Origin of the sequence: Corallococcus terminator (genome assembly GCF_003611635.1) — a bacterium.
GTDB lineage: Bacteria > Myxococcota > Myxococcia > Myxococcales > Myxococcaceae > Corallococcus > Corallococcus terminator.
Genome location: NZ_RAVZ01000002.1, coordinates 1 through 104,875, shown reverse-complemented (window position 1 = coordinate 104,875; position 104,875 = coordinate 1). Strand labels below are relative to the sequence as shown.

The window sequence follows — 104,875 nt, the reverse complement described above, 5'->3', positions numbered from 1 at the left end:
GGGTACAGCATCGCGGCGAGCATCGTCGCCGAGCCCACGAGGAACAGGCTGCCGAGCGGCCGGACGTGCGGATAGATGCGCTGGAAGAGGGAGGCCCCGAACTCATAGGGCACGAAGACCATCGTGATCCCCACGACGAGTCCGAACGCCGCCGCGAACCATTCAACCCGTGCCCGCTCCAGGATGCCCACGGCGGCAGAGTACACAACCCACCCCGGCTGTCGGTGCCGGAGTGACGCCCAGGTCGCTCGCCCGTCCAGTACCTAGCGTCGGCGCCAGGCCTCCAGCAGATGACCGACCACGGCGTCCACCCCCACGTCCCGGGTGACCTGGGTGAAGACGAAGGGCCCCTCGCCGCGCATCTTCCGGGCGTCGCGGTCCATCACGCCCAGGTCCGCGCCCACGTGCGGTGCCAGGTCCGTCTTGTTGATGACCAGCAGGTCCGACTGCGTGATGCCCGGTCCGCCCTTGCGAGGCACCTTGTCCCCGCCCGCCACGTCGATGACGTACACGGTGTAGTCCGCCAGCTCCCGGCTGTACTGCGCGGCCAGGTTGTCGCCGCCGCTCTCCACGATGAGCAGCTCCGGGTGCAGCTCCTCCATCAACTGCTCCAGCGCCAGCAGGTTGTGGCTGATGTCCTCGCGGATGGCCGCGTGCGGACAGCCGCCCGTCTCCACCGCCTTGATGCGCTCGGGGGACAGGGCCTGGTTGCGCACCAGGAACTCCGCGTCCTCCTTGGTGAAGATGTCATTGGTCACCACGCCCAGCCGGTACTGGTCGCGCAGCTTCTTGCACAGCGCCAGCACCAGCGCCGTCTTGCCGCTGCCCACCGGGCCGCCAATCCCTACCGTGAAGGCCCGCTGCGCGTAGTCGCGCCGGTGCGGCTTGTCGCGCGCGTCGAAGTGGCCCGGGTGGTCCAGCTCCTCGTGCGTGTGCTCGTGCCCGTCCTGCCCATGGCCGCGGTGGTCGTCGTCGTGCATGTCGCTTTCCCTTCGTTCCTTCAGGACAGGAACAGCCTCGAATACAGCCGGTCATGCGAAGCGCCCAGGAGGTCCAGCAGCGGCGCGGGCTGCGCCAGGTCCTCCACGCCCAGGGCGCCGCAATGCGTGAGCACCGTGTCCAACAGCGGCGTGGCCCCGTGCTGGACCTGATGCGATTCGTGCGTGCCGATGACGCCCATGCGCACCCCGGCGGACAGCGCGCCCCGGAGCGTGAGCGACAGGAACAGCCGCTGCGCGTCCTCCAGGTCCACCTCCAGCGCGCACAGCACCGCGCCGAACACGGGCGCATGGTGGAACTTCACGCCCGCCGCGCGCGCCGCCTGGCGCACCGGCCCCACCGCGTCCGGGAAGATGCGCGCGCAGGTGTCCAGGAAGGCCCGGCCCTGCGTGCGGCTGGCCCGGTGCGCGACGTGGTTGGACAGGAACACGTCCGCCCTCGCGTCCCACGCGGGCAGCGACGCGGGCTCGCGCCACCCGGCGTTCACCAGCGGCAGGCCACCCAGCCCCGCCTGCCACAGCAGCGACTCCACGAAGCGGCGCACGTCGCTGACGCCGCGCACCTCGCCCTGCTGCACCGCGGCCTCCAGCCCGCCCGAGTGCGCGAAGCCCCCGGTGGGAAACCCGGAGTCCGCCAACTGCAACACCCTCCAGCCCGTGCCCATGGCGTAGCGCTCAGAACAGCGAGTAGCGCTGCGCCAGGGGCAGCCAGGTGGCGGGTTCGCAGCGCAAGAGCTCTCCATCCGCGCGCACCTCGTACGTCTCCGGATCCACCGTGATGACCGGCAGGGCATCGTTGAGCCGCATGTCCTTCTTGCCCAGCTTCCGGCAGCCCACCACCGCGGACAGCCGCTTGGTGAGGCCCAGGCCCTGCACGGTGCCTTCCGCCAGCGCGCGTCCGGACACGAACGCGATGCTGGTGGCGCCCCGGGCCCGGCCACGCGCGCCGAACATCGGGCGCATGATGTACGGCTGCGGCGTGGGGATGGACGCGTTCGCATCCCCCATCTGCGCCCACGCGATGAAGCCGCCCTTGAGCACCAGCTCCGGCCGAGCGCCGAAGAACGCGGGCCGCCACAGCACCAGGTCCGCCAGCTTCCCCACCTCCACGGAGCCCACCTCGTGGGACAGCCCGTGGGCGATGGCGGGGTTGATGGTGTACTTCGCCACGTAGCGGCGGATGCGCAGGTTGTCGTTGTCACCCTGCTCGCCCGCGAGGCGGCCTCGCTGCTCGCGCATCTTGTGCGCTGTCTGCCACGTGCGGGTGATGACCTCGCCCACGCGGCCCATGGCCTGGCTGTCGGAGGCCATCATGCTGATGGCGCCCAGGTCGTGGAGGATGTCCTCCGCGGCGATGGTCTCTCCCCGGATGCGGCTCTCCGCGAAGGCCACGTCCTCCGGAATCTCGCGGTCCAGGTGGTGACACACCATGAGCATGTCCAGGTGCTCATCCAGCGTGTTCACCGTGTACGGCCGCGTGGGGTTGGTGGAGCTGGGCAGCACATTGGGCGCGCCGCACACGCGGATGATGTCCGGGGCGTGGCCGCCGCCCGCGCCTTCGGAGTGGTACGTGTGGATGGTGCGGCCCTTGAACGCGGCCAGCGAGTCATCCACGTAGCCAGACTCGTTGAGCGTGTCCGTGTGGATGGTGACCTGCACGTCCTCGCTGTCCGCCAGCGTGAGGCACGTGTCGATGGCGGCGGGCGTGGTGCCCCAGTCCTCGTGCAGCTTGAGCCCGATGGCGCCCGCGCGCACCTGATCCAACAGACCGTCCGGCAGGGACGTGTTGCCCTTGCCGGTGAGGCCGATGTTCAGGGGCAGCGTGTCCGTGGCCTCCAACATCCGCTGGAGGTTCCACACGCCCGGCGTGCAGGTGGTGGCGTTGGTGCCCGTCGCGGGGCCCGTGCCGCCGCCCACCCAGGTGGTGATGCCGCTGGCGATGGCTTCGTCCGCCTGCTGCGGGCAGATGAAATGGATGTGCGTGTCCAGGCCGCCCGCGGTGAGGATGAGCCCCTCTCCCGCGATGACCTCCGTGGTGACGCCCACCACCATGCCCGGCGTGACGCCCGCCATGACGTCCGGGTTGCCCGCCTTGCCGATGCCGGCGATGCGCCCGCCCTTGAGGCCTACGTCCGCCTTGAAGATGCCCGTCCAGTCCACGACGAGCGCGTTGGTGATGACGCAGTCGAGCGCGTCCGCGTCCCCCGCGCCCGCGCGCTGGCCCATGCCTTCGCGCAGCACCTTGCCGCCGCCGAACTTGCACTCGTCGCCGTAGACGGTGGCGTCCTTCTCCACCTGGAGCCACAGGCCGGTGTCGCCCAGCCGCACCCGGTCCCCCGTGGTGGGGCCGAACATGTCCGCGTAGTGGCGGCGATCCATTCCTCGGCTCATGAGCGACCCTCCGGCTTCTCGTTCTCGTTTCCGAGCTCAGGCTCGTGACCGAAGCCCTGCGCGCGCACGGCCTGGAGCAGGCGCTCGCGGCCCTCGTCGGACACCTTGCCGCTGCCCAGCGCGTTGCCGCCGCGCACCACCTGCTCACCGGCGATGGGGACCAGGGACACGGTCTTCACCTCGCCCGGCTCGAAGCGCACCGCCGTGCCGGCGGGGATGTCCAGCCGGTGGCCGTACGCGCGGCCCCGGTCGAACACCAGCGCGCGGTTCACTTCCGCGAACGGGTAGTGGCTGCCCACCTGGATGGGCCGGTCGCCCCGGTGCGTGATGCGCAGGGTGATGGCCTCGCGGCCCGCGTTCAACTCCAGCATGCCGCCCTCCGCCTTCACCCGTCCCGGAGGACCTTCGGGAGACGCGGCCGGCACGGTGAAGCGCTCCAGCGAAGGCACCGGCAGGAAGCTGCCGTAGAGCGCCAGCGTCAGGTCTCCGTGCTCCGCCACCACGGGGTTGTGCACGGTCACGAGCTTGGAGCCGTCCGGGAAGGTGCCCTCCACCTGCACCTCCGCGATCATCTCCGGCACGCCGTCCATCACCTGCGCGCGTCCCAGGAACCGGCGCCCCAGGTCCATCAGCTCCGCCACGCTGCGGCCGTCGCGGATGAACTCCAGCAACTGGGTGGCGATGAGCGCCATCGCCTCCGGGTAGTTGAGCCGCAGTCCTCGCGCCAGGCGCTTCTGGGCGACGACGCCCGCCTGATGCAACAGCAGCTTGTCCACGTCTCGGGGGGACAGGTGCATGAGCCCAACGCCCTCATTTCGTCCGGGTGCGATGCGTCAACTGGCCCCGACCCTAGCGCGACGCGTCACCCTGGGCCAGGATGGGCAGACGGCCAGTGTCATCCGGCCGCCCCCTCCCCCGAGGCCCCCCATGAAGAGCTTCAAGTCGAGCAGCTTCAAGCCCCCCAGCCTCCCCAAGACGCCCAAGGCGCCCGCCGCTCCGCCGAAGCTGGACAACACGGTGGCCCCGGGGAAGAACGCCTCCGGCTCCCAGCCCGTGTCGAAGCCGACGGCGCCCGTGAAGCCGGCGGGACCGGACAAGACGCCGCAGGGGGACTCGTTCAAGAAGCCCACGCCGAACGCGGAGGCGTCCTCGTCGTCGTCGCGCCCGAACATCAACGCGCACGACCTCCAGGGGCCGCAGGTGCAGGCGCCGAAGCTCTCCGAGAGCGAAGTGCAGGACCTGGCGATGGGCCGCACCCCGGGCAAGGGCAAGGCCGCGCCGGTGCGCCCTGAAATCCAGAAGGTGGCCGAGGAGATGAAGGCCGAAGTGCCAGGCTCGGAGATCCTGCGCTACACGGACCAGGGCGGCCACCCGATGTTGCAGAAGCCGGGCCTGCCCTCCGGCACGGACGCGGGCGTGTGCAGCGCGATGACGTCCGAGTGGATCCGCACCGGCATCGACGCGGGCGGCGACCCGAAGAAGGGCTCCCAGGCGTTCGGCAAGCTGACCGACAACCATTTCGGCAGCCTCATCGACAAGCAGCACGCGGAGTCGCTCCAGGGCAACTCCCTCACGAAGCTGAACAACGAACACCTGTCCGACATCGCGAAGCTCCAGGGCAGCGTGGAGCAGCTCCAGGGCAAGAGCGCGCAGCGCAAGCAGATCAACGAGTTGCTCACCGACCCGACCCTGTCGCCGGAGCAGCGCCAGGGCCTGAAGGCGCAGCGCGCCGAGCTGACCCAGGACCTCAAGGCGGGGATGGCCCAGTTGAACCAGGACAAGGACGCCATCGCCCACAAGCAGGCCGCGATGCAGAGCCTGACCGACGACTTCCGCACGGGCCGTGGCGGCGGCAACCCGGGCGTGCGCGTGCAGGACTACGAGCCCATCGACGGCGGCTCCTTCGCGCAGAAGCTGTTCGACGGCACGAAGGAGGACGGCCACTACCGGATGGGCCTGCGCAAGGCGGGTGAGTCCGCGGAAGGCCACGTCATCGGCCTGCACAAGACCGACGGCAAGAGCCGCCTGATGGATGCCAACACCGCCGAATGGCAGACGGACAGCCACAAGGACCTGGTCAACCTGACGGCGGAGCACATCGACCGGCTGTACCCCGACTACAAGGCCTTCGACCTCACCCGCTACAACTGACACACCCCGCCCGGGCCCTGCATGGAGGGCCCGGGAGACCTGCCCTGGCGTGGCGGTGCCGTCGGCGGAGGTCAGCCCCGTGGGCGGCTCACACCCTGCGGGCCCACGGATCGTCGCCCAGCAGCCCCGGCAGGAATGACAGCCATTCGCGCGTGGTGGAGAGCAGGGTCTCCAGAGAGACCGCCGCCACGCGAAGGAGCAGCCCGTCCTCGCCCAGCGGGCTCGCGGAGATGACCTCCTCCGCGCGCGACTTCACCGGCAGGCCCGCCACCCGCTCGGCCAATCCCTCTCTCGCGGAGGCCAGCGCGGGCCCCACCAGCAACACCGTGGCGAGCGCGTCGAAGCGGCCCAGGCGCGCCGGCAGCGCACCGTGCGCGGGGTCCAACACCCACTTCTCATCCAGCAGCGCGCGGCCTTCCCGCGCGACGCGCAGGCGCGAGGCGTAGTGCAGGAAGGCCCACCGTTCGCCCCGGGCACTGCGCCCGGCCGTCACCACGTCCGCGAGCACCAGGGAGGCACCGGCCGCGAGTGAGACATCCAATGTCTGGGAATAGCGGGCGTCGGTGAAACAGACGGTGGGGTCCGGCACCCACGCGAAGAGCGCGTCCGCGCCCACGCGCGCGTGCAGGTCGCTGCGACAGCCGTGGGGGGAGCGATACACGCGGTTGGAGCCCTGGGTCGCGAGCAGCGCCGTGGCCCCGGCCGCCACGTCCACGTCCAGCCGCAGGTGGTCGCCGTCCACCAGCCCGCCGCCGAAGGAGCTTGTGTAGGCCCAGGCCGCGTGGCCGTGGTTGCGCGGGGTGAGCAGCCGCAGCGGGCTGTGCGCCAGCGCCGTGCGCACCACGGTGCGCGGACCGGAGCGTTCAAAGGCGAGCCGCGCGACGCCCGCGCGGCCTTCGGAGGCGGCCTCCGCGCTCGGGTCGGGAAGGGCGGAAATCACCCTTCCCTTGTATCACGGTGGACGCGCCTACAGCTTCGACGGCTTGAAGGTCGGGGTCAGCGTTCGCCGGCGCCAGTAGATGATGAACTCCGGGTACGCCTGCGCGGCGTCCTTGATGATGAATTCATTGGTCGGGTTGATCTGCGTGTCCACCCGGTTGTCCGGCCCCACGCCCATCACTGAATCGAAGGCGGAGCCATTCAACGAGTCCAGGTCCTCGCGGCGGATCTCATCCGACAACAGGTCTTCGTAGGGCTTGCGGCGTTTGAGGCTGCCCAGCACCACCCGACACATGAGCGAGTAGCGGTTCGTGGGCAACCCCTGCTTCACGGACACGCAATCACACTCCGCCTCACCGCACTTGTTGCAGCCGGTGTACACCATCAACTTGGAGAACGAATCCGTGAAGTACGCGCCCTTGCCCAGCAGGCCGTAGTCCGGCGTCACCGTTCCCCGGTTCTGACAGCGATTGGGGTCGAAGCCTCCGGCGGCGATGAGCGGGATGACGTCCTTGGAGGTGCCGTGGAACATCAGCACCTCGCCGCGCAGCACATCCAGCACGGGCAGCGAGCGCCAGCCCGGACAGGGGTGCTCCACCGAATAGGTCCACTGCACGGGGGCCAGGGTGTTGTAGCCCGGCTGCGAGCGCGTCGGCTCCGGCTCCACGACCATGGAGCGCAGGCTGGTGCCAGCGCGGGAGCGCAGTTGGTAGCGCTTGTGCTCGTATTTCTCCCAGAGCGCCTCGTTCTGGATGATGAGGATCTTCGACACGTCGACCGGGCCCGACTCCGGCGGCGGCGTGGTGCCCCCCAGGTCCGGCTTCTCCTTCAGCCGGTAGGCGGCGCGCTGCCGCCACAGGGAGCTGTAGCGCCCCGTGGTGTCATTGAGGATGGCCTCCGCCCGCTGCATGCGGGTGCGCTCCGCCTTCTTCGCCCGGAAGGAGCGCGCCTGGATGTTGCCATTGATGTAGCGCTCCAGGGCCTGGAACATCTGCGAGCCCCGGGGCAGCTCCGCCACCTGGAAGGCCGGGTTCTCCGGCCACGGCGCCCAGCCACGGCTGGGCCAGTACGAGGGGACGACGATGTCGCCGTCCTGGATGTGGGGAAGTGGCACCGGGCAATCGCTTTCGTCAGAAGGCCATGACCATCGTGCCACTCGGGGGCGGCGGCGGCGGACCGTCGTTCATGAACGGCGAGGGAGGCTTGCAGGAGTTCGAGGCCCGCAGCCGCTGGATCAAGGAGATGACCCCCGCGAGCGCCTCCATCTGCTCCTGCCGGAAGCGCGCGTCCGCGGCATGCCGCCGGTCCTCCACCTGCCGGTCCACCTCGCTCCAGTCCTTCGCGGCGAGCCGGGGCTTCCACTCCTTCTCATGCCGGTTCGTGAGCTCGCTCATCACGTTCGACCACGCGTGGTCGCGGACGACCTTCGCGCCACCCGACGGCGCGAGCACCTGCAGCGCCATCATGTTCGTCGACTTGTAGAGCGCCCGGTCCAGGTTGCCATTGGGCGCGTTCGTGATGGGGAAGTGCTCATCCCAGACCGAGGTGATGGCCTGTGCCGTGCCGACGTTCGTGACGTGGACCACGGCCCAGGAGCCCGCCTCCTTCCACTTGTCGCCGCCCCAGCCGGGCCGGGCCCAGATGGGCCACACGTCGGAATTGCGCTCCTTGAGCCCGGCGTCTTCGAGGATCTCCCCGAACGTGTCGATGAAGGCGCCAATCGCGAGCTTCAACCCGGCCAGCTTTTCGGGCTGGCCAATCAGCGCCACGCCCAGGGCCTGGATCATCTTCGCCCGGTACTGAAGGGTGCTGAACTTGGCCACGGCGGCGTTGGGGAAGCCGAAGACCGCCGACGACGACGTCGCGGTGGCCGAGGTCTCCAGCAGGTCACAGGCCAGCTCCGTGAAGAACGGGCAGAGCACCCGGTCGCCCACCAGATAGAAATACTTGTCCAGGCTCCCCAGGTTGAGCGCCGCGACCCGGTCCTTGAAGCCCCAGTGCGCATGGTCCCAGCTCACGGAACCGGACGTGATGCCGCGCAGGCCCCAGAGGATGCCTTCGACGTAGTGCGCCTTCGTCCAGCGGGCCTCCTGGGCCCACGTCTTGAACGTGGTGAACAGCGCCTGCGGGATGTGGGGAGGATCGCAGTCGATGCGGGCCAGTCCGTGGTTGAAGAGCTGGGGCATGCCCACGCCAAAGCGCATCTCATGGAGGATGCGCAGCACGTGGTAGTCCTCCATGTTGCAGTCGCCCCCCAGGCCCTGATCCCGGGCCGCGGCCTTGATGTCTCCGCCAATGAAGTCGCTGGCGGTCAGGCTGATGGAATACGAGGGGTAGAGCTTGTCGACGAGCTTCTGGCACTGCTTCAGGGGCGCCAGCAGGCGCAGGCTCTTGAACTCAGCCTTCGCCAGGTCCAGGGCTTCCTTGTGGGTGCCCTGGGACGCGGACCGGTAGAGCACGATGTGCGAGTCCGGGCAGGAGAAGGCCACCAGCCCCACCCACCGCTGCCCCAGGGACACGGTGCGCTCCTTGCGGGTCGCGCCCACCGCCACCTTGCCCACCAGGCTCTCGCTGTCCACCTCCGCCCCGATGTAGACGCTGCCCATGATGTGTTGCAGCTTGCCGGGCTTCGTCCCGCTCCCCATCGCGCCGCCCGCCCCGTACATGTAGACGTTCGCGGCGCTGCGGTCGGACTTGTTGCCGGGCAGTTTGATCTGCCCCAACGCCAGCATGATGGTCTTCAGGTTCAGCCGGATGAGCTCCGGCTGAAGGCCCATCTCCGGCGCGCGCACGATGACCACGGGGTTGCGGTGGTCCACCGCGCTGCTTTTGCAATTGAAGGCGTAGACCGTGTAGGCCATCTGCCCCTTGAAGGCGAGCTTGGTCTTGTTCCCCGAATTCCACAGCGCGGTGACCTGGCCGGCGAAATCCGAATCCTGGGCCGCCTTGGACAGCTTCTTCGCGATGAGGGACGCGAACTCCAGGCCCTTGTCGTCCTTGCCTCGCCGGGCCACCTTGAGTGCCGGCAGCTCCTGCTCCCGGGTCTCCGGCAGCACCGCGACCACCTTGTAGTCCCAGGGCAGCGAATACTGATGCTCGATCATCTGGAAGAGGCTGCTGCCATTCAGGATGTCGTCACGCTCGATGACGTAGATGGGCCGGTCCCGGTTCACCAGGAAGAGCCGGTGCATCACGGACTCGAAGGTCGCCGGAGGTGACTCGTTGAGCTTCAGCAACTGGTTGAGGACGGGCTTGACCTCCTCGTCCATGAACCCGATGTGGACATCGAACATGCATCGCTCCTGGGAGACGCTGACAGGAGTACGATGGAAACATATTTTTCCAGGAAGACCAAGCTGAGCACAACTGTCCGTGAAGCCGGGACCTGCCCGGTAGGGTCCTCGCTGCGGCCCTACCGGCCATGCACTCAGAGCGCCTTCGTCACCACGAGGGTCGCGGGGCCTGCGACATGGGTGACGCCCTCGGGAGTGAAACAGCCCGTGGGGTCGGTGTTCAGCAGGGTCAGGGTGCGCACGAGGGTCGCCCCCTCGAATCGGCCTTCCACGATCTTCGCGGTCAGCACGACCACATTCTGGCCCGTGGGCTTCAGGCTGACCACCGTGCTGCCCTCGGCAAGGCTGGTGGTGTCGTCACTCCATTTGATTTCAATCAAGGAGTCGGCGTTGGCCCCCAGGCAGCTCTGGGTGCCCTGCCCCACGGTTTCGATGGTCGCGGAGACGATGCCCAACGGCAGTCCCGCGCACCCGAAAACGCCCAGACCCTCGAAGGACACCTGTTGCGGTGTGTTCGTCAGCCCCGGGGTGAACTCCGCCGCCTCCGCCCCCACGCAGGTCAACGCCACCGGCGCCGCCTTCGCGACGGGAGCCAGCAGGAAAAAGGAACAAAACAATAAACCAGACACTGCTTCGACAAGGATGTGATTTCGCATTCCCAGATCTAGTTCTGGTTTCACCACCGCGATACGCGACGCCAGTGCCAGTCCTCCGGCCCTCCCGAGCGAGTCGGGTTTTCGTCCGGCGCGTCCTGGGCGAGACTGCCGGTGGCCGGCGCAGTGCGTGGACGCGAGGGGATCCAGGTGGACCGCAAGGACGATGGCAGCGGCGAGGTGGAGATCGGGACGCAATATCCTCTCGGGCAGCTCGCCCGGGCGCTCCAGACGAGCCAGGAGCACCCGGACGCGGATGCGCGGGCCCGCGCACAGGACAAGGTTCGCGCCTGGACGGAGGTCTTCTCCGGCATGCTCCAGGGCACGCTGAGCGTCGGCTCGCGCGTGCCCGTGGCGGACGTCCCCGCCTGGGCGACGCTGGAAGTCGCCAAGGGCGGCTTCGCCACCGGGCGCCTGCTGGCGGAAGGGGCGCTGCAACCGCATGAGCAGGCATTGCTGTCCCGGCTCCAACGGGAGGACACCGGCAGCGCGCGGGCGGCGCTGAACGCGTGGTACCTGGGCGAGGAGGGGCTCGCGGAGCTGCGGCGGATGCTCCAGACGGGCGGCTATCGCATCCAGGTCCCCGAAGAGGGCGCGCTGCTCGTGGTGGCGTGGCTGCTCGACCATGACCAGGCGGAGCGCGCGCGAAACCTGCTCGACCAACTGGCGCCGTTCTTCCCGCGCCTGCGCTTCTACCCGGTGCCGGCCGCGACGCCCCAGGCGGACACCGCGTTCGTCCACGTGCGGGATGTGGAGCAGACGCGAGGAGCGCTCGCGCGGGTCCGTCCGCGTCCGGAGCTCCAGCGACAGTGGGAGTCCGCGCGGGTGTGGACGCCCCTGTATGACCGCCTCGTGGCGCTCTGGGCGGGGGCCTTGCGCGAAGCCCCTCCGGGCTTCCACTTCGACGCGGACTTCGAGCCGCGTGCGCGCGCCCTGCTCTCCAACATCGACCGCGCGCTCGCGGAACACACCCTGTGCGCCTGGCCCCGCAAACCCCAGCTCAACTTCGGCCGGCTCCACACCGTGCTCAAGGATGCGCTCCGGGCGCGCGCGCCCCTCCTCCCAGGGCAGGCGCGGCGCGTGCGCGGCGTCCTCGAAGCCATCTCCCAGGCGCGCGGCCTTCCGGGCTCCGAGCGCCTGGACGCCCTTCGCACGAGACAGCGGGAGCAGCTTGAACGCCCGAGCGGCGTGGACTTCGCCCGGGAGGCCCTGCGCCGGATGGACGGACTGCCCGGGGACGCGGGGCTCGACTCACTCGATGCACTGACCGCGCCCGTGAAGGGCTTCGCCTTCCCCGCCAGCATCGAGCACAAGCTGCGGCTCTCGCTGAACGCCCCCGTGGAGACGCTGGTCGAGCAGCGCCTCATCCGCTCCAGCGAGACGCTCGCCCGCGTCGTTCCGCAACTGTCCGCGCAGGTCCGGGCGCTCGGCATCTCCCAGCCTTCCCTGCGCTCGCTCTACTCAGCCCTGTACACGGCGTTCCGCCGGCGGCGCTCGCTGCTGCTCCTGAACCTGGAGTCCCAGGTGAAGTTGGAGGAGCTGCCCTGGGTGGCCGCCATCGACGCGTACCGGAAGCTGGGGCTCGCGGCGGAGACAGCGTCCAGGCGGACCCTGGAGCAGTTGGTGCGGCTCACGCTGACTTCGTTCCCGGAAGTGCTCCTGCCCAACAAGCTGCTCCAGGAGGTCAGGGCCCTGCTCAAGGGCGCGGACCTCCAGGTGCCGGTGGTGGATGAGCTGGCCGCGGACATCTTCATGGGTGCCTTCACGGAGAAGTATCTGGAGGCCGCGCGTCAGGCGGAGGAGCAGCTCGCGGGGACGCTGTACGCGCGCTACTACGACCTGCCCTCCGCGCTCCAGGTGATGAACGACACGAAGCGCTCCAGCCATGGACCCAGGACCTCGGAAGCCTTCGCGGCCCTGTGCACGGCCCGCGCGAAGGATGGCGAAGGCAGCGCGCAGTGGAGTGTCGCGGCGAACGGCCGCATCATCGAGCAGGCGCAGATCCTCACCACCCACAACCTGGCGACGCTGGTGGAGGCCCTGGACCTGCGGCCCGTGCTCGAACCCCACCTGGAAGCGCTGGCGCTCCGCTGTTTCACGCGCGCGTGCGAGCTGCTGGAGGCGCGTCCACCCGCGTATCGCTCCAGGCTCCGGAACGTGAAGAACGCCGCCTACGCCTGGCGGCACATGCTGTTCTTCCTCTCACTCCGGCCCGAGGCGACCCATCCGGCCTTCCTCCAGGACGTGGAGACCCGGCTCTCGCAGCGGAGAAGTGACCTCGCGCAGCGACTCGCGCCCGCCATGCTCGGACTGCGCCACGCGGTGAGCGGGGGACAGATGAAGGACGCGCCCCCGGGAGCGCGGTGCTTCCTGGGGTGGACCGTGAAGCGCCACTGGGTCCTGGGCGCGGCCCCCGGCTGACGGCCCGGGCCGGAAACGACGACACCCCGGAGACCGGGCACCCCGCAAGGTGACCGGCGTCCAGGGTGTCCACGTCAGCGCGGCCCGACCCGTCCCCGGTCAACCGCCCCGGACCCACGGGCCTCCGCTTGCGACGTCCTACTTGTCGGTGGCGTCCTCGATCTTGTCGCCGGCCTTCTCGGCCGCGTCGCCCGTGGCGTCGGCGGCGTCCTCGGCGGTGTCCTTCACCTTGTCGCCGGCCTCCTCCACGTCGTCCTTGGCCTCGTCACGGGTGTTGCGGTGGCAGCCCGCGCCCACGACCAGCGAACCCAGCGTCACGGCCAGCAGCGTCAGCTTCTTCATGTGGTGCGACTCCTTCGCTTGAGGGGGCCGGGAGTATTCGTCCCAGTGCCCGCTGTGCGCGGCGCAAGGTAGGCACTGTCCGCCATCTGCCAAGTGGGTGTCCCCCCGGGACACTTCCCCCGCGTCCGGGGGCCTGCCTGACGTTGTCGGAGGTCGCTGCTACGGTGCGCCTTCGCGTGGGGCCCTGTTCGCGGCCCCCGGAGGCTCCACCGCCGATGTCTTCCTCGTCATTCTCCCGGCCCTCACGGCCCGTCCTCCTGCTCGTCCTGGGCCTCGTGGCCCTCTGGGGCTGTCACTCCGACTCCCAGGTCCCGGCCGAGCAGCTCTTCTCCGACGTGCAGTTCGACCTGACGGTGCCGCCGGAGACGCCAGCCGACGCCGCCATCTACCTCACCGGCCCCAGCGCCACGTTCGGGGGCCCCGACGGACCGGGCCTGGAGATGGTCTACCAGGGCGGCCGGGTGTTCAGCCTGAAGGCCCGCCTGCCCAAGGGCACCGCCTTCACCTACGCGGTGCGGATGACGGCGCCCGTCGCCCGGGTGGCGCTCGACGCCGCGGGGGCCCCGGAGGCGGACCGCACCGTCACGGCCCAGAAGAACGAGGAGAGTGTCGCACTCGCGGTGGAACGCTTTGGACCGGCGGAGGGGGAGACAGGCGCTCGGACCGTGTTCATCGTGAAGACGCCGGACATCACGCCCCGGGAGGCCCGGGTGTGGTTGTCCGGCAACCAGTCGGAGCTGGGCAACTGGAACGGCGCGGAGGTGGAGCTCTTCAAGGCCGTGGACAACGCCTATGCCGGTGCCGTCACCTTCCCGGTGGCTTCGGCCCTGGAGTTCAAGGTGACGCGCGGTTCGTGGGAGACGGTGGAGAAGAGCGCCACGGGCGCGGAGGTGGCCAACCACACCTTCACGACGGGCACGGGCTACGAGCGCGTGTCCGTGGTGGTGGAGGGCTGGGCGGACCTCTCGACCCCGCCGCCGCTCGACCCCACGCTCACCGGCGACGTGCGCTACCTGCGCGCCGTGACGCCCACGGACACCACGCTGAAGCCGCGCGACGTCATCGTCTGGCTGCCGCCCGGCTATGAGGCGAATGCCCAGCGCCGCTACCCGGTGCTCTACATGCACGACGGCCAGAACCTGATGGACGTCGTCACCGCGTTCGCGGGCGAGTGGAACGTGGATGAGACGGCGCAGACGCTGGTGGAGGGCGGGCAGGTGGAGCCGCTCATCATCGTGGGCGTCTACAACACGTCCGACCGCATCGCGGAGTACACGCCGGTGCCCTTCCCGCCCCAATACCCGGACGCGGGCCGCGCGGACGCCTACGGCCAGTTCCTCATCAACGACCTGAAGCCGCGCATCGACGCGGAGTTCCGGACGAAGACGGGGCCGGAGTCCACCGGGCTCGCGGGCTCGTCGCTGGGCGGGCTGGTGTCGCTGTCGCTGGGCCTGAAGCACCCGGAGGTCTTCGGACGCCTGGGCGTGGTGTCGCCGTCCGTGTGGTGGGCGGACCGGGACATCGTGCGCACGGTGGAGGCGCTGGGCGCGAAGCCCGCGCTGCGCATCTGGGAGGACATCGGCACCAACGAGGGCTCCGGCAGCCAGGCGGAGACGGTGGCGGATGCCCAGGCGCTGCGCGACGCACTGGTGGCCAAGGGCTGGGTGCTGGACAGCGACCTGAAGTACACCGTGGTGCAGGGCGGCCAGCACAACGAGGCGGCCTGGTCCGCGCGCTTCGGTGACGTGCTGCGCTTCCTCTTCCCCGCGGTGCCGTGACGCACGCGCCGCCCCCCACCACCCCGGACGGACGCTACCTGGTGGTGGAGGGACGGCTGTGGCGCCGCTCCAACCCGGCGCTCGGGCCCCGGCAGCGCGAACTGCTGGTGGCCGCGCTGATGCGGGCCCGCGCCGACGTGGGCCGGGCAAAGCGCGCGAAGGACGCGGAGGCCGAACGCCGCGCCCGCGCCCGCGTCCACCGCGCCAAGGTGGGCCTGGGCGAACGGGGCGCGCCGTGGTGGACCGACGGGGCCCGGGACTTCAACCGGCACCTCGTGCGCAACACGCCCTACGCGACGTGGTTCCAAGAGGTCACGTCTCTTTCCGTGAACCGGTTGTGACTTGAACGTCCGACCCCGGGTGTGAAACACGCGCCGGGGTCGCCCCCTGTCTCCCCCAAGCCAAGGAAGTGCCTCATGCGTCACGCGTGGAACCGGATGTCGTCGTGGCTCCTGCCGTCGTTGTTGCTGGTGGCGTGCGGTCCGTCGCAGGAGCCGGTGGAGGACACCGAAGCCTCGGAGGTCGGCACGAGCGAGCAGTCGGTGCTGTATCCGCCGCCCGCGCCGTCCAGCGGCGACATCGTGGACAGCACGGCGTTCCTGGGCCCGCTGGGGCTCAACAGCTTCGTGCAGACGAGCTTCACGACGAACCCGCAGTACCTGTCCTTCAACTTCAAGGTGGCCGCCGGCGCGCAGGTGCGCCTGGAGGTGACGCACGGGGGCAGCAGCATGGGCCTGGACACGGGCCTGTTCATCTACGGCCCGAAGAACGCGAACGGCAGCTACGGCACCACGCTGCGCGCGCAGGACGACGACGCGGGCTACGGCCAGCTCAGCAAGGTGAACAGCCTGACGCTGGCGCAGGGCGGCGAATACCTGGCGGTGGTGAGCACCGGCACGGGCGCGGGCAAGCAGTTCCGCCTGGTGCTGGGCTGCCTCAACAGCGCGTGCGCGGAGCCGTCGCTGTTCACGGCGTGCGACCTGGACGTGGCCACGCGCATCGAGGTGTGTGACGAGAGCGTGGTGGAGGTGCAGCACGTGACGCCCGCGCAGGCGCTCCCGCAGTGCACGGATGCGCAGGACGCGCACGACGCCTTCGTGGAGAACTGTGTCGTGTCCTCCGGCGCGAAGCCCTGGTGCGCGGACGGCGAGGCGGCCTTCACCACGAAGATGTGGCCGGTGTGCAAGGACTTCTACTACCGCTACTACGGCGCGGGGCCCCTGCCCCTCACGCAGCTTCCGCTGAGCAGCACGCTCCAGGCGGCGCAGGCGGCGGGCCACACGCGCTGCAAGACGGGTGAGAACTGGTGTGACGAGTCATTGTGGGCGCTCAACGTGCCCTCCGTGGCCGGCACGACGCCGGTGTCCCTGGACCGCGTGGCGGAAGGGGCGTTCGCGTCCATCCCCGCGCTGAGCGCGAACCAGAACCTCCAGTTCGAGCGCCAGCCGGACCTGACGTACGCGGAGTTTGGCAGCCACGTGCAGCAGTTCTTCCCGGAGCTGGTGGCGGCGCTGCCGGGTGCGCTGGGCAACGGCACGGAGGTGGCGCAGGTGGCGCGCTACTACGCGAGCGAGCCGGTGGCCCCGGGCGCGAAGGACTACCACAGCCTCTACGTCGTCTACTTCCCGGTGTCACACCAGACGGCGGTGTTCTGGCTCATCCGTCACGAAATCTGAGCAAGGGACAGTGACACACGCGTGTGGTGCACCTGACGCACGCCGCTGACCTGAGCTGTCTTGGAGGCCCCGTTCCCGCGCGTCGTGGACCGGGGCCTTTTCGCTCCGAGGTCCCCGCGTGCTTCCGAAGAAGCCCGCCACTCCCATGAGAACGTAATGCACTAAATGCGCTCCACCCTCGGGGCGAGGTGCGCTCTATGGAGTGCTCCAGCTTGTCCGTAAGTTCGTTTCCTGCCGTCGCTAAGAAGCAAGGAACCCAGTGGCGCAAACCATTGCCACGCCACAAGGGTTTTCGGCCAAGGTCGGGAGATGGCGCCTGCAACTCCCACCCTGCGCCAACTCCCACTCTCGACACGGACTCTACGCCATGCGTTTCTCGACACCAATCCTATCCAATTGATATATCTTTTTTTCGTTCAATAAAAGCACCCAACGTCGCAAGGGGCTCTGTCGCCCAGAGAAGCTCAATTGAGGCTGAACTCATCTTCTCGATCAACCACCGACGCGGGTCTTGCCGTGAGCTTTTGAGATTGGATCGCAACAACTCCTCCAAAACTCTGCGCGGGGAGTGTTCGGCACGTTCCCGCTGGAGCGTCGAAGGAGGAGGCAATCCGAGCGATTGAAACCAGTTTGGGGTCTTGAAAAATATGATTTCAAGCGCAGGCACAAACAACACCAGTTCCCACATGTCGCGAGGCGCAGCAGAGCCCAATAGCGACTCAATGTAGGTTCTTCCCTCTTGGATTTTTATTGAATCATGCTCATCAGCATCAATAACAAGTGCCACTGGCGACTTTTTTATCCCCGCAAGCGTCCTTGCGAGCGACTGTGCGGATGACTTGCCATGAGCACTGATGACCTGGACACGACTATTGCCTAATTTATTCGCAATCAACTTTCGCACCAACTCCTCATCGAACAAACCTTCCGTCACGACATAAGTAGTCATAGTGCCTCAACCAGCAGACTATAATCCGTGAATCCATGTTCAACAGCATGGCGAAACTTAGCCTGAAGCCCCTTTCGCATCGCTCGATTCTTCAAACCATACTCAATATCATCGAGTTCCCACAAAAGAACATTGGGGGAGGCTGTAAACTGCGCGAGAACCTTAGCTGGCGCTGTATACCCGCTCGCACTGAATACCGAGCCTATCACCTGCGATGGCCGTCGATTCAACTGTGCTCGCAGCTTGGCAATGGTAGTGTAGTCCACTTTTTCTGCCCAGTGCTTTGCTTCAACCAAGCAAGACAGACCATCGTCCCTCACAGCCCCATCAATCTGCTCAAGCTCCTGCCCATCTCGCCTAACCGAAAACGGCCAAGTGACTTCAGCGCCTTCGATCTCAAAAGCGCGGAGAATGAGATGCTCAAATGCCTTACCATCTGGCCACCCAGACAGAGTTTTGCCGGCCACCAACTGTTGCAGCATTCCGATCAAGTCAGACTTTCGCAGCTTCTTTATTCTAGCAACGTGGTCGGCGGCTCTCATGGTCGAATTGGGAATAACCTTTGCGAGTGAGTGGGTTGCTAGGGAATTTGAGCAACTATTCTATAAACACTCATGATTCTGCGGACACAGTCCATGGCCGCAGCCTCGGTGAGACAGTCGTCCGCCCTTACGTGCCTGACTTGAATACCCTCCACTTCAAGCATTTCAGTGCGATTGTCGGCATCCGCAGGCATTTCAGTGTGAGATGCCCCATCGACTTCTAGCACCAGCACCTTGCCACCCCAGATGATGACGAAATCCGGCTCGATTCGCTGGTATCGACTGCCTCCTCGCAAGAACACGGGAAGAGGGGCAAATGCAACGCCCGTGGACTTGAGCGCTTTATATATATTAACTTCGGTCATCGACCGAAACCGCAATCCATCAACTTCAATCGGAGCTGGGTTGCTTGAGCGGACGCGCCCCTGATTATTCACTCTTTCGGTACCGAGTGCCCGCTGAATGCCGTCACGCCAATCTTGCGTTGATGTTATAGATGGGGATACAGAGGCACTCCAGATTCGCTCACGCCCGTTGATGCCTAGCTCCCTGAGAACAGCGGAGTATGTCTCTTCAGTCCTTTTTATTTGCTCGGGAGAATGTGCGGCGAATTGCGCAGGAGGGACACGGACTTCCAACCTATAGATTTCAACACCACCATCATAGTTGTCGTATTCTTGAAAAGCCAGTTCAACAGAGCTAACAGCGAGAATGTTTGCAGCATCACGTTCGCCTCTGACGCTAAGTATCTGCCCCAGCGTGCTGCATATTGAATCAATATCTATCGTTGCCGCACCCGACATGGCACCGTCCATTAAGGGCCTGTTGCCCTATGAGATCCGCTTCAAGTCAACCGTTGTTCCCTAACAGCGTCTCCTCTCGCAACTGAACAAACGAGCAACTGCCATCCTGTTCAGGCGGAAACTTAGAGACCCTCTTTGAAGAGAGCGTCTGGGAAGAGTCCGCGTCGAGCCATGTATCCCTACAGGGCGGCAGTGGCCTCTTCCTCCGGGCGGTTCGCTGGCGTCACGCAGCAGGCCAGCACGGGTTGCTGTCGAGGTCCGTGCCGAGGTGTTGTTTGTAGCCATTGAAGCGTTTGCTCTTGCGGCCGAGACGCATGTCCGCGTCTTCGATGGAGACTCGTCTGTCTACCGAGGCTCCCTGCCGCCCTCGGCTCGGGGCTTGAGGCCCTGCTTCCGCACCTGCGCGAGGGCCCCCAGGTAGCGCGTCAGAGGCGCGTCGGGAGTGCCCTGCGTTTGCCGCGCGTAGCCCCACGAGCATGAGCATAAGGCGGATAGGAGCTCTGTTGAAGGATGACGGGCTGGAGCAGAGGGGACGAGGAGGGTCGCTGACGGGAGTCGTCCGAGTTGTGTGCCCTGCCGGTGCAGAGGCCGCGCAGCCCCTTGGGGTACACGCCTGTCCAGGCCGCCCTCCCACCAGGGGCGCGGCAGGGGCCTGAGCCTGTTGGCGATGGCTTGAGCCTCAACACCACGCGGCCTGGGGTGGCCCGCGCGCCGGAGCCAGCACTACACTCGCCGTGGGCAGTCACAGGTGCTTCAGAGTTGCTCGCGCCCCTCCCGCTGAATGGCCTCCAAGCCCTGGGAGTTCGGCCCCTTCATCACCAACAACCGACAGAGCGGCGGCGCATAGGATGCGCCGACATGGACTTCCAGGCGCGACTCGCGGCGCTCACGCACCAACTCCGGCCCTGGTCCCCGCTCTGGTCCCGCTCCATCCTCCAGGGATGGCCCGGGTCCGGCGCCGCTTTTCCCGAGGACTGGCTGGCCTATGCCCGGTCGCTCGATGAAGCAGGCGAGCGGCGGCTGGACCAGGGGGCGCTCGTGGGCGTCCCGCCTCCATCCCTGCATGCGCTCCTGGGCGCGCTCCAGGAACTGACGGCGCTGCCCTGGCACGAGGGCCTTCACGCGCTGACGGTCGCGCAGACGCAGGGACTCAGCGCCAAGAAGACCCACGAGCTCGGGCGGGTGCTCTCTCTGCTCGCGCCCAGAACGCGCTTCATCCACCAGGCGGTCGATATCGGCGGCGGCATGGGACATCTCGCCCGCCTCTGTGCGCGGACGTTCGGGTGGACCTTCCACAGCATCGATCGGGACGCCGCGTTGCAGGACAAGGGCCGGCGGTGGCTGACGAAAACCCACTCCCCGAGCGGGGACACCCTGTGTTTCATCCAGGCCTCCGTCGAGGACGGGCCCCAACCGCGGATTGATCCGCTCTTCTCCGGCCGGGACCGGGCCTCCATCGGTCTGCACACCTGCGGGCCGCTCGCCCTCACGCAGCTCCGCAAGAGCCAGGGGGCGGGCTTCGTCCTGAACATCGGCTGCTGCTACGACAAGCTGGAGACCCCACGCGACTACCCCGTCTCCCGCTTCGGGGGCGCGCATCCGCTGCCATTCACCCCGCATGCCCTGGCGCTGACGACGCGGGGACGGCATGACAAGACCGAGGTGGAGTTCGAGCGGATGAAGCGGGTGTACGCGTGGCGCTTCGCGTTCGCTCTCCTGTCGAAACGGCGCTTTCCCGAGCGCGGCTTCGTGAGGGCCGGGGACGCCCCCCGGACGCTCTATGCCGGACGCTTCGCCCTCTACGCGCGCGACCGTCTGGAGCGCCTGGGCCTCGATGTCGGCATGACGGACGCCGAGCTGGATGCCTTCGAGGTGTCCGTTCGCGCCGAGACACGGGACCTCTTGCTCTGCCACCTGTTGAGGGACCGCTTCGCGAGGGCGTTGGAGGTCGTGCTCCTGCTGGATCGCGCGCTTCTCCTGGAGGAGCTGGGCTTCCAGGTCGAGCTCCTCCAGCTCTTCGATCCGCGCCTGTCTCCGCGCAACCTCGCGCTCATCGCGTCGCGGAGCGCTTGAGCCTCAAGGTGAAGACGCCCCAGCAGATGTCGTTCCGCGCCCGCTGGTCTTCGAGGACCTGCTCACGGAGGGTGGCGGGGATCCGTTCCTGCTGCCATCCGAGTTCCTTCAGACGGGCCCCCTCCGCGTCACCCACGGCGACCGACGCGACGGCAGCTCGGATGGCGTACGCCGCCGCACCCAGATAGTGCGCGGCGACGTGGGCGACAGCCACCGCCTGTCCTGCCGCGAGAGCCGCGAACCTGGCCGGGTCAGGCAACCCACGAGCCGCGGCGTTGGCCACGAACGCGGTCCGGTGGGCGTCACGCATCCGCACCTCGCCCCGGATCCACGCCCGTCCCACGGCGATGGCGTCACGGGGGCGCGCGTCCTCGGGGCACGCGGTCTCGAAGAAGGGCAGGACGTGCTCCGCGCAGAGGGCGGCCCACTCCGCGAGCAGGTGGTGGTCCTCGTCGGTCAGGCTCCCGCCACGACGAATCGTGATCAGCCTGGGGTCTCGCTCTTTCGGCAGGATCGGCATGGACGTTCGAATCACGCCTTTGGCAGGCCGTGAAGTCCAGCGACCTCAACGAAGCGCGGGAGAGCCACGGTCGGGGTTCCTCTGCGCTTCGCACGCATTGGCCTGTCGGGAAGTGAACCTGACCCCGTTAGACTCCGGACCCTTTTTGCGGAGCCGTGTCGATCCTCCGGGCCGCCGTTCGTTGGGGAGGACAGGCAGACACGTCGACCCACAAAGGAACTCCGATATGAGAAAGCTCATTGTTGCCGCGTTCATCAGCCTCGACGGCGTCGTGCAGGCGCCCGGCGGCCCGGAGGAGGACCCCAGCGGCGGCTTCGCCCACGGTGGCTGGATCGTCCCCTATGCCGACGGGTCTGGCGAAGCGATGGGCGGGGTGTTCTCGCGCCCGTTCGAGCTGGTGCTCGGTCGCCGCACCTACGACATCTTCGCCGCGTACTGGCCCCACATCCCGAAGGGTTCGTGGAACCAGGGCATCGCCGACCTGTTCAACGGCGTCGCCAAGCACGTCGCCACCCACCATCCGGAAACGCTCGCGTGGCAGAACAGCCGCGCCCTGGGTCCGGACATCGCCGCCACGGTGCGTGAGCTCAAGCGCGGCGACGGCCCCGACCTGCTGACCCAGGGAAGCAGCGACCTGGTGCGCCAACTGCTGGCCACGGATCTGGTCGACGAGCTGCGCCTGCTCGTGTACCCGGTCCTGCTCGGCCGCGGCAAACGCCTGTTCGACGAGCACGCGCAGGCGTCGGCGTTCCGGCTCGAAGAGTCGAAGACCTCGTCCACCGGCGTGCTGATCACCCGCTACGTCCGCGAGGGCGAGGTGCGGACCGGCTCGTTCCAGCGCGCCTGAACGGAGCGGTCGTAGCGGAATCAGGCGCCGGGCTTCGCGAGAGGCATTGCCGCTCGCAATCGCCGCCCTGCCCGCTCCAGTTCATCCGGGGAGCGGGCAAGCGCTCTTCTCAGCCTGGGAAGGCAGTCGTCTGGGACTTCCGGCCAGCGCCACCGCGCGCCACCCGCAGCCACACCAGCGAGACCATCAGCCACGACGCCGTGAGAGCGCTCCACGCCGGGGGCGCGCTGGCCCCTACCAGCCACAGCGTCACCCCCACGCCCATGGCGAGCAAACGTGCGAGTTCCAGCGGTTCGCTCCACCGTTTCGACTCCAGCATCCCGCTCCAGGCGGTCGCCATCGCCCAGAGCAGCAGGCTCAACGCGACCTTCTGCCAGCCCGACAGCGGTGAGGCATGGTGGCTCACCAGGAGCATGAACGGCATCGACGCGAACAATTGGAAGACGAGGTAGCCACGGACGCCGGACAGCTCCTGGGAGTGGTACTTCACCTCCGCGCCCTCCTGCTTCCAGTACCCCAACACGCGCGGAGGAAGGTCCGCGGGCCGCCAGCCCGTGGGCATCACCCAGAGGCGCAGCCGGTCCCACTGGCTCTTCGTGGCGATGGCGTCCGCGACGAGCCGGGCCCACCCCTGGAAGTTGATGGCCGTCGGGTCCCAGGTGTTCGCCGGGGTGGTCAGGCCGTAGGAGCACTCCTCGGTCTCCTCCGCGTAGGTGCCGAACATCCGGTCCCAGATGATGAGGAAGCCCGCGTAGTTCTTGTCGATGTAGGCGTCGTTGCGCGCGTGATGCACGCGGTGGTGCGACGGTGTGTTCAGCCACGACTCCACCCACCGGGGGAGCTTGGGGATGACCCGCGTATGGGGGATGAACTGGAGCACGAGGTGGAAGGCCACCATCGCCAGCACCGCCTCCGGCGGGAAGCCCACCAGCACCAGTGGCCAGTAGAAGAGGAACGAGAAGAGGCGCTGCGTCACGCTCGCGCGCAAGGCCACCGCGTAGTTGAGCTCCTCGGTGGAGTGGTGCGGCGAGTGGGCCGCCCAGCCGATGTTGGTGCGATGCCCGAAGCGGTGGAACCAGTAGAAGAGGAAGTCGACGCCCAGGAAGAGCGCCACCAGCGACAGCGGCGACGAAGCGTCGAGCCGCCACGGTGCGTACTGGCCAAGCTGCGTGAAGAGGGGCAGCACCATCAGGGCCACCGCGACGTTGACGCACTGGTTCATCACCGCCGTGCCCATGCTCGCGATGGAGTCCTGGAAGCTGTAGTAGCCGTTGCGCCGCGCCACGCACCAGGCGAACTCCGCCAGGGCCAGGGCGATGACGAAGGGCGTGGCCACCGCATAGACGTTGAGGGACATGCCCCCGGTATATGTTTCCCACAGCCGCCTCCGCCTTAACCCAGGTCAAGCCCAGGTCCCCGCGACGTGAGATTCCCGAAGCTCTTCGAGCGCCTCGCCACCCTGGTCCCGCTCCCTCCCGAGGAGTGGGCGAAGGCCGAAGCCGTGGCGAAGGAGCAGTCGCTCGCGAAGCGGGAGCTCTTCATGCGTCCGGGGGACGCGGCGGACCGGTTCGCCGTGGTGCTTCAGGGTGTCTTCCGGGGCGTGCGCGTGTCGCCACGCGGGGTCGAGTCCATCAAGGCCTTCCGCGCCGAGGGAGAGCTGATTGGAGCCTATGCGGAGATGTTGCAACGGCTGCCGTCGATGACAGCGATTGAAGCGCTCGAGCCGAGCCACGTGCTGGTGTTCCAGACGCAGGACTTCCAGAAGCTGGAGCGGGGCCACGTGTGCTGGGAGCGGCTGGCGCGCCGGGTGGCGGAGCAGCACTTCGTCCTCAAGGAGCGCCGTGAGCAGGAGTTCCTGGAGCTGTCCGCGGAGGAGCGCCTCGTGAAGTTCTGGGAGGAGCATCCCCACCTGAAGGGAAGGATTCCCCAGCGCGACGTGGCGGCCTACCTCGGCATCACCGAGGTGGCCCTGAGCCGTATCATGTCACGGCGCCGCAAGCGGACGGAGTGAGCGGGCGGGCCCCTGGAGCTGCGGCATCAGCCACCTTGAACACCGTCATGGGGCACCTGGAGTTCGCGGATGCTCTCGTCCGAGCAGTGGTAGCCCACGCGGCCCCGGCACGGGTCCACGACGATGGGCGTGCAGGAGGTCCTTACATTGCCCGCCGCGCAGGCCGCGGAGGAGGCCTGGATCCAGATGGCCGCCTCCAGGTCCCACCGGGCGGTGCCACGCGCCAGGGATTCGCGGCCGATCTTCAGCGCGCAGGCGTGAGCGCGCCGGCTCCGGGGCGTATCCGTGGCTTCATCCTGGAGCCGCGACTTCACCCGGTCCCCGGCCGGAAGACAGTCCATGAGTCGCTCCTCGTAAAGCTTCGGGGCCTGGGATTCGTACTTCTCCCTCGCCCCGGACGCGGCGGACAACACGTCGGAGAAGCAGCTCTCCTCCCGGGTCGATTGTGTGAGGCATTTCGCATCTCCCTTGCAGCAGCGCCGCAGGAGGGCGCGGCCCGCCGGATGAGAGGTCAGGCCCAGCCCCATCCCCGTGGTCACAGGGGCGCCCTCCCCTGCCGTACAACGCATCCCCATGCGCTCGAGCCGCAGGAACGTCACGATGAAGGGACCTGAGCTGGGGGCCGCTGGCGCATCCACGACCGACTCCAGGAAATCTTCGGACTCGGCCAGGGCCTGCTCGCTCCGCGCGAACTTCACGCCCCGCGCCTCCGTGGAGCTACCGTCGTTGGATTCGTCGTGCAGCAGCTCCTGCTTCGCCCAGAGGGGCGTGGAACACGCCAGGGCGCCCGGCCCCTGCAAGGGCACCGGACGCGTCGCGGGCTCCGGCGGGGCCGCGTTGTTGCGAGCGAACGGAACGAACTCCGGCAACGGCACGCGCACGCCCAGCTTCCACAAGGCCGCGTAGGCGCGCTTGCGCGTCTTCTCATCGCCGGTCTTCACCTGCATCAGGGCCGCGTCCACCGCCGCCTGCTGCTTCGGCGTCACGGGCACCTTCGCCTCGGGCGCCGCCGTGAACAGCAGCAGCGACACCCCCAATGCCATTGTCATGGGCGCGAACCCTACGACAGCCAAACAGGGATTTCAGGGCAGGGCACTCAGGTGAGCCTCGTGTAGACTGCCTTGATGCTGGTGGTGGCCCTGGCAATCCTTTTCCTCACGATCCTCCTGGTCTTCTTCGCACTGGTATTCGCTGCCAGCGCGGGTGATGCGGAGAAGTACGCGCGCGTCCGTCGCGAGGGGCAACGCCATACGGCCGTCATCACGGACTGCGGCCTGCCGTGGAACACCCGCAACCAGGCGTGGGTCCTGCTGAAGCTCGAGACGCCATCGGGTTCGGTGGCGAAGCGGCTGTACGTGCCGCTCGAAGGGGCGGTCAGCTACGACTTCCTCGCGACGGCGCGCGTAACCAACCGGCCGGTGTACGTGCTCTGCATCCTGGACGAGCGCGTCGATGAATCCGTGCGCCACCACGGCTACGTCCTCGAGCAATTGCCTGGAGGCCGAGGCTAGGACATCACCGCCGCTCAGGCCTTCACCGCTTCGATGATGCTGACCCCGCTCCGGGTGGGGATGATGCGCTCCACCTTCCAGGAGGTCGCGGCGAGCAGCGCGCGGAACTCGTCCGTGGTGCGCTCGCGCCCGTCGGCGACCACCAACATGTTGAGGTCGATGAGGTGGGTCGGGTCTGGATTCCGGTTGTCCGGAATCACCAGCTCCACCACGAAGAGCCGGGCCCCGGAGGGGGCGGCCTCATGGAGCCGACGCAGGAGGGTGAGCGACGGGTCATCCTCCCAGTCATGGAGGATGTGTTTGAGCAGGTAGGCTTCGGCGGAGGGCATGCCGGGCTCGAAGAAGCTCCCGGCCACCACGTCCACGCGGCTGGCGAGGCCTCGCGACTCCAGCACCGTCTTCGCGCCTTCGGCGACCTGGGGCAGGTCGAAGAGGATGCCCCGGCAGGAGGGATGGGCGCGCAGCACCTGCGCGAGCAGGTCGCCGTGACTTCCTCCAATGTCCGCCACGCGGGCGAAGGGGGCGAAGTCGATGTGGTGCGTCACTTCACTAGCCACCAGGCCGGACAGGTTGCCCATGGCCTGGGCGAAGTGCTCCGCCTCCTCGGGATGCCGGGCGAAGTGTCCCCAGATGTCGGAGCCGAGGGCGGCTTGTACCGGGGACCTTCCGGTGCGAACCGCCTCGGGAAGCAGCCCCCAGGGCAACCAGTGCGCTGGGGCGCTCTGGGTGATGGCCATCTCCCTCAGCGAGCCGGGGACCTTCGAGCGAAGCCCTTCGCCCATCGCTGTCAGGGCGAAGGTCCGCTCGGAGACAGCCTCGAGGATGCCGGCGGAGATGCCGCCCCGCAGCAGCCGGAACAAGGCGCCCGGGTGGACGCCGAGTTCGGCCGCCAGCGAATCACTCTCGCGGGCTCCTGTCGCGAGCAGGTCCGCGATTCCCAGACGGGCCACGGTGCCAATGACCTGGGTGCGCCAGTAGCCAGTGATTGCCGCATGGAGCTGCTGGGTGGGAGACGGCTTCTCGTCCGGGATGAAATTCATGGCAGGAGTCTAATCCCTGAGAAAGCCCCGCACCCGCGCCTCCTACTTCACCGCGATGGCGGCCAGGACGCCGTTCTCCTGCGCGATGAACAGGATGCCGTCCTTGCCCAGCGCGAGGCGGCCGCCGGCAGGGTACTTCCACGTCTGCACCCGGGCGGCGAGGTCCACCGCGTACGTGTTCGAGGCCGTGCTGACGAAGAGCAGGTTGTCCGTCACGACGGTCGTGCCCCGGGGCTCGCCCTCCGGCGGAATCCAGGTCCACAGCAGGGCACCATCCGCCTCTGACCGGGCTTCCACCTGCCGGTTGTTGAACACATACAACACCCCTTCCGCGACGGTGACCGTCCCCGTGAACGTGGCCGTCCGGGTCCATCCCACCTGCTTGTTCCGCAGGTCGAAGGACAGCAACCGCTTGCCCTGGATGGCGAGGACGTTCTGGGCGCTGCCCAACACCGGCGCCGTGTTCATGCTCCAGCCGTTCCACTGGAAGCCGGGGTCGGCGATCTCATAGGTGACGGTGCCCTTGAGGGCATCCACCACCTGCAACTTCGGCTGGTAGCTGCCGGTGTAGGCGAACACCTGGTTGCCCTCCACCGCGGGCGTCCACGCATCGTACTGGTTGGTCTCCAGGAACCATTGGTGCTCCCCGCTGGAGGCGTTGAAGCCATACATGCCTCCATAATAGCCGCCGGCCATGAACACGGTCCCGTCCAGGACGACGGGGGCGTAGTAGCTGGACCATTGATTGCCGTACGCGCTGCGGAACCGGACGTCGCCGGTGGCGGCATCGAACGCGTAGAGGAACGAGTCTCCGTGTCCTCCCGTGGTGAGGTAGACCGACCCGTCGCTGTAGGCGGGCGGATGGACCGAGGCGATGTTGTTGAAGCTGAAGGTCCACAGCGGCGTGCCCGTGCGGGCCTGGAGGGCGAAGAGCTGCTGGCCATTCGTGCTGTAGCCGCTCGGGTTGGAGGCGAAGACGACGCCGTCGCCCTCGGTGACTGGATTCAGCCCACCGCCCCCCAGGACCAGTTGGCGCGACCAGAGCGAACGGAAGGCCGGCGGATCCAACGTCGCCTCCACCGCGCCGGTGTGCCGGCCAGTCCCCTGGAACGTGGCCCAGTCGGCCGTCTGGGTCCATGAGGCCGTGGGCCTGGGGAGCACGCGCAGAGATGCCGTGCCGGAGGTGCCCTCACTGGTGGCGGTCACGGTCACCGCGCCCAAGCCCACGCCCAGGACCTTGCCATTCGCGTCAATCACCGCCAGGGAGGCATCCGAGCTCGTCCAGGTCACCACACGACCCGTCACCACGCGACCGCTGGCGTCCTTCAGGACTGCCTGGAGCTGGACTTCCTGGCCGACGTAGAGCCCGGGGGAGTCAGCCAGAACCGCGACCGAGGCGATGTCAGGAGACTCGAGCATCAGGGTCGCGGACGCGCTCTTCGTCTCGCTGGTCGCGGTGATGTGCACCTGGCCCGCCTTCAGCGCCGTCACCAGGCCGGTGGCATCCACCTGAGCCCGGGTCGTGTCACCCGAGCTCCAGGTGACGACGCGGTCAGCGAGCGGAGCGCCCTGGGCATCCCTCGGGATGGCGGAGAGTCGCACCGTCGTGCCGGTTCGCACCGGTCCGGTGGGCACGCCCTCAAGCGTCACGGAAGCGACCTGCGGCACCTTCACCCGCACCGCGACCGTGGCGGTATGGCGCTCGCTCGTGGCGGAGATGGACGCCTCACCCGCACTCACGGCCCGCACCAGGCCCTGGGCGCTCACCTCGGCGATCTCGCTGTTACTGGAGCTCCAGGTCACCGGCCGGTCCAGCGTGGCGCCGGCTGCATCCTTCGCCGTGGCGGTGAGCTGCACGCTTTCTCCGGTGACAATGGGCTCAATGGGCGCACCGCTGATGAGGACAGCCGCCACTGTGTCCGCGGGTTCCGTTGGGTTCGACACCCGGATCATGACGGTGGTGGTGGCGCGTTCGCTCGTGGCGGAGATGGCCGCCTCGCCCACGCTCACAGCGAGGACCCGTCCCTGGGCGCTCACCTCCGCGACGGCCTTGTTGCTGGAAACCCAGGCCACGGGCCTGTCCACCGTGGCACCGGCCGCGTCCTTCGGCGTGGCGGTGAGCTGCACGCCCTCCCCGATGAGGATGGCTTCGGCGGGAGCACCGTTGATGACGATGGACGCCACGGTGTCGGTGGAAGTCGAGCTTCCGCCGCAGGCACTGACCGTGATGGCCAGAAGGAGCGCGCACCACGAGCGCGCCTGTTTGATGAAGTGCAATCGCTGACGCCGGGCTGTCGAGCCCGGTTCCCCGAACCGTTCCATGATGGATTCCCCCTCGGATGCGCGTGGCGGCGCGGCAGTCTGCCTTATGCCCCCTCGCAGGTAGATTCCCGCGGGAGGAGTCACGGTGGAACTGGCCCTACCCTGACAGGCAGTACGACGGATTCGAATTTCGCCGACCCGTGGTGCGGTAGTCTGCCATGCGATTCCGCTCGGAGGACCCCCATGTCCACGCTCGACAAGCCCGTCATCATCGGCCGTTCAAGCTCGCACTTCACGCGCATTGCCCGGCTCTTCGCGGCGGAGCTGCACGTCGACCATTCCTTCCAGGCGGTGCGAGACCTCCTGTCCAAGGACCCGGCGGACTATGGCGGCAACCCCGCGCTCCGGATTCCCGTCCTGAAGACCTCCCGAGGCGTCTGGTTCGGCGCGCTCAATGCCTCCCGTGAGCTATGGCGGCAGTCGAATCCCAGGCCCCGAGTGGTGTGGCCGGAGGCCCTGGACGTGCCCCTGCTGGCGAACATGCAGGAACTCACCCTGCAAGCCATGGCGACGGAGGTGACGCTGGTCATGGAGAAGATGGCCGGCGCCGGTGAGGGCACGCCCCATGCGCTCAAGCTGCGCGAATCCCTGCTCAACATGATGGCGTGGTTGGAGGAGAACGCGAGCGCGGCGCTCGCCACCCTGCCGCCTGAGCGGGACCTGAGCTACCTGGAGGTCACGCTCTTCTGCCTCGTGACCCATCTGGAGTTCCGGGACGTCTTGCCCACGGCCCCCTATCAAACGCTGAACCGCTTCTGTCAGCAGTTCGCGAAGCGGCCTTCCGCCAGTGGCACCGACTTCCGCTTCGACACCTGAGGGTCGAGGGCCAGGACGTCGCCTCCAGTCCCCCGCACTCCAGGGACGTGGCGCGAGCCCCCGGGTGGCCTAGAAGGCGTACCGCACGCGGCAGTACGGCAGGTGCCGGGCGAGCAGCGCCTGGAACTCCGCCACGTGGCGCCCCTTGAAGCCGGTGCGGTAGCGCACGTTGACGCCGCCGCCCTGGGACACCTTGGTCTCCTGCGTCTCCGGGGTCCACAGCACCGCCTCCGCCTTCGGGTGCCAGCGCAGGTTCACCTCATGCAGGCCGGCGTTGTGCGTGAGGAAGATGATTTCACACGCGAGCTGCGCCTTCGCCGCCTTCCCGATGCCGGCATCCACCTGCTGGAACAACTCCACATAGGCGTCCTGCCAGCCCTCCTGGAGGACCACGGGTGAGAAGTTGAGGTGCACCTCGTAGCCGGCGGCCAGGAAGTCGTCGATGGCGGCGATGCGCTCCGCGATGGGGCTGGTGCGCACGTCCAGCAGCTTCGCCTGCGCGTGGGGCATCAGGCTGAAGCGCACGCGCGTCCTGCCCTTGGGCGCGTAGGTGAGCAGCTCGCGGTTGACCCACTTGGTGGCGAAGCTGCCCTTGGCGTTGGGCAACGTGGTGAACAGCCGCACCAGCTCCTTCACGTTGTCGCTGATGGCGGCGTCCACGGAGCAATCGCTGTTGCAGCCGATGTCGTAGACCCAATCGCGCGGATCCACGGTGTTGGGCACCAGCTTGGGCCCCCGCTTGTGCGCGTGTCGACGGATGGCCGCCGCGATGCCGTCGATGTTCACGAACACGGTGACGGGATTCGCATAGCCCTTGTTGCGGGGGACGTAGCAGTACGCGCACGCCATCACGCACCCGTTCGCCGTCGAAGGCGCGATGAAGTCCGAGCTCCGATCGTTGGCGATGAAGGACAGCGTCTTCTTCACGCCCAGCACCAGCGTGCTGCCCTTGATGCGGTTCCACGCCTCCACGTTGCCGGCGTTGCCGAACAGACCGGGGATGCTCTGGTGGGAGGCCACCTCCACGCGCTCCGCGTCCGGGAAGCGCGCCAGGATTTCCCGCCCGCGCGCGTGCTCCTCCACCGCCGGCTCCAGGTAGATGCGCGACACCTTGAGCAGCCGGTCCAGCGGCCCGGGGCCGGAGGGACGTGCGGCGGGAGGCTCCGGAGGGAAGAGGTCCAGGTTCATCGCCAGGGGGATGTAACCGCTCCCGGGCCCCGACGCACCCCTGGCGGCCTGCTCCGGATGATGAGCAGGCCGCCAGGCGACGCAATCACGTCAGCGTTCGGACGCACCGGGCCTGGCCGAGGCCGGCTCGGGGGCATCCAGTTGCCGCCACGTGGCTTCGGGCAGCGGGGCTTGCGGCGCGAGCGCCACGTTGCCAGCCTGACCGGGCGCGTAGACGCGGTGGCTGGTCACTCGGAAGTCGCTGTCCACCACGGTGGAGATGACCGCGGCGCGGCCCAGGTCGTTGATGGCCGGCCCGTCCGAGCGGAAGGCGACGCGGTCCACGAGCAGTATCTCCGCGGCTCCTGGCGGCGTCACCCAGACGGTGTAGCGCCGGGCGTTCAGGTCCACGTTCATGCGGAAGTGGTACGTCTGGCCGTTCACGTATGGCACCCGGCGGATCCACGAGTAGGTCGCGCCGTTGCGCACCTGGAAGATGCCGTCCTCGCTCATCCGCACCGCCATGTTCAGCCGGTTGAAGGCCGTGACCTCCGTGGAGCTGTCCGTCCAGCCCACGACGCCGCCGTTGAGGTTGGCGGCCAGGGGTGTGAGGTCGAACTCCACGTTGCGGATGCCCGTGTTGGTGGTGCCCAGCAGGTGCTGGCTGCGGGGGAGCATCAGCTTCGAGTACCAGGGATAGTTCGGGCGCGGGTTGAAGCGCAGGATCGCCTCCAGGAAGTAGTAGTCGCCGTAGATGAGGCTGACGTTGATTTCCTGGTTCGCGGGCAGATTGCCCACGCCGTGCAGCAGCAGGCCCGGGCTGTTGGTGCCCTGCGCGAGGTAGGCGGGCGACGCCAGCGAGTCCAGCATCGCCAGCGCGGCGGTGCGGTAGCGCGTGCGCCGGGTGGCGTCCGTCTCCAGGCCGCTCAGCTCCAGCAGGGCTGACGCGACCGCCGCCGCGGCGGAGGAGTCCTTGTACTGGCTGGGCGCGTTGAAATCCCAGTTGGGCACGCCGTCCGCGGGCAGGTTCGCCAGGTAGTAGTCCGTCACCCGGCGCGCGGCCGTGAGGAAGCGCGCGTCCTGCGTGTAGCGGTACACCATGGTGTAGCCGTAGATGAGCCACGCCTGACCGCGCGCCCAGGTGGACGTGCTGGAGTAGCCCTGGAACGTGCCGCGCGAACGGATGGTGCCGTTGGTGGCGTAGTCCACGTAGTGGTACGAGCTGCCGTCCGGGCGCACCGCGTCCGCGAGCGTCTTGAGCGCGTGGTTCACGGCCATGGTGCGCCACACGGCCGGGCCGCCGTTCTGCGCGCCCCAGAGCAGCAGTTCGATGTCCATCATCGTGTCGGTGACGAGCGGGACCTGCCAGGCCGAGTTCCAATCACAACAGTCGATGATGCCAATGGTGCTGTTGTAGCGCGTGGCCAGGGACCCGGCGGAGGTGAGCAGCACGTCGCGGTAGTACGTGTTGCCCGTAAGCCGCCAGGCATTGCCGTAGCTCAGGTACATCTTGAAGCCCAGGTCGTGGGTCTCCGTGTTCGTCTTCTGGACCTCCAGGGGCCGCGTCCACATGTCCGCGCGGTCCCTCCAGTAGGGCTCGCTCCCGACCTGGTACATGAACCACATGCTCCCGGGGAAGAAGCCCTGGGTCCACGCGATGCGGTCGGTGTTGGCCACCGTCGTCCACGTCCCGTTGGACAGCGAGGACTTGGGGGAGCGGTTCACGCTCGGCATCTCCGCCGTGGTGTCGCTCAACTGCGCGCGGGCGAAGGTCAACACCCGCACCGCGTCCGCGTCATTGAAGGCATGGGCACCGGGCGCCACCAGCAGCGCCAGCATCCACCACAACTTCACTCCCGACCGTGTCAAAGACATACCACCCCCCGGACCATGACTGGCGCGGAAGGTGGCGGTGCGCGGAACCGAAACACAGTGGCCCCGCGGACGCCGTCCGGCAGTCCCCCCCGCCCTGCCGGAGGGGACGGACGTGCGCTAGGCGACCGTGGCGGGTGGGCCCGCGAAGACCGGGGACGTGTAGCCCGCGGGCTTGTCCCCCACCGCGGCCCGGCCTTGCAGGTCGAACTGGTGGGGGATGGCGAACATGGAGTGGGGGAACGGGACGGACGACGGCGTGCTGACCGCATCCAGTTGCCGCCGCAGTTCGGGAGGCAGGGTGAAGTCGAGCGCGGCGAGGTTGCCGTCGAGCTGCTTCACGGAGCTGGCGCCAATGATGACCGAGCCCACCGCGGGCTGCGTCGCGACCCAGTTGAGCGCCACCTGGGACATCTCCCGGCCCAGCTCCTTCGCCACCTTCTCCAGCGTGGCGACCACGGCCCAGTTGCGCTCGGTGAACAGGCCCATCTTGTCGCCACCCACCGCCGACGTGAGCCGGCCTTCGCCCTGGAGGCGGCCTTCACTGGGTTTGTACTTGCCCGACAGCAAGCCCATGCCCAGGGGACTCCAGGCGGTGATGCCCATGCCCAGCGTCTGCGCCAGCGGCGTGAACTCCGGCTCCAGGGTCCGCTCAATGAGCGAGTACTGGAGTTGGAGGTTGATGAGCGGCGTCAGCGCGTGGGCCTCCGCCCAGGTCTGCGCGCGCGCCGCGTACCAGGCCGGCACGTCGGACAGGCCCGCGTAGCGGATCTTCCCGGCCCGCACGAGGTCGTCGAACGTGCGGACGACCTCCTCGGCCGGGGTGATGCGGTCCCAGGTGTGCAGCAGGTACAGGTCGATGTAGTCGGTGCGCAGCCGGCGCAGCGACGCGTCCACCGCGCGCACCATGTTCTTGCGGCCGTTGCCCCCAGCGTTGGGGTCCCCCGGGGTGGTGCTGTTGTAGCTGTACTTGCTCGTCAGCACGATGCGGTCCCGCCCGCCCCGCTCCGCGATGAACTTCCCAAGCAGCGTCTCCGCGGTGCCGTAGGTGTAGAGGTCGGCGGTGTCGATGAAGTTGCCGCCCGCGTCCAGGTACCGGTCGAACAGCGCCCGGGAGACTTCATCCGTCGAGCCCCAGACGCCGCCATAGGGCCCGTCCTTTCCAAACGTCATCGTGCCCAGCGAGAGGGGGCTGACCCGCAGTCCCGAACGGCCCAACAGGTAGTAGTTCTGCATCGACATGGCGTGGACTCCCTTTGCGGCTATTTTTGACTGAATAATCCAGATACAGGCATGCGAAGACGGCACCCGGGTCTTCGACGAACACAGGCGGGGGCTACCGGGCCTTGAGGCCCGCGATGGTGAAGTCCACGATGTCGCGGAGGGCCGCGGGGGGAAGCCCCGCCTTGGCGCTCACGCGCAGGCCCGCGGTGGTGGCGAGCAGGAAGTTCGCGGTGATGCGCGCATCCAGGTGGGGGTTGAGCTCCCCCTTCTGCTGGGCCTCGCGCACGGCGCGCGTCATCACCTCCGGACCGACGTTTGCCTTGAGCATCGCGGCGACCTCCGGATCCGAGTGCGCCATCTCCGTGGTCGCGTTCACGGAGAAGCAACCCCGAGCGCGGTCCTTGGGGCTGCCATTGGGGATGGTGAGGAGGAACTCCCGGATGGAGCCCAGGGGCGAAGCCTTGGAGTGCAGGCACTCCATCAGGTTGGCGCCGTACTCCGCCTGATAGAGCCGCACGGCCTCCAGGTAGAGGCCGTGCTTGTCCCCGAAGGTGTCGTACATGCTCTGTCGCCCGATGCCCATGGCGCGCAGCAGGTCCTCCGTGGAGGAGGCCTCGTAGCCCTGCTCCCAGAACACGGCCATGGCCCGCCGGACGGCCTCATCGCGGTCGAACTCTTTCGTGCGCGCCATGGGTGTTACCTAAGGATTCTGGACTGACCTGTCAAATGAATCGGCGTGGGCCTAGAAACCGGACGGGCGCTCCTTCGCGACGCCGGACGCTCGCTCCAGGACGATGCCCACGCGACCCAGGGTGCCTTCCTCGAAGAGCTGGCCGATGAGCGTCACGCCGTGGGGGACCCGGCGCGGGGTGGCGAAGGTGGGCACGGGGCGCTTCGGGTCCGGGGCCCAGTCGCTGCGGGCCTTGGACACCTCCACGAAGCCGGTGCGCAGCGTGAGGGACGGGTGGCCCGTGTGGTTGGAGATGGTGAGAGCTTCATCGCGCAGGGAGGGCACGAGCAGCACGTCCACTTGCGACATCACTCGGGCCATCTCCTGGGCCACCTTGCGGCGCAGCCGGTCCGCCTGCACGAAGTCCACCGCGGACAGGAAGCGCGACTGGCGGAAGAGGTTGGGCCACGCGTCGGGCACCTGCATCTTCAGCGCGTCCACGCCGTGGCTGAGCGTGAGCTCTTCAAAGGCGGCGGCGGCCTCCGCGAAGAGGATGACGTTGAGGGCGGAGTACGGCCAGTCGGGGAAGCCCACCTCCACCGGGGTCATCCCCAGACCCTTCAGTGCCTCCAGCGCCGCGCGGTCCACGTCGGTGGCGGGGCTCTCCTTCATCCACGCGGGCACGTAGCCCACGCGCAGGCCCTTCACGCCCGCGTTCGCGTCGAAGTCGAGCTTCGCGTGCACGGTCGCCACGTCGCCCGCGTCCGGACCGTTGAGCGCCGCGAGCACCAGGAGCGAATCCTCCACCCCGCGCGTCATGGGCCCCAGCTTGTCCAGCGACCAGCACAGCGTCATCGCGCCGGTGCGCGGCACTCGGCCGAAGGTGGGCCTCAAGCCCGTGATGCCACAGCGCATGGAGGGCGACACGATGCTGCCGCCCGTCTCACTGCCCAGGGAGAAGCCCACGAGCCCCGCCGCCGTCGCCGCGCCCGGTCCCGCGCTGCTGCCCGAGGAGCCCTCTTCCGGCAGCCACGGGTTCTTCGTCTCGCCACCGAACCAGATGTCATTGAGCGCCAGCGCGCCCAGGCTGAGCTTCGCCACCAGCACGGCGCCCGCCTTGTGCAGCCGGTCCACCGCCGTGGCGTCCGTCGTGGGGACGCGGTCGCGGAAGGGTTCGGCGCCGTAGGTGGTGCGGATGCCCGCGGTGTCCACCAGGTCCTTGGCCCCCCAGGGGATGCCGTGCAGCGGGCCCTTGTACCGGCCCGCCGCGATGTCCTTGTCCGCCTGACGGGCCTGGGCGAGCGCCAGCTCCGGCGTCAGGGTGATGACGCACTGGAGCTTCGGGTCGTAGCGCTTCAGGCGCTCCAGGTAGAGCTGGGTGAGGCGCTCGGACGTGATGGCGCGCGACTCCACCCAGCGGGACAACTGCGTGAGCGGCGCGAAGGCGATGTCCTCGTCCTTCGTGGGCAGGGGCGTCTTCGCGTCGCGACTCCGGACGAAGCGGGCCGGCGCGGGGCGTACCTCCCTTTGCCCCGGCAGCGTGGGGTTCCACTGCGAGGCGGGCGCCAGCGAGGGCTCCAGCGCGAGCTTGCGGGGTCCGGTGCGACGCTCATGCAGCGGGGCCATGGACACGCGCCAGTTGCCGGCGGCCTGGGTGCGCTCGGCGGGCGTGAGCTGGACCTGCATCAGCTTCTCCGCTTCCGCGAAGGTGGTGGGGCTGACCTCCGGCCCCACGGTGGGACCGGCGCCGAAGGTGGGCGGTGCGCCGGCCGGCGCGGACGTGCCCGCGTCCGGGGCGGCGGAGACGGTGGTGCTCGCGAGTCCAATCACGGTGTGGGTCAGGAACTGCCGACGCGAGCTGGCCATGGCGCAACCTCACGAATGAAGCGGGGGGCGCCAGTGTGCCACCGCTCAGGAGCGGTGCACGTCCTGGAAGACGAGCATGTCCCCCAGCCGCTGCTCGCGGGCGTCATCGAAGCCGCAGGTGGCGTCCCAGGTGGCGGGGTTCGAGTAGGTGCCGAACAGCATGTCCCACAGCGGCAGGTCGCCGTAGTTGTCGCGGTGCTTGCCGTGCTCGTGATGCACCCGGTGCATCTCCGGTCGCTGGAAGAACCAGCCCACCCACCTCGGGGTGCGGATATTGGTGTGGTAGAAGTATTCGCCCAGCGCGCAGCAGGCCGTGTAGATGGCGCCCGCCGCCGGGCTCAAGCCCAGCACCGTGTAGACGAGCAGTCCGCCGATGATGCTGTTGGCCATCATCTCCAGCGGGTGCTTGTAGAAGCTGGTGATGACCTCCAGCCGCTGGGGGCTGTGATGGATTTGATGGAACAGCCGCCAGAGCACGTCGCTCTCATGCCGGGCGCGATGCCACCAGTAGAAGACGAACGTGGCCACCAGGTACGCCAGCACCCCACCCGCCACCGGCCCCACATGCCGGGACAGATGGAAGAGCGAGAAGGCGGAGAGCCACTTCTCCCAGGTGTAGCCGGCCAGCACCACCACGCCTACCTGCGCCAGGTTGATGATCACCACGCGCAGGTGCCAGCCGCGCACGCGGGGCAGCTTCCAGCCGCGGAAGCACTGTTCGATGAGAAAGCAGCCGACGGCGATGGCGAAGAGCCAGGGCAGCATGAAGGTCCTCCGGGACCGTGAGTTCATTCCTCAAACGCAGGGGCCTGGGATTCATGGCTTCCACGCGAGCAGACACTGTCACCTGCGAGGATGACGACGGCGGCGACGGGTGCTGGCATCCTGCGGGGCATGGCTCGGAACAGCACGCTGACGGCGCGGTTGGGCTACATCGATACGCAGGCGACCTTTGTGCAGGCGGCGCTGCTCGCGGCGCATGGGGCCGGAGCACGGGCGGGCGGGTTTCGCGTGTCGGACGTGCGCTTCTTCTTCCTGCTGTTCACCAACTGGGTGGAGCACGACGTCACCCGGCCCTCGCAGGACATCGACCTCACGCAGGTGCGGCGCACGCTGGAGCGACTGGTGCGCGGCGGCCACGCGGAGGCCAGCACGGGCGCGGCGGTGAAGGGGCTGCCCCGGGGGCGCCGGTACGTGCTCACTGGAGAGGGATTGGGTTCGCTGTCGGAGGGATTGGCCGCGCGCGAACGGGCGCCGTTGGAGGAAGCGCTGTTCGTGGTCTGCTTCGCGGCGAGCTACCGCGACGCGGTGCTGTCCCGGGTGGAGGGGCGCGCGCGGGCTCCGTCTCCGGCGGTGCGGCGCCGGGTGGAGCGGGCGTTGGATCCGCTGCGGCTCTTGAGGGAGGCCCAGCGCACCTCGGCCGCAGTGCTCGCGGACCTGGAGGAGCGGGTGGAATCAGGGCTTCGATACGAGGCGAAGGCCCGCGAGGCCCTGGCCCGCGCGGAACCCGAGGCCGACGTGGTGCGGGCCCTGGAGGCCGCGGGCTCCTACCAGTTGCACCGGGTGCGTCCGTTGGGCGAGGTGCTGCTCGCGCTGCCGGAGGACCTGCGCAAATTCGAGCTGACCGAAGGCATGGGCCTGCGCTCGCGGCTGCTCTTCGCGCCCCTGGCGGAGCGGGCACGGGCGGAGCACGCGGTGCTGGAGCGGCTGGAGGCGCGGCTCACCGCTGGCAAGGCGGCGCCAGGGTGAGCCGGGCCGGGTGCTACCGCAGCCCGCCGGAGAGTCGCGAGCCCAGGGCCAGCGCGAGGCCGTCCTCGAGGAGGCCCGCGAGCAGGTTGGGCACCTTCAGCTTGTCCGACGCGAGCGTGCGGAAGCCGTAGAAGAAGTAGCTGGAGGCGATGGCCGCCGCCGCGCCCACGAGGGCCAGTCCGACCTTGGCGCCCTTGCGCTCGCGCGACACCGCGGCGCCGGTGATGGCCCCCGCGATGATGCGGCCCACGATGACCTTGGGGTTGATGCGCGGCAGCGCCCTGGGCGACTTGTCCGCCACCATCTCGCCGAACGCCATCAGGCCCAGCCTGTGGGCTGTCTTGCGCGACGTGAGACCGGGCAGGGCCCGCTTGAGGACGCGGCTCGGCTTGTTCGACAGCGAGGCCGCGAGGAACGCGGGCGCCGTCAGGGTGCGCATGCCCGCCAGCACGCCAAAGCCCGCCGCCTTCCAGACATCATTGTTCGAGCGCATCTGTCCCAACCCCCATCCGGGCCCGTGGCCTTGAGCAGCGGGGCCCCTGCTGGTGAAAAGAAGAGGGTGGGGGCGCTCCGTCCGTCTGGCCACCGGCGGGCAGGCGGGCACTCAGGCGATCCGTCGGTCGATGGGCTTCGGCAGGTTGTGCGCCGCGAGCAAGGCCCCGATGGCGGAGGCGACGGCCCCCAGGGGCTGGGTGTCACGCAGGGGCAACAGGAAACCCGCCGCCATCCCCAGGAGCCCCAGCACCACGAACCCGCGCCGGGCCAGGAGCCGCTCCCGGGCCGTGTCTGCGATGGCGACCGCGAAGAGGTAGCCCAGGGCACTCGCGATGAATTGGATCCACGGCACCGCGGGCTTCACGACCCGCCAGAAGGGCCCGAGGCCCTCCGTAAAGCGTGCCCAGAGGGTGGGGGGCGGCAGGGACGCGGGATCCATTCCCGCGAGGACATCCGCGCTGAGCCCTTCGAAGTAGGGGCTGCCATGCGAGATGGCGAAGAAGAACCCCTGGATCAGGGCCGCCACCGTCAGCACGAAGAACAGCTTCCCGCTCGGGGCCGGGGGCACGATGAAGTCATCGAACTGGCGCAGGGTCTCCAACCGCTCCGGAGAGACCTCCAACGGGTGCGGATAGGACAGGGCCAGCAACGCCCGGGTGGCGGCGATGCCCACGGGCACGCCCTCTTCGTCCACCAGTCGGTTCACGCCGTCCTTCGCGAGGAGCGCATGCAGGACAGGCGCGAGCCTCTCCGGGTCCTCCGTCCGCGTCATCCGGTCGATGCAGGCATTGAGGGCCCCGACCTGGCGACTGCTCGACTCGCTGGTGGCATCCGCCAGGGCCCTGTCGAACAGGGGCACGAGCTCATCGACGGACGGCGGGGACGCGACATCGGCGTCGAAAGCGGAGTCAGGCTGCGGAGGTCGAGGCCGCGACTGCGTGCGCATGGCGGGATTCTACGCCAGGCCAGGACCTCACCCTTCGGTGTTGCGCAGGAAGTTCGCCGTGTGGGCGAAGCGGTCGTCCAGGAAGCGGCGCAGGCCGCCCGTGACACCCTGGCGGTCCATCGCCGTGTGCATGCAGCGCAGCCAGGCATCCCGCATGGACAGGTCCACCGGCACGTGTCCGTGGCGCATGCGCAACCGGGGATGCCCGTGCGTCGCGCTGTAGTGCTGCGGCCCGCCCAGCCAGCCCACCAGGAACATGCCGAAGCGCTCGCGCGTGCCCCGGTTCACCTTGCCCTGCGCATCCAGTTCGTGGACGTGCGCGAGCGCCGGCTCCTCGGCGTCCATCACGTCGTAGAAGGCCTCCGCCAGGGCGTGGACCGCCGCCTCGCCTCCCAGGCGCATGAAGGGCGTGTCCTCCAGCGTTGGGACCCAGTCATCCGACGACGGCGGCTTCAATTCGATGCTCATGGCTTCCTCGTCAGACCGCCCAGCGCTTCGGCCGGCGCTGGAGGGTCTTGAATCCCAATCCTTCACAGAACGCCTTGAAGCGCGCTTCCGGAACGCCCTTCCACTCCAGGTCCGCCAGCGACTTCGTGCCCGGCAGCGGGGCGTCCTCCACCACGGTGGCCAGCGTCCGGTACAGCCGCGCGTCCTCGCGGTGCGCCTTCAGCGTCGCCGCCAGCTTGTCCGCCCCCCGGGGCTTCGCGGTCCACTCCGCCGCGCTGTCCGGAATGGCCTCCAGGTGTCCATAGGCCTGGAGCACCGTCGCCGCGCCCTTCGCGCCGAAGCCCGGCAGGCCGGGGATGCCGTCCGCGTCGTCGCCCATCAGCGCCAGCAGGTCCGGGATGCTTTCGGGCGCCACCCCCATCTTCGCCTTCACCGCTTCAGCGTCCATCACCTTCTGCTGCCGCCGGTCCACCTGCACCACGTGCTGGCCCCGCACGCACTGGCCCAGGTCCTTGTCCGGCGTGAGCAGCCGCACCTGCTCCACCTCGCCCGCGAAGCGCGCCGCCGCCGTGGCGAGCGCGTCATCGGCCTCATGGTCTTTCATGGACCACACGCGTACGCCCAGCGACTCCACCGCGTGCTCCACCAGGTCGAACTGCGCGCGCAATTCCGGCGGCACGCCCTCGTCGCCCTTGTAGCCGGCGAACAGCGCGTTGCGGAACGAGCGGATGGGGTTGTCGAACGCCACCGCGATGTGTGTCACGGCCTCGGTCTCGTCGTGCAACAGCGCGAGCAGGGAATCCATCACCCCCGCCGTGGCCTTCACGTCGCGCCCGTCCGGGGTGGTGGTGCCCGGCCGGGGCGAATAGTGGGCCCGATACAGCTCATACGTGCCGTCCACGAGGTGCAGGCGCATGTTCCCCCTCTAGCGTCCCTTCCGCCGCGCGGCCAGCAGCCCGTTCGGCCGGGCAGCCTGAAAGGGAGGTGCGGGGCGTCTCCTGCCTGTGCGCCTCGTTCCCTACACGACGCCTGTCAACCCCCTTGGCCAGCAAGCCTGTCGGGAATGCGGCGCCGATGCCGAGTGGACGAACGGCCCCCATTTTCTGACCGACTCCCCCTGGGCCGCCGGTGCGTCCCAGCATTCCACCCGGCTTGAGGTGACCCATGCGCCCGAAGCTGTTCGCCGCTGCCTTGCTCTGCTTCGCCACCGTTGGCTGTGCAGGCAAGCAGGTGATTACGACCGCCACCCATCAGCAACGCGTCCAGGCCGAAGCGGCGCTGCGCTCGGCTGAGAACTCGCAGGCCCCGAACATTCCAGAGGCCGCGCGACATCTGGAGTTCGCCCGGCAGCAGATCTCCGACGGAGAGCGGTTGATCCAGGAAGGTGAGCAGGAGGCGGCGGAGCTGCGCTTCCGTCAGGCCGCGGCGGACGCGGACCTCGCGTCGGCGCTGGCCCGCGCGGTGCCCATGCAGAACGAGGCGCGGCGGACCTCCGAACAGCTCGATTCGATGCGTCGTGGTCAGCCTTGAGGTCCATCCCCTTTTGTCTGTGAGGAGAGCGTCATGCAGCGTTGGAAATTTGGATGGTTGGCTTTCGCGGGAGCCTCCGCGCTCACGGTGGGGTGTGCTCACAGTTCGCCCCCCAGTGAGCTGACCGCGGCTCGGACGGCGTACCAAGAGGTGTCCCGCAGTCCCGAGGGCCGCGAGCGGCCCGCGGACGTGGCGGCGGCCCGCGCGGCGCTCCAGGAGGCGGAGAACGAGTACGCGGAGAGCGACGGTTCGGTGAAGACCCGGTCGCTGGCGTACGTGGCCCTGCGCAAGGCGGAGATCGCGGAGGCCCGCGGACAGGCGGACCTGGCCGCGCAGCAGCGGGCCCAGGCGGAGCAGGCCCTGCGTCAGCAGCAGGAGGCGCGCGCGCAGACGCTCACGAAGCAGCAGGAAGAGGAGCGCGCGAGGTACGAGCAGCAGCGCCAGCAATACGACCAGGAGCGGCAGCAGTACGACGCCCAGCGCCAGCAGGAAGCCGAACGCATGCGCACGGCGGAGGCGCAGACGCGCCAGCAGCAGGAGGCGGAAGCGCAGCGGATGGCCCAGCTCAACCAGGAGTTGCAGCAGCGCACGCAGCAACTGGAGCAGGAGCGCCAGGCGCGGCTCCAGGCCGAACAGCGCGCGTCCACGGCGCTGACGCAATTGCAGGACAAGGACGTGAAGGTGCGTGAAGAGGCGCGCGGCACGGTGGTGACGCTGTCGGGGAGCGTGCTCTTCGCGACGAACGCGACGGACCTGCTGCCCGCGGCGAGAGACCGGCTGAGTGATGTGGCCACGGCGCTCAAGGAGTCGAAGAACCCGTTGCTCATCGAGGGCTACACGGACTCGCGCGGCACGGACACCTACAACGAGCAACTGTCGGAGCGGCGTGCGGAGAGCGTGCGCGACTTCCTCGTCAACCAGGGCGTGCCCTCGGACCGCATCAACATCCGGGGCATGGGTGAGAACCGGCCGGTGGCGAGCAACGCCACGGCGGAGGGCCGCGCCAACAACCGCCGCGTGGAGATCGTGGTGGAGCGCAACGTGGCGGGCGCGCAGCCTTCGCGCTCGGGGGGCGTCGGCGGCAGCGGCGCGCAGCAGCCGGGCCAGGGCGACAAGGAAAGCGGCCAGAACGCGCAGCCGGGCGGCAGTGGGACGCAGCAGCCGAAGCCGCACGGCGCGGGCATCGACCATCAGGACCCGGCCCCGGATCAGGGCACCGGCGGCAGCGGCGCACAGAAGCAGGTGCCCGAGCAGCCGCAGGACCATGGGGAGTGACGCCGCTTCGCAGCCCTTGAGCTAGAACCCCAGGTCCCCATCCCACGAGGGTGGGGACCTTTTTCGTCCGCGCTTCGCACGCGCGGGCCCCAAGGGAGCGCGTTACCCTTGAAGTCCGGCCCCGCCATGTCGACCGACAAGTCGCCCCTCCTGCTCACCACCGAGCGCCTGCACCTGATGCTGCTGCCCCCCGACGCGGCGGAGCGCGTGCTCACGTACCACCTGGCCAACAAGCAGCACCTGGGGCCGGTGTCACCGGACCGCCCGGCGACCTTCTTCTCCACCGCCTACTGGCGCACGCGCCTCGCGCAGGACCGCGAGGACTTCCGCCATGACATCTCCCTGCGCGTGTTCCTGCTGCCCCGGGGCCAGCCCATCTCGCTCGCCCCCGTGCTGGGCAGCGTCGCGCTCACGCACATCCGCCGGGGTCCCCTCCAGGCCGCGGACATCGGCTACGGGCTGGACCACCAGCACGAAGGCCAGGGGCTGATGACCGAGGCCCTCCAGGCCGTCTGTGATTACGCCTTCGGCGCCATGGGCCTGCACCGCGTCCAGGCCAGCCACCTGCCGGAGAACCTGCGCAGCGCCGCCGTGCTGCGCCGCCTGGGCTTCGTCGTGGAGGGCTACGCTCGCGACTTCCTGCTGCTCGACGGCAGGTGGCGCGACCACGTCCTCACCTCGCTCGTGGCCGCCCCCGAGCCCGGGGTGCGCGGCGGTCCCTGAGCCGGGGACACCGGGGCCCACCCTTGCCGGCCTGACCTCGCATCAACGACGCTTCGAGGCATGCGTCTCCAGCCCGTGCTGTTCGCCCTGATGCTGTCCGCGTGTGCGTCCCGGGGGCCATCGTTCCTCGCGTCCAACGCGGGCGGGGTGGATCCCTCCAGACCTTCCGCGGACTACGGCACCGCGCATCCGTTCCTGCTCAATGCCTCCGCACAGGACGGGCGGTGGCTTCTCGCCTGCCAGGCGAGAACGGACACGGACGGCGATGGGCGGATCCAGATCTTCTTCGGCAACCACGGTGAGATCTTTGGAGACGCGGTGCGTACGTACCTCTTCCTGGAGCCAGGCGCGGGCATCCCCATTGACGCGTTGCTCGCCACGGACCCCACGGGGAGATTCCTCGCCCTGGTGCGGGACGGAACGCTGTTGCTCCTCGACCTGGAGACCCGCGAAGAGAAGGAGCTGGCCTCGAAGGTGACGACCGACCCTGCGAGTCCCGAGCCTCCCGTCCGCGCCAGCTTCTCCCGGGACGGCCGTCAACTCCTCTTCCTCCGTCCCGAGGGAAGCAGGTCCGTCGCCGTCGTGCGCGACCTGCGCGAAGGTACCGAGCGCGTGCTCGACGCGGGAAGAGGACGCATCGAACAGGCTGTGCTGACGCCCTCCGGCCACTGGGCGGTGCTCGACATGGTGGAGGACGACGACCCGGAGCAGCCCTGGACCCAGCAGAACCCCATGTTCGCGAACAACGCGGGGTGCATGGGGCCGGTCCTGTCCAGTTCGTCCTTCAACGGGCAGGGCGGCGGCACGTCCATCCGCCGCTTCCGCCGGGTGGACGGAGGCCCCTTCGTCCAGGGCAACGACGTCCTCCACCCCCTGGGGAGAGGCATGCTGCGCCGCGCTCCGGACAGCTCCATCGTCTTCGAAGACGTGCAAGGACGGCGGGAGACCTGGGTGCCCGCGAGCTGCAACGCGAAGCTGTTGCACGTGGACGAAGCGCGCCAGCAAGTCCTGGTGGCCTGCAACACGCGGCAGATCATGGTGCCCCTGGAGCTGCACGGCGCCGGGGTCCATCAGTCACTCGGCTGGCAGACGACCCTCGCGGTCCTGATGAGTCATGGCATCGACTCCGGACGCGATGGCCGGCTGGTCTCCACGGAGGTCGAATCCAAGACCCAGCCCAACACGTGGCTGACGCTCGTCATCGACATGGAGCGGCGCACCGCGCATCCCCTGTCCAACTGGGGGCCGGTGACGTCCCTGGGCGCGCTCGCGCTGCTGAAGGAGGGCCGCTCCAGTCCCGATGACACGTGGACGCAGCGACTGTGGCTGTGGAACGCGGAGACGGAGGACAAGAGCGTCTTGAGCGAGGCGGAAGGCTACGGCCTGTACAAGGCAGGCGACACGGTGCTCATCATGGACAAGTGGATCGACCTGCGCACGGGGCGGGTGCTGGGCGAAGTCGAGCACGCGCCCATGGCCATCGACACCTGGGGACGGGTCCTGCGCCCGAGTCCCACCGCGGTGGTCGAACGGGGCGAGCCCCTCATCGGCCCCGTGCGGTGGGAGCCCGCGTTGAAGGCCCCCATCCCCACGCCACCAGCACCCTAACGCGAGGGCGCCCGCACCTTCGGCGCCGGGGCAGGAACCACCGGCGCCAGGTTCGCGTCGAACCAGTCCAGCGTGCGCAGGAACCGGTCCTTCTGATGTTCAGGTTTGCGAAAGGCGTGGCCCTCGTCCGCGTAGATGACGAGCTGGGTCTTCACGCCCAGCGCCTTGAGCGCCTTGTGGAATTCGTAGCTCTGCGACGCGGGCACCTCCACGTCCCGCTCGCCGTGCAGCAGCAGCGTGGGCGTGCGCACCTGCTTCACCCCATTGATGGGTGACGAGCGCGTGTACACCTCCGGCTCATCGTACACCGACGCGCCGAAGTACGGCAGCATCCACGTGTCGATGTGGTTCGTGCCGTAGTAGCTCTGCCAGTTCGCGACGCCAGCGCCCGCCACCGCCGCCTGGAAGCGCTGCGTCTGCGTCACCGCCCACATCGCCAGGAAGCCGCCGTAGCTCCACCCCGTGATGCCCTGCCTCGCCGGGTCCACCGGCGCCGACCCAAGCACCGTGTCCACGCCGGCCAGCACGTCGCGGAAGTCGCCATGGCCGAAGTCGCGGCGGTTGGCCTGCACGAACGCCTCCCCCTGGCCATAGCTGCCACGCGGGTTGGGCAGGAACACCGCGTAGCCCCGCGCCGCCAGCAACACCGTCTGCGGGTTGAACGCGGGCGTGACACCCGCCGCCGGCCCGCCGTGCACCACCGTCACCATGGGCACCTTGCGGCCCTTCACCTCAGAGCCCGAAGGCAGCACCAGCCAGCCCTGCACCTGGAGCCCGTCGCTCGTCCACGTCACGCTGCGCACCTCCCCCACCGACACCCGCACGGACGCGTTGAGCCGCGTCGCCTGCGTCCACGCCCCCACCGGCCCCGTCCACACCTCCGGCGGCTGCGTGAACGTGTCGCGCACCACCGCGCTCGTCACGCCGTCGCGCGCCAGCGACACCGTCACGTGCTCCGGGCCCTTCCACAACACCGTGAGCTCCGCTGACTTCGGCGACAGCGCCACCAGCGCGGACTCCCCCTGCACCTGCGCCGCGAACACCAGCCGCTCCGCCGTCGGCCAGAACAGGTCCGTGGCGGACGCCTTCACCCCGTCCGTCAGGTTGCGCGCGGGCGGCACCTTGCCCCCGAACACCGCCTTCTCCCCGGGCCGCACCTTCGCCGCCAACCGCTCCGGCACCGACACCACCCACACGTCTCCGCCCGTGTTGCCCTCGTCGCTCATCAGCCCTTCGATGAACGCCAACTGCCTGCCATCCGGGCTCCACGCGGGCTCCGCCACCTGCCACCTGGGCGCGTGCAACAGCGACGTCTCCCCGGTCGCCGCCTCCACCGCGTACACGCGGGCGACCCACCAGTTCGCATCCCCCGGCGGCGGCGCGGCCGTGAGCGCCACGCGGGCCCCGTCCGGGCTCCATGCGTATTCGTAGACGAACAGGCCCGCGGGCGACACGAAGCGCAACTTCGCGTCCTCCACCGACACCACCGCGAAGCGCTTCACCGGCGAGGACTCCCGCACCACGCCCGTCTCACGCGCCGCCGGCCCCAGCGGCCCCTGCGCGTCCTCCGCGCCTTCGATGACCAGCACCCCGACGGACTTCCCATCCGGCGACCACTTCGGCGTGGCCAGCACGCCCTTCACCGTCGTGAGCCGGCGCGCGGGCACGCCCGTGCCCGTCGCGTCCGCCACATAGAGCTGCCGCGCCGTGCCCTCCCCCGCCGTGGACAGGAACGCGAGCCGCCTGCCATCCGGACTCCACGCCAGCGACCCTTCCGCGCACGGCACGCCGTCCGGCGACGCGGTGACGCGCAAGGGGGGCCGCTCCGGATGCGCCCGCTCCAACACCTGGAGCCGCGTGGCCTCCGCGCGAGCGCCCTCCGTCACCGGCACCGACTCCACCCAGGCCACCCGCGCGCCGTCCGGCGACAGCGCCACCTGCTTGATGCGCACCGTGCGCTGGAGCGCGTCGTAGACCGCGCCCGACTCCGGACGCGCGGGCACGGCCACGGGCGGCGCCGCACCGGCCGAAAGCGCGCTCCACAACAGGCACCCCACCACCAGGCCCAGGCTTCCCGCTCGCATCGTCCGCCTCCGCGAAGAACCGCGGCGGCGGAGTGTAGCGGAAAGCCTCCGGGCCCCACTGCCTGGCTCAGTGAAGCAGCTCTGGCAGCATGGGCAGCCCGTGGAAGAAGCGCCGCCCGCTCTCGAAGCGGTGGTGGAAGGTGACGCGCTGATCCAGGTACAGCCGCGCCATCTCCTCCTCGCCGTAGGCGCGGAAGAACGCGGCGCGCGCTTCGTCACACGCCCGCTCGTACTCCACGCACAGCGCCTCCCAGTCCTCCGGCGGAATGTCCCCCTCCGGCCAGCCCTCCCCCGTGAGGCCGTACTCGCGCTCCATCGCGTCCAGCTCCCCGGCCCGCATCCGCACGCGCGGATCCTCCGCGATGGCCTCGTCCGCCATCGCCGTCAGGATGTGCGCCACCAGGAAAAATCCCGCGTCCGGCGGCACCGTCCCCGCGTCCCGCGCGCCCCGGAACGTCACCAGCAACTGCGCGTCCATCGCTTCGCCGCCCAGCTCCGTCAGCCTCGCCGCCAGCGACCGCCACCGGGCTTCCGTCTCGCGAGCCTCCCGCCGCATCCCGTCCAGCTCCTGCTCACCCATCTTCTTCATGGTGTCCTCTCCCATCCCGCGAAGGTCCCCTCACCACGAAGGTTCCCATCCCGGTCTGACGCGTGGGCCCCGCAAAGCGTGCTGTCCCTGTTTCCCGGGACGTCCCGGCCCGTCCGCTGTCGGACGCGAGGCGGCACGGCCGTCGCCTGGAGGACGCGCACCCCCGCTTCCGGGGACGGACGACCGGCGGTTTCCGCGCTGTGCGGAGGACGAACCGGGCACGCGGCGATTGCCTGCCGCGAACAGGTCCGGCGCAGCGCCGGATGTCACCCGCCGGACACCTGGCCCGGATGCGACCCCGGCGCACACACTTGGGCGACGAGGACGGTTGCCGTCAGGCCAGGGATGTCGCATCCGCAGAAGACGGGCCCGAGCACGGTGGCCCCTGTTGGGGAGTCGAACCGGTGGCTGAACCCGAAGTCAGGCTGGAGCTGCGTTCCCAGGTCACGCTGCGCACGGTGCTCACCGTGTGCTTCACGGTGCTGGGGGTGATGATCCTGGCGACGCTCGTCGTCAAGACGCGCGTGGCGCTCACGCTCACGGGCATCGCGGTGCTGGTCGCCCTGTCGCTGGAGCACGGCGTGTCGCGGCTGGAGAAGCGCGGCCTCAAGCGGTGGCTGGCCATCGCCCTGGTGCTGCTGGCGCTGTTCGTGGCGGTGTCCGCGCTGGGCCTGCTGGTGATTCCGGACCTGGTGGAGCAGGTGGACGCGCTCGTCACGCAGTGGCCCCAACTGTGGCGGCAGGTGCGTGGCACCGGCATCCTGCGCGCGCTCAACCAGCGGCTGCACAGCCTGGGCTGGAATGAGCGCCTGGAGGAGGCCACCCCGGCGCTCGCTGGCCCGCTGCCCGCGCTCCTGATGAGCGCCATTGGCGGCGTGGTGGGCCTGCTGGGCGGCATGCTCACCGTGTTCTTCCTGGTGGTGTTCATGCTGGTGTTCGGCGGCGGCGTGCTCAAGCGCCTGCTGGAGCTGGCCCGGCCGGACCACCGCATGCGGTACGTGCGCGTGCTGCACAACATCTACACCGCGACGGGCGGCTACCTGTCCGGCATCACCCTCATCTGCGCCGTCAACGCCACGCTGACCACCACGATGCTGGCCGTGCTGGGCCTGCCCTTCTACCTGCCGCTGGGGGTCGCGAGCGGCTTCTCCAGCCTCGTGCCCTACGCGGGCCCCATCATCGCGGGCGGCTTCATCACGCTGCTCACGCTCGTCACGGGCGGCGCGTGGAAGGCGCTGGCGGTGTTCGTCTACTTCCTGCTGTACGGCCAACTGGAGGGCAACGTGATGGCGCCGCTCATCTTCAAGCGCACCGTGCACGTCAATCCCCTGCTCACGCTGCTGGCCGTCCTCTTCTGTGTGGAACTGGCCGGTATCGTCGGCGCGGTGGTCGCGGTGCCCGTGGCCGCCACGGTGCAGATCATCATCCGGGAAGTCCTCCTCTTCCGTCAGGAGCGCCGCGAGGCGGCGGTGCTTCCCGTGGAGTCCTGATGGCCTCGCCGCTTGAACTCCTGCTCACCCACGGCTCGGGACCGCTCATCTTCCTCGTGCTGGTGGCGGGAGGCCTGGGGCTTCCCTTCCCGGAGGACATCGTGCAGTTGGCCGCGGGCGTGCTCGCGCACCGGGGCCTGATGCCGCTGCCCGCGGCCATCGCCCTGTGCTTCCTGGGCGTGCTGTGCGGTGACACCGTGCTCTTCCTCACGTCCCGGCGCCTGGGGCAGGCCCTGTACACGCACCCGCGCACCCGCCGCCTGTTCCCCCCCGAACGCCGCGCGCGCATCCAGGGCCTGTACGCGAAGCATGGCTCGCGCGTCGTCTTCGTCGGCCGCTTCATGTCCGTGCTGCGCGTGCCGGTGTTCGCCATGGCCGCGGCCGAGGGCATGCCCCTGCGCCGCTTCCTCTTGTGGGACGGCCTGGCGCTGTGTCTGAGCTCTCCCCTGGTGGTGCTGCTGGGCTACGTGGGCTCCGCCAGCGTGGACCGCGTGGCGAAGGGCGTGGGTCAGGTGGAGCACTTCATCGCGCTGGGAGGCGTGGCCGCCCTGCTGATCATCCTGGGCGTGCGCCACGTGCGCGAGCGCCAACGCGACCAGGCCCCCGCCTGACGGAGCGGTCCGGCTCACCCCACCCTGAGAGGAAGCAAGCAAGCGCACACTCCAAACATGGAGGCGCGGCGGCGTCCCAACGGTTCCGGTATCTACTGGACGTGCTCCCCGACGTGACACACCGGGGACACCGCCTCGCATCGCCTTTGTGGGCGAAGGCCGGGCTCGCGCCCCCGAGGAGACATGGAACAGGACAGCACCACGCAGGGCGGATCTGGAGGGGCGGTGTCCCGTGGAGCCCGGATGGACTGGCTTTCCGGAGGCGGTGAGATGGGCGGGCTCATCCGCTCCATGGACTGGTCGAAGACGCCGCTCGGCCCGGTGGAGACCTGGCCGCAGAGCCTGCGCACGACGGTCAGCCTGTGCCTGTCCTCCACGTTCCCCATCCTCATCGCGTGGGGGCCGGAGCGCGTTCAAATCTACAACGACAGCTACCGGCCCATTTGCGGCGCCAAGCATCCGGAGTCCATGGGGCAGCCCTTCCGCGACTGCTGGGCCACGGCGCTGCCGGTGGTGGGCGGAGCCTTCGACAAGGCGGGCGCCGGCACGGGTTCCTACATCGAGAACCAGCGCATGCTCCTGGACCGGTACGGCTACCTGGAGGAGGCCTTCATGACCTTCTCCTTCAGCCCCATCCGCGACGAGTCCGGCAACGTGGGCGGCCTCTTCCACCCCATCACCGAAGTCACCGAGAAGATGCTCAGCGCGCGGCGCACGCAGACGCTGCGCGAGCTGTCCGCCCTGCTGGGCAAGGTGAAGACGGTGGAGGACATTGGCGCCGCGCTGCCGCAGCTCCCGCCGGACGCGGCGCTCGACGTGCCCTTCCTGCTGTTCTACCGCCGCGACGAGGCGCGCGCCGGGGTCCGACTCGTGGGCGCCATGGGCCTGCCCCGGGGCAGCGCGTGGAGTCCGGAGGAGGCTGGGCTGGACGGGCCGTGGCCCTTCGCGGCCGGCACCGGGCCGGAGCCCCGCACGGTGGACGTCCCGGGCGCGACGCTTCAGGGCGTGACGTGTGGCCCGTACGAGGATGCGCCCGTGCACGCGCGCGTGCTGCCGCTCATCCCCGCCGGCATGACGGAGCCCTTCGGCTACCTGGTGGCGGGCGTGAGTCCCCGACGCGCGATGGACGACGCCTACCGGGGTTTCTACGAGCAATTGCAGAGCACCCTCACCACCGCGGTGGTGAACGTGCGCGCCCATGAAGCGGAGGCGCAGCGCCTGGAGGCCCTGGCCGCCATCGACCGGGCGAAGACGGCGTTCTTCTCCAACGTGTCGCACGAGTTCCGCACACCGCTCACGCTCATCCTGGGCCCGCTGGAGGAGTCGCTCGCGGACACCGTCAACCCGCTGCCGCCCGCCCAGCGCGCGCGCCAGGAGCTCACCCACCGCAACGCGCTGCGCCTGCTCAAGCTGGTCAACTCGCTGCTGGACTTCTCCCGCATCGAGGCCGGGCGGGTGAAGGCGAACTTCCACCCCACGGACCTGGGACGGCTCACCGAGGACCTGGCCAGCGTCTTCCGCTCCGCGATGGAGAAGGCGGGCCTCATGTACACCGTGGAGGTGGCGGACGTGGGCGAGCCCGTCTACGTGGACCGGGACATGTGGGAGAAGGTTGTCCTCAACCTGCTCTCCAACGCCTTCAAGTTCACGCTCCAGGGCAGCGTCACGGTGGGGCTTGGGCGTGACGGGGACCGGGTGCGGTTCACCGTGCGCGACACCGGCACCGGCATCCCGGAGGCGGAGCTGCCGCGCGTGTTCGAGCGCTTCCACCGCGTGGAGACCTCCCGGGGACGCACGCACGAGGGCACCGGCATCGGGCTGGCGCTCATCCAGGAGCTGGTGAAGCTGCACGGCGGCACGCTGGGCGTTTCGAGCGTGGAGGATGCAGGCAGCACCTTCTTCGTGGAGCTGCCGCTGGGAAGCGCGCACCTTCCGGCGGAGCACGTCCATCAGGCGCGGGGCGACGCGCACGCGGGCAAGCTGTGTTCGGCCTTCAGCGAGGAGGCCCTGCGGTGGCTTCCGGACGCGCTGGACGTCCCCCCGCTGTCGGTGCCGGAGCAGGCCACGCGCGTGGGCTCCAGCACGGCGCTGGGGAGTCTGGGCGCGGGGCTCGCGCCGTCGCCGGGACGCGGGCGCATCCTCGTCGCGGACGACAATTCGGACATGCGCGCGTACGTGAGCAGCCTGCTGGCCCCCCAGTGGGACGTGCGCGCGGTGGCGGATGGCGAGGCGGCCTTCGAGGCGGCGCTCGCGTCCCCGCCGGACCTCATCCTGAGCGACGTGATGATGCCGCGGCTGGACGGCTTCGGCCTCTTGAAGAAGCTGCGCTCGGACGCGCGCACGCGCGGCATTCCCTTCGTCCTCTTGTCGGCGCGCGCGGGCGAAGAGGCGCGCATCGAGGGTCTCCAGGCCGGCGCGGACGACTACCTGGTGAAGCCCTTCTCCGCGAGAGAATTGCAGGCGCGGGTGGACAGCCAGCTCCAGTTGGGACGCGCGCGCCAGCAGCTCTCCGACTTCTTCATGCAGGCCCCCGCGGCCATGTGCGTGCTGACGGGCCCGGAGTTGGTCTTCACGGTCATCAACCCGCTGTTCGCGAACCTGATGGGGCGGGACATGCTGGGCAGGCCGGTCCGCGAGGCCCAACCGGCGGGAGGTCACGGCCACCTGCTCAAGCACATGGAGCGCGTCTACCAGACGGGAGAGCCCTTCGTGGGCCGCGAGGTGCCGGTGCGGCAGCCGGACGGCCAGGGCGGTCTGAAGGAGCTGCTGGCGGACGTGGACATCCACCCGCAGCGCGATGGGGAGGGCCACATCCAGGGCCTGCTGGTCGCCGTGCAGGAGGTCAGCGAACAGGTCCGCGCGCGAAAGCAGTTGGAGGCCCTCACGCAGGACCTCCAGAGCGCCCTCACCTCGCGGGACACCTTCCTGGGCGTGGCGTCACACGAATTGAAGACGCCCGTCACCGCGCTGATGCTGCACCTGGAGGTGACGCGCCGCCGCCTGTCCCCCAAGCGCGGCGAGCCCCTGTCGCCCGCGAGGATGACGACGGCGATGGACACGGCGCTGCGGCAGGTGGAGCGGCTGGCGCGGCTGGTGGACGAACTGCTGGACGTCTCCCGCATCCAGGCCGGCAAGCTGGACTTCCACCTGGAGGAGAGCGACCCGGCGGAGCTGGTGCGCGAGGTCGTCGAGTCCTTCCAGGAGCAGTTGGATCAGGCCCACTGCAGGGTGGAGCTGCGGGTGACGTCCGGGGCGCGCGTGTGGTGGGACCGCTCGCGCATGGAGCAGGTGCTGGTGAACCTGCTGTCCAACGCCATCAAGTACGCGCCCGGTCAGCCCATCCGCATCGAGGTCGCGCCGCACGACGGACAGTTGGCCATCCGCGTCGCGGACTCTGGCCCCGGCATCCCCCGCGAGCACCAGGACCGCGTCTTCGAGCGCTTCGAGCGCGGCGGGCCGCCCCGCTCCGTGCACGGGCTGGGGCTGGGGCTCTTCATCGCCAGCCAGATCGTCCAGGGCCACCACGGCCAACTGCGCCTGGACAGCGACGCGGGCCAGGGCGCCACCTTCACCATCGAGCTGCCGCTGCGACCCCAGGCCCGGGCCTGAGGCGGCAGCGGCCAGCCTCACTCAATGCGCGACGCTCGGGGGCTTCTCCACGCCGGGCCGGATGTTCTGGTTCCAGTGGAAGAAGTTGGTGGGGTCGTAGATGTTCTTCACCGCCACCAGCCCGGGGTAGTTGTCGCGGTAGGTCGCCTGCACGCGCTCCTGGCCCTCCTCCATCATGAAGTTCACGTAGGCGCCGCCCGACGAGTAGGGGTGCAGCGCGTCGTAGTAGGACTTCGCCCAGTCGGAGACCTCCGCCGCCCGCTCCGGCGAGGGATCCACGCCGACGATGACCTCCGACCAGCGGACGTCGCGGAAGCTGAAGGCCGTGTCCTTCGCCCCCACCCGGTGCACCGCCCCGTCCACGGGGTAGAGGTGCATGGTGGACTGCATCGACGGGAGGCGTTCAGCGAACTGCACGTGGCGCGTGATGGCTGCGTCGCTCAGCTCGCGCACGAAGTCCGCGCGCCAGTACCATTGAAGCCCCGGTGGGTAGAGCGCGTCGAAGGCGGTCTGCAACAGGGGGTAGGGCATGGATTGCACCCCATGCAGCGCGGGATTGAGCGCTCGCACGGGCGCGAACAGCGCGTCCGCCTTCGCGGGGTCCCCGGTGTAGCACCACACCACGCCGCACATCTTCTTGAGGTGCAGCTCCTCCGGGAAGGGAGGCGCGGGCGGCACGGTCATCATGGCGAAGAAGCCGTTGAGATCCTCGGGCGCGGCCGGCAGGAATTCGCGGTACCAGCGCATCACCTCCGCCGCGCGGTCCAGGGGCCAGAGCGTGGGGCCGGCGATGACCGTGTCCACCGGACAGGCCCGGAAGAGGAACGACGTCACCACGCCGAAGTTGCCGCCCCCGCCGCGCACCGCCCAGAACAGGTCCGGGTACTTCTCCGCGCTGGCGGTGACGAGCCGCCCGTCGGCGAGCACCATGTCCACGGCGAGCAGGTTGTCGATGGTGAGCCCGAAGCGGCGCGAGAGGTGGCCCATGCCGCCCCCCAGCGTGAGTCCGGCCACCCCCGTGGTGGAGATGATGCCGGAGGGCACGGCGAGCCCGAAGGCATGGGTGGCGTGGTCCACGTCCCCCCAGACAGCCCCGCCCGCGACCCGCACCGTGCGGGCCTCGGGATCCACCCGCACGCCGCGCATGTTCGTCAGGTCGATGGCCAGCCCGTTGTCGCACAGCCCCAGGCCACCGCCGTTGTGTCCGCCTCCGCGCACGGACACCTCGAGCTTCCGCTCGCGAGCGAAGTTCACGGAGGCGATGACGTCCGCCGCGTCCGCGCACCGGACCACCATGGCCGGGTGCTTGTGGATCATCCCGTTGTAGAGCTGGCAGGCCTCCTCGTAGCCAGCGTCCCCCGGCTGGAGGAGCGTTCCCCGCAGCCGCGCCCGGAAGGGTTCCACGCTGTCGGGCGTCAGCCCGGAGGGCGGCCCCGTGCCGCTCGTCGGAGTCGGACGTTGGGTTTCGACAGTCATGGGAATTCCCTCCTGGATGGGCTGGAGACGACACGGCGCCTGAATCAACGAATGCGCACGCCGCCAGTCCCTCGACATAAGGGGGCGGCAGGGGGCTTCCAGGCACGTGCCGACCGACGGGAGCGGACGCAGCGCTCCGCTCCTCCGTCTCTCCCAGCGGACCTCCGCGGGCATCAGCCCGAGGCCACCTCCCGCAGGCTGTCCTCCACGCCGGCGAGCAGCACGTCCAGGTCCGCGTCCGGGATGTTGAGCGCGGGCGCGATGTAGACGGTGTCGCCCAGCGGGCGCAGGTAGAGCCCCCGGCGGCGCGCGGCCTCGTACACACGCCAGCCGCTGTTGGCGAAGTAGCCCCCGCCGCCCAGGTCCAGCGCCCCCACCATGCCCACGGCGCGCGGGCGCACCAGGCCGGGGATGGTGGCGGCCATGCGTTCAAAGGCGGCCTTCACGCGGGGCGCCTTGCGCTGGACCTGTCCCAGCACGTCCTCGTCGCGGTACACGGCCAGCACCTCGCGAGCCACGGCCGCGCCCAGCGGGTTGCCGCAGTACGAGTGCCCGTAATACAGCGCCCGGTCCTTCGCCCCCAGGAAGCCCGCGAAGATGCGCTCCGACGCGAGCGTGGCGCCAAAGGGCAACAGGCCCCCGCTCAGCGCCTTGGCCAGGCACAGCAGGTCCGGCACCACCTCCGCCAGGTCCACCGCGAAGCGGGCGCCGGTGCGGCCCAGGCCGGTGAAGACCTCGTCGGCGATGAGGAAGGTGTCCACGTCGCGGGTGGCCTTGCGCACCTCGCGCACGAAGTCCGGTGACGACATCCACATGCCCACCGCGCCCTGGATGACGGGCTCCAGGATGACACCGGCGATGCCGTCCGGATCCGCCTGGAGCGCCGCGCGCAACTGCGCCAGGGCGCGCGCGTGTCCGCCCTCCTCCGCGGGGGACGGCACGTGCACCACGTCGAAGAGGAGCGGGCCGAACACGTCGCGGAACTCGGACACGCCGCCCACGCTGGTGGCGCCCAGCGTCTCGCCGTGGAAGGCCCCGGACAGGGTGATGAAGCGGGTGCGGCGGGGCCGCCCGTTCTGGGCCCAGTACTGCGCGGCCATCTTGATGGCCACCTCCACCGCGGTGCTGCCGTTGTCCGAATAGAAGACGCGCGACAGCTTCTGTTCCGCGGGCACGTCCGCGCGGTCCGCGCCGGGGGCCAGCGCGGTCAGCTCAGAGGCCAGGAGGGCCGCGGGGCCGTGGGTGATGCCCGCGAGCGAGGCGTGGGCCAGGCAGCCGAGCTGGTCGGTGAGGGCCCGCACCAGCCGGGGGTGGCGGTGTCCCAGGGTGGACACCCACCAGGAGCCGTTGGCGTCCAGGTAGCGCTGGCCGTCAGCGTCATGGAGGTAGACGCCCTCCGCGCGGACGATGACCAGCGGGTCGGTGTCCGCGATGTACTGGGCCATGGCGGTGTAGGGGTGCCAGACGTGCTGCTTGTCCAGGCCGACGATGGCTGCCCGCTCCACGGTGTGTGCTCCTGACTGGGGGATGATCCATGCCCCGGGTGACGCGCCGCGTGCCGTTCTGCCCTCCTTGGGGGCAGGCCGCAACGTCCTTGCCGCACCGCGCCCTATCCGTCAGCGGACACGGAGGAAGGCGGGACGCTCAGTGTCGGTCGTCCGGGAGGGTTCGGGAGGGCCGGGCGCTGCCGACGTCATGAAGAGCGCTGACATTGCCGTGACAGCCGGAGTGTTACCCCTGGTCTGAAAGCACGGGAGAGTCATGGCCATCGCTATCTTCTTCATCAGTCACTGGCTGCTCTGCGTCTTCTTCCAGAGCTTCTTCCAGCACCGCTACGCGGCGCACCGCATGTACAGCATGGGGCCGCGCACGGAGAAGGCGATGCACCTGCTCACCTACCTGGTGCAGGGCTCGTCGTACCTGTCGCCCAAGGCGTACGCCATCCTGCACCGCGAGCACCACGCCTTCTCCGACACGGAGAAGGACCCGCACTCTCCGCACTTCTTCAAGGACGCGCTGCGGATGATGCTGCACACGAAGAAGCGCTACGACGGCTTCGTGAAGGGCACCGTGACGCCGGAGCCGCGCTTCGAGGGTGGGTACCCGGAGTGGCCGCTCGTGGACAAGACGCTGGGCCAGTCCTGGTGGGCGCCGCTGGTGTGGGTGGGCCTGTACACGGCGTTCTACGTGGCGTTCGCGACGTCGCCCTGGATGTTCCTGCTGTTGCCGGTGCACTTCGTGATGGGGCCGGTGCACGGCGCCATCGTGAACTGGTGCGGGCACAAGTACGGCTACCGCAACTTCAAGGGCAGCGACCAGTCGCGCAACACGCTGCCGGTGGACGTGCTGTGCATGGGCGAGCTGTTCCAGAACAACCATCACAAGTTCGGCGCGAGCCCGAACTTCGCGGCGCGCGCCTTTGAAATCGACCCCACGTGGCAGGTGATGCGCGTGCTGTCGAAGCTGGGCGTCATCCGCATCACCACGCCCCAGCGCGCGGTGTACCCGGAGCCGCGCGAAGTGGCGCGCGCGAGCAGTGGCGGGGCGCAGACGGCCTGAGGTCCTGGCATTGAAGTCACGCGGGGGAGCCGTCCGTCAGGGACTGCTCCCCCGTTTTCGTTTCCGGGCTCAGTGCGGCGCTGCTGGTGGCGGTTGGCGCTGGCGCCCCTGGGAGATGCACTGCCACACTCCCAGGGAATGACGCTCCGGACCTGTGGCCTGTTCCTGGTGCTGCTCTGCGCCTGCTCGACGACGGAACAGAAGCCGCTCCATCAGGTGGCCATGCCCTGGGTGGCGCCCCTCGCGGGACCGAAACCCGTGGTGATGCCGGCCCCCATGGGTTTGACGCCTCCGGTGACCATCATGGTGGATCCCCGGGTGCATCCGGATCCCGAAGCGCAGGGGGTCGGCTCGACCAGGAGACCGCCCATCCCTGTCACGCCGAACGGCGACCCGAAGTGCATCCCGGAGAGGGTGCCGCACCTGGGAGGCGATGACCTGCACAACCAGTGCGCCGACAGGGTGCCCCAGAACGGCATGAGCGGCTTCGACGTGCTGGTCAACGGCAAGCGCTTCGACGCCGTGCAATCCGTGGCCCGGATCCTCTGGGAGATCAAGACCGACAACTTCGAGGCGTACACCCCTGCCCTTCGAAGAATCGTAATCGAAAAGCAGGTGATAGAGCTGCGGCGCGAACGCGACCTGGCAAAGGCGTGCGGATACGGCTTCCTTGTCGGAGTGCGAAGCAGCACGCATCTGACCGCACTACGCGAAGCTGCCGACGACCTGACTGTCGTCCTCATGGACTGGTGCTGAAGATGGTTGCCCTGGATGACACACTCCATTTGAAGGTCTACGCACCCTGGCTCGTGGACGGAGACACGCGTCCCCTGGCGGTGGTCCACGGCATGGAACGCGCGCTGCCCGGCCTGCGTCTCGCGTGGACCATTTCAGACGAAGGGCAATTCATCTTGCTGCCACAGCGCGACGCCTGGGTCATGGAGACACAGCCAGACGAGGTGCTTCCGCTTCTTTGCAACGGAGACGAGAGCCACTTCGTGACGATCTCCGGATTCAAGCTCTGGGCCAGTGCGGCACCGGGTGGCCAAACACAGCTCGACGTGAACGCGGAGTTGCCCCTGGATGCCACGACCCTTGCCGCGGCAGAAGCCGTGCTGGAAGCCGTGGCGGAGGGTGCGCACGCCCACTGGGGACGGGTCACACCCGGCAACGCGTCCATGGACATCGCGCTTCAGAGAGCCCGCACGGTCAGCGCTGTTGGCACCGTAGGGCCGCCATCCCCCTCGCGCGGGTTGCCGGCACTCAAGTTGCCCGAGGACATCCGCTCGCCGGAGATCCCCTATTATCTCGGGTGGCTCAACTACTGGTCCGCCGCATCCGCCCAGGCCATCGGTTTCCCGGACCCGGCGCGCGACGCGGAATTGCTGTCCCGTTCACGGCGCACCGCGACGGGCGGGTGGATCGTCCGCCTCACCGAGGCACCGCTCGACCTCGACAATCCCACCCACCTGGAAGCGCTCCTGCTTGCTTACGAGCGCTTCCCGGAAATCGGCGGACGCTCCGACCTCAGCGCGCCTTGAGCGCCGCGCCCACCGCATCCGCGAGCTTCGTCGTGGACCGCCCGATGAGCCGGCTCAGCGTGTGGCTGTCGTTGTACAACTCACCCTTCGCGAGCCCCGCGTCCGCGTCCGCCAGGATGTCCGCGTACACCTGCGGCAGCCCCACCTTCACCAGCGCCGCCGAGTACTCCGGCACCGGCAGGTCCACGTACGCCACCTTCTTGCCCGACTGGCGCGACACCTCCGCCGCGTACTCCGTCAGCGTGAAGGCCGTGTCCCCCGCCAGCTCATACACCTGGTTCTCGTGGCCCGTGCCCGTGAGCACCTCCACCGCCGCGTCCGCGTAGTCCTTGCGGCTGGCCGCTGACACCCGGCCGTCCTTCGCGCTGCCCTGCACCACGCCGTACTCCAGCGCCGGTGCCAGGTTGTCCGTGTAGTTCTCGAAGTACCAGCCGTTGCGCAGGAACGCGTACGGCAGCCCCGACGCCTTGATGGCCTCCTCCGTGGCCTTGTGCTCCCCCACCAGCTTGATGCCCGACGTGTCCGCGTACGGAGCGCTCGTGTACGCCAGCAGCTTCACGCCCGCCTTCTTCGCCGCCTCAATCACCGCCGAGTGCTGCGGGAAGCGCTTGCCCACCTCGTTCGCGGAGATGAGCAACACCCCGTCCCCCTTCCCGAACGCCCCCGCCAGCGTCTCCGGCTGGCTGTAGTCCACCTTGCGCACCTGCACCCCGCGCGCCGCCCAATCCTTCGCCTTCTCCGGGTCGCGCACCGCCACCGCGACCTGATTCGCGGGCACCTTCTTCAACAGCCCCTCGACGACGAACCGCCCCAGCTTCCCCGTGGCTCCAGTGACGACGATCATGGCCCGTGCCTCTTTCTTCCCGCGCCGTGCGCGTGGATTCGAACTGGCACTAACCCTAACGGGGGTACTCACTTTCCGTAAGTACGTACCTTATGGTAAGTGTCAATCATGAAGGCAAGCAAGGGCAGTGCACTGCTGGCGAAGGTGAAGCAGCGCGGGGACCTCTACGCGGCCGTGTGTCCGTCGCGCGGGGTGCTGGAACACGTCACCAGCCGCTGGGGCGTGCTGGTGCTCATCGCGCTGCGGGAAGAGGGCACCCACCGCTTCAGCGAGCTGCGCCGCAAGGTGGGCGGGGTGAGCGAAAAGATGCTCGCCCAGACGCTCCAGGCCCTGGAGCAGGACGGCTTCGTGCTGCGCGAGGCCCACCCGGTGATTCCCCCCCACGTGGACTACAGCCTCACCCCCATGGGCCAGGAGGTCGCCGAGCACGTGAAGTCCCTGACCACGTGGATTGAAAACAACGTGCAGCGGGTGCTCTCCGCGCGGACCCAGGAAGTCAGCCGCAAGAAGGCCTCCTGACCCGGAGGCTCCCAGGCCAGGCGCCCCGCGCTCCCTCCCCCGGACGCCAGCCAGCGAAACGGACGAAAGCGCAGGGCGCGGGCTCGCGTTAAGACTGCCCCCGTGCCCGTCGACACCCCGCTCCAGGTCCGCATCCTCGATGCCATCCACGACGTCCCGGCCGCCCAATGGGACGCGCTCATCGCCCCCGGCGCGCCCCCCTTCGTGCGCCACGCGTGGCTGTCCGCCATGGAGGACAGCGGCAGCGCCACCGAGGAGACCGGCTGGGCCCCGCACCACCTGACGCTGTGGAGGGGAAAGAAGCTGGTCGCCGCCGCGCCCGCCTACCTCAAGTTCCACAGCATGGGCGAATACATCTACGACTTCGGCTGGGCCAACGCCGCCGCCCAACTGGGCGTGGAGTACTACCCCAAGCTCCTCGTGGGCGGCCCCCTGTCCCCCGCCACCGTGCCGCGCTTCCTCACCGCCCCGGGCGAGGACGCCTCCGTCCTGCGCCGCGCCCTGCTGGAGGCCGCGGTGCAAAGCGCCGAGGACGCGGGCTGCTCCGGGGTGCACGTGCTCTACCCCACCGACGAGGAGGCCGACTTCCTGGAGGAGGCCGGGCTCGCGCGCCGCATCACCCTCCAGTTCCACTGGAAGAACCCGGGCTATCAAAGCTACGACGACTACCTGGCCCGCTTCGACTCCAAGCGCCGCCACCAGCTCAAGCGCGAGCGCGCCGCCGCGGGCCCCCAGGGAATCCAACTGCGCACCGTGCGGGGCGCGGACCTGGGCCCCGAGCACGCCAAGCGCGCGTACACCTTCTACACCTCCACCTGCGAACGCCACGCCTGGGGCCAGGTGCAGCTCACCCCGGGCTTCTTCGACCGCGTCTTCCAGCACCTGCCCCAGTCCGTGGAGATGGTGGAGGCGGTGAAGGACGGGCAGGTCATCGCGGGCGCCTTCAACCTGGTCACCCCGGAGCGGCTCTACGGCCGCTACTGGGGTTGCACGGAAGAGCACCCCTTCCTGCACTTCAACGTCTGCCTGTACCAGTCCGTGGACGACTGCATCCAGATGGGCCGCAAGGTGTTCGAACCCGGCGCGGGCGGCGAACACAAGGTGTCGCGCGGCTTCGAGCCCACCGCCGTGCACAGCGCCCACCTGATTTTCGACAAGCGCCTGGACAAGGCCGTCCGGGGCTTCCTGCGCATGGAGCGGATGCGACTGACACCCGCGGTGGAAGAGGCCGAACGCATCTGCGGCCTCAAGCCCTGGAACCCCGCGCCCCCCGTCGCCCCCGGGTCCACCGGAACCTGAATCCTGAACGTCTGTCCGCCAGCCCACCGGCCGGATGACGACGGCGCTCGGATGAAGTTGTGAAATCGGGGTGAACCTCTAGAGTCCGCCCCATGAAAGTCCCGGAGACCGACGAAGACTTCATCCAGTGGTACGAAGACTGCTGGGCCGACCGTGACGAGGTGGAGTACCCGAAGCTGTTCGGTGCCATCCGCGAGGAAGTCGACCTCCTGGAAGGCACCGGCGTGCTGGAGGGGTGGTTGGAGAGCGAGCTGGCGCAGGGTCAGGCGTTGGATCCGAACTGGCTCCCCATGGGCGTGCGCGTGGCGCCGCCCAGCCCCGAGCACCCGTACTGGACCTACGTCACGAGCGGCCTGTCCAACCCCTTCACGGTATCGCCCGGCGAGGAGCTGGCGGACGACGCGCGCAGTGGCCTGGGCTACGAGATGGTCATCCACACCCCTGAGGAGGAGCGCTGGCCCATCCTGCGCCTCATGGACATGATGGCCTACAACCTCGTGTGCGCCCGGCTGTTCGCCATGGGGCACCGCTACCCGGTGGACGGCACCCTCACCGGCGGCGAGACGAAGCTCGCGGGCTTCGTGTTCGTGAAGGACGCCACGCGCCCCAGCCACTTCACCCTGCCCAGCGGCCAGGTGGAATTGCTCACGCTCGTGGGCGTGACGAAGAACGAGATGGCCTTCTCGCGCTCCAACGGCATGGACAAGCTGCTGCTGAAGCTGGCGGACCCGGCGAACCCGAGCGCCGCGTACACCACCCGGCCGGAGCGGGAGGAGCTGAAGCTGTAGCCGTCCCCGCGGTCACGCACCTTCGCGCGCGGGGAGCCGGACGACGGCCCCCGGGCGCGGGGGTGAGGCGTCCACCAGCGCCAGCAGGAGCCCCGGCTCGAAGGGCTTTTCGATGCGCGGCAGGGGCACGGCCTGAAGGAACGTCCGGGCGCGCTCGGTGAAGCTGCCGCCCGTCATGAACACGAAGCGCGAGAGCACCTCCGAGCGGCGCCGCGACAGCTCCGCGTGCACGTCCATCCCGGTCAGGTCCGCCATCATCAGGTCGCAGAAGACGCGGTCGAAGGCGTCGTCCTGCTCCAGCAGCGCCAGCGCCTCGCGGCCGCTGTGCGCCACCACCACGTCGTGCTGCCGGCCCAGCATGCGCTTGAGCACCGAGGTGAGCTGCGGTTCGTCGTCCACCACCAGCACGCGCTTGCGCTGGGGCCCTTCGGCCACCCGCACCGCGGGGACGCCGGGGTGCGTGGCGGCCTCCGAGACGGGCAGCCGCACCTGGAAGGTGCTGCCCATGCCGGGGATGCTGGTGGCGGTGAGCTCCCCGTGCATGCTGCGCACGAGACCCAGGCAGATGGACAGACCCAGGCCGGTGCCTTCTCCCACGGGGCGCGTGGTGAAGAACGGCTCGAAGGCGCGTTGGAGCACCTCCGGCGTCATGCCCAGGCCGGTGTCGGACACCTCCACCAGCACCCAGGCGCCCTCGCGGCGGGTGGTGAGCGTCACCCGGTGGCGCTCGAAGTCGCCCACGGGGATGGCGTGCGCGGCGTTGATGAGCAGGTGCAGGAACACCTGGCCCAGGCGCGCCTCGTGGGCCAGCGCGTGGGGCACCTGTCCGAAGGAGCGCTCCACCCGGGCGCGGCTTCGCAGGTGCGTCATCGCCATGGAGATGCCGAACTCCACCGCCGAGTGCACATCCACCGGCGACAGGCGCAGCTCGTCCGCGCGGGCGAAGGTCTGAAGGTCGCGCACGATGACGCGGATGCGCTCGGCGCCCTCGCGCGCTTCGCGCAGGGCCTCCAGCGCTTCGCCCAGCGCCGCCTGCACCGCGGCCCCGGCGTTGGCGCGGCGGGCCAGCGGCGTGAGCTGCTCCACGGCGAACTGGAGGTTGCCGGCGACGTAGGACAGCGGGTTGTTGATTTCGTGGCCCACGCCCGCGGCGAGCTGGCCCGCCATGGCCAGCTTCTCCGACTGCACCAGCCGCTCGCGTGCGGCCATCAGCTCATGCGTGCGGCGCTGGGCCAGGGCCTCCGCCTCCAGGCGGCCGGAGTGCTCGCGAGCGAGCAGCGCGTCGCGCTCCGCCTGGACGCGCTTCTTGTCCGTGACGTCGCGCGCATAGGTGGAGATGTTGCGACCGCTCGACCAGGTGTGCACCTCGTGCCAGCGGTCCTTGCCGGTGCGCAGCTCGAAGAGGCGGTAGCCCTCCTCGGTGGCCACCTCGCGCAGCGCGCGCTCCATGGGCGTGCCGCACATCTCCGGGCAGGCCTCCCACAGCACGCGGCGGAAGAGGGTCTCCTGGGTGTGGCCGGTGAGCGCGGCGGCGTTGCGGTTGACGTAGGTGATGCGCCAGTCGGTATCCACGGTGAAGAAGGCGTCCGGCATGCTCTCCAGCACGTCGCGCACCCAGTCCAGCGTGTCGCGCAGCCCCTCCTCCATCCGCTGGGCGCTGGTGACGTCGCGCAGGCGCACCAGCACCCCGTCGCGCAGGCGCACGGCGGTGCTCTGCAGCCAGGCCTCCCCTTCGGCGAAGTTGTCCGCGCGCGACCGGCCGGACTCCACCACCTGCCGCAGGACCTCCATGCGGCCCGCCAGCCCCTCCGGCGCGGACACCTCGCCCAGGCGCCGGCCCCGCAGGAACTCCGGACCGTGGCCCAGCGCGCGCGCGGCGGCGGGGTTCGCCCACAGCCATTCGAAGTCGATGATGGCCCCGCTGTCGGAGCGCACGGCGCGCAGCAGCATGCACGCCTCCGGGTGCTCCCGCTCGGCCTCCTCGAGCGCGACCAGGAGCGCATCCGCGAGCGGAAGGGGCACGAACGTGTCGATCGCGGACATCCGCCTCCTCCGGTGCATCCAGTGGGGTTGGGAAGCCGCCCCCCGACAGGATTCCCCTGAGCGGCCCCGGCCCTACCCATCTCCCGGGGACCCGCATGTCGCCACGAATCGCACGGCGGCTCAAGTCAGGGTCCCCCCGTACGCGTCTTTCACATCACCCTGGAATTTCAGGTAATCGGAGAGCAAACGGGCGGAATTGGGGAGGAAGGACAAAGCAGTAAGACGCCCTTTAACTGACAATGTCGTAAGCCGACGTGTGGGTTGACCCCTGGAGGCGATGGGCCGCGGGACGATGCGTCCTCACCATGGCCATGGGCCTATTGCCCACCCCCTTTCCTCCGCGAGGTCCCCCATGCCCCGGTTCGCGTCGTGTTCCATTGTCCTCTTCGCCCTGCTGCTCCTCCATGCGGCACCCGCCCAGGCCCTGGTGGATGTGCAGTGCGATGGCGACATCGAGCAGACCTGGGCGCCCGGCCTCAAGGTCCTTCCTCGCGTGGTCACCTACACGAACGCGTCCGACTACAACCACTGCACCACGAGCGTTTCCGCCATCACGTCCGGCACCCTCGATGTGACCGCCAGCTCCCACAATAGCTGTGCCGCGAACATCGGGCCTTCGCAGGCCACCATCGCGTGGAGTGATGGTTCCTCGTCGACGTTCACCTTCCAGGGCGTGAGCGCGAACGTGGTGGGCAACATCCAGGTCTTCACCTCCGTGGGAAAGGTGACCCACGGTCGCTTCCAGGGGGACCAGGTGCTGCTCGTCAACCGGTCCCTCAACACGGACCTGCTGGCGTGCCTGTGGCCCCAGGGGCTGACGCGGCTGGCGGGGTCCACGTCCCTCACGTTCACCCGACTGTAAGCAGGCACGGCGCGCAAGGAAGTGCTCCCCATGGGCCGGGGACGTCGGCCACACTCGGCCCCGCCCATGCGCCCCACCCACGTCATGCAGGTTTCCTTCGAAGCGCTGCACCTGCCCCTCACAGAGCCCTTCGCCATCGCGACGGGCGCGCAGCACGCGGCGGAGAACGCGCTCGTGCGCATCACGCTCGCGGACGGCACCGTGGGCCTGGGCGAGGCAGCGCCCTTCACCGCCGTGAGTGGGGAGACGCAGGCCAGCACCCTGACCGCGCTGGAGTCGGTGCGGGGGCTGCTCCTGGGCCGCGACGCCCAGGCCTGGCGGCCCACGTCGGAGGCGCTGGCGGATGCGCTCGCGCTCGCCCCGTCCGCGCGGTGTGGCGTGGAGATGGCGCTCCTGGACGCGCTGGCGCGGCACCACCGCCTCCCGCTGCACGCCTTCTTTGGCGGAGCGGGCACCGCGCTGGACATCGACATGACCGTGACGGCCGGGGACGTGGCGCACGCGGTGGCCTCCACGCGGGCCATCCTCGGGCGGGGCATCGACACATTGAAGGTGAAGGTCGGGGCGTTGGACCCGGATGCGGACGCGGCGCGGCTCGTGGCCATCCACCAGGAGGCCCCGAAGGCGCGGCTCTTCGCGGACGCGAACGGGGGCTACGACGTGTCGGAGGCGCTGGCCTTTCTCAAGGAGTTGGAGCGGGCGGATGTGCCGCTGTCGCTGTTCGAACAGCCCGTGCCCGCCGCCGACTTCGCGGGGCTCGCGGAGGTGACGCGCCGCTCGAAGGTGCCGGTGTGCGCGGATGAATCCGCGCGGTCCGCGAAGGACGTGCTCCGGCTCATCCGCGAGGGCGCCTGTCACGCCATCAACATCAAGACGATGAAGTGCGGGATGGTGGAAGCGCTGACGATGTGGAGCCTCGCGCGCGCGGCGGGGCTGGAGTTGATGGTGGGCGGCATGGTGGAGAGCGTGCTCGCGATGAGCGCCTCCGCGCACCTGGCGGCGGGCCTGGGCGGCTTCACCTACGCGGACCTGGACACGCCGCTGTTCATCGCGAGCCACCCGTTCCAGGGCGGTGCGCACTACGCGGGCTCGCGACTGACGCTGGACCCGGACGCACCGGGCCACGGCGTCACGCTGCGCTGAAGCGTCAGCCCTTCACCAACGACGCGGCCACGTCGAGCGCCCGCGCCTTCTGCGGATCCACGCCCGTGGCGTACGGCAGCGCGTCCGGGACCTCCACGTCCACCGGCACGCCTACCCCTTCCAGGCGCTCGCCGTCCACCGTCCCGTCCATCACCGCGAGGTAGAGCAGGTCGCCGTTGGACAGCTTCTGCGGTCCGCCCGCCATCACCGCGCCCGCGGTGCGCTGCCCCACGAGCGTCGCCAGCCGGTGGCGCTTCATCGCGAAGGCCACCAGCTCCTTGCCGCTGCGCGAGTTGCCGTTGACGAGCAGCACCACCGGTTTGTGCCAGGCCATCGCCAGGGTCTGCGTCTTGCCGTCGCGGCCGGTGCTCACCATCGTGGGCACGTGGGGATTGAAGAGGTTGACGAAGGCCGGGCTGCATCCGCCCCAGCCGTCGCGGAAGTCGATGACCAGCGCCTCCGCGTCCGCGAAGGTGTCCTGGAGCGTCTCTTCCAGCAACTGCTGGTGGTCCTCGCCCGCGCACGAGTAGAGGTGCTGGTACGCGACCCGGCGCCCCTGGTGTTCGACGACGCGCGAGCTGGCCTTCTGGTAGGCGAGCCACTCCTTGCGCGGGTCCATGCTCCGAGGCGTGACGGTGAGCGACAGGGGCTCCGCGCCCTTCGTACGCTCCACGGTGAGCCGTGTGGCCTTGCCGGTGCGGTTCGCGAAGGCGCGCCAGGGATGGAAGGGCTGGCCCTCCACGGTGAGCAGTCGGTCACCGCGCAAGAGGCCCGCCTTCGCGCCGGGACCTTCCACGAAGACGTGGCGGACGAAGAAGCCGTCCGGGGTCTCCATCACGTCCACGCCGATGCCGGTGGCCGCCACCTTCTTCGGCTTCAGGAAGCCCTGGAAGATGGAGGACACCGCCGCGTGGCCAGGGGACTGCTTCGGGTAGTAGGTCGTGTGGGAGACCTTCAGCTCCGCGAGCGCCGCGTTCGTGCGCCGGGCGAAGTCCTCCGCGTCCTTCACGTCGGCGGCATAGCCCTGGTGTGCGTCCGCCCACGCGGCGCCCTTCGTCGGGTCATGGAAGCGCGTGCGCACGAGGCCGACGATTTCATCCCCCAGCTTCAAGTAGGGCCCTGGAGCCGCGTGGACGCTGGCCGACATCAACAGCCCCGCCACCGCCAGCCAACGCGCCGTCTGGACCGCCATCTGCCACCTCCCGTGGGGACTTCACGATTCTTCACAGGCCCGGCGCCCAGAGGGAAGCAAAGGGCTTCCGGCGCCGTGCGGTGTGGCGAACGCGGCGGGGGCGGTTAGGGATGAGGGGCCCATGTTGGATGCGCCCCCTTCATCGCAGCGGCTCGCCCTCGTCTCGGAGGACCCCCTGGCCCGGGGTGCGCTCGCACGGGCCTTGAGCGACCAGGGGGAGGGTTGGACGGTGGTGGCCTCCGGCACGCAGGTGGAGCTGGAGACGGCGCGGAGCGGACCACCCGACGTGGTGCTCTGGGACACGGGCCTGCGGCTGACGGAGGGCGCGGCGCCGGACCTGGGCGCGCCGGTGCTGGCGCTGGTGGCGGACGAAGCGGCGGGAGAACTGGCGCTGGGCGCGGGGGCGCGCGGGCTGCTGTTCCGCGACGTGGCGCCGGAGATGCTCGTGGCCGCGCTGCACGCCGTGGCGCGCGGGCTCACCGTGTTCGAGCCCGGGCTGTCGCAAGTCCGCGCCGCACCGCGAAACACGGCCCCGTCCGGAGCACCGGCACCACAGGACACGCTGACGCCGCGCGAGCGCGAGGTGCTGGGCCTGCTGGCGGAGGGCCTGTCGAACAAGGCCATCGCGGACCGGCTCGCCATCAGCGAGCACACGGCCAAGTTCCACGTCAACGCGGTGCTGGCCAAGCTGGGCGTGCAGCGGCGAACGGAGGCCGTGGTGCGCGCCGCGCGGCTGGGGCTCGTGACGCTCTGAAGCGAAGCCCCGCGTCCTGGAGGGTGTGCGTCTCCGGTTGTCTCGGGGCCACCGTGTCCAATCGCGCCTCGGAGCGCGCCTCCGAGTCGAACGGCGACCACGGCAGGGACGCGCAGGACAGCAGCACCGCGAGGGTCGCCAGGGCCAGGACACACCAGAGGGCCTTCATCGCCCCAGCCTACTGGAGGACCGGGCAGCCTCCATCCTCTCCCCCACCCCCTCGCGCACGGGCTAGAGTCCGCCTCCTCCATGGCCAACCAGGATTGGGTTTCGCGCCTGCTCACCGGACGCGCATCGGCGGACAAGGGCCTCAGCGTCCACCTCTCCGAGCGCGACGGCGGCAGCCTCCACGACAAGATGCGGCAGGCGTATTGGTGGATCACCAACAACGCCGTCATCTGCCCCTACTACGACATCGAATTCGGCGGCACCGCCGCGCTGAAGAACGCCGCCGGGGATGAGCTGCACCTGCCGGAGGACATGAGCTACAGCTCCTTCGTCCTCATCCCGCTGCTCACCCTCTTCACCTGCCGCCGCGCCCTGCTCGTCGGCGGCCCGGGCCGGGGCAAGACGACCAGCGCCATCCTCATGGCGCTCTTGTCCGGCATGGGCCGCGAGGACGTGCACCGGGGCATCCAGCGCGGACATCCGCAGTTGTCCATCGCGGACCTGCTGGGCGCGCCGCTGCCGTCGGACATGCTCAAGGCGGAGGACCTGTCCGCCGTCAAGGTGAGCTGGCGCAAGTGGATCAGCCAGCGCGTGAAGATCATCGACGAGTACAACCGCATCCCCACGAAGACCCAGTCCGCCCTGCTGTCGCTGCTGGGCGAGGGCTACGCGGAGATGATGGACCAGTACGTCTACACCGGTCGCTCGTCCTGGTTCCTCACCGCCAACGACGACCAGGGCGGCGGCACCTTCCAGGTCATCGAAGCGCTCAAGGACCGCATCGACGTCGTGGTGCGCGCGGTTCCCTTCAACTCCGGCTTCGTGGACACGCTGCTCCAGCGCATCGAGTCCGACAAGTCCCCGGAGGAGATGCTCCCCAAGGACATCGTCTTCACGCCGGGCGAACTGGAGAAGGCCTACAACGCCATCCTCGCCGTGGAGGTGCCCAAGGGCGCGCTGGAGCGCGTGGCCTTCTTCCTGGGTCAGCTCGACTTCTGCCGCATGGCGTCCCCGCGCTTCGAGTTCAAGCACAAGGACACGCTGAAGCTCGCCGGCCAGACAGTGTCCGCGGTGTGCAACGAGCAGTGCCCCTTGGACAAGAAGGTGCACCTCTGCACGCAGACGGAGAACGGCACCAGCGTGCGCGCGTACCAGACCATCCTGCACTTCGCGAAGGCGCTCGCGTTCTTCCGGGGCCACCGCGCGGTGGAGCTGGAGGACTTCCGGCAGATCATCCCCTGGGTGCTGCACGAGAAGCTCACCCCCAACGCGCGCAGCCCCTTCTTCGAAGGCAAGGGCAACAAGCTGCTGCTCCAGGACCGCGTGGCGTGGATCCGCAACATGTTCGACATGGCCATGGCCCGCTACGGCACGCACGCGCCGCTGCGCCAGAAGGTCGTCCAGCTTCGCACCGAACTGGACCTGGGCCTGTCTGGCGTGGACCTGCGCACCACCGAGAAGCGCCTGTCCGCCGTCACCGTGCTGATGAACGAGCTGATGTCCCGCCACGAGCTTTCCGGCCCCGTGTACGAAGACATCATCCACTTGAAATCCCTCTACAGCCGCTATCGCAACTACGCGACGTGGCTGAAGGAAAACCCGGGCGGTCAGCCATGAGCGAGTTCGTCGACACCGTGGAGAAGGAGGCGCGCTCGCGCTTCGTGCGCTGGGACCGCGCGCTGTGGACGGGCTTTCTCAGCGGCCCGGTGGCGCGCATGGGCCAGGCGATGGCGGCCTCCGGTCAGGACGCGGCCCAGGGCGAGCAGATCCTCCGCAACTACCTGCGCCTGGGCGCCGAGGGCATCGGCCTGGGCTACCTGTACCCGACCTCCGCCGGGCGGCAGAACTTCTTCACGCTCGCGTGGTCGGAGCTGGTGCCGCGCCTGTTGCCCCGGCTGCCCTCGGAGCAGCAGGCCGCGGCGCTCGCGCGGATGTGGAACCTGAGCGAGAACCTGGAGTCCGCGCCCCCCTGGGTGCAGCGCCTGTTCTGCCGCGTGGGCACGAACATGCCCTCGCTGAACGACATCGAGGGCCACCTGCACGCCATCGCCAACGCCGCGATGGAGCCGCCTTCCGACACGCTGGGCGACACGTCCACCGCGCTGTGGGTGGACCTGTCGCAGGAGGACAGCCGCTTCATGCCGGGGGAGGTGCACTTCCTGGCGCCCTCCGTGGTGTGCGTGCACGACCGGCACCGCGCCACCGCCGCCGGAGGACGCGACGCGGCCACGCAGGGCGTGTGGCTCACGAAGAAGCCCATGCTCCTGGGGCCCATGGGCTGCAACGAACGGCTGGAGCCCACGCGCATGACCGTCAAGGCCATCACCTCCCTGTCACAGCGCGACCCGCGCGCGGGCGACTGGTACAGCACGCTGAGCAACGAATGGCGCGCGGTGGCCACGATGCACACGTCCCAGTGGCTGGCGGTCATCCTGCCGACATGACCCGGCGCGCGACCTTCACGCCCGAGGAGGTGGAGCGGTGCTGGCACGACGCGCTGGCGCTGTGGGACGTGCGCGTGCAGTTGAGCCCGCCAGAGCCCCACCAGCCGTTCCGTCCCGGCGAGGACGTGAAGGACGAACCGCTCGCGTACATCGACATGGTGCGCCGGCAGGTGTTCGTCCACTTCGAGCTGCTGGACCGCATGGGCGCGCGCGACAGCCTCACCGCCGTGCTGGCGCACGAAATCGGGCACCACGTGCGCTTCCCGCACACGCTCGGGTGGGACGCGGAGCTGCGCGTGCTGGAGCAGCGGCTGTTGCCCGGACTGGGCCAGTCGCTCACCAACCTGTTCTTCGACCTCCAGGTGAACGAGTTCGTGGGGCGCACCCACGCCGAAGCCCTGTGCGAGGTGTACCGGGGCTTCCTCCGCGCGCCAGACAAGGGGCAGGACCCGGCCGGAGGCACGAGCCCGCTGTTCTGCTTCTACCTGGCCCTCTACGAGGAGCTGTGGCGCAAGCCGCACGGCGACCTCGTGCCCAAGGGGCGCCTGGAGACGCTGGAGCGGGACTACCCGGGCTTCCGCATCCAGGCCCGCCTGTTCGTGCAGACGTTCTACGCGCTGCCCGACCCGCGCCTCCAGTTCCTCTACTTCTGCGCCGCGTTCATCCGCTACATCGACGCGCCCGGCAAGCTGCGCTTCCGCATCCCGCTCGCCGGAGACGTGCCCGGTCCGGACGAGGGCGACGTGGACGCGGCGGTGCAGGCCGGCGGACGGTGGGAGGACGCACTGGCGGAGGCGCGCGAGCAGGGCTGGCTGGACGCGACGCACGACACGAAGGACGCGGATCCGCTCACCACCATCGCCCGCGTGACGGAGCACCTGCCCGGCAAGGGCGGCGGGAAGCTGCGGCGGGCCCTGGTCGCCCGGCACTACCGGCGGCTGGTGGACCGGTACATCCTCAAGCTTCCATCCTCACCGGCGAAGCCGGAGCCGTACCTGCGCACGACGCCGGAGGCGTGGGAGTACGGCGACGACCCGTCCACCATCGACTGGACGCTCACGGTGGTGTCGCAGGGGCACCTGGCCGCCATCGCGCCCCTGCGTCGCGAATTGGAGGCGGACCTGCCGCCGCCGTCGGACCTGGGCGTGCCGGCGGTGGAGCTGTACCTGGACACCAGCGGCTCCATGCCCAACCCCGAGCACCAGCTCAATTCGATGACGCTGGCGGCGCAGGTGTTGGCGGCGTCCGCGCTGCGCAAGGGCGCCACGGTGCGCGGCATCGTGTACTCGGACCGGCAGCCCTTCATCTCCCCGTGGATGTACGACGAGGAGACGGCGCGCGACTTCCTCCTGCACTACATCGGCGGGGGGACGTGGTTCCCGGTGGAGGAGATGGAGAAGCTGTCCCAGGAGCGGCCGGACGTGCTGCGGGTCATCATCTCCGACAGCGACTTCCTGTCGAACATGCAGGACCCGGATGCGCTGGCGCGCCTGTCCCGCGCGATGAAGAAGTCACGCCGGGTGGTGGCCTTCCTCGCGGTGCCGGATGAGCAACGCGCCCGGCTGGTGCTGGCGCCGGTGCTCGCGGACAAGCGCTTCCGGCTGGCGACAGTGCAATGGATGTCTGACTTCGGTCCCGCCGCCGCGGCGCTGGCCGATGCCTTGTTGGAGAACTGATGGCGATCTCGCTCGCACACCTTCGTGATCAACTGGCGGCCTCGCCCATCGTGTCGCCGTATCCGCACGACCTGGCGGTGGCCATCATCTGCGACACCTTCCGCCAGGGCAGCCAGAAGCCTCCCTCCGAGGCCGAGTGGGAGAAGCTGGAGAAGTGGGTGAAGAACCCGCTGTTCCGCGAACAGGTGGGCATGCTCGCGCACGTGCTGGTGGCGTCGGAGCTGCGCAAGAAGACGGTGCTCTACCTCACCGCGGACCGCACCCCGATGGCGCGCCTCCAGCAGTTCTTCGAGGAGGTGAACCCGCTGACGGCGGAGATGATCCGCTCCAACGCCTTCCGCCAGGAGGAGTTCCTGCGCAAGTGGTGTTCCGCGCTGGGCGCGGACATCGAAGGTGAGACGGAGCAGCAGTCGAAGGAGCGCCTGAAGGCCCTGGACTACCGGCAGGCCGTCACGGACCTGCGCAAGGTGGAGGAGGCGCGCAAGCAGGAGGCGGACCGGCGCACGAAGATGTTGCAGGAGGCCCAGCAGAAGGACGCCGAGGCCCGGGGCTGGCGCGAGTGACGTTGGCAGTGGCCCCCAGGGCCCGCATCCGCCGCGATGCCCAGACCCAGCGGCCCCACCTGCCGTGGGCGCTGGACGTGGCCGCGGGGCTTTCGCGCGGCGCCTCCACGGTGGACGAGGCCGTGGCCCGCGCGGCGCTGGAGTCGCGCCTGGGCTGGCTGCGGCAGGCGCTCCAGGGTTCGCCCTACTACGTGCGGGTGTTGCGGGAGGCGGGGCTGCACCCGGGAGACCTCCAGCGGCTGGAGGACCTGCGGCACTTCCCGGCGCTGGACCGCGCGACGCTCGCGCGCCATTGGGAGGACGTGCCCACGCTGCCGGATGCGTCCGACGAGTGCGTGGTGGTGAAGAGCTCCGGCACCACGGGCGATCCGGTGAACGTGCTGAGAGACAGGCGCGACTGCCTCTTGATGTGGGCCGTGCTGCGCTTCTTCACCGAACACACCGGCACGGTGCCGCCGCCGCGCCCGCGCGTGGTGTTGCTGGACGTGCTGCCGGGAGGGCTGGAGTATTCGGTGCGGCTGCCCCTCTTCCATGACGGCGCCCTGCACCGCGTCTCCGTGCTGCGCGATGACGCGGTGGCGCGTTTGCAGCGGGTGCGCGCGGCCGTCGTCTTCTCCGACCCGGAAGGGCTGCGCTGGTTGCTGGCCCATCCGGAGGTGCCCGCCCCCCGGCTGGTGCTCACCTCCGCGCAGCACCTGCCGCGAGCGCTGCGCGACGCGTGGGAGCGCGAGCGGGGCGTGCCGGTCCTCAACTACTACGCCGCCACGGAGACGGGGCCACTCGCATGGGAGTGCCGCGAGGACGCGAACCCGGGCCGCTTCCACGTGCTCACGCCGGATGTCTGGTTGGAGCCGGACGGGGAGGAAGTGGTGGTGACGCGGCTGCGGCCCAGCGTGCTGCCGCTGTTGCGCTACCGGCCGGGCGACACCGGCACCGTCCGCAGGGACGCCTGCACCTGCGGCTTTCACGGCTGGACGCTGACGGGCTTCGGCGGACGGGGGGCCTGCACGTTCCACACGCCGGCGGGACGCGCGGTGGATGCGTGGGCCCTGGCGTGGGTGTTCAAACATCACCCGCTGCGCGCGTTCCGGCTCACGCAGGTGTCGCGGGAGCGCTTCACGTTGGAGCTGGCGGGGGCCCCCGAGGACAGCGTGGTCGCGCTGTGCGAGCGATTGACCGCGGCGCTGCGCAACCTGGGTTGGCCCGCGCCCGAGGTGGCGGCGAGCGAAGCGGAGGCATTCCCACCGTCCGCCAAGCCGCTCCCCTTCCGTAGCGAGCTTGCGACTCCGGGGTAAGCCGTCCTGACGAACGATCGTTTGTCCTGGACTCCCGCGCGCCGCATGACGACCCTCAGAAGAGGGAACTTTCAGGGGAGGACGCAAGCCATGGAGACTCGGAAGCTGGGCAGGCAGGGCCTCACCGTTTCGGCGCTGGGCCTGGGCTGCATGGGCATGTCGGAATTCTACGCGGGCCGCGACGACGCGGAGTCGGAGGCCACGCTGCTCCACGCGCTGGACAGGGGCATCACCTTCTTCGACACCGCCGACGCCTATGGCCCGGGACGCAACGAGGAGCTGGTGGGCCGCGTGCTCAACCCCCACCGCGCGAAGCTCGTCCTGGCCACCAAGTTCGGCCTCGTCCGCGACCCCAACAACCCCCAGGCGCGCGGCGTCAACGGCCGGCCCGAGTACGTGAAGCAGGCGTGCGAAGCGAGCCTCCAGCGGCTGGGAATGGACGTCATCGACCTGTACTACCTGCACCGCGTGGATCCGAAGACGCCCATCGAGGACACGGTGGGCGCGATGGCGGAGCTGGTGAAGGCCGGCAAGGTGCGCTTCCTGGGCCTGTCGGAGGTCAACGCGGACACATTGCGCCGCGCGTGCGCCGTGCATCCCATCACCGCGCTCCAGTCGGAATACTCGCTGTGGAGTCGGGATCCGGAGGACGGCGTGCTCCAGGCGTGCCGCGAGCTGGGCGTGGGCTTCGTGCCCTACAGCCCCCTGGGACGCGGGTTCCTTACCGGGCAGATCAAACGCTTCGAGGACCTGGCCGAGGACGACTACCGCCGCCACTCGCCCCGCTTCCAGGGGGAGAACTTCCAGCGCAACCTGAAGCTGGTGGAGCACATCGACCGGCTCGCCCGGCAGAAGCAGTGCTCGCCCGCGCAGTTGGCGCTCGCCTGGGTGCTGTCGCGCGGGCAGGACGTGGTGCCCATCCCCGGCACCAAGCGCCGCAAGTACCTGGACGACAACCTGGGGGCCCTGGAGGTGAAGCTCACACCGCAAGACCTGAAGGACATCGAAGCCATCGCGCCGCCGGGCATCGCCGCCGGAGAGCGCTACCCTGCCTCCATGCAGGGCCTCACCCAGTCCAACACCTCCGCGAGCAAGGAAGCCCGCTGAAGCCACGCCGACAGGTAGTCTGAGCCGCGCCCATGTCCGTCCCCTCGACGTCCGCAGTCCGGGTCCCAGCCCCTGTTCCGGTGGCGCCCCCTACTCCGGCTCCCCCGGGGCCTCCGGCCGTTTCGAAGGAGGAAGGGTCCGCGACGCTGCGCTACGGGCTCGCGGTGGGCAGCGTGGCGCTGGCCTTCGTGGCCCAGGAGCTGCTGTCGTCGATTACGGTGGGGATGCCCTTCCTCGCCTTCTTCGCCGCCGTGATGTTCTCCGGCTGGCGAGGAGGGTGGGGCCCGGGGCTGCTGGCCACGGGGATGTCGCTGGTCATCGTGGACTACTTCTTCCTGACGCCCATCCACACCTGGAAGGTGCGGACCGGCAGCCTCATCACGCTGGGCCTCTTCCTCGCGCTGTCCCTGTTCGTGACGCTGCTCAACGCGCGCCTGCGCCGGGCCAACGTGGAGCGCGCCAGCCTGCTGGAGAGCGAGCGCGCGGCCCGCGCCGCCGCCGAGTACGAACGCGCGCGCCTGCGTGAGCTCTTCATGCAAGCGCCCGCGCACCTGGTCATCTTCCGCGGGCCCGACCACCTCTTCGAGCTGTCCAACCCCCTCAACTCCGAGATGCTGGGCAACCCGGACCTGCTGGGCCGGCCCGTGCGGGACGTGGGACCGAAGGAGGAGGCCGCGCGCATCTCCGGGCTGTTGGACCGCATCTACGCGACGGGCGAACCCTTCCAGGGCAAGGAGATGCCGCTCCATCTGAAGCAACCGGATGGCTCCGTGCGCGAGTACTTCTTCGACATCACGTACACGCCCACGCATGACACCGAGGGGAAGGTGGACGGCATCGCCGGCTTCGGCTTCGACGTGACGGGCCACGTGCGGGCGCGGGCGCGCGCGGAGCAGTTGGCGCGCGAGCTGTCGCACAACGAGGAGCACCTGCGCCTGCTGGCGGGCGCCAGCTCCTTCCTCGCCACGTCGCTGGACTACGAGGCCACGCTGCACAACGTGGTGCGCCTCGTCGTCCCCACACTGGCGGACTGGTGCATCGTCGACATGGCGATGGAGGACGGCACCTTCATGAGGATGGAGGTGGCGCACGCGAGGACGGAGTCGGAAGCGCACGCGGAGGGGCTGCGGACGCCCGTTCCCGAGGGGCAATGCTACCCATCGATGGGCGCCGGGACCCTGCTGCTCAAGGGCCAGCCCTTCTTCGTGGAGGACGTCACCGATGTGGACCTCATGCAACTGACCAATGAGCCGCATCGGATGGAGCTGCTCCAGGCCATGAAGCTGCGCTCCCTGGCGATGGTGCCCCTGGTGGCCCGCGAGCGCACGCTGGGCGTCATCATCTTCGCCACCAGCCACGCGTCCGGCCGGAGCTACATGAAGGCGGACCTGCCCATCCTCCAGGAGATGGCCAACCGCGCCGCGCTGTCCATGGAGAACGCGCGGCTGTACCGCGAGGCGCGCGAAGCCGTGCGCCTGCGCGACGAGTTCCTGTCCATCGCGAGCCACGAGCTGAAGACGCCGCTCACGCCGCTCAACCTCAAGCTCCAGTCGCTGCGGCGGGAGATGGACCGCACGCCGGGCCCGGTGTCGCGCGCGACGGTGGAGAACTACCTGGAGGTGGGCTCGCGGCAGTTGAAGAAGCTGGCGGAGCTGGTGAACGACCTGCTGGACGTGTCGCGCATCGCCTCCGGGCGGATGTCCCTGGACCCCGCGTCGGTGGACCTGGCGGAGCTGGTGCGCGACGTGGTGGCCGCCTACGAGGGCCCCGCCGCGCGTTCAGGTTCCGTGCTGCGCGTGGAGGGAGTGGACACCGCGACGACGGGGTGGTGGGACCGGCCGCGCCTGGAGCAGGTGGTGGTGAACCTGGTGGACAACGCCATCAAGTACGGCCAGGGGCGCCCCATCGACATCCGCGTGGAGGCGAAGGACGGGCGTGCGACGTTGACGGTGCGGGACCAGGGCATCGGCATCTCTGCGGAGTCGCTGCCAAGGCTCTTCGGCCGCTTCGAGCGCGCGGTGAGCGAGCGGCACTACGGAGGCCTAGGCCTGGGGCTCTACATCACGCGCACGCTGGTGGAGGCCATGGGCGGCACGGTGCGCGTGGAGAGCCAACTGGGGCAGGGTTCCGTCTTCACCACGGAGCTGCCCCTGCGAGCGAATCCGCCCGCCCTGATTCCCCCGCCGCCCTGATTCAGCCCGACTCAGGTAGCCGCGCGGGGACGAGGAAGCTGCGCGTGGGGTTCCCACGGGCCGCTGGAGCCCAGGCAGTGCTGGCAGGTCGCCAGGGGCGTGTCTCGCTCCAGGTAGGCGAGGAGGCCCGAGAGCAGCTCCGGACTGTCGAGCCAGAGGCCATCCGCCTCCGCGAGCGCGGGCAGGTGTGGGTGCTGCGCTGCGAGCACGGTGGCGACGTGGGGCGGGCGGGTGCAGGTGAAGAAGCGGCCCCGGTAGACGAGGTGGCAGCGGTGCTTGAGCCAGCACTTCGCGAAGACGTCCTGGATGGCCGCATCGGAGTCCAGCGGCGCGTCCGGGGTGATGCGTTGGAACGCGTCGATGTGCTTCACGGAGAGGTGGACGCCGTGGCGTTCGCAGCGCTCGGTGATGCGAGCGATGGAGCGTTCGGGCAGCGGCGCGGAGGTGTAGACGGACAGGGTCATCCGGTCGAGCCGCTCATAGACGGCGTCGGGAGCGCTCTGGGCGAGGAAGCCGTTGGTGGTGATGGACACCTGTTCGGAGATGCCGGAGGCGCGCACCTGGTCGAGCACGGCGGGCAGGTCCGGGTGGAGGAAGGGTTCGCCGCCGGTGAGCTTGAAGACGTTGGGCTTGAGCACGCGCGCGAGCTTGCGCAGGTCCTCGCCCAGCGCTTCTGGGGAGACGGCCCACGCGGGCAGGTGCGGGGACAGCGGGCAACACTGCACGCAGCGCAGGTTGCAGTGCGTGGTGACGTGCGTCTCCAGGGACCAGGTGAGGACGCGGCTGTCGTGAAGCTCATAGCGCACGGAGTGCATCCTAGCGCCTGGGGCGCTCCTCGCAGAAAGCCAGCACCTGGGCGAACGGCCACTCAGTCAGGGTGCCGAAGAGCTTGTTCCCGTTGAGCTTCGCCTTGGACAGCGCGGGGCTGCTCAGGCCGCAGAGGAAGCGCGCGGCCTGCCTCGGGTGGCCCAGTGCGTCCGGGTGCTTCGTGACGAGGGACCGGAACGTGGCCGCGTCGAGCTGTTCACGCAGGTCCGGCCGGGGATGCGGCGGCGGCAGCACGCGGGCCACACCGGTGCGGCAGAACGTGCAGTGTCCGCACGGGGCTTCGCGCTGCTCTCCGAAGTGGGCCACCAGCGCGTTGCTCTGGCATCCGTCGTGCGTGACGAGCTTGAGCACCTCCCGCACCCGTGACACCTCCTGCGCCTCGCGCTTCTGGAAGCGCTCCTGCAACAGGGACACGAGGGCCTGCGCGTCTTCGTGCTCGCGCAGCCGCGTGTAGCGCTGGCGGGGTTCCGCGACCTGCGTCTCGGCGTAGCCCTGCTCCTGGAAGTAGTCGAGCGCCTTCACGATGCGGTCGCGCGGCTGTCCCATCGCCTTTGAAATCTCGGCGGGATCGAACGTGTACCAGGTGCGTCCCTTCTTCGCGTGCGCGAAGAGGTCCTTCACGAAGCGTGCTCGCTCCCCCTGGAACTTCCCGATGAGCGCTTCCAACGTGCCCGTCGGCTGCACCTTGTAGCCTGCGTAGAACGGCGTGCCCTGCTTCAACACACCTTCCAGTTCCAGGTACGTCAGCGCCGTGCGCAGCACCAACGGCCGCAGGTCGTGACGGTTGCCCAGCGCGTACAGGTCCAGGTGCAGTTCGGGCCCGGCGGCCAGCAGGCCCGTCACCAGTCCCTCCAGCGCTTCCGGCAGCGGCGTGTCCCCGAGCGCGAAGTTCTCCAGCGTGGGCACGTCGTCCGGACACACCAGCAATTCCACCACTGATGGCTTGCCGTCCCGGCCCGCGCGGCCGATCTCCTGGCTGTAGCTCTCCAGGCCCTTGGGCAGGTTGTAGTGATACACGGCGCGCACGTCCGCCTTGTCGATGCCCATCCCGAACGCGATGGTCGCCACGACGATGCCCTTCGCGGAGTGGGTCCATGACTCCTGCACCCGCTCGCGGTCCTCCGACTCCAGGCCCGCGTGATAGGCGCTCGCGGGCAGCCCCGCCGCGGACAGGAGCGCCGCGATGCGCTCGGCGGTTTTCTGGAGCGTGACGTAGACGATGGTGGAGCCGGTCGGGCGGGACTTCAGCCGCTCCACGAGCAGCGCGTCGCGCGCCTCGATGCCCGTGGGCGTCGTCTCCAGCGTGAGGTTGCCCCGGTAGAAGCCGGTGACGATCGCGTTCTGCTCCGGGATGCCGAAGCCCTCGCAGATGTCATGCACCACCTGCGGTGTCGCGGTGGCGGTGAGCGCCAGGATGCGCTCGGCGTTCAGCGTCCTCGCCGCCTGCGCGAGCTTGAGGTAGTCCGGACGGAAGTTGTGGCCCCACTCGGAGACACAGTGCGCTTCATCCACCGCGAACAGCGAGATGGGGAGTTCGCTCAAGAGGCCCATGAAGCGCTCGTTGTTGAAGCGCTCTGGTGCCACGTAGAGCAGCTTGAGCGACCCGTCCCGCAGGGACTCCGTCACCTCGCGCGACTCCTCCAGCGACAGGGACGAATCCAGCCGCGCCGCGCGGATGCCCTTGCGGCTCAGCGAATCGATTTGATCCTTCATCAACGCGATGAGCGGCGACACCACCACCGTGAGTCCTTCGAGCAGCAGCGCGGGGAGCTGGTAGCACAGCGACTTGCCGCCCCCCGTGGGGAACACCGCGAGCGCGGAGCCCTGGGGCTTCAAGAGGGCCGTGAGCACCTCGCGCTGTCCGGGCCGGAATGAATCCAGACCGAAGCGCTCCCGCAACACGACGTCCATCGCATCCTCCCGCATGTCCCGCCCTCCCCTGTTCGCGTGAGGATAGCCCACCCGCTCTGGCAGCCCTTTGGATCCGGCATCTTCCCGAAGGCTTCCCATGTCATCGCACAAGCTCACCCACCGCGGGGCTTCACGGCTCGGCTTCGTACTCGCCTCCTCCCTGGCCGGCGCAACGGACCAGGCCTTGTCCAAAGCGCTCGCGCCCTCCGAGACGACGGGAGCGGTCAAGCGCGGACACAGCCTCTATGATGCGGCCCGCATGCCGATCCGGACTCCCAACGCGCCACCCCAGGGAAGAGCGTCCGCGCACGGCCTCTCCGCCCAGGCGGTCGCCGAATTGCTGTGCCACGGACGCGCATCCAACGCGACCCTGGTGCCTGGGGCGGAGTCGCTGGAGGTGACGCTGCCGCGCGTGACCCGGCCAGCGAACACGCGTGAAGACGAGGACACGCTCGCGGATCGGCTTCTGGCTGTCTGGTCCGACACCGTGCGGGCCCACGTGGAGGCTGGCACGCATGAGGTCAGCCTGAGCGGCGGGGTGGACAGCGCGGCCCTGTGCGCGATGGTCGCGCGCCATGCCCACGGCCAGGTGCGCGCGTGGACCATGGATGTGCACTTCGCGGACGCGGTGGAGCGGAGCAACGCGCGGCGGATGGCGCAGGTAACGGGCGCGGAGCTGGTGGATGTGCTCATCCCCGACGCCGTGCTGCCGGACCAGTTCGAGCACGCGGTCCTCGCCAACCAGACCGTCATCCTCAACGCCCGCGCCGTGGCGAGCTTCGTTTTCTACCTGGAGGCCCACCGGCTGGGCGCGGGCCCCGTCCTCTTGAGCGGCGCGGGCGCGGATGAAGTGCTCCAGGGCACCCCGGGCGCGATGGTCTCCGCGAAGGCACGCGTGGATGAGGACCGGGCCCTGGCCGTGGAGGTCTTGAGACATGACGCCCGGGCGGCTGTGGACAACTTGCGGGCGTCGCTCCGGGGCGGCTCGCACGATCATGAGGACGCCCTCCAAACCCCTGGGGGGGCTGTGGACAACTCGGGAACGCCTCTGGACTCAGTGGGGGCCCGCGATCAGGAACCGGGAGCCACCGAGGAGTCGTCCACCGGAGAAACCGGGCCCGCTCCCTCTGGAACCCAGGGTCGCGATCAAACGGCGAGCCCTCGCGGCAATCGCCAGCCTGTGGACAACTTGAGGGGTGTTTCCGAGGGCGTGAACAGCGATCACGCGCCGGCATCCCCCCCTGTGGACAACCTGGGGGCGGCGCTCACCTCGCTGCCTGCTCCGTGGGATCTGCCGCCGGGGGACGCCTCTGCTTCCGGAGAGCTTCGCTACGCCGAATGGGTGCTGCGGGAGCTCATCCTCCCGCCCGAACTGCGAGGCGCACGAGCCCATGGCCTCACGGTCCGCACGCCGTACCTGGACCCGGGCTTCGCTCGGGTGGCGCTCGGGCTGCCGGAGTCCGTACTGATGCGAGACGGGTTCGGCAAATGGCTGTTCCGGCACGCGGTGCGCTCGCTCGTGCCCGACGAGGTGCGCCTCGCGCGCAAGCTGCCCCGGTATGGGCACACGGCGCTCTCCAGTCCGGTGCGGGCGCGCTGGCTGGAGCTGTACCGCGCCTGGCTATCCCCCGAGCGCCTGGAGCCCCTCCAGGTCATCGACCCCGGGGCCGTCTCCCGGCTGCTGGAGCGCTACACGCGCCTGTCGCCCGGGGACGCGCAGGCAGGAGTGATGGATCGGTTGTTGATGCGACTCGTGTCCCTGGCCATGCTCCAGGCCCACACCGAGGCGCATCCACCATGTCCCGAATCCTGATCGCCACCTCGCCCGAGAAGGGCCACGTGAACCCGATGGTCGGGGTGGCCCAATGGCTGCGCCTGCTGGGGCACACCGTCGGTTGGCTGTGCATCCCCGAACCGACGCCGCAACTCGACGGGCTGGGCGTGGAAATCCTCCACCTGCCCCACCGCGAAGCGCAGCCCCCTGGCATCGAGACCGGTGGCGAAGCCCTGGCGAAGTTGGTGCTGGACGACGTGGCGCTGGGCAAGTGGATCCGTGGCTTGCTGCTGGACGCAGCCCCCGCGCTCCTGGAGCCGGTGCGCGAGGTGGTGCGCGCCTTCCGTCCCGACGTGATGGCCCTGGACGGGATGCAATACGCGGCGGTGCTCGCGGCGCACACGGAGGGCATCCCGTGGGCGGGCGTGTCCTCCGCGCTCACGCTGCTGGAACCCCGGCCAGACATTCCCCTGCTGCTCAACGTGGGCGCGCTCAAGGAGGACCGACAGGCCCTGTTCCAGCGGCATGGCTTCGACGCGCGCTTCCGCACCTGCGAATGCCTGTCGCCCCGGCTCAACGTCATCTTCGCCACCGAGGCCTTCCTGGGCCCGGACGCCGGAGTGCCGCCGAACACACTGCTCGTCGGACCGTCGGCTCCACCCGAACCCCGGGGCGACGAGGTGCCCTTCCCCTGGGAGCGCCTGGGCGACAAGCCCGTGCTGTACGTGTCCTTCGGCAGCCAGATCTCCTATCAGCCGGAGCTGTTCCGTCTCATCGCGGAGGCCGCGCAGCCCTTCGGCGTGACGCTGGTGTTGTGCGCGGGCGAGCTGGCCGACACGGATTTCCCGAACACGCTGCCCGGTGACGTGGTGGCGGTGCCGTACACGCCACAGCGACAGGTGCTGGAGCGCGCGACCGCGTTCATCTCCCACGGAGGCGCCAACTCCGTGATGGAGGCGATGACCGCGGGCGTGCCGATGCTGTTGCTGCCGGTGTGCAACGACCAGCCCGTGCAGGCGCACTTCCTGGAGAAATCCGGAGCGGGGCTCGCCAGGGACCCGAGACACCTCACGGTGGAGACCTGCCGGGAGGCCATCGCCCAGCTCCTCGCGCCCGCGTCACCGATGCGCGAGCGGGTGGCGGAGATCTCCCGGTCCTACCGGGCCCACGACGGCGCCAGGACCGCCGCCGAACGCATCGCCGGACTCGTCGCTTGACGTCCGTGCGTTGGAGTCCGAGCAGGCACCATCCCACGGGCATCACCCCGCTGGAGGTGTGGAACCTGCCCGTGTCCGGACGCGAGCTGTGGGAGGTGCTGGGCTCTCCGTGGGTGGAGGACGATCGGCGCGCGGGAGTGGCCGGCACCACGCTCACGGCGCGAATGATGCCGCCCCTGGCCGAAGCGCTCGAACTGCTGGTGGCGCGACACACCCCGGATGCGGCGTATCTGAGCGGAGGACTGGCGGAGCTGGACGGATTCCAGGCTGCGTTGAACGAAGCCACGGCAGCACTGCCCTGCTCGGTGTACATCGCGCCGACGCCACGCTTCGCCCCCGTGCGCGCGGGCCTGCGCATGCTGGAGGCCCAGGGCTTCCACGCACCAATCTGCGTGGACGTGGGCCAGACCAGCATCAAGTGCGCGCGCTCCGGTTCGACGCGCGTCTTCGAACGGGACCTGTCCCACCTGCCACCGCTGTTCATCGGTCAGCCGCGTCCCGAGGACGGCCATCACCTCCGGGACACCGTGGCGTTCTTCGCGGGCGCGCTGAGCACGTTCCTCGCGGAGGACACACGGACCGCGCCGGACGCCCTGTGTCTCGCATTGCCGTGTCCACTGGATGAGGACCTGCTGCCAGGAGGCTGCACCTACGGCTTCGAGGGCGCGGCGTCACTCGTGCCGGACATCCTCGCCCGCGCCGGATTGCCGGACACAGGAGGACCGGTGTTCGTGCTCAACGACGCGGAGCTGGCAGCCGAATCCGCGCGGCGCGACGCCCGGGTCACCGGACAGCGGGTGCTGTGCATGTCCCTGGGCTTCGGCCCGGGTGGGGCCCTGCTCGACCGGAGGTGAGCGCGAGACGCATCTCCTGCCCGAAACACCGGGCACACGCAGGACCCCGGTCGGATGGAGAGGGTGCCTACCCGAATGGGCAGGTCCCCGTCCTGCCCGGTTCGCCGATGTGGCGCGCCTTCGAGCCTTTTAGTTTCAAGCTCGAAAGGAACACCCCATGTCCACCGACGCCCTCCAATCCCTCTCGCAGTCCATCGCCATCGTCGTCGAGCGCATCGCCCCCTCCATCGTCCGCGTCGAGGCCCGCCGTCGCCGGGGCGCCAGCGGCATCGTCTGGGATGCCGACGGTCACATCCTCACCACCAGCCACGCCGTCGAACACGAAGGCTCCATCCAGGTGGGCCTCGCGGACGGTCGCTCGGTCTCCGCTGAACTCATCGGCCGCGACCCGAGCACCGACCTGGCACTCCTCAAGGCCGACACCACCGGCCTCACCGCGCTCGCTCCCACGCCGCTCGATGGCGTGAAGGTCGGCAACGTGGTGCTGGCCATCGGCCGTCCGGGGCGCACCGCCCGGGCGACGCTGGGCATCGTCAGCGCGTTCGGCGGCGACTGGCGCACGCACGCGGGCGGACAGGTGGACCGCTACCTGGAAACGGACGCCGACCTGCCGCCCGGCTTCTCCGGTGGCGCGCTGGTGGATGCGCAGGGCCGCTTCCTCGGCATCCCCACGGCGGCCTTCTCGCGCACCGCGGCGGTCACCATCCCCGGCGACACGCTGACGCGCGTGGCGAACTCGCTGCGCGAGCACGGCGGCATCCGCCGGGGCTACCTGGGCGTGGGCGCCTACCCCGTGCGCCTGCCCCGGGAAATCGACGGCACCAAGGCGGGACTCATCCTGCTGTCGGTGGATCCGGAAGGGCCCGCGCAGAAGGCCGGGCTGCTGCTGGGCGACGTGCTGGTGAGCCTGGGCGGCCAGTCGCTGCACGGCGTGGAGGACCTGCTGGGCTACCTGGGCGACGAGAAGGTGGGCACGTCCATCCAGGCGAAGGTGCTGCGCGCGGGCGAACTGCGCGAGGTGCCCGTCACCGTGGGCAAGCGTTCGTGAAAGGAGCCGGCCATGAAACTGTTGCAGCAGCTCTCCGATGACCTGGAGTCCCTCGTCGCTGGCGCCGCGCCAGCGGTGGTGGGCGTGGAACACGCACGGGGCCATGGCACCGGCCTGTTCCTCACGCCGGACGGCTACGTGCTCACCAACCGGCACGTCGTGATGCGCACGCCCAAGCGACTCGTCGTGCAGCTCAACAACGGCGAGGAGCGCCGGGCCACGCTGGTGGGCGGGGATGCACCCACCGACCTCGCGGTGGTGCGCGCGGAGGGCGACAACTTCCCCACGCTGCCGCTCGCGGATCCGGAGACGGTGAAGGTGGGCCAGCTCGTGATGGCCATTGGCAATCCCTTCCGCCTGGAGCAGTCCGTGTCCCTGGGCGTGGTGAGCGCCATCAACCGCTCCATCAACCTGCCCGACGGCGTCGTCCTGGAAGGGATGCTCCAGACGGACGCAGCCATCAACCCGGGCAACTCCGGTGGGCCACTGCTCGACACGCGCGGACGCGTGGTGGGGCTCAACACGCTGGTGCTGCCGTATGCGCAGGGCATCGGCTTCGCGGTGAGCGCGACCACGGCGGCGTGGGTGGCGAGCCTCCTCATCCAGCGCGGCCGGGTGGACCGGAAGTTCCTGGGCATCGCCGCCACGGCGGTGAACCTTGAGCCCGCGCTCGCTCGCGACACGGGCCAGCCCCGAGCCGTGCGCGTGCTGAGAGTGCAGGAGGGCACGCCCGCCGATGATGCGGGACTCCAGCCCGACGACCTGCTGCTCGGTATCAACAGCCGGCCCGTCAACAGCGTGGACGACCTACAACGACTGATGGCGCTCGCCAACGACGAAGAGGTGCACCTGGACGTGCTGCGCAAGGGCCGCCGCAAAGGCGTCTCCGCCCGGGCTCGCAAGCGCGTTGAACCCGTGGCGGCTTGAACCGCGACGGGGAGCTCACGGCCACGTCAGCATCAGCCCGATTCCATTGGGAGCGGGCACCAGCCGCGCCGTGAGCTCCCCGTTCAGCCGCGCGTTGAGGAACGTCAGCACGCCGTCGAACACGAGCAGGAACCCGCCCTGCACCAGCAGGCTCTTGCCCCACCCGCGCAGTCGCGCCGAGTCCTTGCGCGCGCCGCGCTCCCACAGGAACCCGCCGAACGCGATGTAGCCCACGTCCAGGCCCGCGTTGAAGAGCAGCAGCTTCTCCATGCGCTGGCCTTCGGAGAGGCTGCGCGCCAGGTCCCAGGAGCCCGGGTCCGCGGTCGCCTGCCCGTGGTAGCCGATGGCCGCGATGGTCAGGTTGACCAGGTTCCAGGCGGCGTTCGCCTGGAAGAAGGCCCGCGTCTCTCCCTCGCTCGCGAAGTGCCCCGCCACGCCCGTGCCGATGTTCAGCACGGCCCAGCCGAACAGGATGCCCATGGCCACGCGGTTCACCCGCACCGCTTCCGCGTTGTGCTCCGCGAGCCACGCCCTCCCATCGGCGGGGGGCAGGGCGGCCTCCTGCCCCTGCGCTGCCCACGGCATCGCGAGGAACAGCAGCACCAGGACACAGCAGGAGCGCACGAGGCGGGCGGAAGCCATGACGGCACTCTAGGGAGCCGTCCCCCGGCGTCACGCTCGCGCGGACCGCCCCGTGCACCGGTCAACGCTACCGGTCGCCGTCGTCGCTGAGCGGCGGTGCTTCGCGCGCGGGCTCCGTGCCCTTCTGCGCGCCGTAGCCTCCAATGCCCTTCTGGAGGATGCGGTCCTCGCCCACGTCCTCGTCCGTCACTTCGCCCCGTTCGGTGCCCGGGCGCTGGTGTCTGGCTTCGCGCTCCAATTCTTCAGGGCTCTGCGTGTCCGTGCGCTCGGTGCCCTTCACGGGCGTGCCCTTGTTGCTGGCCATGATCGCGTCTCCTGTCTGGGAGTCGTGCTCCCACAACAAGGTCCGGCGCCATGATGTCCGCGACAAGGCCACCCCGCGCCGTCCACCCGGCGCACCGTCCGGCCCCTCGAAAGCCGCGGGCAGCGGCACGACGGCGCGGACCGGGCTACCATCCCCGCAAGGCCTCCTGCCCTGCCTTCCCGGAGTGACGCCCATGAACGACCCGGCCTCTATCGCCCACTCCCAGGCGGATGCCGTCCCCGCGGGCTGTCCCTTCAAGGCTCACGGCGCACGTCCCGACACCCGCGTCCCCGGGCCCGTCTACCGCAAGCCCTTCTGGAAGCCGCGCCTGACGGAGGTCCGCCGTGAAATCGCCTCCCTGGACGCACGGCGGGACTGCCAGCGCATCGTGCACCTGCTGACCAACTATGAGTTCCCGTTCGACGTGCAGCGGGCCACCGAGGTCGCGCTCTTCCACACCTACGGCAGCCGCTCCGTCTCGACACTGTTGGACCGCACCGGCGAGTTCAGCAAGCGCGGCCAGAAGCGCTACGACGACACGCGGCTGCTCATCGCGCAGTTCATGGAGTGCGGCTGGGACGTGGAGGCCGGGCGCCGCTCCCTGGAGCAGATGAATCACATCCATTCCTTCTTCCGCATCCCGAACGAGGACTTCCTCTTCGTGCTGTGGACCTTCATCGACTTCCCCATCCAGTGGATGGACGACTTCGGCTGGCGAGCCTTCACCGCCCATGAGCGCGAAGCCTGGTTCCATTACTGGTGTGAGATTGGCCGCCGCATGGGTCTGAAGGACATCCCGGAGGACCGGGCCGCCTTCGACGCCTACGTCCGCGACTACGAGGCCCGCGAGTTCGTGCCCAGTGAGGCCAGTCACCGCGTCGCCCAGGCCACCGTGGACATCCTCGCAGGCTGGGTGCCGCGCCCCCTGCGCCCGCTGGTGCCGCCCATCAGCCTCGGACTGGTCCCCCCGCGCCTGCTGCCCGCCATCCAGTTCGAGCCTCCACCCACCTGGGTGACAGGCCTGACGCGCGCGGCCCTCAAGCTGCGCAAGCACGTCAAACGCTACGTGTCGCTGGAGCGCTACCCGACGCCCATCGAGGGCAGCCTCAACCGCACCTACCCGGGCAACACCTACGGCATCGAACACCTGGGCCCGGAGTACGCCCACCGGGACGCGAAATGAAGAAGGCCCGCGTCCCCCACGGGGACACGGGCCTCTTGTCTCGCGCTATTCCGAAGGCAGTGCCGTCCGCGCAAGCCAGGCACAAATGGTGGCAACAGCCTCATCAAGCGTCTGGCGAGGCCCCCAGAACATCGGGGCAATCGCATCAAATGCAGCCTGGATCGCGACGCGTCGCTCTCCGTGAGGGAGGAAGTGGTGCACGTCCGCACCTGGAGGCGGTGCAATCTGCTTCTGTCGGATCATCTCGGATGCCAGTGCACGGATATCGGGGTAGTCAGCGAGCGGTGGCAATCGGTCTTCTGCTGCGATGATCCGCGCTGCATCCTCGTAGTGGCGCACGAAAGTGGCAGGTTCCTGGTTCCTCCGGAGCCTCTTCTGGAGCGCATCCAGCTTCTCCATGAGCGTGACCATGGGGTGAACACAGCGCACAGCCCTGGGCCTGTTATCCTTGAAGTCGGCCAGTTGCTGCTGGGCTTCAAGTTCGTCGTGAACGAACGAGGTCATGTCGCGCGGCACGAACGGCGTTACCCGAGCGCTGCCAACCTCCAGGAGAACAAAGGGGCGCAGGACTCCCTCCAGCGCCCCCAGATTTTGCGCCGGGTACACGATGCGCACGTTCGCGGAGCGCCAGTAGCGTTCCGCGCCATCGGCATCCAACTCCACTCGCGCACCGGGAACATGGATGCGCGAGGCAAGCGCTTCGAAGTAGGCCCGGCGGGCATGGGTCGCTCCCGTCCCGGTACGGAGCCAATCCGTCACCGCGGGAAGGTCCACCGCTCCCGCTTCCAGCTTGAGGTCCAGGTCTTCTGAGAACCGCTGGATGAGCGAGAAGCCCTTTGAGAGCGAGGTACCGCCCGTGAACCAGACTTCGAAGCCGGCTTCATGGAGTGCCCACAGCGTATGGGTGACCCAGTAGTCCTTCTCCGCGAGTCCAAGAGAAAGTCGCCGCCTTTCCGCGACGATTCGCAGCAGGTCATCGAACTCGGGGTCTTCGTGAACAAAGTTCAAACAGTGGCCACCTGGATCGCGTCATGTACCAACACCTGGGTGCTCCGCTTGCCAAACCGGTCGACCATCTCACCCAACCGCTGGATGTCGAACGCGCCTCGGCGAAGGACTCGCACCAATGCATCCGCCAGCATTCTAGGTGAGGCACTGACACTCCCCGCGTTCTCGAAGAGATCGATCACGAACCACTCCGGTGTCGGAGGCTGGGGAAAAGCAACACGTCGCAGGTCGAACTTCCGCCCTCCCAGTTCAAACAAACCCGAACGCTTCGTGTTGTAGACGAGGGACGTGGCGAACACGGCAGTCGACCCCAAGCCCAGCGCATTCCATCGCTCGGGTCCGGTGAAGACGAACGGTGCATCCTCCAAGAATGCCCGCATGATCTCCGAATCAGTCGGCGCCACAGGGCCGAAGCGCCCCTTCTTCGGACAAGCGAAGAGTCCCTGGGCCAGGGGAATCAGCGCTCCCTCGCTCACCAGTCGCTTCACCAGACGAGGCGCATTCTTGCCCCAACGCCCAAGCTCCTTCGTCCGGTAGACGCGACCTTGTTCGAGGGTTGGATGAGCAGCGGGCGGCATGGCTGTACGAAGTCTCCTGAAAAAAACATACAACCGTACTTCTGAATCAACAAGCCTCACCGCCAACCCATTGGAATCCCAATAAAGAAGGCCCGCGTCCCACGAAGGGACACGGGCCTCATTCACGTCACGAGAACGGGACGGCTCAGCTCTTGTACTTCACCGAGCAGCCGTACGGCTCGGAGGTCGCCGTCGGGACCTGCTGGCCGGTGAGGACCGCGTCGACCGCCGTCTTCACGTAGTTGGTCGTCGCGCCCTTGCCGCGCGCGTCGTCGTCGATGGCGCCCGCGTAGCGCACCACGCCCTCACCGTCGATGACGTACATGTGCGGCGTCGTCTTCGCGGCGTAGCTCTTGCCCACCTTGCCATCCGTGTCGATGAGCACCGGCTGCGTGAAGCCTTCCTTCTTCTTCCAGTCCGCCGCGAACTTCGCGTTGTGCGACGCGGTGGAGTCCACCGTCAGCCACACCACCTTCTTCGCATCGAAGCCCTTCTGCGTCGTCTGCATCGTCTTCGCCTCGTAGTGCCGCTTCACGAACGGGCACTCCGAGTTCGTCCACTCCAGCACCACGACCTTGCCCTTGTAGTCCGCCAGCGCGTGCGACTTGCCGGCCTCGTCCTTGAGCGTGAACGCCGGAGCGGGCTTGCCCACCTCCGCGGTGTCAGCAGCCAGAACGGGAGCCCCGACGAAAGCCACGGAGAGCGCGACTGCCTTGAAGAACGGATTCATGACGGAACCTCCAGAGAGTTGAACGCTGCGCATCCACACCACTGCCACCACTTCCATCCCAGACACCCGGACACTCAGGGCCGGGAGCACACCACCGAGCCCGCCTTCAACGGCGACTCACATCCATCCGCGCGCTGCACCGCCTGGATGACGCTGTCGGCGGTGAGCAATTCATTGAGCACCTCGGGCTTGTCCGGCGAGCCCGGGCTCAGCACCAGGTACATGGGCACGCCCGCGCGGCCATGCGCCGCCAGCTTCGTGGTGATGCGCGCATCCCGGCGCGTCCAGTCCGCCACGAAGAAGGCCACGTTGTGCTTCATGAACGCCTGACGCACATCCTCGCGCGACAGCACGGTGCGCTCGTTGAACTTGCACGTCAGGCACCAGTCCGCCGTGAAGTCCACGAACACCGGCTGCCCCGCCGCCAGCGCCGCGGCCACCGCCGCCTCGTCCCACGGCTGCGAGCCGCCATGCGCCGACGCCGTCGCGCCGCGCGTCTCCACCGACGCCTGCGCCTCGTCGAAGCGCAGCGCCACCGTGCCCGCGCCCACCAGCGTCAACACCGCCAGGCCCACCGTCACGCCCCGGCGTCCACCCTCCAGCCCCTGCGACTGGCCATACAGCCACGTGCCCAGGCCCACCGCGATGAGGAACGCGAGCAGCCGCCCCATCCCGTCCACGCCCGCGAGCCCGCCCATCACCCACACCAGCCACACCGTGGTGGCCAGCAGCGCGAAGCCCAGGAACTGCTTGCCGCGCTCCATCCACATGCCCGGCTTCGGAAGCCGCTGCGCGAGCCCCGGCACCAGCACCAGCACGCAGAAGGGCAGCGCCAGGCCCAGGCCCAGCGCCAGGAACACCGCCACCACCGTGGCCGGGCCCGCCGCGAAGGCGAAGCCCACCGCCGTGCCCAACAGCGGCGCCGAACACGGCGTGGCCAGCACCACCGCGAGCACACCCTCGCCCGCGCTGCGCATCAGGCCGTGGCTCTGGTCCACCTTGCCCGCCAGCGCAGTGCCGTCCGCGCCCAGCGTGTACACGCCGAAGAGGTTCAGCGCGAACGCCACCAGGATGGCGCTCACCGCCGCGACGAACAGCGGCTCCTGGAACTGGAAGCCCCAGCCCACGCTCGTGCCGCCCGCGCGCACCGCCAGCACCGCGCCCGCCAGCAGCATCATCGTCGCCAGGATGCCACCCGCGTACGCCGCCGCGTGCGGCGCGACCTTCCCCTTCTCCTCCTGCACCATCCGCGTGAAGCCGTACGCCTTGAGCGCCAGCACCGGGAACACGCACGGCATCAGGTTGAGCAGCGCGCCGCCCAGGAACGCGAACACCAGCGCGAGCCCCAAGCCCATCGGAGACTCCGCCGCCACCGGGGCGCTCGCCACGGCCACGGGCTGCACCTTGCCCGCCGCGTCCTTCACCGACGGCAGCTTCAACGGCGCGGGCCCCGCCGCCACCGCAGCGTCCGCCACCACCGGCGCGAGCGGCGCGTCCACGTCCACCGCCGTGAAGCCCGCGGTCTGCGTGCCCAGACGCAGCGCACCCGTGAGCCGGGGCTCGCCCTTCGGCACCACCGACGACGCCTTGCCCTCCAGCGCGAAGCGGCCCGGCCCCGACGGCTTCAGCGCCACCGTGTCCACGCCCGCGATGCGGCCGGGCACGAAGAAGTCACCCTCCACGTTGCCCGCGAACGGCTTGCCGTCCGCCGTCGTCACGGTGAGCGTGCCAGTGAACGGCTTGCCCGCGGTGAGCGTCGCGCCGTCCAGCGCCAGGGCCACGCGCGGCGCACCCTGCGCGCCGGGAGCCGCCGGAACCTGGGCCTGCGCCGCGTCGAACAGCGGCGCGAACTCCGCGTCCGTCACCGTCTCCGGGCCCACCGGCAGCGTGCGCGACAGCACCAACTGCGCGGGGATGCAGTGCACCTTGCACGCGAGCGCATCCACCGCCGCCGACACCGTCAGCGTGCCGGTGGCGGATTCGGACACATGCGCCGGGGCGAACAGCAGCACCTCGTCGTGGTAGCCGTGCGTGGTGATGAAGCCATCCGGCGTGCGGAAGGTCTGCGGGAACGGCCAGCGCAGGTCGCCCACCTTGACGCCCGGCGCATCCCACGACACCTCCGTGGCCAGCCCCGAGTCCCCCGGGTTCTTCCAGTAGACGTGCCAGTCCGGGTCCAGCTTGAGGCGCACGCCCACGCGCAGCTCGCCGCCCGCCTTCACCTGCGTGGTGTCCAGCAGCAGCGCGCCTTCCAGCCGCGGGTCGCCCTCGTCGGGCGCGGTACTGCCCACGGCGGAGGCCGGCAGGGCGGCGTGCGCCACCGCCGCCAGCAGCACCATCGCCACCGCGCCCAGTCCACCGAGCCGGCTTCCAGACCTCTTGCGCCACGGATGCGTCATGCGACTCCCGTTAATCCACCTGGGAACGCCGTGCTACCTGGGATGCGTCCCCTGCGGGTCCACTCAACCTTCCAGGCAGCCGGCCATTCCTCACGCCCGCACGCCGGGCGTGGCGGGAGCCCACGTCGGGTCCCGTCGCACTCGGATACGGCCCAGAGGACGGGAGGTTACGGCTTCTCGTCCGTCTTCCAGGGAAGGATGGCCGCCACGTTCCCGGCGGGCAGGGCGCCCCCGTTGGCCGCCACCGGCAGCGCGGGCCCGATGCGGCTCATGGTGATGCGGGACACCTCCGACTGGGCCCGGCGCACCCCCAGCGCGGACGGCTGGGCCGCCCGGCGCTCCACCGCCCGGCGCAGGTCCGCCAGCCGGTCCACGTGCCGCTGCGCGGGGACGTCCGACGCGCCCAGCCGGGCCAGCTTGTAGAGCCCCTTGTCCGCGCCCTCGAGCGCCCGCTCGGCTGCTTCCTGCTGCCGCCGGGACAGGGCCTTCCACGCGGCGGCCTCGAAGGAGACCAGCTCCAGCTCCGCGGACACGGCGCGCACGAAGCGCCCCTCTTCACTGTCCGGCAACAGGCGCGTCACCGGCACGGACATCCGCCGGGTGTCGTTGTGCTCCGTGTACGAGGCCGTGACGGTGAGGTTCCACTCGCCCTTCTCCAGCACGCCCGCGAAGAGGACCCGGCGAGCGAACGCGTGCGACACCGCACCCAGCGCCGCGCTCATCGCATCGCCTTCCACACGCGACGGGTAGCGGTGACGGCAGCGCAAATCCGCGAAGCCGGTGGGCAGCACGTACACGCGCGCGTCCGACACCACCTCCCCGAACAGCTCCGCGCCCAGCGCGCCCACCGCCAGCGGCAGCCCTTCCGCGTCGTCCACGTGCGTGAAGCCCGTGCCGGAGGGGCCCGTGAGGGCTTCGAGAATCTCCGGCAGGTAGTGCCGGCCCAGTCCCAGCGCGTGCAGCGCCACGCCGGAGTCCGTCACCCGCGTGCCCAGCACCTTGAACTCGCCCAGCGCGGTGGGGCCCACGGAGGGCTCGCCGTCGGTGAGCATCAAGAGCTGCGGACGGGCGCCCGGCACCAGCACGCGCCGCACCGCCTCCGCGCCCCGCTCCACGGCTTCGTGCAGCGCGGTGCCCTCGCCCGACTCCAGGCGGGACAGCGTCTTCAGGAAGGTCGCCTTGGCGCCGGCGTCCATCGCGCGCACGGGCAGCACCTGCTCCGCGTCCGCGTCGAAGGTGAGCAGGCCCACGTAGTCGCGGGGGCCCGCGCGCTCCACCAGCGCCCGCGCCGCCTCCACCGCCGCCGCCAGCGGCGCGCCCCGCATGGACGCGCTGCGGTCGATGACCAGGTTCACCGCCACCGGGGCCCGAGGCGTCTCCGCTTCAGCCTCCAGCGTCACGAGCAGCAGCACTTCGCGGCCGCCTTCCGCGTCGCGCTCCACTGCCCAGGCCGTCTGCTTCATCCGCACTCCCGCATGGTGGATGGGGCCATCCTGCCGCGAATCCGTCGCGAAGACTCCCCTGGCCCCGGACGCCCCTGCCTGGCCCGCGTCCGTCCCGGAAGTCCTGCCGCTCACGGACAGGATGTCGGGTTTCCGGTCGTGAAAGCAATCGCTCCGGCCGGCCATCCCGCCACCCTCCGCGCGAAGCCCGCCTCCCAGCGGCCCCCTTCATCCGGGCCTCGGGACGAACCCCTCCCAGGTGTGGCGATCAGCGGGGCAGGACCGCGCGTGATGACAAGGACGCCCTGCGTCATCCACGCTTCCGGACCACCGCTCAGTGCTTTACGGATTTACTTCTGGAGCGGTCGGAGAAAGTCGACCCGCGAAATCCTGGCCCGGGAACTCGACCCTTCCAGACGAAGGGGAGCGCCGCGTCCAGCGCACTGCATCACCGCCCGGGAGTGCAAGCTCCCCGACGTCCTGACAAATGCCCCCGCGCAGTCCACGGGCCGCGGGGGCCCCGGCTCACTCCACCACGTCCCAGCCGCCCCAGGCCTCTTCATCCAGGTGGCCCCAGCGCTGGCCGTCCACGGGCTGGAGAGGCACTCCGGCCTGACCATCATCGCCCGTGTAGAGATAGTCCCGCCCCTCATCCAGGTACGTGCTGTCGTCGTGGCTCATGTCCGGCTCCTTGGCGCTCCATTCACGGGGTGTACGGCTCTACCAGCTCGCATCCCCTTGGACGCCCTGCGTCGGTCACCGGGCCCGCCCCATGCGGGACCCTTTACAAGCGGTGCTTGACCGATTTACGAACATGTTGGGAGTTCGCCCCGGTTTTGTAAAGCCCTCGGGCCCCCAAAGTTTCTCTGACGTCCAACGGCCCACGCCCGGCCGCCTGCCGTCCAGCAGGCCAGGCGCGGTTGTGGTACCGGACAACGAGGACGTGCGCCGACCTGGCAGGGCCTGCTGCCGGACACGCTCTGATGTACGAGGCTTGATTCGAGAATCACCCCTGTTAGGGTTGACGAACACTCAAGAATTGCCGCAACGCGGCAACCCGGCGCCCGCGCCGTGCGGCCCCAGAGGTCCAGAGGTTCCATGAGTCCCATCATCACCGGCCTGCTCCTGGCAGGCGCTCTCTCGCTCTTCGTCATCACGATGTCCGGCCGCGCGGGCGTGCTGCTCGCGATGAAGAAGGAGAACCGGCTGGACCGCATCCCCTACCGCGCGGTGCAGCTTCTGCGCTTCGGGTTGGGCCAGCAGCGCATGGTGGATCCGGAGGAGTTCACGCCGGGCCTGTTCCACATCTTCATCTACGCGGCGTTCATGGTGCTGGCGGTGCGCACCATCATGATGTTCGTGATGGGCTTTTCGTCCACCGCGCTGGAAGTGCTCACCGACATGAGCCACCCGGCGTGGGATGCCGCGCCGCCGCTCCTGTTCCTCTACCGCGCCTACCTGCTGGTGAAGGACGTGGTGGCGGGGCTGGCGCTGGCGGGCGTGGCGTACTTCGTGTGGACGCGCTGGAAGGTGAAGCCGGACCGCATGTCCCAGTCGTGGGAGGCGTACCTCATCCTGGGCTTCATCGCGGGCCTGATGCTCACCGAGTTCCTCTTCGGTGGCAGCCACATGGTGGCCGCGCGCGCCGCCGCGGAGCAGGTGCAGATGGGCGCCACGCAGGTGCCCACGACGCCGGCCGCGCTCGTGTGGTGGGAGCCCATCACCAGCGTGGTGGGTCTGGGGATGATGCCGCTGGGAGCGACGGCGGCGCACGTGGTGGGCGTGGTGAGCTTCTTCATCCACCTGGCCATCATCCTGGCGTTCCTGAACTTCCTGCCGCTGGGCAAGCACTTCCACATCATCACGGGCCTGCCCAACGTCTTCTTCCAGCGCACGCACTCCACCGGCAAGCTGCCCACGCCCAACCTGGAGAAGGAGGAGTTCGGCGCCGCGACGGTGAAGGACCTCACCTGGAAGAACGGCCTGGACCTGTACTCCTGTACCGAATGCGGTCGGTGCCAGACGCACTGTCCCACGTACATCACGGGCAAGCCGCTCACGCACAAGGCCGTCAACCAGGACCTGAAGCACTGGCTCTGGGACAACGAGCGCTGGGTGGAAGAGGGCTACGGCCCCAACGGCATCAAGGAGCCCCTGCCGGAAATCATTGGCAGCGCGCTGAAGGCGGAGACGGTGTGGGCGTGCACGAGCTGCGGCTGGTGCGAGCAGGCGTGCCCGGTGTTCATCGAGAACGTCCCGCGCCTTATCGACATGCGTCGCTACCAGGTGCAGGTGAAGGCGGAGTTCCCGCCCGAAATCCAGCGCGTGTTCGAGGGCATGGAGCGCCAGGGCAACCCCTGGGGCATCGGCCAGGACCAGCGCGACGAGTGGGCCTCCGACCTGGCGCTGCCCACCTGGGGTGACGACGGCGGCCCGTACGAGTACCTGTTCTTCGTGGGCTGCGCGGGCAGCTACGACGACAAGCAGAAGAAGGTCAGCCGCGCGCTGGTGAAGATTTTGCGCGAGGCGGGCGTGTCGTTCGCGACACTGTCCAAGCAGGAGATGTGCAACGGCGACTCCGCGCGCCGCATGGGCAACGAGTACCTGTACCAGACGCTGGCGAAGACGAACGTCGAGTCCTGGAACTCCATGGGCGTGAAGGCGGTCATCACCCAGTGCCCGCACTGCTTCAACACCATCAAGAACGAGTACCCGGAGTTCGGCGGCGAGTACCGCGTCATCAACCACACGCAGCTCATCAACGAGTTGCTGAACGAGAAGCGCATCAAGCTCTCGTCGGTGATGAACACCACCACCAAGCTGACCTACCACGACCCCTGCTACCTGGGCCGGCACAACGGCGTGTACGACGCGCCCCGTGAAGTGCTCAAGAGCATCCCGGGCCTGGAAGTGGTGGAGATGCAGCGCAGCAAGCGCGAAGGCTTCTGCTGCGGCGCCGGTGGCGGCCGGATGTGGATGGAAGAGCACATCGGCACGCGCATCAACCACAACCGCATCAACGAAGTGGCCCTCACGCTCAAGCACGCGGAGGACCCGACCACGCCCTTCCCGGACGCCGCGGACCGGAAGAAGCCGGGCATGGTGGGTGACTACAAGGAGCAGGGCGGCGCCGGCATCGTCGCGGTGGCCTGTCCCTTCTGCTCCACGATGCTCAACGACGCGAAGAACGACACCGGCCGCGAGCAGATCCAGGTCAAGGACATCACCGAACTGGTCGCCGACGCGCTGGAGCCCCAGCACAAGGGCGGCACCGTGTCCCCCAGCCCCGTGGTGAGCGCCAAGCCGGAGTAGTCCTCTTCTTCGCCTCCAGATGTGCCAAGGGCCCGGTGGCTCCCCGATGTGGGAGCGGCCGGGCCCTTCTGCTTGTCAGCGCGAACGGTGCCTGGGGCTACTTGCGGCCCTTGTCGGAGCCCTTCTCCGAGCGCAGCACGCGCTCCAGGCGCTTCGTGGCGCCGTCATCGCCCAGCTTGCCGACGACGTAGGCGCTCGCGGAGGCGAGCTTGCGGCGGAAGTCGTCCGGGGCGATTTCGGAGGGACGCGAGGGCAGCTCCGTGAGGCCCTGGTTGGCCAGCAGCGTGCGGGCCAGGTCCTTCTCGTCGTCGGTGGCCTTGGAAGACAGCAGCGCGCACACCTTCACGTGGCCGTACGCGGCGGCGGTGACGAAGGGCGTCTCCCCCAGGTTGTCGGGCAGCGTGGGGTCCGCGCCCGCCTCCAGCAGCAGCCGCACCAGGTCCTCGCGGCCCACGCGCGCGGCGGCCATGAGGGGCGTGCGCCCGTCGGCGTCGAAGGGGTTGGGGTCGGCGCCCGCATCGAGCTGGGCGGCGAGGGCGGCGCGGTCTCCCGCGGTGACGGCATCGAACAGGGACACGGTGTGCACCTCCAGCAGCGGCGGGCAGCATCGCGTTTCAGGGGACGCGATGCCAGGGCATGTCCTGCTCCGGGTCCTTCTGCGGGCACGGCGGTGGAGTTCCCGGGTTGCCTCCTCGTGACACCCCGCACCATGCTGTGGGCACCATGGGGTTCCCCGAAAAGGTCACCATCATCTGCCTGCTGGTGGCGTTGGTCGTGTCAGTGCTGATGGTGCTCTGGAACGTCCACGTCAAGCACGAGCGCCTCCAGAAGAAGGGGCGGCGCGTCCAGGGCGAGGTGCTCCTCGTGGAGCGGGCCCGGGAGGACCGCCCCTCCAGGGTGCACTACTCCTTCTGCCTGCCGGATGGCACCGAGCTCCGCCATGCGTATCAGTCCTACTTGGACTCCTGGGACAGCCTGCATCGCGGCGACACCATCGACCTCGTCTACCTGCCGGAGGACCCCGAGCAGAGCATGCCGGTGCTCCACGGCGTGACCAGCGTCGAGTTCGTCTTCTGGCTCGTGGGCGGACTGCTCGTCCTGGGCCTCGTCGTGTTCATGCTGCGAAGCTGGGACTTCGGCCCCGAGGAATCCACGCACCCGCACAGGAAGCCGGCGGCTCGCGACAGCTCGCATTCGTACCGGTAGGGCACGGGCACGTCGGTGGGTTTCCCGGATTGCCAGCCCGCGGCGTCCTTCACCATGATGGGCACATGGATCCCGTGGGAACGATCGCGCTCATTCTGCTCATGCTGGTGTTCTTCGTCGTGATCGTTTGGGTCCGCAGACAGAAGGCCCGCAGCATCCAGGAGCTCCTTCGCCGGGGACGGCGCACGCAAGGCGAGGTGCTCTTCGTCGAGGAGGGCTACGAGGACACCGCGGACACGTTGCACTACAGCTTCACCCTGACGGATGGCCGGGAGATGCGCCACTCCTACCGGTCCCCCTTCAGGCTCTCCTGGGGCGACGTGAGCGCCGGCTCCCCCATCGACATCATCTATCTGACCGAGGATCCACGTCAGAGCCTTCCTGCGCAGGAGACAGGCAAAGAACAGCCGCAGGGCGTCCATCCCATGATCTGGATCACGGGCGTGGCGCTCTTTCTACTGTGCGTCTACACGCTCGAACAGAGGAAGCAGAAGAACCCGGTCCCTCCTGCTCCGGCGACCCCTTCTTCTCGCGGCAACCTGCAACCGTACAGGCCTCACCCCTAGGACGGAGTTCACCGGAGCGTCACTTTCGGCGCTCCGCTCCCGATACCTAGACACGGTGGCAGGCGCCACGGTGTAGGGCGCAGGGAGGAGCACCCCATGTCCCTCATCGCGGCCCGCGTCCTGGGCGCATCGTTCGCGGCGATTGGCCTCACGATGCTGGTGCTGAGCTGGGGGATGTACCGGCGGGACTCGCGCATCGTGGACGAGGGCGCCTACACGCAAGGCACGGTGCTCAAGAAGGAGTTCCTCGCGTTCACGGACGACAGTGAATACGTGCTGCACTACGCCTTCACATCGCACGACGGCACGCGGGTGAAGAACCGCCGCAACATCTCCTCCGGACTGTGGAAGCGCCTGCGCGTTGGAGACAGCATCCAGGTGCTCTACAGCCGCGAACAACCGCGCTGGAGCTTCCCCGAGGGCCACGGGCTGATGTCCCTGGGGCTCGCCCTGTTCTTCACCGGGGTGCTGGTGCCCTTCAGCCTGATCGGGCTGTTGTTCATGCTGGCCCGGGCCGGGCCGGCGACAGCGGACGTTGATTCGGCGGCCGCCCCTCCGCCATCCTGAGGACACCATGGAATCCTCGATGCTGACCGGCCTCCTGATTCCCTCCCTGGGATTCCCCACCCTCATCCTGGGCCTCCTCGTCTACATCCGCCGCGGGGTCGTGCGGCTGGAGCGGCGCGGGCTGCACGCACAGGGCAAGGTGCTCGGCGTCAGGTACCCCCGGAGCAACAAGAGAACCGTCGATTACACCTTCCGTCCGCCGGAGGGCCCGGAGCTCCAGGGCAGCTTCCAGGAGTGGCCCCCGCCGGCCTCCGAGCAGACCCCAGGCTCTCCCGTCGACGTCCTCTACCTGGCGGACGCGCCGCACCACCACATGGCCGTGGGCAAGGGCCTCAGCCGGAGGTTCTTCCTCATCGCGGCGACCTGCCTCGTGTTGTTCGCGAGCTGCGCCACCCAGAGCGTGCTGGAAGAATACTTCGCCCGACAGGGGCAGGACCCGGCGCGTGCACGCACCACCCCGGAGCCTCCATGAACCTCCAAACCCTGACCGGCCTCCTGGTGGGCTTCCTGGGACTCCCCTCCCTCATCCTGGGACTCCTCCTCTACTCCCGCCGCCGGGTCGTGCGGCTGGAGCAGGACGGGCTGCACGCACGGGGCAAGGTGGTCCGCGTCAGGAACCCCCGGAACAACAAGAGAGCCGTCGATTACTCCTTCCGTCCGCCGGAGGGCCCGGAGCTCCAAGGCAGCTTCCAGGAGTGGCCCCCGCCGGCCTCCGAGCAGACCCCAGGCTCTCCCGTCGACGTCCTCTACCTGGCGGACGCGCCGCACCATCACATGGCCGTGGGCACGGGACTCAGCCGGAGGTTCTTCCTCATCCTGGCGACCCTGCTCGTGTTGTTCGCGGGCGTCGGCACCCTGACCGCGCTGCGCGAATACCTCACCCACCCGGGACAGGAAGAAGCGCGTGCGCACACCACCCCGGCGCCTCCATGAACCTCCTGGCGAAGGTCGTGACCGCGGCGCTCTTCATCGGTGGCCCCGCGCTGATGCTGACGCTCCAGTGGAAGGACTACGCCGTCACCTGGAGGTTCAACCGGCGCGGGCAGCGCGTGCGGGGCAAGGTGCTCCGCGTCGTTCCGGGCAAGGTGGATGAGAACGCGGCGGTGTACTACGCGTTCTGCCTGCCAGACGGCACGGTGCTCCACCACGAATACAGCGAGACGCAGGAGGACTGGTCGGAGATGTCCCCCGGCGAGCCCCTGGAAGTCGTCTACCTGCCAGAGGATCCGCGCCGCAGCCGACCCACGGGGATGGGGGTCGGGCTCGTGAAGACCGGCTTCTGGACGCTGGTGATGCTGGGCTTCATGGCCGGGGGCGTGGTCGTGCTCCTGGGCTGAAGCCTGGTCTCACAAGCGCCCGTCAGGTGGGCCCGTAGAAGGGCTCGTTCGCGGCGGGCACCGCGAGGCTGACGGAGCTGGCCGTCGAGGACACCGGAGCGCGGTAGATGCTCGGGTCGCCGCCGGAGTCGTTGAAGAGAAAGCCCAGCGTCGTGCTGCTCGTCCAACTGGGGAAGCTCTCCTGCACGGTGCTCGCGGTGTAGTCCGTCAGCCGGCGCAGGCTGCCGCTCAGGCCCACCGACGTCACGTTGCCCACGAAGATGCGCGTGCTGCCGGACGACAGCCGCGCGTCGAGCGCCACCTGCCGCCCGTCCGGAGACACCACCGCGCGGTTCGCGATAGCCAGCACCTCGTTGCCCAGCGACGACGTATAGGAAGGGCTGCCACCGCCCACCGGCACGAACGCGAGCTGGTTGTACTGGAAGGTGTTGCTGCCCGCCGGCGCCACCACCGTCGTCCCGTTGGGGAAGAAGGACGGCGAGCCGTGGTTGATGGTCGCGCCGGGCGTCAGCTCCGTGAAGCCGCTGCCGTTCACCGCGATGCGCGCCAGCGAGCTGATGGACCCGGAGCCCCGGTCGAACGCGAACACGATGGTGCGACCGTCCGGGCTGAACGTCGGGCCGCGGAAGTTGGTGCACGCGCCGCACGCCGCGTCGTTGGAGCTCAGGAGCGTCGCCACCGGGCCGCCCGTGGTGGGCACCGTCTGGAGGGACGACGTGCTGCCCACCCGCTGCACGAACACGATGCTGCTGCCATCGCGCGACACCGACGGCGTGTACGCGTTGCCCGCCGTCGTCAGCCGCTGCGGGCTGTTGGGGTCCCCGTCGTCGTCCACCACGTAGATGTTCCGGTCGCTGCGCACGAAGGCGAAGCCCTTGTCGAAGAGGACGTCACCGATGGTGCCGCCGCTCCCTGGCTCCAGGGGCTCGCACGCCCCGAGCAGACCCACCGCCACCACTGCACCGAGCCACCGCTGCATGCCCATCATCGCTGTCTCCCGCTGTGCCGCCGGCCCTGCCACACGTTCGCCCGAAGACTACAGGGCGCGCGGGCTGGGACGTCAACGCACGCGGCGGCATTCACCGCCCCTGTGTCCGGAGTCCGCAGGGGGTGGCGACGGTCAGCGGTTGAGGCGGTTCAGTTCGTTGCGGCAGACGTTGCACGGCCCCAGTTGCTTGCGGTCGATGTCCTGGGGCGCCTGCGGGAAGAACATCACGCAGCGGGAGTCCTCGCAGTAGGACAGGCCGATGAGGTGGCCCACCTGGTGCACGGCCTCCACCTGGACGCGGCGGCGCAGCGTTTCGCCCTCCGCGCCCTGGCGCAGCCGGAACAGGCTCAGCACCGCGACCTTGGACTCCCGGTCCGCCTCACCGAAGACGAAGGGCGACTCCGGCACGAACAGGTCCGCGTCCGTCACCCCCATCACCAGTTGCTGCTTCTGCGGCGACTCCTCCAGGAGCGTGCCCAGCCGCCGCATGATGGCGTTGCAGTGGTACTGGCCGCGGTCCTTGTTGAAGGCGTAGGCAGGGGACGACAGCGCCGTCCGGCTCACGACCGCGCTGACGCCCATGTGGGTCATCAGCGGTTCCTGCAAGGCGTTCACGAGGACAGTCGGTGGACTGCCCACGGGGACCAGCAGGAGCGTCTTCTGCGGCATCAGCCCACCGCCTTCTACCTCCGGACGGACGTTGACCGCGTCCCCCCGGAGCGGAGTGGCTGGGGCGCAAGGATTCGAACCTTGATAATCAGAGTCAAAGTCTGACGTCCTGCCATTAGACGACGCCCCAGCAGGTTCGCACGCGTACTTTCGGGCCGATACTACGGCATCTCGACGGGCTCGGGAACCCACTCTGACGCCGGGGCGCGTTCTGCCTGGGGTATGGGGGGTGGATCACCCCCTTCCGGAGAGCTGCCGGGCGGGCGGGGTGTCGTCCACCCGACAGGCCCCTCCCCCGCCTCAACCCTTGAGCACGGCCAGGGGGGTGAGTCGGACGCGGGGCGTCACGAGGTCGGCCTCGTCCTCCAGCACCTCGGAGAGGTCCCGGTAGGCGGCGGGGGCCTCCTCCACCAGCGAGGGGGCCCGAGCCGGGTCGAACACCACGCGGCGCAGGGCATGGACGAGCGCGTCCGGGCGGATGCGGGCCCGGGCCTCCGTGCGGGTGAGCACGCGGCCCGCCCCGTGCGAGCAGGAGCGGAAGGCCCTTGGCTCGCCCCGGCCTTCCACGACGTAGGAGGCCGTGCCCATGGAGCCGGGGATGAGGCCCCGGGCCCCCGCGTCCAGCCCCACCGCGCCCTTGCGATGGACCTGGAGCGTGCGGCCGAAGTGCACCTCCGGGGCGACGTGGTTGTGGTGCACGTCCACGGTGCTTTCCGCATCCGGGGACACGCCCAGGAGGTCCGCCATCACGGTGAGGGCCCGGGTGGCGAGCGTGTCCCGGTTGGCGCGGGCGAAGCGGCACGCCAGCTCCAGGTCATGGAGGCAGGCCTGGCCCGGTTCGGTGTCGGTGCGCAGGGCGTGCGGCGTGCCCTCCCCGAGTGCCTTCGCC

General features: G+C 69.3%; 96 protein-coding genes, 1 tRNA gene and 1 pseudogene. 47 read left to right on the top strand and 51 right to left on the bottom strand.

All coding sequences use genetic code 11. From position 1 onward, the window contains the following. From D7V88_RS00665 to ureA, 5 genes are all read right to left on the bottom strand, one after another. Window positions 1-191, bottom strand: a 191-nt coding sequence (locus D7V88_RS00665) for a hypothetical protein (protein WP_208726046.1), incomplete at its 3' end; no start/stop codon positions are given. A 72-nt stretch (window positions 192-263) separates the two neighbouring features. After that, window positions 264-980 (bottom strand): urease accessory protein UreG, encoded by a 717-nt coding sequence (gene ureG, locus D7V88_RS00660; RefSeq protein WP_120538624.1) that lies wholly within the window; start codon window positions 978-980, stop codon window positions 264-266. A gap of 20 nt (window positions 981-1,000) precedes the next feature. Beyond that, the gene (locus D7V88_RS00655) at window positions 1,001-1,663 is read right to left on the bottom strand and encodes an urease accessory protein UreF (protein WP_120538623.1); all 663 of its coding nucleotides are present in this window, start codon (window positions 1,661-1,663) and stop codon (window positions 1,001-1,003) included. Between the two features lie 10 nt (window positions 1,664-1,673). Continuing rightward, window positions 1,674-3,389 (bottom strand): urease subunit alpha, encoded by a 1,716-nt coding sequence (gene ureC, locus D7V88_RS00650; protein ID WP_120538622.1) that lies wholly within the window; start codon window positions 3,387-3,389, stop codon window positions 1,674-1,676. Next, window positions 3,386-4,186, bottom strand: a complete 801-nt coding sequence (gene ureA, locus D7V88_RS00645; protein WP_120538621.1) for an urease subunit gamma — start codon at window positions 4,184-4,186, stop codon at window positions 3,386-3,388. The genes ureC and ureA overlap by 4 nt, the downstream gene beginning before the upstream one ends. Window positions 4,187-4,316: 130 nt before the next feature. Here ureA and D7V88_RS00640 point away from each other — a divergent pair, with 130 nt between their 5' ends. Further along, the gene (locus D7V88_RS00640) at window positions 4,317-5,540 is read left to right on the top strand and encodes a hypothetical protein (RefSeq protein WP_120538620.1); all 1,224 of its coding nucleotides are present in this window, start codon (window positions 4,317-4,319) and stop codon (window positions 5,538-5,540) included. Window positions 5,541-5,628: 88 nt separating this feature from the next. On the opposite strand, the gene D7V88_RS00635 is transcribed toward D7V88_RS00640, so the two are convergent. The 4 genes from D7V88_RS00635 to D7V88_RS00620 all read right to left on the bottom strand — a co-directional run bounded on the left by D7V88_RS00635 (window position 5,629) and on the right by D7V88_RS00620 (window position 10,428). Then, the gene (locus D7V88_RS00635) at window positions 5,629-6,480 is read right to left on the bottom strand and encodes an urease accessory protein UreD (RefSeq protein ID WP_341870645.1); all 852 of its coding nucleotides are present in this window, start codon (window positions 6,478-6,480) and stop codon (window positions 5,629-5,631) included. Window positions 6,481-6,507: 27 nt separating this feature from the next. Beyond that, window positions 6,508-7,593 (bottom strand): PARP domain-containing protein, encoded by a 1,086-nt coding sequence (locus tag D7V88_RS00630; protein ID WP_120538619.1) that lies wholly within the window; start codon window positions 7,591-7,593, stop codon window positions 6,508-6,510. Between the two features lie 16 nt (window positions 7,594-7,609). After that, complete coding sequence (locus tag D7V88_RS00625; protein WP_120538618.1) at window positions 7,610-9,772, bottom strand: hypothetical protein; 2,163 nt, start codon at window positions 9,770-9,772, stop codon at window positions 7,610-7,612. 134 nt (window positions 9,773-9,906) lie between these two features. Further along, complete coding sequence (locus D7V88_RS00620) at window positions 9,907-10,428, bottom strand: hypothetical protein (protein WP_147448548.1); 522 nt, start codon at window positions 10,426-10,428, stop codon at window positions 9,907-9,909. A gap of 147 nt (window positions 10,429-10,575) precedes the next feature. Here D7V88_RS00620 and D7V88_RS00615 point away from each other — a divergent pair, with 147 nt between their 5' ends. Continuing rightward, a complete protein-coding gene (locus D7V88_RS00615; protein WP_244237884.1) occupies window positions 10,576-12,846 on the top strand; it encodes a hypothetical protein in 2,271 nt (756 codons plus the stop codon). Window positions 12,847-12,984: 138 nt separating this feature from the next. Here D7V88_RS00615 and D7V88_RS00610 read toward each other — a convergent pair whose 3' ends face one another. Further along, a complete protein-coding gene (locus tag D7V88_RS00610) occupies window positions 12,985-13,188 on the bottom strand; it encodes a YtxH domain-containing protein (protein WP_120538616.1) in 204 nt (67 codons plus the stop codon). A gap of 215 nt (window positions 13,189-13,403) precedes the next feature. On the opposite strand from D7V88_RS00610, the gene D7V88_RS00605 reads away from it, so the two are divergent. The 3 genes from D7V88_RS00605 (at window position 13,404) to D7V88_RS00595 (ending at window position 16,642) form a co-directional block, all read left to right on the top strand. After that, window positions 13,404-14,966, top strand: a complete 1,563-nt coding sequence (locus tag D7V88_RS00605) for an alpha/beta hydrolase-fold protein (RefSeq protein ID WP_120538615.1) — start codon at window positions 13,404-13,406, stop codon at window positions 14,964-14,966. Continuing rightward, a complete protein-coding gene (locus D7V88_RS00600) occupies window positions 14,963-15,307 on the top strand; it encodes a hypothetical protein (protein WP_120538614.1) in 345 nt (114 codons plus the stop codon). Before D7V88_RS00605 ends, D7V88_RS00600 begins: the two co-directional genes overlap by 4 nt. Window positions 15,308-15,382: 75 nt before the next feature. Continuing rightward, entirely contained in the window at window positions 15,383-16,642 is a 1,260-nt protein-coding gene (locus D7V88_RS00595; protein WP_244237883.1) for a hypothetical protein, read from the top strand. Between the two features lie 388 nt (window positions 16,643-17,030). On the opposite strand, the gene D7V88_RS42520 is transcribed toward D7V88_RS00595, so the two are convergent. From D7V88_RS42520 to D7V88_RS44110, 4 genes and pseudogenes are all read right to left on the bottom strand, one after another. Continuing rightward, window positions 17,031-17,576, bottom strand: a complete 546-nt coding sequence (locus D7V88_RS42520; RefSeq protein WP_147448547.1) for a hypothetical protein — start codon at window positions 17,574-17,576, stop codon at window positions 17,031-17,033. A gap of 11 nt (window positions 17,577-17,587) precedes the next feature. Further along, the gene (locus tag D7V88_RS00590) at window positions 17,588-18,133 is read right to left on the bottom strand and encodes a restriction endonuclease (RefSeq protein WP_120538613.1); all 546 of its coding nucleotides are present in this window, start codon (window positions 18,131-18,133) and stop codon (window positions 17,588-17,590) included. Window positions 18,134-18,171: 38 nt separating this feature from the next. Beyond that, window positions 18,172-18,936, bottom strand: a complete 765-nt coding sequence (locus D7V88_RS42515; RefSeq protein ID WP_147448546.1) for a putative endonuclease domain-containing protein — start codon at window positions 18,934-18,936, stop codon at window positions 18,172-18,174. A 182-nt stretch (window positions 18,937-19,118) separates the two neighbouring features. Continuing rightward, a pseudogene (locus tag D7V88_RS44110) lies at window positions 19,119-19,371 on the bottom strand (IS1182-like element ISStau7 family transposase); the annotation flags it as partial. A gap of 423 nt (window positions 19,372-19,794) precedes the next feature. On the opposite strand from D7V88_RS44110, the gene D7V88_RS00585 reads away from it, so the two are divergent. Further along, window positions 19,795-21,009, top strand: coding sequence for a methyltransferase (locus D7V88_RS00585; RefSeq protein WP_120538612.1), 1,215 nt, complete (start codon window positions 19,795-19,797; stop codon window positions 21,007-21,009). Here D7V88_RS00585 and D7V88_RS00580 read toward each other — a convergent pair. Then, window positions 20,987-21,529, bottom strand: coding sequence for a putative immunity protein (locus D7V88_RS00580; protein ID WP_120538611.1), 543 nt, complete (start codon window positions 21,527-21,529; stop codon window positions 20,987-20,989). The two genes, D7V88_RS00585 and D7V88_RS00580, sit on opposite strands and share 23 nt — an antisense overlap. 226 nt (window positions 21,530-21,755) lie before the next feature. Here D7V88_RS00580 and D7V88_RS00575 point away from each other — a divergent pair, with 226 nt between their 5' ends. Further along, window positions 21,756-22,376 carry a dihydrofolate reductase family protein gene (locus D7V88_RS00575; RefSeq protein ID WP_120538610.1) on the top strand — a complete coding sequence of 207 codons (621 nt, stop codon included), beginning with the start codon at window positions 21,756-21,758 and terminating at the stop codon, window positions 22,374-22,376. A 109-nt stretch (window positions 22,377-22,485) separates the two neighbouring features. Here D7V88_RS00575 and D7V88_RS00570 read toward each other — a convergent pair whose 3' ends face one another. Continuing rightward, a complete protein-coding gene (locus D7V88_RS00570) occupies window positions 22,486-23,733 on the bottom strand; it encodes a sterol desaturase family protein (RefSeq protein ID WP_120538609.1) in 1,248 nt (415 codons plus the stop codon). A 66-nt stretch (window positions 23,734-23,799) separates the two neighbouring features. Here D7V88_RS00570 and D7V88_RS00565 point away from each other — a divergent pair, with 66 nt between their 5' ends. Continuing rightward, a complete protein-coding gene (locus tag D7V88_RS00565; RefSeq protein WP_120538608.1) occupies window positions 23,800-24,387 on the top strand; it encodes a Crp/Fnr family transcriptional regulator in 588 nt (195 codons plus the stop codon). 26 nt (window positions 24,388-24,413) lie between these two features. On the opposite strand, the gene D7V88_RS00560 is transcribed toward D7V88_RS00565, so the two are convergent. After that, on the bottom strand, window positions 24,414-25,436 hold the full coding sequence (locus D7V88_RS00560; protein ID WP_147448545.1) for a hypothetical protein: 1,023 nt from the start codon (window positions 25,434-25,436) through the stop codon (window positions 24,414-24,416). 72 nt (window positions 25,437-25,508) lie between these two features. On the opposite strand from D7V88_RS00560, the gene D7V88_RS00555 reads away from it, so the two are divergent. Beyond that, complete coding sequence (locus tag D7V88_RS00555; protein WP_147448544.1) at window positions 25,509-25,898, top strand: hypothetical protein; 390 nt, start codon at window positions 25,509-25,511, stop codon at window positions 25,896-25,898. A 14-nt stretch (window positions 25,899-25,912) separates the two neighbouring features. Here D7V88_RS00555 and D7V88_RS00550 read toward each other — a convergent pair whose 3' ends face one another. Both D7V88_RS00550 and D7V88_RS00545 read right to left on the bottom strand, forming a co-directional pair. Further along, window positions 25,913-26,938 carry a methyltransferase gene (locus D7V88_RS00550; protein ID WP_120538605.1) on the bottom strand — a complete coding sequence of 342 codons (1,026 nt, stop codon included), beginning with the start codon at window positions 26,936-26,938 and terminating at the stop codon, window positions 25,913-25,915. A 42-nt stretch (window positions 26,939-26,980) separates the two neighbouring features. Then, entirely contained in the window at window positions 26,981-29,260 is a 2,280-nt protein-coding gene (locus D7V88_RS00545) for an Ig-like domain-containing protein (protein ID WP_120538604.1), read from the bottom strand. A 183-nt stretch (window positions 29,261-29,443) separates the two neighbouring features. Here D7V88_RS00545 and D7V88_RS00540 point away from each other — a divergent pair, with 183 nt between their 5' ends. Then, window positions 29,444-30,076, top strand: coding sequence for a glutathione S-transferase N-terminal domain-containing protein (locus D7V88_RS00540; RefSeq protein ID WP_120538603.1), 633 nt, complete (start codon window positions 29,444-29,446; stop codon window positions 30,074-30,076). A gap of 69 nt (window positions 30,077-30,145) precedes the next feature. Here D7V88_RS00540 and D7V88_RS00535 read toward each other — a convergent pair whose 3' ends face one another. The 6 genes from D7V88_RS00535 to D7V88_RS00510 form a co-directional block, all read right to left on the bottom strand. Further along, window positions 30,146-31,264, bottom strand: coding sequence for a spore photoproduct lyase family protein (locus D7V88_RS00535; RefSeq protein WP_120538602.1), 1,119 nt, complete (start codon window positions 31,262-31,264; stop codon window positions 30,146-30,148). A gap of 90 nt (window positions 31,265-31,354) precedes the next feature. Continuing rightward, window positions 31,355-33,097 (bottom strand): glycoside hydrolase family 88 protein, encoded by a 1,743-nt coding sequence (locus D7V88_RS00530; protein ID WP_244237882.1) that lies wholly within the window; start codon window positions 33,095-33,097, stop codon window positions 31,355-31,357. Between the two features lie 138 nt (window positions 33,098-33,235). After that, complete coding sequence (locus tag D7V88_RS00525) at window positions 33,236-34,357, bottom strand: aldo/keto reductase (RefSeq protein WP_120538600.1); 1,122 nt, start codon at window positions 34,355-34,357, stop codon at window positions 33,236-33,238. A gap of 94 nt (window positions 34,358-34,451) precedes the next feature. Beyond that, the gene (locus tag D7V88_RS00520) at window positions 34,452-35,030 is read right to left on the bottom strand and encodes a TetR/AcrR family transcriptional regulator (RefSeq protein WP_120538599.1); all 579 of its coding nucleotides are present in this window, start codon (window positions 35,028-35,030) and stop codon (window positions 34,452-34,454) included. 51 nt (window positions 35,031-35,081) lie between these two features. Beyond that, a complete protein-coding gene (locus D7V88_RS00515) occupies window positions 35,082-36,875 on the bottom strand; it encodes an amidase (RefSeq protein ID WP_120538598.1) in 1,794 nt (597 codons plus the stop codon). Between the two features lie 45 nt (window positions 36,876-36,920). Then, entirely contained in the window at window positions 36,921-37,640 is a 720-nt protein-coding gene (locus tag D7V88_RS00510) for a sterol desaturase family protein (RefSeq protein ID WP_120538597.1), read from the bottom strand. Between the two features lie 129 nt (window positions 37,641-37,769). On the opposite strand from D7V88_RS00510, the gene D7V88_RS00505 reads away from it, so the two are divergent. Next, window positions 37,770-38,624 (top strand): hypothetical protein, encoded by an 855-nt coding sequence (locus D7V88_RS00505; RefSeq protein ID WP_120538630.1) that lies wholly within the window; start codon window positions 37,770-37,772, stop codon window positions 38,622-38,624. Between the two features lie 13 nt (window positions 38,625-38,637). Here D7V88_RS00505 and D7V88_RS00500 read toward each other — a convergent pair whose 3' ends face one another. From D7V88_RS00500 to D7V88_RS00485, 4 genes are all read right to left on the bottom strand, one after another. Beyond that, window positions 38,638-39,117, bottom strand: coding sequence for a DUF4126 family protein (locus D7V88_RS00500; protein ID WP_120538596.1), 480 nt, complete (start codon window positions 39,115-39,117; stop codon window positions 38,638-38,640). Window positions 39,118-39,228: 111 nt separating this feature from the next. Next, window positions 39,229-40,065: a hypothetical protein gene (locus tag D7V88_RS00495; protein ID WP_120538595.1), complete on the bottom strand. Its 837-nt coding sequence runs from the start codon at window positions 40,063-40,065 to the stop codon at window positions 39,229-39,231. A gap of 27 nt (window positions 40,066-40,092) precedes the next feature. Beyond that, window positions 40,093-40,533 carry a group II truncated hemoglobin gene (locus tag D7V88_RS00490; RefSeq protein WP_120538594.1) on the bottom strand — a complete coding sequence of 147 codons (441 nt, stop codon included), beginning with the start codon at window positions 40,531-40,533 and terminating at the stop codon, window positions 40,093-40,095. Window positions 40,534-40,543: 10 nt separating this feature from the next. Further along, window positions 40,544-41,428 (bottom strand): 5'-3' exonuclease, encoded by an 885-nt coding sequence (locus tag D7V88_RS00485; RefSeq protein ID WP_120538593.1) that lies wholly within the window; start codon window positions 41,426-41,428, stop codon window positions 40,544-40,546. 248 nt (window positions 41,429-41,676) lie between these two features. Between D7V88_RS00485 and D7V88_RS00480 the strand changes: the two genes are divergently transcribed. The 4 genes from D7V88_RS00480 to D7V88_RS00465 all read left to right on the top strand — a co-directional run bounded on the left by D7V88_RS00480 (window position 41,677) and on the right by D7V88_RS00465 (window position 45,648). Further along, window positions 41,677-42,042, top strand: a complete 366-nt coding sequence (locus D7V88_RS00480; protein ID WP_120538592.1) for a DUF4398 domain-containing protein — start codon at window positions 41,677-41,679, stop codon at window positions 42,040-42,042. Window positions 42,043-42,075: 33 nt separating this feature from the next. Then, window positions 42,076-43,317 (top strand): OmpA family protein, encoded by a 1,242-nt coding sequence (locus D7V88_RS00475; protein ID WP_120538591.1) that lies wholly within the window; start codon window positions 42,076-42,078, stop codon window positions 43,315-43,317. Window positions 43,318-43,443: 126 nt separating this feature from the next. Next, window positions 43,444-44,040 (top strand): GNAT family N-acetyltransferase, encoded by a 597-nt coding sequence (locus D7V88_RS00470; RefSeq protein ID WP_120538590.1) that lies wholly within the window; start codon window positions 43,444-43,446, stop codon window positions 44,038-44,040. 60 nt (window positions 44,041-44,100) lie between these two features. After that, window positions 44,101-45,648 (top strand): TolB-like translocation protein, encoded by a 1,548-nt coding sequence (locus D7V88_RS00465; RefSeq protein ID WP_120538589.1) that lies wholly within the window; start codon window positions 44,101-44,103, stop codon window positions 45,646-45,648. Here D7V88_RS00465 and D7V88_RS00460 read toward each other — a convergent pair. Beyond that, the gene (locus D7V88_RS00460; RefSeq protein ID WP_120538588.1) at window positions 45,645-47,732 is read right to left on the bottom strand and encodes a S9 family peptidase; all 2,088 of its coding nucleotides are present in this window, start codon (window positions 47,730-47,732) and stop codon (window positions 45,645-45,647) included. The two genes, D7V88_RS00465 and D7V88_RS00460, sit on opposite strands and share 4 nt — an antisense overlap. 67 nt (window positions 47,733-47,799) lie before the next feature. Beyond that, the gene (locus tag D7V88_RS00455; protein ID WP_120538629.1) at window positions 47,800-48,321 is read right to left on the bottom strand and encodes a hypothetical protein; all 522 of its coding nucleotides are present in this window, start codon (window positions 48,319-48,321) and stop codon (window positions 47,800-47,802) included. A 404-nt stretch (window positions 48,322-48,725) separates the two neighbouring features. On the opposite strand from D7V88_RS00455, the gene D7V88_RS00450 reads away from it, so the two are divergent. The 3 genes from D7V88_RS00450 (at window position 48,726) to D7V88_RS00440 (ending at window position 54,031) form a co-directional block, all read left to right on the top strand. Beyond that, on the top strand, window positions 48,726-49,811 hold the full coding sequence (locus tag D7V88_RS00450) for an AI-2E family transporter (protein WP_244237881.1): 1,086 nt from the start codon (window positions 48,726-48,728) through the stop codon (window positions 49,809-49,811). Continuing rightward, window positions 49,811-50,422, top strand: a complete 612-nt coding sequence (locus D7V88_RS00445; RefSeq protein WP_244237880.1) for a DedA family protein — start codon at window positions 49,811-49,813, stop codon at window positions 50,420-50,422. Before D7V88_RS00450 ends, D7V88_RS00445 begins: the two co-directional genes overlap by 1 nt. A gap of 243 nt (window positions 50,423-50,665) precedes the next feature. Continuing rightward, a complete protein-coding gene (locus D7V88_RS00440) occupies window positions 50,666-54,031 on the top strand; it encodes an ATP-binding response regulator (RefSeq protein WP_244237879.1) in 3,366 nt (1,121 codons plus the stop codon). Window positions 54,032-54,052: 21 nt separating this feature from the next. On the opposite strand, the gene D7V88_RS00435 is transcribed toward D7V88_RS00440, so the two are convergent. Together D7V88_RS00435 and bioA are read right to left on the bottom strand one after the other, a co-directional pair. Then, complete coding sequence (locus D7V88_RS00435) at window positions 54,053-55,507, bottom strand: FAD-binding oxidoreductase (RefSeq protein ID WP_120538585.1); 1,455 nt, start codon at window positions 55,505-55,507, stop codon at window positions 54,053-54,055. Between the two features lie 173 nt (window positions 55,508-55,680). After that, window positions 55,681-57,012: an adenosylmethionine--8-amino-7-oxononanoate transaminase gene (gene bioA / locus D7V88_RS00430; protein WP_120538584.1), complete on the bottom strand. Its 1,332-nt coding sequence runs from the start codon at window positions 57,010-57,012 to the stop codon at window positions 55,681-55,683. 256 nt (window positions 57,013-57,268) lie between these two features. Between bioA and D7V88_RS00425 the strand changes: the two genes are divergently transcribed. The 3 genes from D7V88_RS00425 (at window position 57,269) to D7V88_RS00415 (ending at window position 59,607) form a co-directional block, all read left to right on the top strand. Then, the gene (locus D7V88_RS00425; RefSeq protein WP_120538583.1) at window positions 57,269-58,066 is read left to right on the top strand and encodes an acyl-CoA desaturase; all 798 of its coding nucleotides are present in this window, start codon (window positions 57,269-57,271) and stop codon (window positions 58,064-58,066) included. A gap of 138 nt (window positions 58,067-58,204) precedes the next feature. Beyond that, entirely contained in the window at window positions 58,205-58,822 is a 618-nt protein-coding gene (locus D7V88_RS00420) for a DUF6310 domain-containing protein (RefSeq protein WP_120538582.1), read from the top strand. Between the two features lie 2 nt (window positions 58,823-58,824). Then, on the top strand, window positions 58,825-59,607 hold the full coding sequence (locus D7V88_RS00415; RefSeq protein ID WP_120538581.1) for a DUF5953 family protein: 783 nt from the start codon (window positions 58,825-58,827) through the stop codon (window positions 59,605-59,607). Here D7V88_RS00415 and D7V88_RS00410 read toward each other — a convergent pair. Next, a complete protein-coding gene (locus D7V88_RS00410; RefSeq protein ID WP_120538580.1) occupies window positions 59,594-60,451 on the bottom strand; it encodes an SDR family oxidoreductase in 858 nt (285 codons plus the stop codon). The genes D7V88_RS00415 and D7V88_RS00410 overlap by 14 nt on opposite strands. Before the next feature lie 108 nt (window positions 60,452-60,559). Between D7V88_RS00410 and D7V88_RS00405 the strand changes: the two genes are divergently transcribed. The 3 genes from D7V88_RS00405 to D7V88_RS00395 all read left to right on the top strand — a co-directional run bounded on the left by D7V88_RS00405 (window position 60,560) and on the right by D7V88_RS00395 (window position 63,057). Next, entirely contained in the window at window positions 60,560-60,970 is a 411-nt protein-coding gene (locus D7V88_RS00405) for a winged helix-turn-helix transcriptional regulator (RefSeq protein WP_120538579.1), read from the top strand. A gap of 102 nt (window positions 60,971-61,072) precedes the next feature. Continuing rightward, window positions 61,073-62,269: a GNAT family N-acetyltransferase gene (locus D7V88_RS00400; RefSeq protein WP_120538578.1), complete on the top strand. Its 1,197-nt coding sequence runs from the start codon at window positions 61,073-61,075 to the stop codon at window positions 62,267-62,269. Window positions 62,270-62,361: 92 nt separating this feature from the next. Next, entirely contained in the window at window positions 62,362-63,057 is a 696-nt protein-coding gene (locus D7V88_RS00395) for a suppressor of fused domain protein (RefSeq protein ID WP_120538577.1), read from the top strand. A gap of 12 nt (window positions 63,058-63,069) precedes the next feature. On the opposite strand, the gene D7V88_RS00390 is transcribed toward D7V88_RS00395, so the two are convergent. After that, window positions 63,070-65,100 carry an ATP-binding protein gene (locus tag D7V88_RS00390; protein WP_120538576.1) on the bottom strand — a complete coding sequence of 677 codons (2,031 nt, stop codon included), beginning with the start codon at window positions 65,098-65,100 and terminating at the stop codon, window positions 63,070-63,072. Window positions 65,101-65,452: 352 nt separating this feature from the next. Here D7V88_RS00390 and D7V88_RS00385 point away from each other — a divergent pair, with 352 nt between their 5' ends. Then, window positions 65,453-65,962 carry a hypothetical protein gene (locus D7V88_RS00385; protein WP_120538575.1) on the top strand — a complete coding sequence of 170 codons (510 nt, stop codon included), beginning with the start codon at window positions 65,453-65,455 and terminating at the stop codon, window positions 65,960-65,962. Window positions 65,963-66,046: 84 nt separating this feature from the next. Continuing rightward, the gene (locus D7V88_RS00380; RefSeq protein WP_279635962.1) at window positions 66,047-67,105 is read left to right on the top strand and encodes a dipeptide epimerase; all 1,059 of its coding nucleotides are present in this window, start codon (window positions 66,047-66,049) and stop codon (window positions 67,103-67,105) included. A 4-nt stretch (window positions 67,106-67,109) separates the two neighbouring features. Here the strand turns inward: D7V88_RS00380 and D7V88_RS00375 are convergent, their stop codons facing one another. Then, window positions 67,110-68,297 (bottom strand): S41 family peptidase, encoded by a 1,188-nt coding sequence (locus D7V88_RS00375; RefSeq protein WP_120538573.1) that lies wholly within the window; start codon window positions 68,295-68,297, stop codon window positions 67,110-67,112. Window positions 68,298-68,418: 121 nt separating this feature from the next. Here D7V88_RS00375 and D7V88_RS00370 point away from each other — a divergent pair, with 121 nt between their 5' ends. The 8 genes from D7V88_RS00370 (at window position 68,419) to D7V88_RS00335 (ending at window position 78,496) form a co-directional block, all read left to right on the top strand. Beyond that, window positions 68,419-69,051 carry a LuxR C-terminal-related transcriptional regulator gene (locus D7V88_RS00370; protein WP_120538572.1) on the top strand — a complete coding sequence of 211 codons (633 nt, stop codon included), beginning with the start codon at window positions 68,419-68,421 and terminating at the stop codon, window positions 69,049-69,051. 249 nt (window positions 69,052-69,300) lie between these two features. Next, entirely contained in the window at window positions 69,301-70,836 is a 1,536-nt protein-coding gene (locus tag D7V88_RS00365; protein ID WP_120538571.1) for a MoxR family ATPase, read from the top strand. Next, window positions 70,833-71,663 carry a hypothetical protein gene (locus tag D7V88_RS00360; RefSeq protein WP_208726042.1) on the top strand — a complete coding sequence of 277 codons (831 nt, stop codon included), beginning with the start codon at window positions 70,833-70,835 and terminating at the stop codon, window positions 71,661-71,663. Before D7V88_RS00365 ends, D7V88_RS00360 begins: the two co-directional genes overlap by 4 nt. Beyond that, window positions 71,660-73,339, top strand: a complete 1,680-nt coding sequence (locus D7V88_RS00355) for a M48 family metalloprotease (RefSeq protein ID WP_120538569.1) — start codon at window positions 71,660-71,662, stop codon at window positions 73,337-73,339. Before D7V88_RS00360 ends, D7V88_RS00355 begins: the two co-directional genes overlap by 4 nt. Then, window positions 73,339-73,902, top strand: a complete 564-nt coding sequence (locus tag D7V88_RS00350) for a hypothetical protein (protein ID WP_120538568.1) — start codon at window positions 73,339-73,341, stop codon at window positions 73,900-73,902. The genes D7V88_RS00355 and D7V88_RS00350 overlap by 1 nt, the downstream gene beginning before the upstream one ends. After that, on the top strand, window positions 73,899-75,197 hold the full coding sequence (locus tag D7V88_RS00345; protein ID WP_120538567.1) for a phenylacetate--CoA ligase family protein: 1,299 nt from the start codon (window positions 73,899-73,901) through the stop codon (window positions 75,195-75,197). Before D7V88_RS00350 ends, D7V88_RS00345 begins: the two co-directional genes overlap by 4 nt. Window positions 75,198-75,287: 90 nt before the next feature. Beyond that, on the top strand, window positions 75,288-76,304 hold the full coding sequence (locus D7V88_RS00340; RefSeq protein WP_120538566.1) for an aldo/keto reductase: 1,017 nt from the start codon (window positions 75,288-75,290) through the stop codon (window positions 76,302-76,304). A 32-nt stretch (window positions 76,305-76,336) separates the two neighbouring features. Next, on the top strand, window positions 76,337-78,496 hold the full coding sequence (locus D7V88_RS00335; protein ID WP_120538565.1) for a sensor histidine kinase: 2,160 nt from the start codon (window positions 76,337-76,339) through the stop codon (window positions 78,494-78,496). A gap of 11 nt (window positions 78,497-78,507) precedes the next feature. Here D7V88_RS00335 and D7V88_RS00330 read toward each other — a convergent pair whose 3' ends face one another. Continuing rightward, complete coding sequence (locus D7V88_RS00330) at window positions 78,508-79,311, bottom strand: radical SAM protein (RefSeq protein WP_244237878.1); 804 nt, start codon at window positions 79,309-79,311, stop codon at window positions 78,508-78,510. 1 nt (window position 79,312) lies between these two features. After that, window positions 79,313-81,250: a RecQ family ATP-dependent DNA helicase gene (locus D7V88_RS00325; protein WP_120538564.1), complete on the bottom strand. Its 1,938-nt coding sequence runs from the start codon at window positions 81,248-81,250 to the stop codon at window positions 79,313-79,315. 244 nt (window positions 81,251-81,494) lie between these two features. Here D7V88_RS00325 and D7V88_RS00320 point away from each other — a divergent pair, with 244 nt between their 5' ends. The 5 genes from D7V88_RS00320 (at window position 81,495) to D7V88_RS00300 (ending at window position 87,055) form a co-directional block, all read left to right on the top strand. Further along, on the top strand, window positions 81,495-83,048 hold the full coding sequence (locus D7V88_RS00320; RefSeq protein ID WP_158624956.1) for an asparagine synthase-related protein: 1,554 nt from the start codon (window positions 81,495-81,497) through the stop codon (window positions 83,046-83,048). Next, window positions 83,033-84,226 (top strand): glycosyltransferase, encoded by a 1,194-nt coding sequence (locus D7V88_RS00315; RefSeq protein ID WP_120538562.1) that lies wholly within the window; start codon window positions 83,033-83,035, stop codon window positions 84,224-84,226. The genes D7V88_RS00320 and D7V88_RS00315 overlap by 16 nt, the downstream gene beginning before the upstream one ends. Before the next feature lie 5 nt (window positions 84,227-84,231). Then, window positions 84,232-85,080, top strand: coding sequence for an ROK family protein (locus D7V88_RS00310; protein ID WP_244237885.1), 849 nt, complete (start codon window positions 84,232-84,234; stop codon window positions 85,078-85,080). Between the two features lie 157 nt (window positions 85,081-85,237). Beyond that, window positions 85,238-86,128, top strand: coding sequence for a S1C family serine protease (locus D7V88_RS00305; RefSeq protein WP_120538561.1), 891 nt, complete (start codon window positions 85,238-85,240; stop codon window positions 86,126-86,128). Between the two features lie 12 nt (window positions 86,129-86,140). Then, on the top strand, window positions 86,141-87,055 hold the full coding sequence (locus D7V88_RS00300) for a S1C family serine protease (RefSeq protein WP_120538560.1): 915 nt from the start codon (window positions 86,141-86,143) through the stop codon (window positions 87,053-87,055). Window positions 87,056-87,070: 15 nt separating this feature from the next. Here D7V88_RS00300 and D7V88_RS00295 read toward each other — a convergent pair whose 3' ends face one another. After that, window positions 87,071-87,697: a DUF6992 family protein gene (locus tag D7V88_RS00295; RefSeq protein WP_120538559.1), complete on the bottom strand. Its 627-nt coding sequence runs from the start codon at window positions 87,695-87,697 to the stop codon at window positions 87,071-87,073. A gap of 67 nt (window positions 87,698-87,764) precedes the next feature. Continuing rightward, window positions 87,765-88,001 carry a hypothetical protein gene (locus D7V88_RS00290; protein ID WP_120538558.1) on the bottom strand — a complete coding sequence of 79 codons (237 nt, stop codon included), beginning with the start codon at window positions 87,999-88,001 and terminating at the stop codon, window positions 87,765-87,767. Window positions 88,002-88,194: 193 nt separating this feature from the next. Between D7V88_RS00290 and D7V88_RS00285 the strand changes: the two genes are divergently transcribed. Beyond that, complete coding sequence (locus D7V88_RS00285; protein ID WP_158624955.1) at window positions 88,195-89,184, top strand: oxygenase MpaB family protein; 990 nt, start codon at window positions 88,195-88,197, stop codon at window positions 89,182-89,184. A gap of 45 nt (window positions 89,185-89,229) precedes the next feature. On the opposite strand, the gene D7V88_RS00280 is transcribed toward D7V88_RS00285, so the two are convergent. The 6 genes from D7V88_RS00280 to D7V88_RS42835 form a co-directional block, all read right to left on the bottom strand. Next, complete coding sequence (locus D7V88_RS00280; protein ID WP_120538556.1) at window positions 89,230-90,192, bottom strand: nucleotidyl transferase AbiEii/AbiGii toxin family protein; 963 nt, start codon at window positions 90,190-90,192, stop codon at window positions 89,230-89,232. Further along, entirely contained in the window at window positions 90,189-90,680 is a 492-nt protein-coding gene (locus tag D7V88_RS00275) for a hypothetical protein (RefSeq protein WP_244237877.1), read from the bottom strand. The genes D7V88_RS00280 and D7V88_RS00275 overlap by 4 nt, the downstream gene beginning before the upstream one ends. A 235-nt stretch (window positions 90,681-90,915) precedes the next feature. Further along, window positions 90,916-91,500: a redoxin domain-containing protein gene (locus tag D7V88_RS00270; protein ID WP_120538554.1), complete on the bottom strand. Its 585-nt coding sequence runs from the start codon at window positions 91,498-91,500 to the stop codon at window positions 90,916-90,918. A gap of 74 nt (window positions 91,501-91,574) precedes the next feature. Beyond that, window positions 91,575-93,899, bottom strand: coding sequence for a protein-disulfide reductase DsbD family protein (locus D7V88_RS00265; protein WP_120538553.1), 2,325 nt, complete (start codon window positions 93,897-93,899; stop codon window positions 91,575-91,577). Between the two features lie 167 nt (window positions 93,900-94,066). After that, window positions 94,067-95,362, bottom strand: coding sequence for a vWA domain-containing protein (locus D7V88_RS00260; protein WP_120538552.1), 1,296 nt, complete (start codon window positions 95,360-95,362; stop codon window positions 94,067-94,069). 504 nt (window positions 95,363-95,866) lie between these two features. Next, a complete protein-coding gene (locus tag D7V88_RS42835) occupies window positions 95,867-96,022 on the bottom strand; it encodes a hypothetical protein (RefSeq protein ID WP_158624954.1) in 156 nt (51 codons plus the stop codon). 417 nt (window positions 96,023-96,439) lie between these two features. Here D7V88_RS42835 and D7V88_RS00255 point away from each other — a divergent pair, with 417 nt between their 5' ends. Continuing rightward, window positions 96,440-98,653 (top strand): (Fe-S)-binding protein, encoded by a 2,214-nt coding sequence (locus tag D7V88_RS00255; RefSeq protein ID WP_120538551.1) that lies wholly within the window; start codon window positions 96,440-96,442, stop codon window positions 98,651-98,653. 97 nt (window positions 98,654-98,750) lie between these two features. Here the strand turns inward: D7V88_RS00255 and D7V88_RS00250 are convergent, their stop codons facing one another. Beyond that, window positions 98,751-99,230: an ankyrin repeat domain-containing protein gene (locus D7V88_RS00250; RefSeq protein ID WP_120538625.1), complete on the bottom strand. Its 480-nt coding sequence runs from the start codon at window positions 99,228-99,230 to the stop codon at window positions 98,751-98,753. A 146-nt stretch (window positions 99,231-99,376) separates the two neighbouring features. Between D7V88_RS00250 and D7V88_RS00245 the strand changes: the two genes are divergently transcribed. The 6 genes from D7V88_RS00245 to D7V88_RS00220 all read left to right on the top strand — a co-directional run bounded on the left by D7V88_RS00245 (window position 99,377) and on the right by D7V88_RS00220 (window position 102,329). After that, a complete protein-coding gene (locus D7V88_RS00245) occupies window positions 99,377-99,859 on the top strand; it encodes a DUF3592 domain-containing protein (RefSeq protein WP_158624953.1) in 483 nt (160 codons plus the stop codon). 65 nt (window positions 99,860-99,924) lie between these two features. Next, window positions 99,925-100,425, top strand: coding sequence for a DUF3592 domain-containing protein (locus D7V88_RS00240; RefSeq protein WP_120538549.1), 501 nt, complete (start codon window positions 99,925-99,927; stop codon window positions 100,423-100,425). Window positions 100,426-100,521: 96 nt separating this feature from the next. Beyond that, window positions 100,522-100,992, top strand: a complete 471-nt coding sequence (locus D7V88_RS00235) for a DUF3592 domain-containing protein (RefSeq protein ID WP_120538548.1) — start codon at window positions 100,522-100,524, stop codon at window positions 100,990-100,992. A gap of 19 nt (window positions 100,993-101,011) precedes the next feature. Next, window positions 101,012-101,464: a DUF3592 domain-containing protein gene (locus D7V88_RS00230; RefSeq protein ID WP_120538547.1), complete on the top strand. Its 453-nt coding sequence runs from the start codon at window positions 101,012-101,014 to the stop codon at window positions 101,462-101,464. Beyond that, on the top strand, window positions 101,461-101,925 hold the full coding sequence (locus tag D7V88_RS00225; RefSeq protein ID WP_120538546.1) for a DUF3592 domain-containing protein: 465 nt from the start codon (window positions 101,461-101,463) through the stop codon (window positions 101,923-101,925). The genes D7V88_RS00230 and D7V88_RS00225 overlap by 4 nt, the downstream gene beginning before the upstream one ends. After that, window positions 101,922-102,329, top strand: a complete 408-nt coding sequence (locus tag D7V88_RS00220) for a DUF3592 domain-containing protein (protein ID WP_120538545.1) — start codon at window positions 101,922-101,924, stop codon at window positions 102,327-102,329. Before D7V88_RS00225 ends, D7V88_RS00220 begins: the two co-directional genes overlap by 4 nt. A gap of 22 nt (window positions 102,330-102,351) precedes the next feature. Here the strand turns inward: D7V88_RS00220 and D7V88_RS00215 are convergent, their stop codons facing one another. From D7V88_RS00215 to D7V88_RS00200, 4 genes are all read right to left on the bottom strand, one after another. Further along, the gene (locus D7V88_RS00215) at window positions 102,352-103,317 is read right to left on the bottom strand and encodes a TolB family protein (protein ID WP_120538544.1); all 966 of its coding nucleotides are present in this window, start codon (window positions 103,315-103,317) and stop codon (window positions 102,352-102,354) included. A 132-nt stretch (window positions 103,318-103,449) separates the two neighbouring features. After that, the gene (locus tag D7V88_RS00210; protein ID WP_120538543.1) at window positions 103,450-103,986 is read right to left on the bottom strand and encodes a non-proteolytic archaemetzincin-like protein; all 537 of its coding nucleotides are present in this window, start codon (window positions 103,984-103,986) and stop codon (window positions 103,450-103,452) included. A 56-nt stretch (window positions 103,987-104,042) separates the two neighbouring features. Further along, a tRNA-Gln gene (locus tag D7V88_RS00205) sits at window positions 104,043-104,116 on the bottom strand. 170 nt (window positions 104,117-104,286) lie between these two features. Next, window positions 104,287-104,875, bottom strand: a 589-nt coding sequence (locus tag D7V88_RS00200) for an RtcB family protein (protein WP_147448543.1), incomplete at its 5' end; no start/stop codon positions are given.

Coding starts and splice junctions, on each gene's coding strand:
- ureG (WP_120538624.1), bottom strand. CDS start 980: ATGCACGACGACGACCACCGCGGCCATGGGCAGGACGGGCACGAGCAC.
- D7V88_RS00655 (WP_120538623.1), bottom strand. CDS start 1,663: ATGGGCACGGGCTGGAGGGTGTTGCAGTTGGCGGACTCCGGGTTTCCC.
- ureC (WP_120538622.1), bottom strand. CDS start 3,389: ATGAGCCGAGGAATGGATCGCCGCCACTACGCGGACATGTTCGGCCCC.
- ureA (WP_120538621.1), bottom strand. CDS start 4,186: ATGCACCTGTCCCCCCGAGACGTGGACAAGCTGCTGTTGCATCAGGCG.
- D7V88_RS00640 (WP_120538620.1), top strand. CDS start 4,317: ATGAAGAGCTTCAAGTCGAGCAGCTTCAAGCCCCCCAGCCTCCCCAAG.
- D7V88_RS00625 (WP_120538618.1), bottom strand. CDS start 9,772: ATGTTCGATGTCCACATCGGGTTCATGGACGAGGAGGTCAAGCCCGTC.
- D7V88_RS00620 (WP_147448548.1), bottom strand. CDS start 10,428: ATGCGAAATCACATCCTTGTCGAAGCAGTGTCTGGTTTATTGTTTTGT.
- D7V88_RS00610 (WP_120538616.1), bottom strand. CDS start 13,188: ATGAAGAAGCTGACGCTGCTGGCCGTGACGCTGGGTTCGCTGGTCGTG.
- D7V88_RS00605 (WP_120538615.1), top strand. CDS start 13,404: ATGTCTTCCTCGTCATTCTCCCGGCCCTCACGGCCCGTCCTCCTGCTC.
- D7V88_RS00595 (WP_244237883.1), top strand. CDS start 15,383: ATGCGTCACGCGTGGAACCGGATGTCGTCGTGGCTCCTGCCGTCGTTG.
- D7V88_RS00590 (WP_120538613.1), bottom strand. CDS start 18,133: ATGAGAGCCGCCGACCACGTTGCTAGAATAAAGAAGCTGCGAAAGTCT.
- D7V88_RS42515 (WP_147448546.1), bottom strand. CDS start 18,936: ATGTCGGGTGCGGCAACGATAGATATTGATTCAATATGCAGCACGCTG.
- D7V88_RS00585 (WP_120538612.1), top strand. CDS start 19,795: ATGGACTTCCAGGCGCGACTCGCGGCGCTCACGCACCAACTCCGGCCC.
- D7V88_RS00580 (WP_120538611.1), bottom strand. CDS start 21,529: ATGCCGATCCTGCCGAAAGAGCGAGACCCCAGGCTGATCACGATTCGT.
- D7V88_RS00575 (WP_120538610.1), top strand. CDS start 21,756: ATGAGAAAGCTCATTGTTGCCGCGTTCATCAGCCTCGACGGCGTCGTG.
- D7V88_RS00570 (WP_120538609.1), bottom strand. CDS start 23,733: ATGTCCCTCAACGTCTATGCGGTGGCCACGCCCTTCGTCATCGCCCTG.
- D7V88_RS00560 (WP_147448545.1), bottom strand. CDS start 25,436: ATGACAATGGCATTGGGGGTGTCGCTGCTGCTGTTCACGGCGGCGCCC.
- D7V88_RS00550 (WP_120538605.1), bottom strand. CDS start 26,938: ATGAATTTCATCCCGGACGAGAAGCCGTCTCCCACCCAGCAGCTCCAT.
- D7V88_RS00545 (WP_120538604.1), bottom strand. CDS start 29,260: ATGGAACGGTTCGGGGAACCGGGCTCGACAGCCCGGCGTCAGCGATTG.
- D7V88_RS00540 (WP_120538603.1), top strand. CDS start 29,444: ATGTCCACGCTCGACAAGCCCGTCATCATCGGCCGTTCAAGCTCGCAC.
- D7V88_RS00535 (WP_120538602.1), bottom strand. CDS start 31,264: ATGAACCTGGACCTCTTCCCTCCGGAGCCTCCCGCCGCACGTCCCTCC.
- D7V88_RS00525 (WP_120538600.1), bottom strand. CDS start 34,357: ATGTCGATGCAGAACTACTACCTGTTGGGCCGTTCGGGACTGCGGGTC.
- D7V88_RS00520 (WP_120538599.1), bottom strand. CDS start 35,030: ATGGCGCGCACGAAAGAGTTCGACCGCGATGAGGCCGTCCGGCGGGCC.
- D7V88_RS00515 (WP_120538598.1), bottom strand. CDS start 36,875: ATGGCCAGCTCGCGTCGGCAGTTCCTGACCCACACCGTGATTGGACTC.
- D7V88_RS00510 (WP_120538597.1), bottom strand. CDS start 37,640: ATGCTGCCCTGGCTCTTCGCCATCGCCGTCGGCTGCTTTCTCATCGAA.
- D7V88_RS00505 (WP_120538630.1), top strand. CDS start 37,770: ATGGCTCGGAACAGCACGCTGACGGCGCGGTTGGGCTACATCGATACG.
- D7V88_RS00500 (WP_120538596.1), bottom strand. CDS start 39,117: ATGCGCTCGAACAATGATGTCTGGAAGGCGGCGGGCTTTGGCGTGCTG.
- D7V88_RS00495 (WP_120538595.1), bottom strand. CDS start 40,065: ATGCGCACGCAGTCGCGGCCTCGACCTCCGCAGCCTGACTCCGCTTTC.
- D7V88_RS00490 (WP_120538594.1), bottom strand. CDS start 40,533: ATGAGCATCGAATTGAAGCCGCCGTCGTCGGATGACTGGGTCCCAACG.
- D7V88_RS00485 (WP_120538593.1), bottom strand. CDS start 41,428: ATGCGCCTGCACCTCGTGGACGGCACGTATGAGCTGTATCGGGCCCAC.
- D7V88_RS00480 (WP_120538592.1), top strand. CDS start 41,677: ATGCGCCCGAAGCTGTTCGCCGCTGCCTTGCTCTGCTTCGCCACCGTT.
- D7V88_RS00475 (WP_120538591.1), top strand. CDS start 42,076: ATGCAGCGTTGGAAATTTGGATGGTTGGCTTTCGCGGGAGCCTCCGCG.
- D7V88_RS00470 (WP_120538590.1), top strand. CDS start 43,444: ATGTCGACCGACAAGTCGCCCCTCCTGCTCACCACCGAGCGCCTGCAC.
- D7V88_RS00465 (WP_120538589.1), top strand. CDS start 44,101: ATGCGTCTCCAGCCCGTGCTGTTCGCCCTGATGCTGTCCGCGTGTGCG.
- D7V88_RS00460 (WP_120538588.1), bottom strand. CDS start 47,732: ATGCGAGCGGGAAGCCTGGGCCTGGTGGTGGGGTGCCTGTTGTGGAGC.
- D7V88_RS00455 (WP_120538629.1), bottom strand. CDS start 48,321: ATGAAGAAGATGGGTGAGCAGGAGCTGGACGGGATGCGGCGGGAGGCT.
- D7V88_RS00445 (WP_244237880.1), top strand. CDS start 49,811: ATGGCCTCGCCGCTTGAACTCCTGCTCACCCACGGCTCGGGACCGCTC.
- D7V88_RS00440 (WP_244237879.1), top strand. CDS start 50,666: ATGGACTGGCTTTCCGGAGGCGGTGAGATGGGCGGGCTCATCCGCTCC.
- D7V88_RS00435 (WP_120538585.1), bottom strand. CDS start 55,507: ATGACTGTCGAAACCCAACGTCCGACTCCGACGAGCGGCACGGGGCCG.
- D7V88_RS00425 (WP_120538583.1), top strand. CDS start 57,269: ATGGCCATCGCTATCTTCTTCATCAGTCACTGGCTGCTCTGCGTCTTC.
- D7V88_RS00420 (WP_120538582.1), top strand. CDS start 58,205: ATGACGCTCCGGACCTGTGGCCTGTTCCTGGTGCTGCTCTGCGCCTGC.
- D7V88_RS00415 (WP_120538581.1), top strand. CDS start 58,825: ATGGTTGCCCTGGATGACACACTCCATTTGAAGGTCTACGCACCCTGG.
- D7V88_RS00410 (WP_120538580.1), bottom strand. CDS start 60,451: ATGATCGTCGTCACTGGAGCCACGGGGAAGCTGGGGCGGTTCGTCGTC.
- D7V88_RS00405 (WP_120538579.1), top strand. CDS start 60,560: ATGAAGGCAAGCAAGGGCAGTGCACTGCTGGCGAAGGTGAAGCAGCGC.
- D7V88_RS00395 (WP_120538577.1), top strand. CDS start 62,362: ATGAAAGTCCCGGAGACCGACGAAGACTTCATCCAGTGGTACGAAGAC.
- D7V88_RS00390 (WP_120538576.1), bottom strand. CDS start 65,100: ATGTCCGCGATCGACACGTTCGTGCCCCTTCCGCTCGCGGATGCGCTC.
- D7V88_RS00385 (WP_120538575.1), top strand. CDS start 65,453: ATGCCCCGGTTCGCGTCGTGTTCCATTGTCCTCTTCGCCCTGCTGCTC.
- D7V88_RS00380 (WP_279635962.1), top strand. CDS start 66,047: ATGCAGGTTTCCTTCGAAGCGCTGCACCTGCCCCTCACAGAGCCCTTC.
- D7V88_RS00375 (WP_120538573.1), bottom strand. CDS start 68,297: ATGGCGGTCCAGACGGCGCGTTGGCTGGCGGTGGCGGGGCTGTTGATG.
- D7V88_RS00370 (WP_120538572.1), top strand. CDS start 68,419: ATGTTGGATGCGCCCCCTTCATCGCAGCGGCTCGCCCTCGTCTCGGAG.
- D7V88_RS00365 (WP_120538571.1), top strand. CDS start 69,301: ATGGCCAACCAGGATTGGGTTTCGCGCCTGCTCACCGGACGCGCATCG.
- D7V88_RS00360 (WP_208726042.1), top strand. CDS start 70,833: ATGAGCGAGTTCGTCGACACCGTGGAGAAGGAGGCGCGCTCGCGCTTC.
- D7V88_RS00355 (WP_120538569.1), top strand. CDS start 71,660: ATGACCCGGCGCGCGACCTTCACGCCCGAGGAGGTGGAGCGGTGCTGG.
- D7V88_RS00350 (WP_120538568.1), top strand. CDS start 73,339: ATGGCGATCTCGCTCGCACACCTTCGTGATCAACTGGCGGCCTCGCCC.
- D7V88_RS00340 (WP_120538566.1), top strand. CDS start 75,288: ATGGAGACTCGGAAGCTGGGCAGGCAGGGCCTCACCGTTTCGGCGCTG.
- D7V88_RS00335 (WP_120538565.1), top strand. CDS start 76,337: ATGTCCGTCCCCTCGACGTCCGCAGTCCGGGTCCCAGCCCCTGTTCCG.
- D7V88_RS00330 (WP_244237878.1), bottom strand. CDS start 79,311: ATGCACTCCGTGCGCTATGAGCTTCACGACAGCCGCGTCCTCACCTGG.
- D7V88_RS00325 (WP_120538564.1), bottom strand. CDS start 81,250: ATGCGGGAGGATGCGATGGACGTCGTGTTGCGGGAGCGCTTCGGTCTG.
- D7V88_RS00320 (WP_158624956.1), top strand. CDS start 81,495: ATGCCGATCCGGACTCCCAACGCGCCACCCCAGGGAAGAGCGTCCGCG.
- D7V88_RS00315 (WP_120538562.1), top strand. CDS start 83,033: ATGTCCCGAATCCTGATCGCCACCTCGCCCGAGAAGGGCCACGTGAAC.
- D7V88_RS00305 (WP_120538561.1), top strand. CDS start 85,238: ATGTCCACCGACGCCCTCCAATCCCTCTCGCAGTCCATCGCCATCGTC.
- D7V88_RS00300 (WP_120538560.1), top strand. CDS start 86,141: ATGAAACTGTTGCAGCAGCTCTCCGATGACCTGGAGTCCCTCGTCGCT.
- D7V88_RS00295 (WP_120538559.1), bottom strand. CDS start 87,697: ATGGCTTCCGCCCGCCTCGTGCGCTCCTGCTGTGTCCTGGTGCTGCTG.
- D7V88_RS00290 (WP_120538558.1), bottom strand. CDS start 88,001: ATGGCCAGCAACAAGGGCACGCCCGTGAAGGGCACCGAGCGCACGGAC.
- D7V88_RS00285 (WP_158624955.1), top strand. CDS start 88,195: ATGAACGACCCGGCCTCTATCGCCCACTCCCAGGCGGATGCCGTCCCC.
- D7V88_RS00270 (WP_120538554.1), bottom strand. CDS start 91,500: ATGAATCCGTTCTTCAAGGCAGTCGCGCTCTCCGTGGCTTTCGTCGGG.
- D7V88_RS00265 (WP_120538553.1), bottom strand. CDS start 93,899: ATGACGCATCCGTGGCGCAAGAGGTCTGGAAGCCGGCTCGGTGGACTG.
- D7V88_RS00260 (WP_120538552.1), bottom strand. CDS start 95,362: ATGAAGCAGACGGCCTGGGCAGTGGAGCGCGACGCGGAAGGCGGCCGC.
- D7V88_RS42835 (WP_158624954.1), bottom strand. CDS start 96,022: ATGAGCCACGACGACAGCACGTACCTGGATGAGGGGCGGGACTATCTC.
- D7V88_RS00255 (WP_120538551.1), top strand. CDS start 96,440: ATGAGTCCCATCATCACCGGCCTGCTCCTGGCAGGCGCTCTCTCGCTC.
- D7V88_RS00245 (WP_158624953.1), top strand. CDS start 99,377: ATGGGGTTCCCCGAAAAGGTCACCATCATCTGCCTGCTGGTGGCGTTG.
- D7V88_RS00240 (WP_120538549.1), top strand. CDS start 99,925: ATGGATCCCGTGGGAACGATCGCGCTCATTCTGCTCATGCTGGTGTTC.
- D7V88_RS00235 (WP_120538548.1), top strand. CDS start 100,522: ATGTCCCTCATCGCGGCCCGCGTCCTGGGCGCATCGTTCGCGGCGATT.
- D7V88_RS00230 (WP_120538547.1), top strand. CDS start 101,012: ATGCTGACCGGCCTCCTGATTCCCTCCCTGGGATTCCCCACCCTCATC.
- D7V88_RS00225 (WP_120538546.1), top strand. CDS start 101,461: ATGAACCTCCAAACCCTGACCGGCCTCCTGGTGGGCTTCCTGGGACTC.
- D7V88_RS00220 (WP_120538545.1), top strand. CDS start 101,922: ATGAACCTCCTGGCGAAGGTCGTGACCGCGGCGCTCTTCATCGGTGGC.
- D7V88_RS00215 (WP_120538544.1), bottom strand. CDS start 103,317: ATGATGGGCATGCAGCGGTGGCTCGGTGCAGTGGTGGCGGTGGGTCTG.
- D7V88_RS00210 (WP_120538543.1), bottom strand. CDS start 103,986: ATGCCGCAGAAGACGCTCCTGCTGGTCCCCGTGGGCAGTCCACCGACT.